This is a genomic window from Aeromonas sp. 603079, from assembly GCF_049172135.1.
Classification (GTDB): domain Bacteria; phylum Pseudomonadota; class Gammaproteobacteria; order Enterobacterales; family Aeromonadaceae; genus Aeromonas; species Aeromonas veronii.
The window spans coordinates 1-115,343 of sequence record NZ_JAAKPX010000012.1 but is presented as its reverse complement, the minus strand read 5'-3'; the positions used below and the strand labels follow the sequence as shown (position 1 = coordinate 115,343).

Here is a 115,343-nt window from a genome sequence, read left to right as displayed (position 1 = left end):
GGGGCTCGGTCGGCATCGGTTTCCCCGGTGTCATCAACAGCCAGGATCACAGCATAGTGGCGGCCAATCTACCCTCCATCAATGGTCGCCATCTGGGTGCCGATCTGGCCGAGCTGCTGGAGCGGCCGGTCAAGGTGGATAACGACGCCAACTGCTTCCTCTGGTCCGAAGTGCATCAAGGGGCAGCCGACGGCGCAGGCAGTGCGCTTGGCGTCACCATTGGCACCGGCATCGGCGGCGCCGTCTATCTGGCGGGCAAGCTTATTCAGGGGCGCAACTGGCTGGCTGGCGAGATTGGTCACTACCCCCTGCCCGCGACCATGCTGATGAAGTACCCCGAGTTGCCCCGTCCCCGTTGCGGCTGCGGCCGTCTGGTCTGTTTTGAAACCTATGCCTCCGGCACCGGTCTGGAGCGTCTCTATCATCATTTCCATGGCCAGCGCGCCACGGGTCACCAGATTGTGGGACGCTTCGAGGCCCATGAACCCCATGCGGTCGAGACGGTCGACTGCTGGCTGGAGATCATGGCCGCCGGGCTTACCACCGCCATTTCGGTGATTGATCCCGAGGTGGTGGTGTTGGGGGGCGGCCTGAGCGGCCTGCCCGCCCTCTATGAACAGCTGCCGCTGCGTCTGCCCGGTCACTTGCTGCCCGGGGTCGCCCTGCCCGAGATCCGCCAGGCCCGCTTCGGCGGTGCCGGTGGTGTGCGCGGCGCAGCCTTGCTCAATCTATGAGATCAGATGTGGGGTCTGATCTCCCCGAAAAAGGAGTCCTCATGACCCGTCTTGAAATCTGTATCGACAACCTGGAATCCCTGTTTACTGCCCAGCAATCCGGGGCGGATCGCATCGAGCTCTGCTCTGCGCTGGGTCTCGGTGGTCTGACCCCCTCCTACGGTTTTATGCAGCTGGCGGCCCGCCATGCCACCGTGCCGGTTTATGCCATGATCCGCCCGCGCGCCGGGGATTTTTGCTTTAACGACGGCGAGTTCGAGATGATGCTGCAAGATATCGCGGCGGCAAGCGCTGCGGGGCTGCAAGGGGTGGTGGTCGGTCTGCTGGATGAGGAGGGGCGGGTGCCTGCCGCCAAGCTCAAACAGCTGGTGGATGCAGCAGGATCGTTGGGGGTCACCTTCCATCGCGCCATCGACCTCTCCTCCGACTGGCGTCTGGATCTGGAGACCATAGTCGCGGCCGGCTGCGAGCGTATTCTGAGCTCGGGCCACGCCGCAACCGCGCTGGCTGGGCTCGAGACCCTGCAGGAGATGCAGCAGGCGCTGGCGGGACGTGCCAGCCTGATGCCGGGCGCCGGGGTCAATGCCGACAACGTGCGTACCATCATCGAGTTCACCGGGGTGAGCGAAGTGCATATGTCCGGCATGGGCTGGCGCGGTGGCATGGTGCCGCACGGAGTGAATATGGGCACTTCGGATGATGGTCGGGTCAATATCACCGATGGCGCCAAGGTGGCTGCGGTCAGAGCCTTGCTGGATCGCGGTTAAGCAGATCGCCGCCGTTGGGCGGCGTTCATCCGCATCTTGTGTGAAGTTCCTCCCACTGACGGGGAAATCAGGGGCGCCCCCGGCAGCACCCTGGCCAAAAGTCTGATATTATCCCGCCTCTTTACTACATGGATCTGGAGCAACATCTCAATGTCCCAATACGACTCTATCGAACAGAAGGCCAGCTATGGCATCGGCCGCAACATGGGTGATCAGCTGGCGCAGCAAGCTTTCGCCGGTCTGGATATCCCGGCCCTGCAACAAGGTCTGGCAGATGCCCTGAATGGTCTGGAGTTCGCGGTCAGCCGTGACGATATCAATGATGCCTTCCAGGTGATCACTGCGCGTATGCAAGAAGAGCAGGAAGCCGCCGCCAAGGCCGCCGCTGCTGACGGCGAAGCCTTCCTGGCTGACAACGCCAAGCGCGCTGAAGTGAAGGTGACCGACTCCGGTCTGCAGTACGAAGTGCTGGTAGAAGGCAACGGTGCCGTTCCGGTAGCAGGTCAGTCCGTGCGTGTGCACTACCACGGTACCTTCACCCACGGTGGTGTATTCGACAGCTCCGTCGCTCGCGGCCAGCCGGCTGAATTCCCGGTGACCGGCGTGATCGCTGGCTGGGTTGAAGCGCTGCAGCTGATGCCGGTTGGTTCCAAGTGGAAGCTCTACATCCCCCACGATCTGGCCTACGGTGCCCGTGGCGCGGGCTCCATCCCGCCTTACTCTGCACTGGTATTTGAAGTCGAGCTGCTGGACATCCTGTGATCCTGCTGGCTTGATGCAAACGGCGACCCTCGGGTCGCCGTTTGTTTTTGGGCTATGTGATAGACAGCATTTGTCGCGACCAGCGGGCTGGAGAGCAGAAAAGGGCGGCACTTTTGCGCTTTTTAGTGGTTTTTTCAGAAACGGGAACAGGCATACTGCGACTCATTAGAGAGGATAAGGAGAACCCGATGAGCAAGAAGATGAAGAAAGTAGCGGGGCTTGCTCTGTTGCTGCTGAGCATTCCGGCCAGTGCTGATGCCATGCGCTGCAAGAACGCCCTGATCACCGAGGGAGACACCACCGCCGAGATGCTGCTCAAGTGCGGTGAGCCTATGTTGCGTGAAGAGCTCAACCGCAACGAGGAGAACCAGTTTGGCAACATGGTGCAGGTCAAATATGGTGAACGCTGGACCTACAACTTCGGCAAGAACGAGTTCATGCGCTTTGTGACGGTGCGCAACGGCATCATTACCGATATCGAAAACGGCCCGCGCGGCCAGTAGCCGGCGGGCAAAGCATGGATGCATAACAGACAGTAGGGCAAGACCCTTTGACTCACATGTCCGGCAAGGGGTCGCGGTGACCAAGTTGTCTGACCGCCAGATTGATCTGGCGAGCCAGTCTTAGCCGCTGGCGGCAGGTCAGGCCATGGAGGCTGATCCTGCCCGCGTTGAATTCAAATGTCCCCAGCGACTCGATGGCAAAATAGCCTCGATGAAAGCTCTTGATGTAGCGAGCGATCTGCCGTGGGGATAACTGCTTGAATACCTTCATCACACGGTTCCCTGATTGCCTGGACAGGGCACACTATGGTGTCGGTCGATGACACTGATATGACGGTTTATAAAGATTTGCATGAATCCTTATTTTGCCAGTGAGCTCGGCAAATTGACGGCATCATCGAAAAAGTTGTGCCATGACAAACCACCGCACCGATATACTGCGGGCTTGAATGGAACAAATAAAAGGGCCTGTGCGTGGAATGGGTTGATGTGGTGGACGAGGATAACCGGGTGATTGGCGTGGCCGAGCGAGCCAAGGTGCGGCGGGAGAATCTCTGCCATCGCGCCAGCTATATTCTGGTGCTCGACGACGCGGATCGGATCCTGGTGCAGCGACGCACCCTCAGCAAGGATTTCTGCCCCGGCATGCTGGATGCCTGCGCTGGTGGCGTGGTCACCACCGGTGAGGAGATGGAGCGCTCCGCCCGCCGCGAGCTGGCCGAGGAGCTGGGGATTATAGATGTTCCTCTGCAGGGCTTTGGCAGCTTTTATGCGGAAGGGGAGGGCTACCGGGTCTGGGGTGGCCTCTTCAGTTGCCGTTATCAGGGGCCGCTGCAGTTGCAGGCCGAAGAGGTGAGCTCGGTGCACTGGATGAGCCTGGCCGAGATCGCCGAGCGTGCCAGCGAATTTACCCCCGACTCCCTGCTCGCCATCGCCACCTGGCAGGCGAGGCGCTGAACAATTTCATATATCCTCTTCTTCAGAGACAAGACGGGCAGCCTGATGGCTGCCCGTTTGCCTTTGTGCATTTACTTGGCCTGCTACACCAGTTTTAGGCGCCGGTTGGAGCGACCGCACGGGCTTGGCGTCGTGAGCCAGTGCCCCTGCCAGTCGGTGACGAGGCGCAGCAATGGATACTCCAGGTCAAGCCTGGTCAGCACCAGCTGGCCGGTCTCGTCGCCGCTCACCGGCTCGCCGCTGGCGGGATCGATGATCTCGATGATGCAACTCTCGCTCACAATAAATCCCTCTCCTGGTCGGCTCTCGTAAGCCACTACCCCCACATCCTGCCACACCAGACAGTTGAGGGCCGCAATGCCGTGAATGGCGCGCAGCGGCGCGGTTTCCGGGTGAGTGGCTTCACACAGCAGTGCGCGGCGCAGCGAGTCGGTCGGGATGTCGGCCGCTTCGGCCGCTTCCAGCAGATCGAGCAGGGTCACCAGCGGACCGACGTAGCCGGTGGGTTGATAGCGCAGCAGCGCCTCCAGCTGGCGCTGGGTATCGTGGGGCCCGCAGGGCACCACGGGGGCGCCCAGCTGGCGGGCGCCGTTATCGAAAATAAAGGCGGTGGGGCCGGCATGATAGTCGTGGCCATTGAGTATTACCTCACCTGGCTTGAAGCCGGCGGCAAACAGTGCTCGAGCGGCCCCCCACCAGTCTGCTCCCGCATACTCGGGGATGGCCAGCTGGCCCGGACAGGAGAAGACCCGCAACGCCTGACTGGCGGGGCGGCCGGTGAGTCCGGCGAACGGAGGGTGAGCCTGCTGGGCGGCAAACAGCTCTTTGCTGTCGAGCAGTGGCAGGGTGGCCAGCTCTGCCAGATCCTCGAGGCGGCACTGGCGATAGACGCTGGAGTAACCGGCGCAATATTGACTGACATGGGTAAGCTGATGATTGAGCTGCTCCAGCTGCTGTTGTTCGCGCAAGGCGGGGGGGCGAATTTCCAGTCCATCGTAATAGTGCTGCATGAGGCCTCCTTGGTCGGCTGATCCTGCTCAAGGTTAGTTCAAATGATCCAAGCAAAGGGAGGTCTGTGTCACAGCTCGGCAGTGGGGTAGACTGGGGCCTCCTCCCTCCACTTAAGGACGAGCACAATGATTGCGATGGGTCAGACTCTGCCTTCGGGCGAATTTACCTTTATCACCGCCGAGGGCAAGCAGCTGCGGGATAGCCAGACGCTGTTCGCCGGTAAAAAAGTAGTGCTGTTTGCGGTACCCGGTGCTTTTACTCCCACCTGCTCCAATGCCCACCTGCCCGGTTATGTGGTGCTGGCCGATCAGTTTATGGCCAAAGGGGTGGATGCCATCTGCTGTCTGTCGGTCAACGATGCTTTCGTGATGCGGGCCTGGCAGACGGCCCAGAATGCCGAGGCGATCACCATGCTGGCGGATGGCGACGGCAGCTGGACCCGGGCGCTGGGTCTGGCCAAGGATACCGGCGCCTTTGGAGGTATCCGCGCCCAGCGCTTTGCGTTGATCGCCAACGATGGCGTGGTCGAGCAGCTGTTTGTGGAGGCGCCTGGCAAGTTTGAGGTCTCCGATGCCGCGAGTCTGCTGGCTGTGCTGTGAAATGTTAATCGCAGTTTGATTTTCCCTTGAAATGGGAGGCTGGCTCGTTACACTGGCGCCACTTTTGAATCGGGTCAGGAGCTTGTCCTGACTCTGTTGCTTACTGGCGATGGGATGGAGATGTTATGACCCTGGCTGTTGTTGCCCTGATTGCCGGACTGGCGCTGCTGGTCTGGAGTGCTGACAAGTTTGTGGATGGTGCTGCGGCGACCGCCCGTTATGCGGGGATGCCACCGCTGCTGATCGGCATGGTGATCATCGGTTTTGGTACATCGGCCCCTGAGATGGTGGTCTCGGCGCTGGCGGCGTCACAGGGCAATCCCGGGTTGGCGCTTGGTAATGCCTATGGCTCCAACATCACCAATATCGCGCTGATCCTGGGTCTGACGGCACTGATCAGCCCTATCGCGGTGGCCTCTCAGGTAGTGCGCAAGGAGATCCCCATCCTGCTCGGTATTACCCTGCTCTCAGGTGCCCTGCTGATTGATGGTCATCTGGGCCGGATGGATGCGGTCATTCTGGGGGCCGTCTTCGTTGCCCTGATGGGCTGGTCCATCTGGGCTGGCATGAATGGCAAGGGAGATGCGCTGGATACCGAGACCGCCGAGGATATCGAGAGCGAGGGGATGTCCCTCAAGAGCGCCGTTTTCTGGTTGGTGGTCGGGCTGGTGCTGCTGATCGGCGCTTCCCGCCTGTTGGTCTGGGGGGCGGTGACCATCGCTCAGGCGCTTGGTATCAGCGATTTGGTGATTGGTCTCACCATAGTCGCGATAGGAACCTCCCTGCCGGAGCTGGCTTCGTCTCTCATCGCCATTCGCAAGAACGAGCATGATCTGGCCCTTGGCAACGTGCTGGGCTCCAACCTGTTCAACACCCTGGCGGTGGTGGGGATCGCGGCGGGTATTCATCCGTTGGATGTGGCGCCGGAAGTGCTCTCCCGCGACTGGAGCATCATGATGGGGTTGACCCTGCTGCTGCTGGTGATGTGTCTGGGCCGCAAGGGGCAGGGCCGCATCAACCGGCTGGAGGGGGGCGTGTTGCTCACCTGCTTCGTCGCCTACACCGGCTGGCTGCTGACCAGTCAGTTCGTCTAGCCAGATCTGGCAAGATAAAACGAACGAGGGGAAGCCTGGCTTCCCCTCTTTGCATTCAGGTGTCGGTCTTAAGCGACGGCCACCAGTTTCTGCCCCTTCTGACTGCTGTCCAGAATGAGGATGCTGGCCTTGGGGAAGAAGTTGAAGGTGGAGGCGGAGGCCCAGGTGTAGGCGCCCATCACCTTGCCAATCACCAGTTCGCCGATAGCCAGATCCGGCAGCATGATGCCATCGCGGATCACATCCACGCTGTCGCAGGTGGGGCCGGAGAGCACCGAGTTGTGCTGCTCGCCACAGGCATAAGGCGTGCTCACCGGATAGGTAACGTGGTCATAGAGCTGGCCGTTGTAGCTGCCGTAGAGACCGTCATCCAGGTAGTACCAGATCTTGTCGCCGCGGTGGGCCTTGCCCATCACGCTTGAAACCGAAGTCATGGCCGGTGCGCTGATAAAGCGGCCCGGTTCGGCAATCTTCTGCACGGTAGCGGGCAGCTTGGCCAGCGCTTCGCGGATCGGGGCGCAGAAGCCGTCGATATCGAACTCGCCCCCCTCATAATCGACCGGGAAACCGCCGCCGATATCCAGCACCCAGGGCTTGAGCCCGAGCGCCCAGGCTTGCTCCATGATCTCGCGGCAGGCGTCGATGGCCTGCACATGGCGACGGGCATGAGGCACTTGCGAGCCGACGTGGAACGACAGCCCCATCACCTTGATCCCCTTGGCGTGGGCCAGTTGCAGCAGCGGCAGCGCCTGCTCCGGAGTGCAGCCGAACTTCTTGGAGAGATCGACCTTGGTCTCGGGGTTCGGGAAGCTGACCCGCAGCAGCAGTTTCACTTCGTCCTTGTAGGGAATGAACTTCTCCAGCTCCAGCGGGTTGTCGTAGACAAACACAGTGCAGCCGAACTCCAGCGCATAACGGATATCGCTGTCGCGCTTGATGGGATGGGTATGAATGCAACGTCCCGGGCGAACCCCCTGACTGCGCACCAGATCCACTTCGCCATTGGTGGCCAGATCGAAACAGGCCCCCTCTTCCTTCAAGACAGAGACCACCGCCTCATGGGGCAGGGGTTTGAGTGCATAGTGCAATCGTACATCGGGCAGGGCGGCGGCCAGGGCCCGATACTGTTTGCGGACGGCTGCCTTGTCGAGCAGCAGCAGGGGGGAGCCGAATTGTTCAACCAGCTGACGGTAATCTTGTGCGACCACATCTTTTGCAACCAGGGTCTCGTTCATTCTCTTTTGGTCATCCTTAGGGGGCGTGATATGCCCAAGCCATATGCGATTGAACCGGCGACGGCCGGGTCAGGCGAGCGGTCCGGTGGGACCAACCGAACACAGTGCATAAATTGATAACAAAGTGCTTGGTTATGCAGCGGATTATCGGCTTATTGATTCTGTGTGCAAGCATTTTGATTGGATATGTCGGCAAGATTTTCTTGGCGAAACGAGAGGGATCACTGTTCTCTATCCGCCATTTTTCCCGTTTGGGCCACATTTGATCCGTGAAAGCCTAACTTGTTGATAGTTAACTAACATTTAACATTCTTGCTGCGATTCTGGTGGTCACTAAAAAAATATAAATGGGGGCGGCCAAGTGCGAGACAGCTCACATTTTTTGGATTAACATGCCGACTTCCTAATCCAAACTAGTTCGGATGAAGGTAGCAGGAGAGCGATGGGCAACCATCCACCGAAGAAGTGAATCTTTCAGGTACCGGGCAACCGGTGTGGACTGCTACTGGACGATACTCTGGAGAGACCCGTTAAATCGGGCGCCGAAGGAGCAAGGCACCATGACTACCCGCAAGGGCAGGCTGGCGCCGGAAACTCTCAGGCAAAAGGACAGAGGGGATGGGATGGTTGTACCTGGGCTTGGCCCGCATCCGATCGCCTCTGGCCGATCGCGACACCTATGGGAAGATCATCCTTCTCCTCCTTAATTTATGTTTCTTAAGGAGGATGCATGTCATCAATTCAATCGGCGTTAACCGCCATCGATAGTTTTATCTGGGGGCCGCCCCTGCTGATCCTGCTGGTCGGGACCGGTATCTATCTCACCCTGCGTCTGGGTCTGCTTCAGGTCGTGCGCTTGCCGCTCGCTCTGCGGCTGGTCTTTGGCCGCGATCAGGGGCAGGGCAAGCAGGGGGATGTCTCCAGCTTCGGCGCCCTCTGTACCGCCCTCTCTGCCACCATTGGCACCGGTAACATCGTCGGGGTGGCTACCGCCATCAAGCTCGGCGGCCCCGGTGCCCTGTTCTGGATGTGGATGGCGGCACTGTTCGGCATGGCTACCAAGTATGCCGAGTGCCTGCTGGCGGTCAAATACCGCGAGCAGGATGCCAACGGCCAGATGGCTGGCGGCCCCATGTACTATCTGGAGAAGGGGCTCGGTTCCAAACCGCTCGCCAAGCTGTTTGCCCTGTTCGGTATCGGCGTGGCCTTCTTCGGCATCGGTACCTTCCCGCAGGTCAATGCCATCTCCGATGCCATGAGCCTCTCCTTCTCGGTGCCCCGTGAAGCGACCGCCGTGGTGCTGACCCTGATCGTGGCGCTGGTGACCCTGGGAGGGATCAAATCCATCTCCAGCGTGTCGAGCAAGGTGGTGCCCTTCATGGCCATCTTCTACATCGTCGCCTGTCTGGGTGTGCTGGTGAACAACGCCAGCGCCTTGCCCGATGCCGTCATGCTGGTTATCGAGAGTGCCTTCACCGGCCATGCGGCGACCGGCGGCTTCGTCGGTGCCAGCATAATGCTGGCCATTCAGTCCGGGGTGGCGCGCGGGGTCTTTTCCAACGAATCGGGACTGGGCTCTGCGCCCATCGCGGCGGCGGCGGCCAAGACCGATTCGTGCGTGGAGCAGGGGCTGGTCTCCATGACAGGTACCTTCATCGACACCATCATCATCTGCACCATGACCGGCCTGACCCTGGTGGTGACCGGCGTGTGGAGCGGCGATGCAAGCGGCGCGGCCATGACCAGTCTGGCCTTTGCCCAGGGGCTCGATGCTCATGTCGGCCAGTATCTGGTGAGCATTGGGCTGCTGTTCTTCGCCTTTACCACCATCCTTGGCTGGAACTACTACGGCGAGCGCTGCACCGAGTACCTGTTCGGGGTGAAGGCGATCAAGCCCTATCGTCTGGTCTATCTGGCGCTGGTGGCGAGCGGTGCTTTCCTCCATCTGGACATGATTTGGCTGCTGGCCGATATCGTTAACGGCCTGATGGCGGTGCCCAACCTCATCGGCCTGATTGGCCTGCGCCATGTGGTGATCTCCGAGACCCGCGCCTACTTTAGCCGGGATCTGGATAGCGAAGCCGAGCCGGAGCCGCAGACGGCCTGAACGCCTCGGCCCGTTTCACGCTCCCCTTGAAAAGAACAAGCCACGACTCCGGTCGTGGCTTTTTTTGTGCGCAGTGTCTATGGACGGTGATTTTCCCTCTCCCTTCGGAATAAGGTCAGGATGGGGGGGATAGCCCCTCGCTCAGCAGGCTATCCAGACGTGCTCGCACTTTCTCTACCAGTGCCTGATCGCTACCGCGCCAATCGATGCAGCTTGCCAGCGTGGTGGAGGTTCCCGCCATAAAACGCAGCTCGCCGCCCGCCAATTCGTAGAAGCGGCTCGCCATCCTGGTTCCCTCATCCACATCACCCGCCACCAGCAGCATGGCTTGCGCCAGCACGGCACCCTGGTGATCCTGTCCCGGCGCCAGCCAGCGCTGGGCGGTACCGGTGATCTTGCGTCCCCCGCTCACCAGATTGTACTGACCATCGCAAAAGGAGCCGGGCACGAAGTCATAGCTTCCCTCAAGGCCGTACTCCGCCAACAGGGTCAGCAGCGGCGCCCCCAGCAGCCGGTAGTAGTGGGCGAGATCTGTGGTGGTGCGGGGCAGCAGCAGGGATAGGTTGAGGATCCCCGCCCCGTGGGGCACGGCGGTGCCGCCGCTGTCGCGCACATGCACTGGCCAGCCTTCAGCTGCAAGTTGCTGGCAGGCGGCTTCGTAATGGGGGAGGCGGGTATCTTTGCGAGTGACAATCAGGCATTGGGGCGCCTGCCAGAGGTGAGCGCGGGGCTGACCGTCATGGGCACAGTCGCGCAACCTGCACTGCTCTTGCGCCAGTATCTGTGCGGGTGAAGCGGTATCGGGGAGGGGGGAGAGCAGGCGATAGGGCATGGCGGCATCCTCAAAAAAGGCTGCCCAGCACACTACCCGTGGCGACTGGCAAGGTAAAGCCCCGCAGTGCGGGGCTGTTTGCTATCGGTAGGCTGTGTCTCAGGAGTGACGCGCTTCGCGCTTGGGCAGCAGCAGGTTGAGCACGATAGCGGTAATGCCACCGGTGGCGACGCCGTAGGAGAGCACGCTCTTGGCCAGCTCCGGCAGGTGTTGCAGCACTTCCGGCACCTGCGCGACTCCCAGCCCCATGGCCAGCGACACCGCCAGGATCATCAGGGCGCGTCTGTCCAGCTCCTCGCGGGCAATGATGCGCACCCCGGCGGCGGCGATGGTGCCAAACATGACGATGGTCGCTCCGCCCAGCACGGGCTCGGGGATCTGTTGCACCAGACTCGCGACCGCCGGGAACAGGCCGAGCAGGGCCAGCATGGCGGCGATAAAGAGACCGACGTGACGGCTGGCCACCCCGGTCAGCTGAATGACGCCGTTATTCTGGGCGAAGGTGGACATGGGGAAGGTGGAGAAAACCGCTGCCAGCATGGAGTTGGCACCATCGGCCAGCACGCCGCCTTTAATCCGCTCCATATAGACAGGCCCTTCCAGTGGCTCGCCGGAGATATCCGAGGTGGCGGTCATGTCGCCGATGGCCTCGAGCGCCGTCACCACGAAGATGATGGCGAGCGGCACGAACAGCTGCCAGTCAAAGCCGAGACCGTAGTGGAGCGGAATGGGCACCATCACCAGCGGGCCGTCGAAGGTGGGGGCGCTCACTTTGCCCAACAGCAGGGCCACGGCATAGCCCGCCAGCATGGCGATCATGATGGCGGAGAGGCGCAACCAGGGGTTGCGACTGCGTTGCAGCAACACGATAAGGCCGAGCACCAGCAGGGAGAGGAAGAGGTTGGTGTGACTGGCGAAGCTGCCATCGGAGAGGGCTGCATAGCCGCCGCCCATGCTGATCAGGCCTACCTTGATCAGGGTCAGGCCGATCAGCAGCACCACTATGCCGGTGACCAGCGGGGTGATGATCCGTTTCACCAGATGGAGGAAGCGGCTCATCACCACGATAGTGAGTGCGGCAACCATCATGGTGCCAAACAATGTGCCCAACAGATCCTCGGTGGGCATGGCGGCCTGTTTGAGGGCGAGACCGGAGGCGATGATGGGGCCGAGGAAGTTGAAGCTGGTGCCCTGTACCGAGAGCAGGCCGGAACCGATGGGGCCGAAGCGGCGGGTTTGAATGAAGGAGGCGATGCCGGACATGACCAGCGACATGGAGACGATATAACGGGTGTCGGCGGCAGGGAGGCCGAGGGCATTGGCGATAATCAGGGGCGGGGTAATGATGGCGACAAACATGGCGAGCATATGCTGCAGGGCGGCGAACAGCGTCTGGGGCAGAGGCGGGACATCCTCTATGCCATAGACCAGTTCGCTATGGGCTCGCCTGGGTGGATGTGCCTCTCGATTGGCGCGTGTGACAGCAGCCTGTTCCATAAGTACCTCGAATTGTGTGGGGAGGGGGGAGAAAATTGGGCGCTATTGTAGTGATTGAAATGAGGCTGACCAGCGCTAATTATGCAAAAAAAGGTTTATTTTTTGATGGGTTGAAACGTTTGCGCGCTGCGATTATCATCTGTCGGTTTGTGTGATCGACCTCTCCGTTTTATTCCCCCCGCTAATGACATTTTTACCACTTTGTAGGTGTAGAATGAGCCACTCGACCTTGAAGTGGAGGCGATGGATGCTCAAGTTGTCAGAGTTCTGGAGTGCCAGGGCTCACTCCGAAGACTTTACCCGTACTCGTATGGGGTTTATGACGGTGCGTCTGCGCCTGCTCACCTGCCTGCTGATGATTGGTTTGCCCGCCTGGGCCGTGGTGGATTGGCTGACTTTGCCCGCCGTTCATTTCGAGCAGCTGTTTCAGGCCAGGATCTTCTGCACCCTGGCGCTCTCGCCACTTATTCCGCTCTCGTACCTCATCCACTTCAAGCGGGAACGGATGAAGCTGGCCCTTGGCTACCTGATGGCCGTGATGATGCTCTTCTCCCTCTTCTGCCTGAACAGCTTTGGCGCCGGACAGGAGTTGCAGGCGGGTTATGCGGCCTTTCCCTATCTGCTGATCACCCTGTTTGCCATCTTCCCCATCCCCCTCTCCCTCGGCTTGCAACTGGCTGGTGTGGTACTGGTGACCATGCTGCTGGGCCACTGGCTGCTGGTGGGCCAGAGCATCTGGAGTCAGGCCACCCTGAATCAGGTGTGGGTGCTCGGCATGTTTACCATGGCCAGCTGCTGGGTGCAGTGTGGCCAGCTCAACATGCTGCTGCGGCTATATCGGGAATCGACCACCGATGAGCTGACCGGCATGATGAACCGCCGCCTGCTGATGAAGCAGCTGGAGCAGGCCAGAATCCGGCTGCAACTCAAGAAGAAGCCCTTTGCAGTGATGCTGCTGGATCTCGATCGCTTCAAGCGGATCAACGATATCTACGGCCATCTGGCGGGGGATGCGGTGCTCAAGGAGGTGGCGACCACCCTGGGGGAGCAGCTGGAGCCTGACATGGTGCTGGGGCGTTATGGCGGCGAAGAGTTTGCCATCCTGATGCACAACTGCGCAGATCCGGCGCTGGCGAGCAAAATGGCCGAGCGGCTGCGCATTGCCGTTGAGGCGCGGCTGGTGAAGAGCCCCACCTCGGACGAATTGCTGGAGGTGACGGTGAGTATCGGGATTGCCATGGCCCGTTCCGATGACACCATCGATATTCTGATCAACCGTGCTGACGAGTGCCTCTATCAGGCCAAGATGGCGGGACGCAACTGCGTGGTGGTCGAGGGGCAAAACCGCGCAAAAACAGATGCCGCCTGAGGGCGGCATCCTGTAGGCAATGAGCTGACGAGATCAGGCCAGCTTGTACTTGCCGGAGAGCTGCTGGGCCAGCAGCTTGAACATGTTGAAGACTGCCATGGTCTTGCCGGTCGGGGTGCCGTCTTCGGCCAGGAAATACTCCCCCTTGAACACCAGAATATCCCCCTTCTGCTCCACCGAATCGGCGCGCATACCGTGGATGAAGTCTTCATGCTCTTTGATGATCTTGTTGGCCATCTCAAGCAGGGCCGTCTCGGTGATCAGCTCTTTCTGTGGTTGCATGCTCGTCTCCTTAAACGACTACTGGACAGGGAAATCGTGGATCCCTGCCTCTGATTGAAGAGGCGCCCAGCATACTGCAAACAGGGTTTTTCTGTCATTGATATGACCCCGATTTGTGGCTGTTTATCCGATCACCAGATTCTTCAACCAGCAGCGTTGGCGAATACGGCGCTGCACCAGCAACACTTTGCTGAGCTCCTCCAGCAAGACCACCGCCACCACCCAGGAGAGGGGCCAGCCGAGCAGAGTGACCGCCACCCAGGCGAGCGGGATGCCGATGCACCACATGCCGACAATATCGATGAAGATGCTGTAGTTCACATCACCGCCAGAGCGCAGCACCCCGATGATCCCCACCATGTTGAACACCTTGAGCAGCATCCCGAGGCACATGATGCCGAGCACCTGTCCCGCTTCCGTCATCAGCTCGGGGGGCAGGTTGCCGACCCACTGCAGCAGGTTGGCTTGCAGCAGCCAGACGATGATCCCCACCAGTAGCGCGCCAATCGGTGCCAGCAGCAGGAACAGCTGGGAGTGCTGCCAGGCAATCTCGTACTCCTCGGCCCCGAGCCGGTGGCCGAGCAGGGTGGAGCAGGCCACCGCCAGTCCGAAGAAGAGGGAGATAAGGATGCTCTCCAGGGTGCCGAGGGTGGTCATGATGGCCAGCGAATCGGTGCCAAGATGGGCATAGAGAAAGCCGTAAATCAGCATGCCGAAGGCCCATAGGCCGTCGTGGAACAGCAGCGGTAGGGCGATCAGGGTAAAGCGCACCACCTCCTTGCGCTTGAAGGCGGCCAGCCAGTCTGGTGCGCGCGGGATCAGGCGCGCTTCATAACGCTTTACGTAGAGCAGCAGCAGGGCTGTCTGCAGCAGCCGGGAAATGGTGGTGCCCCAGGCCGAACCGGCGACCCCCATCGCCTCGAAGCCGAAGTGACCGAAGATGAGGGCGTAGTTGAGGATGACGTTGGCGATGATGGCGATAATGCCGATCCGGGTCGGCGCGGCGGCATTGCCCACCGAGCGCAGGGCTGATTCCAGCGGCACCACGATGGCGGTACAGAGGATGGTGGCGCCGGTGATCATCAAGAATTGATCCGCCAGTGCCCGCAGCGCCGGATCCTGACTGGCAAAGCCGAGCACGCTGCCCGGTGATAACACATAGATGAAGGCAAAGGGCAGGGTGACCAGCAGGGCGCCCACTATGGCCAGCGCCAGGGAGCGGCGTACCCCGGCCATCTCCCCACGCCCGAAGTATTGTGCTGCCAATACCGAGACCCCGCCCGCGAGGCCCGCTATCACCAGCAGATTGAAAAAGAAGACCCGGTTACCCAAGCCGACCGCCGCCACAGCCGTGGTGCCAAGCTGGCTCACCATCATGATATCGATGAGGCCGAGCAGGGAGAACATCATGGATTGCAGCGAGACGGGCAGGGCCAGTCGCCACAATCGGGTCATGAACTCGCGATCGGTGGTTTGTTTTAAAATCGCTTGCCAATAATTCATAGTTGTTAACCGGGTATGAGAAAAGCAAGGGTTGTCATGGTTATGATAAGGGGTGTAGAGCAGTTACCACTGTGAGTAGATCTCGATTTTCTTGTGTAAAACTATCCTGTTGAGGTGTTATGCCATTTGCCAGCGAGTGTCTGGAGATAGCGCCAGCCTGTGAAGAACGGATGCTGGGGCGAGAGGGGCTACCCCTGCTCGGCGAGGCCGGTATCTTTCTGACCGGCCTCTCGACCATTCGGGAGCACTACCTCATTCGCCGTAATCGGCCCGAGTTTCACATTCTGATGGCGAGCCACAGCGAGGGGGGGGCGCTGCTTACCGACCGGGGCGAGCAGCCAGTCCCGAACGGTTCGCTCATCTTTTTGCCCGCCGCCGTGCCCGGTGGCCTCAAGCTGGTGGGGGAGCAGTGGCAGATGAGCTGGATTTTGCTCGATGACGTGCCGCGCTGGCAGCATCTGCACCGGCTCGGCCACCGTATCTGGCAGGGGGATGGCGGTGATCAGCTTCATCATCTGCTCAGCCTGATCCAGCTCGAAGGGGTTCGTTCCCCACTCCAGCCCCAGTTGCTCACTCTGCTGTTGGCCCTGCTGGAGCGCACCCTGCAAGGGGAAGTGCGTGGCACACCGGAGCTGCGCTTGCAGGCGCTGTTTCGCCGGGTGGAGGCGCGTCTCGACGAGCCCTGGAGCGTGGCCCAGCTCGCCGACCAGATGGCCTGCTCGGTGCCTCATCTGCACCGGCTCTGTCAGCAGCACTTTGGCATGGGGCCGATGGCGAGGGTGACCGAGCTCAGAATGAACAAGGCGCGTCAGCTGCTGCTCTATACCAACTGGCCGCTCAGCGAGCTGGCCGCTCGGGTCGGTTATAGCGATGGCGCCAACTTTGCCAACTCGTTTCGACGCCTGACTGGTCAGACCCCAGGGGCATTTCGTCGACTCGGTCGCAAACCTTTTGCAACGGATATGCAAACTCTTTGAAATTAATGACACAAGCCCCTAGGATCGGCGGGTTCCTGCGTCTAGCTAACCGTTTAGGTATCAAGATCCATGTTTGAAGATAATAACCAGAAACGTCCGCTCTACATTCCCTACGCCGGCCCCGCTCTGCTGGAGACCCCGCTGCTCAACAAGGGGAGCGCCTTCACCAGCGAAGAGCGCAGCAACTTCAACCTCGAAGGTCTGTTGCCCCAGAATATCGAGACCATCGAGGAGCAGGCCGAGCGTGCCTATCGCCAGTTCATGGCGTTTGGCAACGACATGGACAAGCACATTTACCTGCGCAACATCCAGGACACCAACGAGACACTGTTCTATCGGCTGCTGCACAACCACCTGACCGAGATGCTGCCCATCATCTACACCCCGACCGTCGGCAAGGCGTGCGAGGAGTTCTCCAACATCTATCGCCGCGCCCGTGGCCTCTTCATCTCCTATCCGGACAAGGAGAGGATCGATGACATGCTGCAAAACGCCACCAAGCAGAACGTCAAGGTGATCGTGGTCACCGACGGCGAGCGGATCCTGGGTCTGGGTGACCAGGGGATCGGCGGCATGGGCATTCCCATCGGCAAGTTGTCGCTTTACACCGCCTGTGGCGGCATCTCGCCCGCCTACTGCCTGCCGGTGGTGCTGGATGTGGGCACCAACAACCAGCAGTTGCTGAACGACCCCTTCTACATGGGGTGGCGCAATCCGCGCATCTCCGGTGAAGAGTATGCCGAGTTCGTCGATGCCTTCATTCAGGCGGTCAAGCGCCGCTGGCCCGATATCCTGCTGCAGTTCGAGGACTTCGCCCAGAACAATGCCATGCCGCTGCTCAACCGCTACAAGAACGAGCTCTGCTGCTTCAACGACGACATTCAGGGCACTGCGGCGGTGACGCTGGGCAGCCTGATCGCCGCCTGCAAGGCCTCCGGCGCCAAGCTTTCCGAGAAGCGTGTTGCCTTCCTCGGGGCGGGCAGCGCCGGTTGCGGTATCGCCGAGCAGATCGTGGCGCAGATGAAGGCCGAAGGGCTGACCGATGCGCAGGCCCGCAGCCGGGTCTTTATGGTGGACCGCTTTGGTCTTATCACTGACAAGATCCCCAACCAGCTCGACTTCCAGCGCCGTCTCTCCCAACCGGTGGAGCGGATCAAAGACTGGCCAGTGGGGGACAATATCTCCCTGCTGGAGGTGATGGAGCACGGTCGCCCGGACATCCTGATCGGGGTATCCGGCCAGCCTGGGCTGTTTACCGAAGAGGTGGTCAAGACCATGCACAAGCACTGTGCCCGTCCCATCATCTTCCCGCTCTCCAACCCCACCTCCCGGGTCGAGGCGACGCCGGCAGACCTCATCCGCTGGACCGACGGTCAGGCGCTGGTGGCCACCGGCAGTCCGTTTGCACCGGTGGAGTACAAGGGCAAGCGCTACGTCATCGCCCAGTGTAACAACTCCTTCATCTTCCCGGGGATCGGCCTTGGCGTCATCGCCTCCGGCGCCACCCGGGTGACTGACGCCATGTTGATGTCGGCCAGCCGCGCGCTGGCGGAGTGCTCGCCGCTGGTGAAAGGGGAGGAGGGCTCCCTGCTGCCGGACCTGGCGGATATCCATCAGGTCTCCCGCTACATCGCCAAGATGGTGGCCAAGACCGCCATGCTGCAGGGCAAGGCGGTGCAGACCCCGGACGAGGTGATCGATCAGGCCATCGAAGCCAACTTCTGGCATCCGGAGTATCGCCGCTACCGCCGCACCTCCTTCTGATTGGGGAGAAGGGAATGCCACGGCAAAGCAAAAAGGGATGCGAAAGCATCCCTTTTTACTGCACGTCTGACATGGTTATCGCCTCAAGATCAACTACTCGCTGGCGCCCTGTACGCCGGTGACGCGCACCTCGACCCGGCGATCCGGCCCAAGGCAGTCTATGAGGGCGGTTCTGGCTTTGATGTCGTCACACTGGTTGCCGGTGACCGGATTGCTCTCGCCATTGCCCTGAATGCTTACCTTGTCGGCAGGCAGCCCTTTGTTGATCAGAAAGTCGGCAACGGTTTGGGCCCGAGCTTCTGACAACCTCTGATTGCTGGCATCCGAGCCGATACGGTCGGTATATCCCATCACGACGGCACTGCCATCCTTGGGTTGTACATCGACGATCTGCTGGTAGAGAGCGTCCAGCGCGCTCATCCCCTCCGGTTTGAGGTCCGCTTTGCCAAAGGCGAACAACACATCGGAACTGAGGTTGAAGGTCTGATCTACCATCTCCGGTTCGGCCGGTGGCGGGGGGACCACGACCGGTGCGGGCGTGGGAGCCGGCTCTGTCGGCTGGCTGCGATTGGGATGGATCACTACTTCCAGGGTTGCTGTGCTGATGTCGCTGACCCAGCGCTGGGTGCCGCTGTTTGCCTTGTCATTGTCAGGATCATCGCCGACCCTGACCAGATAACGATACCTGGCCTGGAGATCGACCCAGTCATGGAGCCGGGCCGTCACTCCCAGGCCTGCCAGCGGTGCCAGGTTGTCGTCCCCGCCATTGATCGATTCAACGTGATAGATATAGCCACCACCCTCGGCAAACACCGAGAACATCTCGCTGAGCGGCAAACGACCAATCACAGACAGGGTAGCTCCCTTGCTGTTGAAGTCATGGCCGCTGATATCCCAGTCACCGGTGGAGAGGTAACCAATTTCGGCGCCCAGGTTCTCCGTGAAGTTGTAGCCGCCAAACAGGGAGAGCGCAGTCGCATCCTTGCTGACATCCTGGCTGAAATCATTCAGATCGTGGGCTATCGCCCAGCCACCGCCTATCCCGGCATACCAGTCATGGACCGGTACCGCTTGTGCGCCTGTGCTCGCCAATGCCAGTGCAATCCACACAGGTTTTAATCTTATGTTCATCGCGTATCCTCGTCGATGTGTGGTTTAGTGGGGCTGCTTGTTGGTCAAACCCCACACTTATGTATAGGTGACAGGTTGTATTTAACCACTCAAGAGGTGTGGATTGCGGCCATAAGTGAACCTATGTCACTGAAACCATGCGGGAAGAGGAAAGATAGCCTGAGGTGGGCGGCATGGAAGACAATAAAAAGGAGGCCATATGGCCTCCTGCTTATCCAGGTGATCAGGATTATTGTGTGACTTGTTGCACACCGGTGACGCGCACTTCAACGCGGCGATCCGGCGCCAGGCAGGAGATCAGCTGAGCCTTGCCCTTGACGCTGTTGCACTGGGTGCCTGTGACCGGATTGGCTTCACCGCGGCCTTCGATGGCAACTTTGCCAGCCGGCAGGCCCTTGCCAACCAGGAAGTCGGCTACGGTACGGGCGCGTGCTTCGGAGAGTTTCTGGTTGTAGGCGTCAGTGCCGATACGGTCGGTGTAACCGACGACCACGGCACTGCCATCTTTTGGCTGTACGTCGACGATCTGCTGATACAGGGTGTTGAGCGCTGCGACACCTTCTGGCTTGAGGGTGGATTTGCCAAAGGCAAACAGCACGTCAGAGCTCAGGGCGAAGTTCTTGTCAACCACCACAGGTTCTGGGGTTGGCTCGGGTGCTGGTGCCGGAGCGGGGGCCACGTAAGTGGTGCGGTTCGGGTGCATCACCAGCTCCAGGGTTGCGACGCTCATGTCGCTCTCCCAGGTCTTCTGCTCGTCACCCAGACTCCACATGTAGCGGTAGCGGGCTTGCACATCGATAAGGTCGGAGAGCTTGGCTGTCACCCCCAGACCGGCCAGCGGCGCAGTGCCGTTGTCGCTGTTGCCATTGCCGTTGACGTGGTTGAAGTAGGCACCACCTTCGGCAAACACCGAGAAGATGTCACCCAGTGGCAGGCGGGCGATACCGGAGAGGGTTGCACCCTGGGTTTTGAAATCGGCACCGTCAACGCCCGCTTTACCTGCGTAGAGGTATCCCAGTTCTGCCGAGTAGTAGTCGTTGAAGTTGTAGCCGCCGAACAGATTGAGCGCGGTGGCATCCTTGTCAGTGTCTGTCCCGAAGTCATCCAGGTTGTGAGCATAAGCCCAACCGGCACCGACACCGGTATACCAGTTATCGGCGGCCTGAGCCGTGGTTCCTGCGGCGGCGAGCGCCAGTGCAATCAGGGTAGGAGCCATTTTGAGTTTCATCGGTTTATCCTCGTTGTGTTAGCCCATGTCGGGCAATGCACTTGTTTTTATTGCTGCGAAAAATCGCCAGCAAAGTGGATAGCGAAGGCTTATGGACACTCATGAGGCAGTGGCGTCATGGACAACAGACCGGACAAGAAGCGCTTTTTAGTGCTTATCCAATACCTTACAGGCGCAACTACTTTATGCTTTCGGGGCGGGGCAGGCAAGGGTAGGGAGGCGGGAGTGAGGGATGATGCAAGCGAGAATGAGGCAAACAAAAAGGGATGCCGCAGCATCCCTTTCTTTTGCATTATCTGAACGAGGTCAGATTATTGCTGAACTTCTTGTACGCCAGATACGCGAACTTCTACGCGGCGATCCGGAGCCAGGCAGGAGATCAGCTGAGCTTTAGCGGTGATACCGTTGCACTTGGTGCCGGTAACCGGGTTGGCTTCGCCACGACCTTCGATGGCAACCTTGCTGGCAGCCATACCTTTGCTCACCAGGAAGTTGGCAACGGTACGGGCACGGGCTTCAGACAGCTTCTGGTTGTACGCGTCGGAACCGATACGGTCGGTGTAACCAACAACAACAGCGTTGCCATCTTTCGGCTGGAACTCAACGATCTGCTGGTACAGCGCATTCAGGGCTGCAACGCCTTCCGGCTTCAGAGTCTCTTTGCCAAAGGCAAACAGCACGTCTGAGTTCAGTGCGAAGTTCTTCTCTACAACTTGCGGAGCAGGAGCCGGTGCTTCTTCAACAACCGGGGCAGCTACCGGAGCTACGTAGGAAGTGCGGAACGGGTGGTATACCGCTTCCAGAGTAGCGATGCTCTGGTTGGCCTTGTAACGCTCACCGTTGGCGTGCAGGTCAGCCACGTCCCACATGTAGCGGTAACGAGCTTGCAGATCCAGCGCGTCATTTACCTTGTAGGTCACACCGGCGCCAGCCAGCGGGGAAACTTTAGTGTCGCTGGTGCCCAGGCCGTCGGTGTGACCCCAGTAGGCGCCGCCTTCAGCGAACAGGGAGAAGTCGTTGCCAACCGGCATACGGGCGATACCGGACAGGGTGGCACCCTGGCTCTCGTAACGGTTGCCGTCGGTGTTGCCACGACCGGTGTACTGGTAGCCCAGTTCGGTACCGAAGTTTTCGGTGAAGTTGTAACCCATGAAGGCGTTGGCGGCAGCCGCGTCTTCCTGGCCTACATTGGTGCTTTCCAGCTTGTTCAGGCCGTTGAAGTGAGTAGCACCGACACCGGCACCGAAGTAGATGTCGTCAGCGGCGTGAGCAGCGGTAGCACCCAGAGCAGCCATGGCGATGGCGATCATGGAAGGAGCCATTTTCATCATAAAAAAATCCTCGTTGAGATCGCACGTTATTCACGTGCTTCACACTTTGTAATTTATGTAAGCTGCAGGCTCCGCCGTACGGCTGGCGTCGAGTCTGGCAGATGACCCGGTACAACCGGGTTGCACACTCTCCTGGTGTGTCGAGTGCGCTGGCATGGCACGCAATGCGTGAGAAACCACTGCCAGGCAACTGATGTCATTCCGATGACGAGGCGCACTCTATGCCGATTTTAAAACATGATCAAGCTCACAAATGAGCCTTGTGGCAAATTGTGTCGTGACCTTAAATGGCTGTTTATCCAGATTAATTAGTGATCCAGATAGGCCCTGTGCAGTTTCTTTTCCAGTTTCATATAGGCCTGAACCCAGTCGGAGTGCGGGTTGGCAGGATTTGCTCTGGCAGTGAACACCTCGAGGTAGTCTGCTTCCGTTGCACTTTTCAGCAGGGGAGTAAACGCCATCAGGTAGTGGCGGGCCAGATAGGGATCCAGGGGCCAGATGTTGAGGATGGCTCGTGCCACAGGCTGAACCGCGGCTGAACAGATGAAATGGCGGTGTCCCGCCTCCAGCCAGTCGGCCATCTCGCACATGCCCGATTCAGCTACCAGACCACCATCACCCGGGGCGCTTGCCAGCGCAATAGACTGGCCATTTACCGTGGTGAGCTCTTCATTGTTATGCAGGGCACCATCGTGGCTGCGCAAGGGTAGGTTATGCGATTCCTGTTCAAGAAACAGGCTGCAGCTCTCCGGCAGGGCGGCCAACAGCTCGCTGGCCTGGCTGGACATCAAGGCCGGAAGCCAGAATGCTTCGGCACGATATTGTGCACCTTGACTGAGCTGTTGTTGCAATTGGGCCGGGTCAGAAACCGGGTGCAGGCGAGAGATAATGCCGGGAAACGCCATACTTATTCCTCTTAATGGGTAGCTGGCGGATTATACGAGTTATTCTGGTGGCAACAATAAAGGTTTCTTTTCGAGACTGTTTACCTGAGACAGCTGAGCGATTACCATCCCCCGTTGAAGATAAGGGTTGTCGCCGAAAGGCGCTCATAAAGATAGAGGCTCGACCATAACGAGTCCGTACAAAACTGATACACTTGACTACGAGTCGTCGCGAAAAATAAAGACGGATTTAATCCGTCAAACGGAGTATGGAACATTATGAATTCAAATATCGTCACTGTTGGCAAGAAGATCCGTCAGATCCGTGAAGCGGTCGGTTTGAGCCGTCCGAAGTTTGCTGATTTGCTCGGTGTTCCTCCCACCACACTGAAAAACTACGAGCTGGGTTACCGTGAAGTTGGGGGCGCCTTCCTGGTTGCCCTGGCGCACCACCCGGATCTGCACAAGTTCACCCTCTGGCTGCTGGCAGACAAGAAAGTCGCCGAAATCGGCCAGATTGGCCCGGATGACCTCGCCAAGGCGTGATCATCGATGTGAATAGAAATGCCGCCTTCGGGCGGTATTTTTTTGGGTCGCCGATCGATATTTTGATCTAACACGCTTTGAATTATCCATGCAGGCCAACGAGAATAAGCGGCCCCGAAAAGTGGGCCCCTGGTGGTATCTGGCCACCTGAACACTATTACATTCAGGATGATATGAGCAATCGTATGGAGTATGGGTATGAGCAGTAATGAGTTGGATAAACGCTATGGCCTGATGACTGCCATTGCGATGGTGGTCGGCGTGGTGATCGGCTCCGGTGTCTTCTTCAAGGCCGATGATGTACTGCGTCTGACTGGCGGTAATCTGGCCATTGCGCTGCTGGCATGGGCGCTGGGGGCATTTTCGATGATCTTCGGCGCGCTGGTGTTTGCCGAGTTTGCCCAGCGGATCGAAAAGTCCAACGGTATCGTCGATTATGCCGAAGCGGCATACGGCAAAATGTTTGGTTATCTGGTGGGGTGGTTCAAAGGCGTACTCTATTACGCCCCTCTTTCCGCCATCCTTGCCTGGGTCGCCGCTCTGTACACCATGATCTTGCTTGGTAGTGATAATCCGACCAACTCTGGTGCGACCTGGATACTAGCGGCTGTCTATATGACGGTCACCTATCTGATCAACTTCTACACCCCGGTCCTGGCGGGCAAGCTGCAAGTGGGCTCTACCCTGATCAAGTTGATCCCGCTGATCCTGGTTGCCATTGTGGGCACCATTTCAGGCTTGCTCAATGGTGTCACCGTGACCAACTTTGTGCAGGCAATGGATGGGATAGGAAGCACCGGAGGCACGCTGGCCACGGCCGTGGTTGCCACCGCCTTCGCTTATGAGGGGTGGATCGCCGCCGTGACCATCAACAGCGAAATTCGCGATTCCAAGAAGAATCTGCCCAGAGCACTGGTGATTGGCACCCTGATAGTCTTTGTGGTCTATGTCACCTATTTTCTGGGGATCGCCAGCGTCTTGCCGACGGACGAGATAGTGGCGCAAGGGGATAACGCGGTTAATCTCGCGACAACCAGCCTGTTTGGCGGGACTGCCTCGACCATTTTGACCGTGTTCGTGATTATCTCCTGCCTCGGCACCCTCAATGGTTTGGTATTGGCGACCATGCGTATTCCCTACTCGCTGGCGATCCGCAATCAGGGGCCAGCCCCCAAGTGGATGAGCCGTATCGAACCGCATCACCACATGCCAATCAACTCGGCCCTCGCGGCAGCGCTGTTGTCGGTGATCTACTCAGTGCTGTGGTACTGCAGCATCAACGAGACATTCGGTCGTTACATCGCCCTGGACGAGATGCCGATCGTGCTGATTTATGGCCTCTATCTGTTCCTCTATGTCTGGTACATGCGCACCTTTACCGAGTTGGGCTGGATAAAGCGGTTTGTGATCCCGACCTGCGCCACCCTGGGCGCGCTCATCATTCTGTATGGCGGTATCACCAATCCCAGTCTGGGACTCTATCTGCTGGTCTCTGTGGGGGTTATTCTGCTCGGGTTGCTCTTCTACCGTAAGGAGTAACCGGGTAAGTGAGTTGAAAAAAAAAGCGCCGAATGGCGCTTTTTCCATGTGTAAACCGCTGCATGTCGACAACTAACTGCCCAGCAACCCGAGGCGGCCCAGTTCATCCTTGAGCTGATCGAGATTGCGCTCGACACAGGCTTCCCCCTCGTTGATAGCATCGCTGGCGCGATGAAAATCCATGATGGAGAAGCTGCCAAGGCGCGGGCAGAGCTGGATCTCCGGCGGGTCACCGGCCATCCGGGCGCGGGTGATCCGCTCCTGCATGATGTTGATGGAGCCACTCATCACGCTCCACAGACCGGGGGTGGCTGGCGCGGATTCACCGCGATTGAGCCACTGGCTGAGCAGACCGCCGCTGCCGGGTTGATCCGGCTCGTCGGTCCAGGGTTGGTGCATATCGGTGTTGAGGTTGACCGCAATCACCACCTCGGCCCCCATGGCGCGGGCCAGCGAGATGGGCACCGGATTGACCACGGCGCCATCGACCAGCCAGCGGTCGTTGATCCGGGTCGGGGTTAGGATCCCCGGCATACCACAGGAGGCGCGCACCGACTGGCGCAGCGGGCCCTGTTGCAGCCAGATCTCGCGGCCGGTATCGAGCTCGGTGGCGATGCAGGCGAAGGGGATGGGCAGGCTCTCGAGATCGGGATCCCCCAGATGGCTGGCGGCAAGACCAAACACCTTTTCGCCGCGAAACAGACCGCCGGAGAGGGCCGGGTCGAGCAGGCTGACCACCTGCAGGCGGGTAAAGCCGCGCACCCAGGTTTCCAGCCGATCCAGTTCTCCGGCGGCATAGGCGGCACCGACAAAGCTGCCGATGGAGCAGCCAGCGATCAAATCCGGTTTGATGCCGAGACGTTCAAGGGCGCGGATGACGCCGATATGGGCCCATCCTCTGGCGGCGCCGCTCCCGAGAGCGAGCCCAACGCGGGGTTTACGTGGCACGACAGTCCTCCAAAAAAGGGGTTGAGGGCTCAGCTTACTCCGAGAGTCAGGAGGCGTCATCCTGCCATCTTTCGCTGCGGTTGCGACCGTTGGCCTTGGCCTGATAGAGCGCCACATCGGCGCGGCGTACCGCTTCGTGCAGGGGAAGGTTCTCCTGGTGGGGGAGATAGCCGAGGCTGATGGTGACCTCTAGCTCGGGTTCGATGGCGGCCCAGTCGTGATCTGCCACCGCCTTTCTCAGTCGCTCCGCCAGCTCGCCGAGCTGTGTTGCATCACTGCGGCCAATCAGCAGCAGAAACTCCTCGCCCCCCCAGCGGATCAGGCGGTCTGTGGGCCCAAGCTGCTGCTGGCAGATCTGCACCAGCCGGATTAGCACCATATCCCCCACGGCATGGCCAAAGTTGTCATTGACTCGTTTGAAGTGGTCTGCATCGAACATCAGGATCCCCGCTTGCAGCCGGGCCAGCTCTCCCGCCTGCTCCAGTAGCACCACATAGTGGCGGTTGAAAGCGCCGGTAAGGGCATCGTGGCAGGAGAGGTAGTTGAGCCGCTCGTTGAGGCGATGGGATCTCAGGTTGGAGAGGACGGCCAGCAGCATAAAGAGGATGGCGAGCAGGGTCGGCGCGGACTGGCAGAGCATGGCCCACACCAGCGGTAGCAGGGTCACGCTGTGCACCAGCCGCAACGGGGTATCAGGTATCGCCATGATCAGCTGCAATGTGCCTTGCCGCCATTGATATTCGCCGGTCGGTTCGGTGTTTTGCGGCGCCACGGGTTGGCGCGCGCTGCTGGCCAGCACCTGGTGGTACTGATTGAGCAGCAGATATTCCCCCAGCGCCGGGGTCATCTGATCGAGCTGCTGCTGCAGGCGGGCGAGCAGCACATCCATGTTGATCATTCCCACCAGAGTTCCCTCTTTGTAGAGGGGCTGGGACATGGTGACCATGGGGCCGCGCCCGATAAAGTCCTCATAGGGGCGCGAGAGAACGGTCTTCTTGTCCGGATTGGTGCTGTGCAGCGCATCTTGCCAGAAGCTCTTCTGGTAGATGGTGGGATAAAAGCGAAACCGGCTGGAGGGTTGCCAAGGGTAGAGATAGATAAAGTTGTCCACACCGGTGAAGTAGACCCAGGCGATCTCGTTGCCAAGGCGCTGGCTGGCGGTGGCAAGCAAGGGGGAGAGGCTCAGGGCCAGATGAATGCGTGCCTCACGCTCGCTGCCGGGGGGCGGCAGCGGGCCATCACCGGTGAGGTTGCCTGCCAGTCCGGCAGGCAAATCACCGGGGAGCTTGTCGAGAGCCAGCCCCTCTGGCAGCGCCTCGATATGGCGATAGAGCTGGCGGGTGAGCACCGACTGGGGGTCGCTGCGCAGTCGCTCCTCAGCCTGCCCGCGCATCGCCTCCAGAAATACTTCGGTCCGTTTGAACCGATCCCGCAGGTAGATGGCACTGTTGAGGGTATCGCTTTGATAGAGGCGTTCAATCTGTTTCAGGCTTTGCCACAAAGTCAAACCAATCAGCAGGATGACCACGGCGAACAGGAGCCAGGTCAGGCGTGTGAGAAAACGGTGGCCAGACATGTTGGGCATAGGCAGTCAGTCGGGTTGCGAAGGAAATTGTCGTTAGTGTATGCGATGTGGTGTGAAAACAAACTGAACTACCTGAAACCGGGTGAGTTCACCATGCACCTGTTACGTTTTGTCACATTTATACATAGTCACGGCATAGTCTGGGGCTAAAATGGCCCCCACTCAGATTTCCCCTTCTTAACACTTCATGGATTGTTTGATGAAAATGCGTATCTGGATTGGCCTCGGCCTGCTCTCTCTGGTAGCGGCCATCTGGTGGGCGGTTGGCCACTTGCAACCAGCAGCCAAAGCCCCTTCCCGCGAGATAAATATTCGTACCCAGACCGTCAAGCAGAGTCTGGCCGAGCCGACTCTCAAGCTGGTAGGTAAACTGGCGGCCAACCACTCGGTGGTGATCACTCCCGAGGTGACCGGGCGCCTGGTCAAGATTGCGGTGCAGTCGGGTCAGCAGGTCAACAAGGGCGATACGCTGGTCGCGCTGGATGCGGGCAAGCAACAGGCGGAGCTGGCCGAGCAGAGAGCCAGTCTGCGCGACGAGAATCGCAAGCTGACCGAGATGCGCAAGCTGGTCGCCCGTGGAGCCGTCACCCAGTCGGTGTTGGAGGGGCAGGAGGCCACCGTTGATCAGGTGCAGGCGCGGGTCGATGCCGCCCGTTACGAACTCTCCCAGCGCACTCTCACCGCTCCCTTTGCCGGTACCGTGAGCCTGATTGATTTGAGCGAAGGGGCCCTGGTCAATAGCGGCGATACCCTGTTGCACCTCGACGATATCGACACCCTGCGCCTCGATCTGGCAGTGCCGGAGCGCTACCTTTCCCTGCTGCGCCCCGGCATGGCGGTGACAGCGACCAGCGCAGCCTGGCCGGATCAGCGCTTTAACGGCACCCTCACCACCCTCGATAGCCGTATCTCCAACGAGACCCAGAACATCAAGGCGAGGGTCGAGTTACCCAATAATAACGGCCAGTTGCGCCCGGGCATGCTGCTCAACGTGGAGCTCTTGCTCCCCTCCCGCCAGCTCACTCTGATCCCTGCCCAGTCGGTGGAGTACGCCGGCGAGCAGCGTTTCGTCTATCGCCTTGAGGCCGATGGCCGGGTCAAGCGGGTGCCAGTGGTGCTCGGCGAGACCGAGGGTGAGACTGTCTGGGTTACCGAGGGGCTGAAAGTCGGCGATCGCATCGTGGTCGAGGGGCTGGTCAACTTGCGTGATGGTGCCAAGGTGCACGATCTGGCGGAGGTAAATGGCTGATGTGGCTCTCCGATATCTCAGTACGCCGACCGCTGGTGGCGGTGGTGCTCAGCGCCCTGCTCAGCGTGTTCGGTCTGGTCGCTTTTAGCAAATTGACGGTGCGGGAGATGCCGGACGTGCAGATCCCGTCGGTCTCCATCACCACCACCTATGAGGGAGCGGCTCCCGCAGTGATGGAGAGTCAGGTCACCAAGCCCATCGAGGATCAGCTCTCCGGCATCAGCGGTATCAAGAATATCAACTCGGTGACCCGCAAGGGGCGCTCGATGATCACGGTGGAGTTCAAGCTTGGCTGGAACATGGTGGAGGGGGTCTCCGATGTGCGTGACGCCCTGACCCGTGCCAAGAGCAAGCTGCCGGAGGATGCCGACGACCCGCTGGTGACCAAGGATAGCGGCAGCGGTGATGTGGCGGTCTGGCTCAACTTCAGCAGCAGCCAGATGGACCGCACCGCCATGACCGACTACGCCAACCGGGTGCTGGTCGACCCCTTGAGTCTGGTGGACGGGGTGAGCGAAGTAGCGCTATCCGGCGATCTCACCCAGGTGATGTATGTGCGGCTGCGCCCGGCCGACATGGCTGCGCGCGGCGTCACGGTGGCGGATGTGCAGGATGCCCTCAAGCGCGAGAACATCGAGCTGCCGGGCGGCGAGATCCGCAACAACTCCATGACCATGTCGGTGCAGATTGCTCGGCTCTACCACACGGCTGAAGATTTCCAGCAGTTGCAGGTGCGTACCGCCGCCAACGGTCAGAGTGTCTATCTGGCCGACATTGCCGATGTGGAGGTGGGAGCCAAGAACGAAGACAGTGCCTACCAGCGCAATGGCCGCGAGAGTCTGGGTATCGGCATCGTCGCCCAGTCCACCGCCAACCCGCTGGCGGTGGCACAGGGGGTTGAGAAGAAGCTGGTGGAGATGCAGCGCTTTCTGCCGGAGGGGGCCAAGCTGGAGGTTGACTACGACTCCACCATCTTTATCAAGCAGGCCATCGACGAGGTATATGAAACATTGGCCATCTGCGCCGTGCTGGTGGTGGCGGTGCTCTATCTGTTCCTCGGGCAGGGGCGCACCACCCTCATTCCTGCCATCACGGTACCAGTGTCGCTCATCTCCGCCTTTATCGGCGCCTGGTATCTCGGTTTTTCCATCAACCTCATCACCTTGCTGGCGCTGATCCTCGCCATCGGTCTGGTGGTGGATGATGCCATCGTGGTGGTGGAGAACATTCACCACCATCTGCAGCGGGGTGAGTCACCCCTGCTGGCGGCCTGGCACGGCACCCGCGAGGTGGGCTTTGCGGTCATCGCCACCACGGCGGTGCTGGTAATGGTCTTTATCCCCATTGCTTTTATGGATGGCATGGTGGGCAGGCTCTTTACCGAGTTTGCGATGTTGCTTTCGTTGGCGGTGCTCTGCTCCTCGCTGGTGGCGCTGACCCTCACGCCAGCCATGGGCTCCTGGCTGATGCGCCCGCTCGACAAGCCGAACCGGCTGACGGCGGCTCTCGATCGCGCTTTGGGCCGGATGGAGGGGCACTATCGTCATCTGCTGCAGGGGCTGCTGCGTCGCTCGCGCTGGATGCCGCTGGCGCTGCTGCTCTGTCTGGCCGGTATCGGTGCCCTCTTTACCCAGCTGCCTAGCAGTCTCACCCCGACCGAGGATCGCGGTGTGGTCTTCGTCTTCGTCAAGGGGGCGGAGGGGACCAGCATCGAGCGGATGAAGCGCAACATGCAGCAGGTGGAATCGACCATCATGCCGATGCTGGGCCAGGGGGTGGTCAAGGCGATGAGCTTCAGTACCCCCGCCTTTGGCCGTGGCGGCGATCAGACCGGCATGGTGATCATCCAGCTCACCGACTGGGCCGAGCGTGATGTGACCGCCACCGAGTTTTCCCGCTCGCTCGGGGCCAAGCTGTCGGTTATTCCCGATGTGATGATCCGCACCTTCCAGCCAGGCTTCCGTGGCGGCTCTACCGCTGCGGTGCAGTTCGTGCTGCAGGGCAACGACTATGCCGAGCTCTACCAGCAGGGGCTAGAGCTGCAAAAAGCAGCGCAGGCCAGTGGCCTGATGATAAGCCCGGATCTCGACTACGCCGAGAAGACTCCTGAGCTGCAGGTGACCGTCTCGCGCGACAGCGCCAGCCAGCTCGGCATACCGGTCTCCACCGTTGCCAGCACCCTGCAGGCGATGTTGGGCGGGGTGAGCAAGACCACCTATGTGGACAGGGGCGAGGAGTATGACGTCTATCTGCGCGTCAACCAGAAGGAGTTCAACGGCATCTCGGATCTCGGCCGCATCTACCTGAAAGCGGCCAATGGCGAGATGGTGAGCCTCTCGACCCTGGCGACCGTCAAGCAGGTGGCGACCGCCAATCGCCTCAACCACTATCAGCGCCAGAAGGCGGTGACCCTGACCGCCGATGTGGCACCGGATCACACTCTGGGCGAGGCGCTCGACTTCCTCGATGGCTGGGCCAACGAGCATCTGCCGAGCGGTATGACGGTGGATTACGCCGGTGACTCCAAGGATTACCGCGACAATCAGGGGGAGATGGCGATGGTCTTCGGCCTCGCCCTGCTGGTGGTCTATCTGGTGCTGGTGGCCCAGTTCGAGAGCACCCTCACCCCGACTGTGGTGATGATGACGGTGCCGCTCGGCATCTTCGGCGGTCTACTTGGCCTCTGGTTGACGGGGCAGGAGATGAGCATCTACAGCCAGATCGGGATGATCATGCTGATCGGCATGGTGACCAAGAACGGTATTCTCATCGTCGAGTTCATCAACCAGTTGCGTCAGCGCGGTGAAGGATTCGAAGAGGCGATCATCGCGGGTTCGGTGCGCCGTCTGCGGCCGATCTTGATGACCTCGCTCACCGCCATCATCGGCGCTGTGCCGCTGATGCTCTCCATGGGGGCTGGCTACGAGAGCCGGATGGCGGTGGGGACCGTGGTCTTCTTCGGTCTCTCCCTGGCGACTCTGGTTACCCTGCTGGTGGTGCCCGCCACCTACCACCTGATCGCCCGTCACGCCAGCATGACCGGGCAGCGGGATCAGCAGGTAGATGAGGCGCTGGCCGCCAGGGGGGACACTTCTGAGCCATAACGGCAGTGTCCGATGCCAGCTTTGACTGGGGCCGCGGAGCGTATCAGTCCGCACCCGCAAGCGTGCAGAGCCCGATAGCCGGCTCTGCACGCGCCATCCCCTCGGACTGATAGCCCGTCGAGTGGTTAATCTTCACAACAAACCACTGGTCAAGTGGCTCGACAAACATCACGGTTCTACGGTGTGGCCGGTTACGGAGCCGTGCCGTGCGTGAAGTGGCCTATTCCCCGATCCCCCTCATCATCTCTTTTTCCCCTCCATTTCTGCGGCTTGAGATCGTTTTTACCTAATTGGCACTTTTATTGCTTTTGGTCCGTCAGCGTCAATGATTTGTCTGGGGACAGAAAATGGAAATTAGTGCAAGCAGCCTGATGCAAGAGATGCAGGCTCTCAAGGTAGAGGCCGGTGCAACCCCGCTGTCACAGCCTGGCCGTCAGGTGACCTCCGATTTTGGCCTGCTGTTGCAGCAGGCGCTCGGTAACGTCAACGAGTTGCAGGGCGCAGCCAATGATCTGCGCACCCGTTTCGATATGGGCGACAAGTCGGTGGATCTGGCCGAGGTGATGATCGCGGGCCAAAAATCCTCCATCGCCTTTGAGGCGACGGTGCAAGTGCGCAACAAGATGGTTGATGCCTACAAAACCATCATGAATATGCCGGTCTGAGCGATGACCGTGCATCATGACATGTCAGCAATAAGGACATAAATCGTGGCTACTGACCAAAATGGCGATCTGCTGATAAACGATGAGGGCACCGCCGCCCTCGATGCCAACGAGCAGAAGAGCTCGGCACTGGGATTCTTGTCCAATACCGATGTACTGCGCCAGATCACTCTGATCCTGGGGCTTGCCATCTGCCTCGCCATCGCCGTCTTCATCCTGCTGTGGGGCAAGGAGCCGGATATGCGCCCTCTTGGCACCTATACCACTCAGGAGCTGGTCAAGACCCTCGACTTCCTCGATCAGCAGAAGATCCCCTATGAGGTCGATGGCAAGAGCGTGCTGGTCAGTGCCGAGAACTTTGCCAGTATCCGGTTGGCACTGACCCGGGCCGGCCTCACCAATGCGGCCGATGTAGCCAATGGTGGAGAGGATATTCTGCTCAAGGACTCCAGTTTCGGTGTCAGCCAGCGGATGGAGGCCGAGCGCCTCAAGTTGAGTCGCGAGCGCCAGTTGGCGAGCGCCATTGAACAGTTCCAGAATGTGGCCAAGGCCCAGGTGCTGCTGGCCATCCCCAAAGATAACGTCTTTGCCCGCAACGAGCGCAAGCCCAGTGCTACCGTGGTACTCAACCTGAAAGGGGCGGCACTGGGGCAGGGGGAGGTGGACTCCATCGTCGATATGGTGGCCTCTGCGGTACATGGCCTGGAGCCGACTCGTGTCACCGTCACCGACCAGAATGGCCGCCTGCTTAATTCCGGCTCCCAGGATCCCGTCTCTGCCCAGACGCGCAAGGAATTTGCGATGCAACAGAAGCAGGAGCTGGAGTACAAGCAAAAAATTGACGCCATTCTGATCCCGGTGCTTGGCGCCGACAATTATACGGCGGAAGTGGATCTCTCCCTCGACTTCTCCCAGCAGGAGCAGACCCGCAAAACCTACAACCCGGATCTGCCTGCAGTGCGCTCCGAGATGACGTTGGAAGAGAACAGCTCCGGCGGCAGCAATGGCGGAGTGCCGGGGGCTCTCAGCAACCAGCCCCCTGCCGCGTCCAATATTCCTGAACAGGCCACTGGCGGTGATGGGGCCAGCGCTGCTGCCTCGGGGCGTTCTCGCAAAGAGGCGACCCGCAACTTCGAACTGGATACCACCGTCAGCCATACCCGGCGTCAGATGGGGGGCATTCGCCGCATGACCGTCTCGGTCGCGGTGGATTACAAGGCGGTGCCCGGTGCCGACGGGGCTGTGACCCGCGAAGCGCGCACCCAGGCGGAACTCGATACCCTGCGCCGTTTGCTGAGCGGTGGCCTTGGCTTTGATGTGACCCGTGGTGATACCCTCGAGGTGGTCGCCATTCCGTTCAATCGTCCCGAGCTTGATACCGTGGCCGAGGTGCCGCTCTACGATCAGCCCTGGTTCTGGCGTGCGGTACGGATTGCCGCCTCGGTACTGGTGATTATTGTCTTGATCGTCACCGTGGTTCGCCCCATGCTCAAGCGGCTGCTCTATCCGGATGCCAAGCCGGAAGGGGAAGTGGACTTTGACAACCACACCGTATTGGGGGGTGACGACGAGCTCAGCTTGCTGGCAGCCCAGGTTGAGGGAGAGCAGGTATTCGGGGTGCGCGATGGTCAGCTGAAACTGCCGGATCTGCACCGTGACGAAGATTTGCTCAAGGCGGTGCGTGCGCTGGTGGCGAACGAACCGGATCTGGCCGCTCAGGTCATTAAAGAGTGGGTAACCAAAGATGCCTGAAGAAACTAAAAGCCAGGTGACCGGCAACGACATTACCGACAGCCAGCGCCAGTTGCTGGATCAGATGTCCGGTATGGAGATGGCGGCTGTATTGATGTTGAGCCTCAACGAAGAGGATGCCGCCCAGATCTTCCGCCATCTCGAACCCAAGCAGGTGCAGCGGCTCGGTATGTCGATGGCCTCCATGTCCGATTTCAGTCACGATCGGGTGGCGGCGGTGCACCGTCAATTCATCGACGATATCCAGAAGTACACCAACATAGGTATCGGTAGTGAAGACTTTGTGCGCAAGGCGTTGGTGGCGGCCCTTGGCGAGGACAAGGCGAGCAACCTGGTGGACCAGATCATTCTCGGTTCCGGCGCCCGTGGCCTCGATTCGCTCAAGTGGATGGATGCCCGTCAGGTGGCCAGCATCATCCAGAACGAACACCCGCAGATCCAGACCATAGTGCTCTCCTATCTGGAGCCGGAGCAGTCCGCCGAGATCCTGAGCCAGTTCCCGGAGCAGGTGCGCCTCGATCTGGTGATGCGTATCGCCAACCTCGAAGAGGTACAACCGGCGGCACTGCAAGAGTTGAACGACATCATGGAGAAACAGTTCGCCGGTGCGGCCGGTGCCCAGGCAGCCAAGATGGGCGGCCTGAAGGCAGCCGCCAACATCATGAACTATCTGGATACCAATATCGAAGGCCAGTTGATGGACTCCATCCGCGAGTCGGACGAAGAGATGAGCCAGCAGATCCAGGATTTGATGTTCGTGTTCGAAAACCTCATCGATGTGGACGATCGCGGTATCCAGACTCTGCTGCGGGAAGTGCCTGGGGATCTGTTGCAGCGCGCCCTCAAGGGGTCCGACGATCAGATGCGCGAGAAGATCTTCAAGAACATGTCGAAACGGGCGGCAGAAATGCTGGCAGACGATCTGGAGGCCATGGGGCCGATCCGGGTCTCCGAGGTGGAGGCTGCCCAGAAGGAGATCCTCTCCATCGCCCGCCGTCTGGCGGATGCCGGCGAGATCATGCTGGGTTCCGGCGGTGGCGAGGAGTTCCTCTAAACCATGGCCAACTCATGTAACCTGTCTGCCGCCCAGTATGTTGTCTTGGCAAGGAGCGGCGCGAATAGATGAACAACAAGCTGCGTGGTTATGTGCGGCCTGAAGGGGAAGAGACCCGGGTAGAGGCCTGGGGCTGGCCCGAAATGGACGTGGTGGCTGAGGCCGAGACCAATGCGCTCGGTCTTGCACCTGACTGGTATCAGCAGGAAGAGGAGGTGGTGGAGCCGGAACCCGAGCAGGAGCCGACCCCCAGCATCACCGCCGAAGAGCTCGAAGCGATCCGTCAGGCCGCCTGGGAAGAGGGACTGACCGAAGGGCGCGAGGCCGGTTTTGCCAAGGGGCTCGAAGAGGGCAAACTGGAAGGATTGCAACAGGGTCATGCTGCAGGTCTCGAACAGGGGCGCGAGGAGGGGCTGGCCATGGGGCGCGATCTGGTGGAGCAGGAGATCGCCCACTGGCAGGGTCTCGCCGCACGCCTTGCCAATCCCCTGAGCGCGCTGGATCTGGCGGTAGAGCAGCAACTGGTCTCGCTGGTGATGCAACTGGCCCGCGCGCTCATTCGCCATGAAGCAGAGACCTCGCCCCGCATCCTGCTGGAGGCGCTCAAGGAGGGGCTGGCGTTGCTGCCTGCCGCCGAGCAGGGGGTGACTCTGATGCTGCATCCTGATGACATCACGCGAATCGAGCAGGCATTTGGCGCCGACGAGTGCGCCAAGCGGCACTGGCGACTGCAGAGCGATCCCACCCTCTCCCCCGGCGATCTGCAACTGGTCACCGAGCTCTCCAGCATCGATCTGACCCTCTCCGGGCGCATCGATCAGCTGCTGCGCAACTTCTTGCGGGACAATGCGTCGCAGAAACCGGCCTCGCAGGATCCACGCCCATAACCGATGCCGGACGTTACCGTCCGGCTGCACTTTTTAGCTTCCAGGAGGCCAGATGAGCGGCTCGCTACTGAACCGGTTGCAAGGGTACAAGGTACGCGACAGCGCCCCCAAACCGCCGGTTGCCGGCAAATTGACCCGGGTGGTGGGGCTGACCCTCGAAGCCATCGGCTGCCGTGCTGCCATCGGAGCCTTGTGTCGCATCGATACCCTGGATGGGACGCTGGAGGCCGAAGTGGTGGGGTTCTCGGGCGATCGCCTCTATCTTATGCCGAGTGAACAGCTCAAGGGGGTTATCCCTGGTGCCCGTGTGGTGCCCATCACCGAAGAGCACGGTATTCCTGTTGGCATGAACCTGCTTGGTCGGGTCATCGACGGCATCGGCCAGCCGCTTGATGGCCTCGGCCCCATTATCTCGTCCCGGACGGTGCAGTTTGCCCAGCACCGCATCAACCCGCTCTCTCGCCGCCCGATCCATCAACCGATGGATGTCGGGGTACGCGCCATTAACGCCGTGCTGACGGTGGGGCAGGGCCAGCGGATGGGGCTGTTTGCCGGTTCCGGTGTCGGTAAATCGGTGCTGCTGGGCATGATGACCCGCGGCTCGGTGGCGGATGTGGTGGTGGTCGGCCTCATCGGTGAACGGGGCCGGGAAGTTAAAGAGTTTATTGAAGACATTCTGGGAGAGGAGGGCCGTGCCCGCTCCGTGGTGGTAGCGGCTCCCGCCGATGCCTCGCCGCTGATGCGGCTCAAGGGGTGTGAAACGGCGCTGGCCATCGCCGAGTATTTCCGCGATCAGGGGCTTAATGTGCTGCTCTTGATGGACTCTCTTACCCGTTACGCTCAGGCCCAGCGTGAGATCGCGCTGGCGGTGGGCGAGCCGCCAGCGACCAAGGGCTATCCACCGTCGGTATTTGCCAAATTACCGGCGCTGGTGGAGCGGGCAGGCAACGGCAGTGACGGCCAGGGCTCCATCACGGCATTCTTCACCGTATTGACCGAGGGGGATGACCTGCAAGATCCCATTGCCGATGCGGCGCGGGCGATCCTCGATGGCCACATAGTGCTGTCGCGCGAGCTGGCCGATGCGGGCCACTATCCGGCCATTGACATCGAGAAATCCATCAGCCGGGTCATGCCCATGGTCACTTCACCTGAGCACATGGAGTTGGCGCGCACCCTCAAGCAGTTTTACTCCCTCTATCAGCAGAACCGGGATCTCATCACCATCGGTGCCTACAGTCAGGGTTCCGACCCCCGCATCGACCGCGCCATCATTCAAAAACCCTACCTGGATCAGTTCTTGCAGCAGGGGATGCGCGAGGTCATTCACTACGATGATGGCCTGCAAGCCTTGCAGATGGTGGCGATGCCCTTGATGCGTTGATGACGGTTGGGAAGAGAGGGTGCGACTATGAGTAAAGGGTTGCTATTGTTGGCAGAGCGGCTGGCTGAGGCAGAGCAGCAGTGTGCGCTGGCGCTGGTGAAGGCGCAGCAGGATCTCAAGCTGTTTATGGATCAGCAAAATGCCCTCAACCAGTACCGCCAGATCTACCACCAGCAGTGGACCGATCGCGGTTTACAAGGGATTTCGCCCCAGCAAAACAGCCAGTATCACGCCTTTATCAACAAGCTTGAGCAGGCGGCGACCCAGCAATACGAAGGGGTGCTGCAGGTGCGTCAGGCGCTGGAGCAACGTCGTGGAGAGTGGCTGGCTGCCCAGCAGCGACGCAAGGCGGTAGAGCTGTTGCTGGAGAAGCAGGCGAGCCGCGAGCAGCAGAAAGCTCTGCGTCAGGAGCAGAAGATGCTGGATGAGTACGCCATGTTGCGGCGTTTTCATCAATCTGGCCTGTAACTTGCTTTGATCTGGACATTGTCGGCGGCCATCTCGTAGGGGGCCGCCAGAATTCAGGGATGCCATCATGATGCAGACAGTGTTGACACAAACGCCTTCGGCTGCGGCCAACGGATTGGACAAAGCGCCTCTGAGCAGCTCAGTCGAGAGCAATGGCATCGATCTGGGGGGGCGCGACAGCAAGGGTGATTTCGCCACTCTGATTGCCAAGGCCCGGAACAGCGAACAGGGCGCCGCCGAGGCTACTCAGGGCGATAAAAATGTCCGATCAGCCAAATCTTTGGCGACCGAGGGCGCCTCTCCCAAAGAGGAGGCCAGCAAGGAGCAGGAGCCTGGCGCCGTCAACAAGGCGGAGGAGGTCCCTGCCACCGACTTTCTGCTCCGTCTGCAAGACTCCCTCAAGCTCGATACCTCGCTAGTGACTCCCCAGCTGGCGGTGGCGGCCCAACAGAGCGCCACTGCGGCAGACGGCAATCCGTTGCCGCAAGAGGGTGCGCTGGAGGGGATTGCGCTTGATGAAAGCGAGCAGTCCCCTGCAACTGTCAGGACTGTACGCCAACTTGCCGATCAGTCCGGGGCGCAGTCGCTTCTGGCTACGACTGGTAAATCTTCCCTTGAAACTCCGGTTTCACTCTCTGCAGGAGGAGTGATTGAGCAGGGCGACGCCTCGACCGCCGTACTGTCCTCCGCTCCCAACACTTCTGAGGGGAAGGATGCCGCCGCCACCCAAGATGGTCAGCCCGGGGAGAAAGTCTCTGCCAAGGGTGAAACTCTCGGGGCAGATGGCAAGCTCACCAAGCCCCTTACGGGGGCTGAGCGGATGGCCCAACTGGCCAGGGTGTTGCCGGTTGAGGCGTCCGCCAATGCGGCAAATAGTGGTGAGTCACCCGCAGTGAAAGAGGGAGATGACAGCAAATCCGACCCCGCTGCCAGCAGCGTCGTGACCGGCAAGGGACAAGCTGCTCAAGCCGCGATTCAGGGGGCGGTGCTCAAGGCATTCGGTGAGGGGGGCAAACAACCAGATGCGGGTAGCTCAACCACTTCTACTGCCGTAGAGAGCATCGCTAATGGGGCTGGCAAGGGAGCTGATAAGAGTAGCGCCGAGGGGGGACAGCAGGCAGCGACAACCACATCCTCCAATCCAGGTGCGGCGCAAGTGACGACAGTGCAAAGTGCCACAGCCCAGAGCAGCGTGACGCCAAATGTGACGACTCAGACCGATAGCGCTGCCGCACCCGTGATGGTGGCGCCGCAGCAGGTGTTGGCGCAGGCCGAATCTCAGGGGCCGCAAGCACCGCTGTCGAGCATTTCAGCCGGGATCAGGCAGATGGAAGTGACGGGCACCGACGAGGTGCGCAAAGCGGTTTCGCTTGAGGTAAAACCGAAGGCCGGTGAGTCTGAGAAGAGTCTTGTCGCTACGACATCGAGCAGCGAGAGCAGCCAGAGCCAGACTGTACAGCATGGCCAGAACAGCCAGCCTCAGCCCCAGGTGGCCGACAGCCGGGCGCCCGCCGCTGAGGGCACGTTGCGCCGTGAACCGCAGAATTTACCCCATTTGAAACTGTCTAGTCAGGAAGCACCCGCCGAATTGCACCAGAAGGTCAACCTGATGCTGGCCGACAAGCTGCAGCAGGCCGAGCTTCAGCTAGACCCCATCGGCCTTGGCAAGATGAAGATCAAGATCCAGATCGACGCATCCAGCCAGGCGAGCGTCCATTTTGTAGTTCAGCACGGACAGACCCGTGAGATGCTGGAGCAGGCGATGCCCCGTCTGCGTGAAATGCTGGCGGGGCAGGGGATCCAGCTTGGCCAGACCCAGGTGCAGCAGCAGTCACAACAGTCACCGCAGCAACAACAGCAGGGTCAGTCGGCGTTTGCCGGGCAGGGACAATCAGGAGAGGGACACTCCGGTCATAGCCATCTTGACGGGGAGGTCACTACGACCAACCCCAATTTGTCGGTGGAATCGACAAACGGTTCAGGAATAGATTTCTATGCTTGATGCAATCCCGAGTAAGTTTATGATATCGAACAAGTTTGAGACTAGGGTGGACAAGGGATGGCTGACGATAACGAATTGACGCTAAAAGACCCGGCTGCGGGCAAGAAAAAGAAGCTGATTATTATCATTGCCCTGGCGGTCATTTTGCTGGGCGGTGGTGGAGCTGGCGCCTGGCTTATGCTGTCCGGCTCGGATACCCCCCCTGCCGAAGCGGCGGAGGGTGCTGAGGCCAAACCCAAGGTGGAAGCACCCCAGCCATCCCTTTATGTCGGGATGCCGCGTCCCTTTGTCTTCAACGTCGCGGGAGCCCAGCGGGATCGACTGGTGCAGATCAAGATCCAGCTGATGGTGCGCGGCACCGCCGACGAGACGTTGGCCAAACAGAACATTCCCCTGATTGAAGGCACCTTGCTGCGGGTGTTCAGTGCAGCCAGTGCCGAACAGCTGATGACCTTTGAAGGCAAGGAGAAGCTGCGCAAGGATTCACTGGAAGAGTGCCGTCGGGTGCTTAAGGACCTGGTCTCTTCCCCCGTTATCGAACAAGTGCTGTTTACCGGCTTTGTAATGCAGTAGGTGAAGCGTGAGCGATCTGTTAAGTCAGGACGAAATTGATGCCCTCTTGCACGGTGTCGATGATGTCGAAGAGGAAGAGATAGGCGGCGCCGGAGACCCCGGCGTTGCCCAGTTTGACTTCTCCTCCCAGGACCGCATCGTCCGTGGCCGGATGCCGACCCTGGAGCTGGTGAACGAACGTTTTGCTCGCCACATGCGGATCAGCCTGTTCAACATGATGCGTCGTACCGCCGAGGTCTCCATCAACGGGGTGCAGATGCTGAAGTTTGGTGAGTATGTTCACACCCTGTTTGTGCCGACCAGCCTCAATATGGTGCGTTTCCGGCCATTGAAAGGAACCGCACTCATCACCATGGAGGCACGACTGGTTTTCATCCTGGTGGAGAACTTCTTCGGTGGTGACGGGCGCTACCACGCCAAGATTGAGGGGCGCGAGTTCACGCCGACCGAGCGACGGATCATCCAGATGCTGCTCAAACTGGTGTTTGAGGATTACAAGGATGCCTGGGCGCCGGTGATGGACGTAGGGTTCGAGTATCTCGACTCTGAAGTGAACCCGGCGATGGCCAACATCGTCAGCCCGACCGAAGTGATTGTGGTGAGCTCGTTTCACATCGAACTCGATGGTGGCGGCGGCGATTTCCACGTGGCCATGCCCTACTCCATGCTGGAGCCGATCCGTGAACTGCTCGATGCCGGTGTACAGAGTGACAAGGGTGACACAGACGTGCGCTGGAGCAAGGCACTTCGTGACGAGATCATGGATGTAAAGGTCGAGTTGAGGGCCAAACTGCTGGAGACCGAACTCACTCTGCGTGAACTGATGGAGCTGCAGCCGGGAGATATTATTCCGGTCGACATGCCCGAACATTTGCTGGTCTACGTGGAAGATTTGCCCACCTTCCATGCCAAGATGGGGCGGACCAAGGAGAATGTGGCACTCAAGATCACCGACAAGCTCAAGCGCCCGGAAGGGGTCAAGACCGAGATGCATCTGGTGACCCGGGGTGGTGTACGTATCGATGGTGAGGCCGAGCTTGAAGAGCTTGAGCGCAGCATCGAAGAACAACAGCGTTAATCGACGGTTTGCAGTTATTGAGCGTCACGAAGTGGTATAAGGAAACAAGATGAGCGGAACAGAGGAAGAGGATCTGATGGCTGATGCCTGGGCGGCAGCACTGGAGGAGCAGGTGACGGCGGAAGCCAAACCGGCCCCGCTGGAAGAGCTCAAGGACGATGCCCCTATCAGTGCCGAGGAGCGGCGTAAGCTTGACACCATTCTGGATATTCCGGTCACCATCTCGATGGAGGTCGGTCGCAGCCAGATTAGCATTCGTAACCTGCTGCAGCTGAACCAGGGCTCGGTCGTGGAGCTGGATAGGGTGGCGGGCGAGCCCCTCGACGTGCTGGTTAACGGTACCCTGATCGCTCACGGCGAGGTGGTGGTGGTGAACGACAAGTTCGGTATTCGCCTGACCGACGTCATCAGCCAGATTGAACGGATTAAGAAACTCAAATGATGCGTCTGCTGCTGTTGTGGCTGCCATTGCCGGTGTTTGCCGAGGTGGGGGGGGCCGCCAACCCTCCCAGCCTGAGTTCCTGGCTGCTCTCCAGCCTGATGGTGATCGGGCTTATTCTGGTGCTGGGTTTCTTGCTCAAGAAGAGCAAAATTGCCACCGCCATGGGGGGCGGGCAGATGAGAGTGATTGCTACGCTGCCTGTGGGCTACAAGGAGAAGTTGCTGGTGGTCAAGGTGGGTGAGCAGCAGCTGCTGGTCGGCGTAACGCCGCAGCAGGTCAACTTTCTCTATCGGCTGGAGGAGCCGCTGGACGAACAGCCGCCGCAGGCATTTTCCCAGCAGCTGGGTAAGTTGATGGGCAAACATGAAAAAAACTAACGGCTTGTTGTGGCAAAGCGGATTGCTGGCCAGCCTGTTGATTTCGCTGTTTTGCGCCTGGCCTGCGTTGGCGCAGGACGGCATGTCGGCAGTGACCGTCAAGACCATGGGGGATGGCTCTCAGGAGTACAGCCTGACCCTGCAGGTGCTGGCGTTGATGACGGCACTTTCATTCCTGCCGGCAATGGTCATCATGATGACCTCGTTTACCCGTATCATCATAGTGTTGGGTATCTTGCGTCAGGCGATCGGTCTGCAACAGAGCCCCTCCAATCAGGTGTTGATCGGCATCGCCCTGTTCATGTCGTTCTTCATCATGTCGCCTGTGCTGGATCGCATCAATGACGAGGCACTGCAGCCCTATCTGGCCGAAACCATTGAGGCCAAGGAGGCGCTGGAACGGGCTGAATTGCCCATCCACCAGTTCATGCTGGCCCAGACCCGGATCAAGGATCTCAATACTTTTATGGAGATCGCCAACGTGCAGGTGGAGAAGCCTGCCGATGTGCCGCTGCGGGTGCTGATCCCGGCCTTTGTCACCAGCGAACTGAAAACAGCCTTCCAGATTGGCTTTATGCTGTTCTTGCCGTTTCTGGTCATCGATCTGGTGGTCGCCAGTATCTTGATGGCGATGGGGATGATGATGCTCTCGCCGATGATCGTCTCGCTGCCCTTCAAACTGATGCTGTTTGTGATGGTGGATGGCTGGAACCTGATCCTGGGTTCGCTGGCCAACAGTTTCGGACTGGGTGCCGGTTAACCGGTCCCATGCAAGGAGCCCGAACATGAGTCCAGAAACCTTTGTCGATGTATTTCGTGAGGCGCTCTGGCTGGTCAATATCATGGTCAGCGCCGTGATCCTGCCCAGCCTTGCTATCGGGTTGGTGGTAGCCATCTTTCAGGCCGCCACCTCCATCAACGAACAGACCTTGAGCTTTCTGCCCCGTCTCATCGTGACCCTTTTGGCCCTAGGGATTGGTGCTCACTGGGGAATGCAGAGTCTGATGGACTTCTTCATCCTGATGGTCAATCAAATTCCCGAGGTGGTGGGGTGACCTATACCACCGCTCTGATCATGGAGTGGTTGTCGTCCATTCTCTGGCCACTGGCTAGAATAAGCAGCCTTTTCATGGTGATGGCGGTATTTGGCAGCCGGCTGGTCGCCGCTCGGATCAGGTTGGGGCTGGCGGTAGCCGTGACGTTTCTGGTTGCTCCTCTGCTCCCTCCCATGCCCCCAGTGGAGCTCTTCTCTGCCGGCAGTTTTCTGGTCTTGGGCCAGCAGCTGTTGATCGGTATTGCGCTGGGGTTGATGACCCAGTTTCTGATGGAAAGCTTCGTGATGGCGGGGCAGGTGATAGCCATGCAAACCAGTCTGGGTTTTGCCACCCTGGTGGATCCGATGAATGGCCAGTCGGCCCCTGTGGTCGGTCAGTTTTATCTGATGCTGGCGACTCTGGTATTTCTGGCGCTTGATGGTCATCTGGTGATGCTACGCCTGGTTATCCTCAGTTTTGAGACGCTACCCATCTCCGATAGCGGTCTGTCACTCTCTTCTATGCAAACCCTGAGCGCGTTCCTGGGGGTCATGTATCAGGCCTCGCTGGTGATGGCCCTCTCTGCCATCGTGGCGCTGTTGCTCATCAACTTCGCTTTTGGCGTGATGACCCGGGCAGCCCCCCAGCTCAATATTTTCAGTATCGGTTTTGCCGTCAGCATGATGTCGGGTTTGCTTATCCTCTGGCTTACGATCGGCGGGTTCCTCGGCCATTTCGACACCTTGTGGGAGCGGGTGCAGGAGGTCAGTTGCGAGCTGATTGACACCCAATGTTTCGGAGGTGTCAATGGCTGATACCGACCAGGAACGTACCGAACAACCCACGGGCAAACGACTGCAACAGGCCCGTGAAAAAGGGCAGATTGCACGTTCAAAGGAGCTGGGAACAGCCAGTGTGCTGTTGTCAGCCGTATTTGGCCTGCTGTTTATCAAGGGTTACCTGGCGAACGCCATGCTCAAGGTGGTGACCATGGGCTTCACGCTGAACAGAGAGCAGGCTTTCGATCCCAATGCCATGGTTGCCATGGTGCCGGCGCTGCTGGGGGAACTGGTGTTTCCGCTCGGATTGCTATTCGCTCTGGTCGCTATTGCAGCTTTTATCGGCAATATCCTGATGGGGGGGATGAACTTCTCCACTGAAGCAATGATGCCGAAATTCAGCAAGATGAGCCCCATCAGCGGGTTCAAGCGGATGTTTGGGGTGCAGTCGCTGATTGAGCTGGTCAAGTCCATCGCCAAGGTGGTGTTCATCACCCTGTTTGCCTGGTGGATGCTCTCCAGCCAGTTTGATCATCTGCTCAACCTCTCCATGGAGGGATTCCCCGGTGGGATTATAGATGCCCTCGACCTTTTTTTGTGGATGCTGATCATTCTTTGCTGTGCCCTGTTGCCTATTGTGGCCATCGATGTGCCGTTCCAAAAATGGAACCATATGCGTCAGCTCAAGATGACCAAGCAGGAGGTGAAGGACGAGTTCAAGGATAGCGAGGGTAAACCCGAGGTAAAGGGCAAGATCCGCCAGTTGCAGATGCAGATGGCGATGCGCCGGATGATGGGGGATGTACCCAAGGCTGATGTGGTGATCACCAACCCGACTCACTACTCGGTAGCGCTCAAGTATGATGCGGGCAAACCCGGTGCTGCGCCCAAGGTCTTGGCCAAGGGAACTGATGAAATTGCAATGAAGATCAGGGAGATAGCTAGAGAATACGAGATACCCATCATGCCGTCACCGGCCTTGACCCGGGCTATCTACCACTCTACCGAGTTGGGCCACGAGATCCCGGAAGGGTTGTTTGCGGCGGTTGCCCAGGTTCTGGCCTATGTCTTCCAGCTCAAGAAATTCCGCCGTGGCCAGGGGCGCCGTCCTCAGCCGCTGGCTAAAGATCTGCCCATTCCGACCGAATATCGCAAATGACAAAGTTCTGACGTTGTCAAAATAAATTCATTGCATTTCAATGTGTTGCATTGTTGGCTTAATGTTTGCTTTAATCTGGCACCAGCAGGTTGACATTGAGAAGAGCGATGGAATTCAAGGCAGTATTGGGCCAGTTAAAACAGTCTCGGGGAGTATTGAGCAAAGGCCTTGGTACCCCTCTGCTGGTATTGGCCGCGCTCGGCATGGTGGTGTTGCCCATCCCGCCACTGATGCTGGATGTGCTCTTCTCCTTCAACATTGCGCTCTCTATCGTGGTGCTGCTGGTATCCGTCTATACCCGGCGCCCCCTCGAATTTGCTGCTTTCCCGACCGTATTGCTGCTGGCCACCTTGCTGCGGCTGGCATTGAACGTAGCCTCGACCCGGGTGGTGTTGCTGGAAGGTCACAATGGCAGTGCAGCGGCAGGCCATGTGATCGAGGCATTCGGTAATGTGGTGATCGGCGGTAACTATGCAGTCGGCATCATCGTCTTTACTATCCTGATGATCATCAACTTTGTGGTTATCACCAAGGGGGCCGGGCGGATCGCGGAAGTGAGCGCCCGTTTTACTCTGGATGCGATGCCGGGCAAACAGATGGCCATCGATGCCGATTTGAATGCCGGCCTCATCAACCAGGAAGAGGCGAAGAAGCGTCGCCAGGATGTGACCCAGGAAGCGGACTTCTATGGCTCTATGGATGGTGCTTCCAAGTTCGTCAAAGGGGATGCCATTGCGGGCATCATGATCCTCTTCATCAACATCATCGGCGGCTTTATCATCGGGATGATGCAGCATCATCTTACCTTCAGGGAGTCTGCCGAGATCTATACCCTGCTGGCGATAGGTGACGGTCTGGTGGCGCAGATCCCCTCCCTGTTGCTCTCTATCGCCGCCGCCATCATAGTGACCCGTCAGAATACCGATCAGGATATGGGCACGGCGGTATTGGGCCAACTGTTCGACAATCCCAAGGCCTTGATCATCTCTGCCGGTATCCTGCTGATGATGGGACTGGTGCCGGGGATGCCGCACTTCGCCTTCCTGAGTCTGGGGGCGATCGCTGCCGCTGGAGCCTGGTGGCTGCTGCGCCGCGAGAAGCTGGCGGTAGCCAAAGCAGCCAGCGGCGAGTTGATGCCGACCAGTACTGACCAGCCATCGCATGAACAGAAAGAGTTGAGCTGGGACGATGTGATGCCGGTAGACATCATCGGGCTGGAAGTGGGTTACCAGCTAATCCCGCTGGTGGATCGCAATCAGGGGGGCGAACTGCTCAACCGGATCAAAGGGGTGCGCAAGAAACTCTCGCAAGAACTGGGCTTTCTGGTGCCTGCCGTCCACATCCGCGACAACTTGGATCTGGCACCAAATCAATATCGCATTACCTTGATGGGAGTCAGTACCGGCGAGGCCAGCGTCTACCATGATAAAGAGATGGCCATCAACCCGGGGCAGGTATTCGGCCAAATTCAGGGGATTGCTACCCGGGATCCCGCGTTTGGACTTGAAGCAGTGTGGGTAGCCAAGGAGCAGGTGTCACAGGCGCAGACCCTGGGGTATACAGTGGTGGATACTGCGACCGTAGTTGCCACCCATTTGAGTCAGATCTTGACCAACCATGCCTCACTGTTGCTCGGCCATGACGAGGTACAACAACTGCTCGACATGATTGGCAAACACCAGAGCAAGTTGGTCGAAGGGTTGGTACCGGAAGTGATCAGCATGGGTAACCTTGTGAAGGTATTGCAGAATTTGCTCAATGAAGGGGTGCCAATCCGCGATATGCGCACTATCCTGCAGACCCTGGTTGAATACGCGCCGCGCAGTCCGGATCCGGAAGTGCTCACCGCGGCTTGCCGGATTGCCCTGCGTCGTCTGATTGTGCAGGAGATTGCCGGCCCAGACCCAGAGCTACCGGTGATAACATTGGCACCTGAATTGGAACGTATATTGCATCAATCCCTGCAGGCGGGTGGAGGTGATGGTGCCGGTATTGAGCCGGGTCTGGCGGAGCGAATGCAGCGCTCGCTGGTGGAAGCCACTCAACGACAAGAATTGGAAGGCCAACCGGCCGTGCTTCTGACATCGGGGATCTTGCGCAATACCCTGGCAAAATTTGTCAAGAATGCCATTCCTGGGTTGCGTGTTCTGTCTTATCAGGAAGTGCCCGACGACAAGCAGATCCGCATCGTCAGTGCGGTAGGGCAGAACTAGTTAGCGGAGACGATGGGTGAAGATTAAGCGGTTTTTTGCCAAGGACATGCGAACGGCTCTGGCCGAGGTCAAGGAGACGCTCGGGCCTGACGCTGTCATCATGTCCAACAAGAAGGTCACCGGAGGGGTAGAGATAGTCGCCGCAGTCGATTATCAATCCCAGGTTCCGGGGCCCAAAGATGCGCCGGTTCGCCGTCAGCTGAACGATGAGAGTGTCAATATTTCGTCTGCTGCTCGGCAGATGACCCGCCCCGAGCCCACAAAGGTTCAGGAACAGAACGAACATTATGCCGATACCCTGACAGCCTTGCTGGCGCGCCAGCAGAAGCTCAAGCCGGGCAATGGGGCGCCAATGGGCAATACCCAATCGGCCGGTCTGGCCGCTGCCAATGCAGCGCCCAGAACATTGGCCGAGCAGGGGCAATGGGGCGCCGCCCCGGAACCTGTCAAGCCCAAAGCCCGGGTTGCCTCCGCCCAGCGTTCTTCTCAACCTGCTCAGCGGGATCAGGAGATGGAGGGGATGCGCAAGGAGATGGCCAGTATCCGCAAATTGCTGGAGCACCAGATCTCCGGTCTGATGTGGCAGGAAGTTGAGCGACGTGAGCCGATGCGGGCTCTGCTGATCAAGGAGCTCAAAAAGATGGGCTTTGACGATGCGTTTGCCGATCAACTGGCGGGGCTGATCCCTGAAGACATGCCCATCCATCAGGCGATGGCCCAGTTGGCGGAAGTGTTGACGGCTCAGCTCAAGATCAGCGAGGACGAGATTTTACGTCAGGGGGGCGCCGTTGCCCTGCTGGGGCCGACCGGGGTGGGCAAGACCACCACCATCGCCAAATTAGCCGCCCGTTTTGCCATGAAGTATGGTGCCGAGCAGGTGGCCCTTATCACCACTGACAACTACCGGATCGGTGCTCATGAGCAATTACAGACTTATGGCCGGATCATGGGCTGTCCGGTACGTCAGGTGCGTGATGCCGAAGAGCTGGCCAATGCCCTCTATCAGTTCCGCCACCGTCGGCTGGTATTGATCGATACGGCAGGCGTGGGGCAGCGGGATATCCGGCTGACCGAGCAGCTCGATACCCTGGTCAAGAATGCCAAGGTGAGGATCCGCAGCTATCTGGTGATGTCGGCAACCTCCCAGCGTCGGGTAATGCAGGAAGCGGTTGACCATTTCCGGCGCATTCCCTTGAGCGGCTGCATACTTACAAAGTTGGATGAGAGTCTGAATCTGGGCGAAGTAATTAACGTGTGTATCCAGAATGCCTTGCCTATCAGTTACATCACGGATGGGCAGCGGGTTCCGGAAGATATTCAGGTTGCCAATGCGGCGCAGCTTGTCGGCGCGGCCATGGGCTCGCTGGAGCGAGAAACAGAAGAGCCCTATTTCTGGGGCACAGGCTTTGGCGAGGCCGAAGATTCGGAGTTTTATGAGTAACATGTATATGGATCAGGCGAGTGGTCTGCGCAAAATGCGTCAAAACAATCGAGTAAAAGTGATCGCCGTTTCCGGTGGTAAAGGTGGCGTGGGCAAGACCAACGTGACCCTGAACGTGGCCGGAGCCATGGCGGCCCAAGGCAAACGGGTAATGGTGCTGGATGCTGACCTTGGTCTGGCCAACGTCGACGTCATGCTGGGGCTGCGGGTTCATCGCAATCTCTCTCACGTGCTGGCAGGTGAGTGCACTATCGACGACATTATCGTTGAGGGACCGTATGGCATGATGATTGTGCCTGCAACCTCGGGGACCCAGTCCATGGTCGAGCTTTCACCGGTACAACATGCCGGACTGATCCGCGCCTTCAGCGAGATGAAGACCCAGGTCGATATTCTGATGGTGGATACGGCGGCGGGGATCTCGGACATGGTGTTGAGTTTCACCCGTGCTGCGCAGGACATCATGGTGGTGGTGTGTGACGAGCCGACTTCCATTACCGATGCCTATGCCCTCATCAAGATCCTCTCCAAAGAGCACGGTGTATTTCGCTTCAAGGTAGTGGCAAATATGGTGCGCAGCCTGCGTGAAGGGCAGGAGCTTTTTGCCAAGCTGACCCGGGTAACCGATCGTTTCCTCGATACGTCACTGGAACTGGTTGCCTGCGTGCCTTATGACACCAATCTGCGTGCCGCCGTGCGCAAGCAGAAACTGATTGTCGAGGCGTTTCCCAAGTCGCCGGCGGCTTTGGCTTTCCGCGCATTGGCCAACAAAGCAGCTAGCTGGCCGGTACCAAACCAGCCTGGCGGTCATCTGGAGTTTTTCCTGGAGAATCTGTTGCAGACTCAGGCCACCACACAGGAAGGTTCCCGTGAATAAAGCCCAAGCGTACTTGCGTCATCAGGATTCCTATCTGCTGGTAGAGCGCCATGCTCCACTGGTCAAGCGGATAGCCCAGCATTTGCTGGCTCGCCTGCCAAGCAGTGTCTTGCTGGATGACCTGATACAGGCAGGTATGATTGGGCTGCTCGAAGCGTCACGGAACTTTGATGGTAGCAAGGGAGCCAGTTTCGAGACCTATGCCGGGATCCGTATCCGTGGTGCCATGCTGGATGAGATCCGGCGTGGTGATTGGGTGCCCCGTTCCGTGCATCGAAACAGCAGAGCGATTGCCGAAGCGATCGAAAATGTGGAGCAAGCCAATGGACGGGATGCTCGCGACGCGGAAGTCGCAGCGCAAATGGGGGTCTCTCTCGCTGATTATCATGTCATGCTGCAGGATGTCTCCTGTGGCAAGATCATCGGTATCGAGGATCTGGGGGTCAGTGAGGATGTGATCGGTAACCCTGATGAAGCTCCGTCAGGCTCGGGGTTTGATGAACTGGCCACAGAACGATTTCAAATTCAACTGTCGGAGCAAATTGGTCGCTTACCGGAGAGAGAAGCCCTGGTTCTCTCTCTTTACTACGATGAAGAGCTGAATTTACGTGAAATTGGCGAGGTTTTGAATGTGAGTGAGTCGCGCGTGAGTCAGATACATAGTCAGGCAATGCACAGACTACGCGCTCGTTTGAGAGATTGGCATCTATAAGTGTTTGTACTGGCTACACTGAGATGAAACTCTAAGGCATAATCCGCATGACACAACCCGTTTTTAGCATCATGTAAGTGAGCCACTGAGGTGGCTATTGAGGAGGGAATTTTGGACAAGAACATGAAAATCCTCATTGTTGACGATTTTTCAACGATGCGCCGGATTATCAAGAACTTGCTTCGCGACCTTGGGTTCAACAATACCCATGAAGCGGATGACGGCAACACAGCATTGCCGATGCTGAAAAATGGTGATTTCCAGTTTGTGGTTACCGACTGGAACATGCCAGGCATGCAAGGTATCGACCTGCTGAAAGCCATTCGTGTCGATGAAAAGCTCAAGCATCTGCCGGTACTGATGGTGACGGCAGAAGCCAAACGCGAGCAGATCATCGAAGCCGCGCAAGCCGGCGTTAACGGTTATATCGTCAAGCCTTTCACTGCAGCAACGCTCAAAGAAAAACTCGACAAAATTTTTGAACGCCTTGGCTAAGGAGCAGCAGGGATGATGGCCAAAACGAAAGCAATGATTTCGCTCGACCAGGCAAGGATGCTTGTTGCTCATCTGGAGCAAGGTGAATTCGAGCTGGCCGATGAACTGCTTGCCAATGTATGTGCCCCCAACGCAGCCGATCTGTTTGAAAAAGTTGGTCAGCTGACCCGACAACTGCATAACTCACTTCAAGAATTTCGTCTCGACCCCCGAATTCCCGATTTGGCCACCCATGACATTCCCGATGCGAGGGAGCGCCTCAATTACGTCATAGATATGACCGACAAGGCTGCTAATCGCACCATGGATGCGGTAGAGGCCAGTCTGCCAATAGCGGATCGCCTGAATGATAATATCCAGCTGGTGATGCCCAACTGGAATGCACTGATGTCCAGAGATATGAGCGTGGGGCAGTTTAAGTCCTTATGCCATCAACTTGATGATTTCATTAAGGCTTCTGAGTCAGATGCCGATAAGTTACGACAACTGCTGACAGAAATTCTGATGGCACAAGACTTTCAGGATTTGACAGGCCAGATGATCCGCAAGGTCATAAAACTGGTTCAGGAAGTTGAAACAAAATTAATAGAAATGCTGACTATGTTTGGTGAGGCTGCAGCTGAGCATTCAACTCGTACTCTCCCTGTGAATGGGATTGAAGCCGAAGGCCCAATCATGAATCCAGAGGCGCGTGCCGATGTAGTCAATGGTCAGGATGATGTGGACGATCTGCTGTCTAGCTTGGGATTCTAATGGAGTGACGCATGGCCTTCGAAGTTGATGAAGACATACTGCAAGACTTTCTGGTCGAAGCATCCGAAATATTGGAACAGTTGTCTGAGCAACTGGTCGACTTGGAAAAGCGGCCTGATGACAAGAATCTGTTAAATGCCATCTTTCGCGGTTTCCATACAGTAAAAGGTGGTGCCGGTTTCCTGTCTTTGGGGGAGTTGGTTGACGTATGCCACGGCGCTGAAAACGTATTTGATATCTTGCGTAATGGCAAGCGAACCGTGACTGCCGAACTGATGGACGTGATCCTGCAAGCGCTGGACGCCATAAACGTCATGTTCGCCCAAGTACAAAACCGTGAAGCGCCAAGTCCTGCGTCTGATGATCTGCTCCATGACCTCCACGAGTTGTGCAAGCCTGAAGGAGAAGAGCAACTCCGAACCGCGACAAGTGGCGCTATTGCCATGGAGCAGGAGGCTGTCACTCCTGTTGTTGAGGTTGTCTCCGACCCCGAGGTTGTTGAACCGATAAACCAGGCCAGCGATCCTGCTCCTGTTAACGGGGGCGGATCCATAGACGAGATTTCAGCTGATGAATTCGAGCGTCTGCTGGATGAGCTGCATGGCGTGGGGGGCACACCAACCAAGAGTGCGGCAGGAGCGACTGTTGCTGGCGAATCTGGCGATATAACCGATGATGAGTTTGAGGCCTTGCTGGATCAACTCCATGGTCAGGGACAGCACATGGGGGCGCCAGAGGTGAATCCTCTGAAGTCGGTGCAAAAAGAGGTGGACGAGCTTATCGATGATGATGAGTTTGAACGCCTGCTTGATGAATTGCATGGTCGTGGCCAAGGTCCTCAGAGTAGTATGGCACCTGCCGCACCTGCCGCACCTGCCGCACCTGCCGCACCTGCCGCACCTGCCGCGCCTGCCGCGGTGACTGCGCCCAAACCGACAACACCTGTAGCCAAACCTGTACAGGCTGACCCCGCAAAACCTGCCGAAGCAGCCAAGGCATCAGCGCCTGCCGCCAAGGCTACGCCAGCTCCTGCCGAAAACAGTGCAGTGCAAAGCGATACGACGGTGCGGGTGGATACCAAGACCCTTGATGTCATTATGAACATGGTAGGTGAGTTGGTACTGGTTCGTAACCGGCTGGTGAGTCTGGGTATTGCCAGTAATGATGAAGAGATGTCAAAGGCGGTTGCCAATCTGGATGTGGTAACGGCTGACCTGCAAGGTGCGGTGATGAAAACCCGCATGCAGCCAATCAAGAAGGTATTTGGTCGTTTCCCGCGCGTGGTGCGTGATCTGGCCAGAACCCTCAAAAAAGAGATTGAGCTGGTGATGGTTGGGGAAGAGACCGACCTCGACAAAAACCTGGTGGAGGCGCTCGCCGATCCTCTTGTTCACCTTGTTCGCAACTCCTGCGATCACGGGGTCGAAATGCCGGATGTGCGAGAGAAAGCGGGCAAGCCGCGGCAAGGGACGATCACCCTTAGCGCCTCCCAGCAAGGCGATCATATCCTGCTTTGCATTGAGGATGATGGCGCCGGGATGGACCCGGAAAAACTCAAGTCTATTGCGATCAGCCGCGGTGTGCTGGATGCAGATACTGCCGCGCGCATGAGTGATAACGATGCCTATAACCTGATCTTTGCCCCCGGATTTTCGACCAAGTCCGAGATCTCCGATATCTCTGGCCGTGGTGTCGGAATGGATGTGGTCAAAACCAGTATTGTCAGCCTCAATGGGTCAGTGCACATCGATTCTACCTGGGGTAAAGGCACCCGTCTCGAAATCAAGGTTCCGTTGACGCTAGCCATTCTGCCGACCCTGATGGTTGAAGTGGGTGAGCAGACCTTCGCGCTTCCCCTTGGTTGTGTGAACGAGATTTTCCATCTGGATCTGAAGAAGGCCAATATGGTCGATGGTCAGCTCACCATCATTGTGCGTGATAAGGCGATTCCCCTCTTTTATCTACACAAGTGGTTGATCCGTGGTACCAACAAGCGCTCACGTCAGGATACCGGGCATGTGGTGATCGTGCAGATTGGCACTCAGCAAATCGGGTTTGTGGTCGACAGCTTGATTGGTCAAGAAGAGGTGGTGATCAAGCCGCTCGATAATCTGCTGCAAGGCACCCCTGGCATGGCCGGGGCGACCATTACCAGTGATGGTGGAATTGCCCTTATTCTGGATGTGCCGAGTCTGCTCAAAGCATATGCGCGTAGACATTAATCGCTCAGGCCCAAGGAGTTAGAAAAACAACAATGGCAGTCAAGGTATTAGTTGTCGACGATTCGAGCTTCTTTCGCCGTCGGGTGAGCGAGATCATCAATCAGGATCCCATGCTGACGGTGATTGATACGGCCCAGAATGGACGTGAGGCGGTGGACAAGGCCATGTCGCTGCGCCCTGATGTGATCACCATGGACATCGAGATGCCCGTGATGGATGGTATCAGTGCAGTGCGGGAGATAATGGCCAAGTGCCCAACTCCCATTCTGATGTTCTCCTCACTGACTCATGAAGGCGCCAAGGCAACGCTGGATGCACTGGACGCCGGTGCTCTTGACTTCTTGCCCAAAAAATTTGAAGACATTGCCAGAGACAAGGACGAGGCGGTCAGACTGTTGCAACAACGGGTGAAGGAGATTTCCCGCAAGCGCTTCCTGATGACATCCGCTGCTCGCCCCAAAGCATCTGAACCGGTTCGTCCGCTAGGTAGCACAGCCGCCAGAGCTCCTGAGCGTCAGTCTGAGCTGCAACGCACTGTACCAAGTGCCTCATTCAAGCGAAGTGGCAAGAGTTATCAGTTGGTGGCGATCGGGACTTCTACCGGCGGCCCGGTAGCCTTGCAAAATGTGCTGACCAAGTTGCCGGGGGATTTTCCTCACCCAATCTTGCTTATCCAGCATATGCCAGCCACCTTCACCGCAGCTTTTGCTGCCCGTCTGAACGGATTATGCCAGATAGGTGTCAAGGAGGCCGAGGATGGAGACGTCCTCAAACCGGGCCATGCCTACCTGGCTCCCGGTGGCAAGCAGATGCTGTTGGAGGGTCGTGGTGCAGGCGCCCGTATTCGCATCGTTGATGGCAACGACAAGGTAAATTACAAGCCTTGCGTGGACATTACCTTTGCCTCTGCGGCCAAGACCTATGCTGACAAGGTATTGGCGATTGTGCTAACCGGTATGGGGGCTGATGGCCGTGATGGTGCCAGACTGCTGAAAGAGCAGGGCTCTACAATCTGGGCTCAGGATGAGGCTTCCTGCGTGGTATATGGCATGCCTCAAGCGGTTGCAAAGGCAGGTATTGCCAGTGAATCACTTCCTCTGGACAAGGTGGCCCAGCGTATTCTGGTTGAGTTGGGGCGCTAATCATGGGCTTGCTCGGTCTGCTCCTCGCACTGGGGGCTATTGCTATTGCCCAGCTGTGGCATGGTGGCTCCCTGTTGACGTTGTTGGACGGGCCTGCTTTTCTCATTGTTCTTGGCGGTACAGTTGGTGCCGTTACATTGCAGACCCCTGCCAAGTTTGTTTTGCTGGCATTGCGCCAGTGTCTATGGATTTTCAATCCGCCACGGCAGGATCTCTCTGCCCAGGCTGAACGGCTACAATCCTGGGCTGCCTTTGCACGCCAGCAGGGGCTGCTGGCCCTCGAAAATCAGGCTGAGCAGGAGGAGGACCATTTTACCCGCCAAGGGTTGAACATGATTGTCGATGGTGTCTCCACGGAGGATATTCGCATGTTGCTCGAAGCCGATATCGATATCGAGCAGGAGCGTAATGAACATGCGGCCAGGGTGTTCGAAGCCATGGGGGGATATAGTCCGACTATCGGGATTATCGGCGCTGTCTTGGGCCTTATCCAGGCCATGTTTCATCTTGAAGCGCCATCTGCTCTGGGGGCTGGCATCGCAGTGGCATTTGTGGCAACCATCTATGGTGTCGGGTTTGCCAACCTGATCTATCTACCGATAGCCAACCGGTTGCGAGCGTTTCACTATCACTATGCACTGTTTCAGGAGATGACCCTGGAAGGGCTGTTAGCCATTGCCCATGGTGAGAATGGTTTACAGGTTGAACGTCGGCTCAGGGCCTATTTGAAAGGAGAGTAGCCATGCGCAAGCGCTATCGTTTGCACTTGCAGGGGCGTGAACACCTTGACCGTTGGCTGGTCTCCTATGCCGATTACATGACGCTGATATTTGCTCTGTTTGTGGTGCTCTACTCTGTTGCGCTGGTGAACAAGGACAAATATCGTGCGGTGATAGATGGCATGAGTCAGGCGTTCAGTGTCATGCAGTCTCGCAGTGATGGTCTGCTGGAGGGGCAGGGCAATTCACTGTTGGAGAATGCTGTTTCTGCCTCCCCCTCGTTGCTGGAAAGCGCAACGTCCCCCTCTCCTTCACTTGCCCCCATTTCTGGTGTCCCTGTGCTGCAAGATGGCACGACACTTGCCAAACTTGATATGCAGTTGCAAGAGAGCATGGGGTCACTGGTGGATGCCGGGATAGTCAAAATGACGCAAGACGAGAACTGGCTGACTGTGGAACTCAGTTCAGGTCTGCTGTTTGGCAGTGGCAGCGCCTTTATGGGACCGAATGCTGCACCGGTAATCAATACTCTTTCAAGTATTCTCAAACCGGTCGATAACTATATAAGGGTCCGAGGATATACAGATAACCAACAGATAAATAATGAAATTTATCGTTCTAATTGGGCGCTTTCTGCTGCGAGGGCCGAAGCGGTGCTCAATGGCTTGATTGCTGATGGCATCGCACCCCAGCGTCTGGCCTTTGAGGCATATGGCGAGTTTTCCCCTTTTGCCGATAACAGCACTGAGCAAGGCCGGCTGCAAAATCGCAAGGTTGTGGTCGCAATTTCCAAATTCGCCTGGGTGCCGCCAGCTCCTGTGGCGGTAAAGCCCCCGGTGGTTGCCGAACCGGTTCCTGTGGTGCAGCAGGCGGTGGATGCTGGAGAGATAAAGGTTATCTCTTTGCCCGGTGGCGGCATACGTATAACAACAAGGCAGGATTGATACAGTGATTGTTTGGACGGTTGCCAACCAGAAAGGTGGTGTGGGTAAAACCACCACAGTGGTCTCGCTTGCCGGGATCCTGGCCCAGCGTGGTCAGCGAGTGCTGTTGATTGACACCGATCCTCACGCCTCGCTGACTGCATATCTTGATTTTGATTCAGATCGTCTGGATGGAACCCTCTATGAGTTGTTTCAACCTGTCAAACCGACAGCCGAGCTTGTCAATAAACTGACGCTCAAGACCAAGTTCGAGAATATCAATTTACTACCCGCATCTATTACCCTGGCGACTCTTGATCGGGTAATGGGAAATCGTGAGGGAATGGGGCTGGTGCTGAAGCGGGCGCTGCTGCGCATTCAGGATCAATATGATTATGTGCTGATCGACTGCCCGCCTGTGCTTGGGGTGATGATGGTCAATGCGCTGGCTGCCTGCGATCGTATTCTTGTGCCGGTTCAGACCGAGTTTCTCGCTCTTAAAGGATTGGAGCGGATGATGAAGACATTCGAGATCATGCAGCGTTCCAAGCGTGACAAATTCCGTTATACCGTGATCCCGACTATGTTCGACAAGCGCACCCGTGCCTCTCTGATGACCTTGAAGTCGATCAAGGATCAATATGGAGATTCAGTGTGGAATGCGGTGATCCCTATTGATACCAAGTTTCGGGATGCCAGCTTGCTGCATATCCCCCCGTCTATCTATTCTCCCGGGAGTCGTGGAACCTATGCCTATGAGACGCTGCTCAACCATCTTGATGCCCTTGAGCGGCAACGGGTTCATGAGGTGACGGCATGAGAGATACCATTCAAGTACGGGCGATGGATGACTATTTCCACTCCCTGCTGCTCGATGAGCCGCTGGTGCTGGATGAGGTGGAAGACGTTCAATCCGCCCCTGTTTTACAGTTGCAACGTCAGCCCCAAAGCGTCCCCGAGGTGGTTGCTGCACCTTATTTGGAAAGTGATCCACGCCTTGCCCAGCTTGGCGAACTGTTGGCTCAGGTGGGACAAGTTCAGTTTGAAAATGATGCCTTCACCCAGGAGGTGACACTGACGGCCCCATTGGAGATTGTGGCCGAGGAGTCATTGTTGCCGGTAGAGCCTGAATGGCCTGAGGAGGTGCTGCTGCCCGAAGTTGCAGAGCCCCACACCACCATCTTGACTGAAACTGCGCTGGAGGTTGCTCCGGTAGAAGCCACTGAACCTGTCACTTGGGAGAATATCGATACCGGTAAAGAGTTTCAGGCCCTCTTTTTTGAAGTCGCGGGCGTGACGTTTGCGGTGCCGTTGACCGAGCTTGGTGGTATTCACCAGTTGGGCGAGATCACCTCCCTGTTTGGCCAGCCGGGCTGGTACAAGGGGATCATGACCTCTCGCGAGCAGAAGATGAATGTGGTCGATACCGCCCAGTGGGTCATGCCGGGTCAGCATCTCGAGATGGATGATTACAAGTATCTGATTATGCTTGGTGAATCGCCGTGGGGATTAGCCTGCCACCATCTCAAAGGGACTGAATTGTTACACCGTGACCAGGTTAAATGGCGCCATCAGGAGGGCAAGCGCCCTTGGTTGGCGGGCATGGTCAAAGAAAAAATGTGTGCCCTGTTACACGTTCGTGAACTGCTCTTGTTGCTGGAGCGTGGGGTTAACATAGAAGGTCGCTGATAACTTCTGCAATCGAGCTGTTTTATTGCTAGTTTTAGCAGTAGACGTTTTCATAAAAGGAATAAAAACATGACAGAAAAGCGCAATATCGCACAGAATCTGGCCGAAGATGAAGTGCTGCAATGGGTAACCTTCCAGCTGGAAAACGAAACCTACGGCATCAATGTGATGCAGGTTCAGGAGGTGTTGCGCTACACCGAAATTGCACCGGTGCCGGGTGCGCCTGAGTACGTACTGGGGATCATCAACCTGCGTGGCAATGTGGTGACTGTCATCGATACCCGTTCCCGTTTCGGTCTGCCTTCCGGTGATGTGAGTGAAAACTCCCGGATCGTGATCATCGAGGCCGAGAAGCAGGTGATTGGCATCATGGTCGACAGCGTGGCAGAAGTGGTATATCTGAAATCTTCCGAAATCGATGCTGCTCCAGCTGTAGGTACCGAAGAGAGCGCCAAGTTTATTCAGGGGGTGAGCAACCGCGATGGGCAACTGCTGATCCTGGTTGACTTGAACAAGCTGCTCTCCGATGAAGAGTGGGAAGATATCGGTTCCCTCTGATAAGTAAGGTGATGTTTTGATAATCGAGATGGTTGCCTTGGGGATGTCCCTGATTGCCTTGGCGTTTGCCTCTTATATCTGGTTCAAGAGCAAGCGCAGCAAGCAGGAGTCCGAGGCCAGTGTGGCAACCCTGCAAGGTCAGTTGGAAAGCTTGCGCAAGCAGATGATGGAGCTCCATACCGGCGCTATTGGCATGGGGCAGCGTCTGCAGTCGGTGGAAGGGGCTATGCAGCAGGTCAATGAACGCCAGCAAGAATTGACCATGCAGGATCCCGAGCGCCGGCTTTACAGTCGAGCGGCCAAGATGGTCGAACTGGGCGCCGACCTTGATGAGGTCATGAGTGAGTGCGAGTTGCCAAAGGCAGAAGCCGAGCTCTTGATATCGTTGCGAAAAGGCCGCTCTTGATGGTTCAGGAAGGCAACTTGCCTTCCTGAATTTTTTCTGTTGCATGTATGGCGCTCTTTCATGGAGCGCCATGTACAGTGATCGAGAAGAATAGTTATTTGCTAATACTGGTTTGTTATGAGGTTTCCAGTTTGATCTATTTGGATGCCTTTGATTGTCATCATTTTCCACGCCTATTTTTCCTTGTGCGCGATCTTCTCCACAAAAACAGTGGATGAAGGGCATCTTGGAAAAGACGTATTCCAATACTGTGTTAAGATGCAAGCCGCTTCATTTTCTCTGAAAAAATCTCCATGCTGCTTCAAGTTAACAATCTGAGCTGCGTGCGTGAAGATCGCACTCTGTTTGAACATCTCTCCTTTGCGGTAGTTCCCGGTGATCTGGTGCAAATTGAAGGTCCCAACGGGGTTGGCAAGACCAGCCTGCTGCGTCTGCTGACTGGCCTGTCTCAGCCGTTTTCCGGTGAAGTGTGCTGGAATGGTGAAAATATTCGCCATTGCCGTGATGAGTACCATGCCAATCTGCTCTATCTCGGTCATCAGCCTGGGGTCAAAGCTGCCTTGACTCCGCTCGAAAATCTCGCCTTTTATCAGAAGCTGCATCATGTATCCCGGCAGACAGTGGATTTGTGGCAGGTGCTTGCCCAGGTTGGGTTGGCCGGTTTTGAAGAGAACCCGACCGGACAGCTCTCGGCAGGTCAACAGCGTCGGGTGGCTCTGGCCAGGCTCTGGCTCAGTGACAAACCGGCTCTCTGGATCCTGGATGAGCCTTTTACCGCCATTGATAAGCAGGGGGTCAAGGTGCTGGAGAGGTTGTTTCTGGCTCATGCCGAGCGGGGGGGGATGGTGATCCTCACCACTCATCAGGATATGACGCTGATGCAGGGTCGACTGAAAACACTCTCGCTTACGCCCTTGCTGCAGGAGTAGTTTCGATGTTGCGTGCCGTCATGTATTTGATCCACCGCGAGTTATTGATGGCCCTGCGCCAGCGTGCAGATATTCTTAACCCGCTCTGGTTTTTCCTTATTGTCATCACCCTGTTCCCACTCGGTATCGGCCCTGAGCCCAAGTTGTTGGCTCGCATTGCTCCCGGCATCATCTGGGTGGCAGCCTTGCTGGCGGCCATGCTGTCGCTGGAGCGACTGTTTCGCGACGACTTTGGCGACGGTTCGTTGGAGCAGATCATGTTGATGCCCCATTCACTCGGGTTGCTGGCGCTGGCCAAAGTGATTGCTCACTGGTTACTGACTGGATTGCCGCTGCTGCTGATTTCGCCCTTGCTGGCAATTTTGCTATCGCTGGATATGAACAGTTATCTGGCGGTAGTCGCCACTCTGGCACTCGGCACACCGGTGCTGAGCCTGCTCGGTGCAGTCGGGGTTGCCCTGACGGTCGGGTTGCGCAAGGGCGGAGTGCTGCTCAGTCTGCTTATCCTGCCGCTCTATATTCCGGTACTGATTTTTGCCACCTCTGCAATTGATGCGGCGGGGATGGGCTTGCCCTATGGCGGACAGCTTGCCATTCTGGCCGCCATGCTGGTTGGTGCCCTGACGCTGACGCCGTTGGCCGTTTCGGCCGCATTGAGGGTCAGTCTTAACTGATGATCTATTGGTAGAACGCAACATGGTTTCGCATGGGGCATTCTTTTCCAGAAATAAAGTTGCGATGGATCAAGCGGATTGCCGCTTATTGCTTTCGAGGTATTTGATGTTATCCCGAGGTCAGTATGTTAGGCCTCGCCAAACAATTAATAACAAAAAGGTTTGTGAGTTATGTGGAAATGGTTGCACCCTTACGCTAAACCCGAACGGGCCTATCGGCTGGCTGGGACCCTGTTGCCCTGGTTTGCTGTGATAAGTCTGCTATCGTTCATCATCGGCACTGTCTGGGGACTGGCTTTTGCACCCGCCGATTATCAGCAGGGTGACTCCTTCCGGATCATCTATATCCATGTTCCTTCCGCCATTCTTTCGATGGGGGCCTACTCCACCATGGCAGTTGCCGCCTTTATCGGGCTGGTATGGCAACTGCGGATGGCGGACATGACGGTGGCGGCTATCGCACCTGTCGGCGCTGTGTTCACTTTTATTGCACTGTTTACCGGTGCCGCCTGGGGCAAGCCCATGTGGGGAACCTGGTGGGTGTGGGATGCACGGCTCACCTCTGAGCTGATCCTGCTGTTTCTCTATCTCGGCGTGATTGCCCTCTACAACGCCTTCAGTGACAAGGTGGTTGCTGGCCGTGCTGCCGGCATTCTGGCACTGGTGGGGGTGATCAACCTCCCCATCATTCACTACTCGGTGGAGTGGTGGAACACCTTGCACCAGGGGGCCACTATCACCAAGTTTGACAAACCCTCCATCTCTCCCGAGATGCTTTGGCCACTGCTCATCATGATCTTGGCGTTTGTTGCCTTTCTCGGGGCCCTTACCCTGATGCGTTTTCGAAACGAGCTCTTGATGCGGGAGTGGCATCGTCCCTGGGTTCAAGAGATTGCCGAACAGGAGAAGTAAGCATGCACTTTGCCTCATTCAGTGACTTTTTGGCGATGGGCGGTTACGCCTTCTACGTCTGGCTCTCCTTCGGTCTGACCCTGCTCTGTCTGGTCGGTATCATCATTTCTACCCGCATGAAAACCCGTCGTCTGTTTAATGAGTTACGCAGCAAGCAGGCACGCGAGAGCCGTCGCAAGGCGGCCCGGCAGATGGAGAACACCCTATGAACCCGAGACGCAAAAAACGCCTCACCATCATTCTGGCCATCACCCTGGGCCTCGCCACCGTGAGCGGCCTGGTGCTTTACGCCCTCAGTCAGAATATCGACCTCTTCTATACCCCGAGCGAGCTGGTGGAAGGGAAGGGGCCGGACAAGATCAAACCGGAAGAGGGGCAGCGCCTGCGCATTGGTGGTCTGGTGGTCCCCGGCACTGTCAAGCGCGATCCGAACAGCCTCAAGGTTAGCTTCAACCTGATCGACAATGGTGGTCATCAGGTGATGGTGCAATTTGATGGCATCCTGCCGGATCTGTTCCGCGAGGGGCAGGGGATTGTGGCGCAAGGAACTCTCAAGGATGCCACCACGGTCGAAGCGTTCGAGGTACTGGCCAAACACGATGAAAACTACATGCCGCCAGAAGTGGCCGATGCCACCAGTGGCATGCACTTCAAACCTGAATACACCGATGCGCAGTTGAAGGGGAATAAGCCATGATCCCGGAATTAGGACAGTTTGCGCTGATCCTGGCCTTTGCCACCTCCCTGTTGCTGGGTAGCTATCCGCTGCTTGGCGCAAGTCGGGGGCGTCTTGGCATGATGTCGGCGGCTCGTCCGCTCGCCTATGCCCAGTTTTTGTTGCTGCTGCTGTCGTTTCTCTGCCTGACCTGGGCCTTTATCGATAACGACTTTACCGTGCAGTATGTGGCCACTAACTCCAACAGCTTGCTGCCGCTCGCCTATCGTATCTCGGCGGTGTGGGGGGCCCACGAAGGTTCCCTGCTGCTGTGGGTACTGACCCTAGGTGGCTGGACTGCGGCGGTAGCCATGTTCAGCCGCCGTCTGCCGCTCGATGCGGTGGCGCGGGTGCTCGGCGTGTTGGGGCTGATCTCGGTCGGTTTCACCGCCTTCGTGCTGTTCACCTCTGATCCCTTCACCCGCACCTTGCCCTATTTTCCGGTCGATGGCCGTGACCTCAATCCGCTGCTGCAGGATCCGGGTCTCATCTTCCATCCGCCGATGCTCTACATGGGTTATGTAGGATTCTCGGTGGCATTTGCCTTCGCCATAGCCTCATTGATGACCGGTCGTCTTGATGCAACCTGGGCCCGCTGGTCGCGCCCCTGGACCATGGCGGCCTGGGTATTCCTGACCCTCGGCATAGTGCTGGGCTCCTGGTGGGCCTACTACGAGCTCGGTTGGGGCGGCTGGTGGTTCTGGGATCCGGTAGAAAATGCCTCCTTCATGCCCTGGTTGGCGGGTACCGCTCTGCTGCATTCGCTGGCGGTGAGCGAGAAGCGCGCCACCTTCAAGGCGTGGACCGTGCTGCTGGCCCTTTCGGCCTTCTCGCTGAGCCTGCTCGGTACCTTCCTAGTGCGCTCCGGCGTGCTGGTGTCGGTGCATGCGTTTGCCTCCGACCCGACCCGCGGCCTGTTTATTCTCGGCTTCCTGCTGGCGGTGATCGGTTCATCCTTGCTGCTGTTTGCCTTTAAAGGTTCGCAGGTGAAAAGCCACGGCAAGCATGAGCTGTGGAGTCGCGAAACCCTGCTGCTTTGTAACAACATCATGCTGGTGGCTGGCCTGCTGACTGTGCTGCTTGGCACCTTGCTGCCGCTGGTGCACAAGGAGCTGGGGCTGGGGAGCATCTCTATCGGTACTCCCTTCTTCAACCATATCTACAGTTGGCTGATCATTCCGTTTGCCCTGCTGCTGGGGGTTGGTCCGCTGTTTCGCTGGCGCCGCCAGGAGCTTGGCGAGCTCAAGGGCAAGGTGATTCTTGCGCTGGTGCTGAGCCTGGCAGCAGCCCTGCTGTTGCCGCTGATCTTTGCCGAAACCTTCAAGCCGTGGGCTGCGGTGGGGATTGGTCTGGGGGCCTGGGTCATCGTTACCAGCCTGCAGGAGACCTGGGTGCGCGCGACCCACAAGCACAGCTTTGCGGTCGGTGTGCGCAAGCTTGGCAACAGTCACTGGGCTATGATCCTTGGCCATGTGGGGCTGGCAGTCAGCATCATAGGTATCGCCTGCACCCAGAACTACAGCATCGAGAAGGATCTGCGGATGCAGGCGGGTGATCGGGTGCACTTTGCCGATTACGAGTTCGTTTTTGCCGGGATCAAAGAGAAGAACGGCCCCAACTACGATGGCTTCAAGGGCGTGCTGGAAGTGCACAAAAATGGCAAGCAGGTCGCCCTGCTCAAGCCCGAGAAGCGGATGTACACAGTGACCCGGATGCCGATGACCGAAGCGGCCATCGATGCCGGTTTCACGCGAGATCTTTATGCGGCCCTTGGCGAGCAGCTAGACAACAATGCCTGGGCAGTGAGGATCTACTACAAGCCGTTCGTGCGCTGGATCTGGTTCGGCGGCGTCTTTATGGCTATCGGTGGCGTGCTGGCGATGCTCGACAAGCGTTACCGTTTCGGCCGTCGTGAGGAGGAAGCCAAGGCATGAACAAAAAGGTCTGGTTGTTTTTAATTCCCTTTATCGTTTTTTTGCTGGGGGCTGTGTTCCTGTTCAAGGGGCTCTACTCCGATCCCACCAAGCTCGAATCCGTGATGGTGGGCAAGGAGGTACCGGTGTTTACCCTGCAGGACATTTACGATCTGAACAAACAGCACGATCGCAGTATCCTGACCGGTCGCCCCATGCTGCTCAACGTCTGGGCCACCTGGTGCCCGACCTGCTACGGCGAGCACACCTACCTCAAACAGTTGGCAGGGCAGGGCATTCCCATCATCGGCATGAACTACAAGGATGAGCGCGACAAGGCGATCAAATGGCTGGCGGAGCTGGGCAACCCCTATCTGGTCAATCTCTATGATCCGGACGGCATGCTGGGACTGGATCTTGGGGTGTACGGCGCGCCGGAGACCTTCTTTATCGACAGCAAGGGGATCATCCGTTATCGCCACGTGGGGGATATCAATCCCGAGAACTGGGTGTCGACCCTCAAACCCATCTTTGATGCCATGAAGTGAGGGGCGTGCTGATGAGAGTATTTATTGCTTCCCTGCTGCTGTTGCTGGGATGGGTGGTACAAACGCCGGTCATGGCTGCTATCGATGTCTACACCTTCGACAACGACAATCAGGAGCAGGTCTTTCGCGAACTGACCAAAGAGCTGCGCTGCCCCAAGTGCCAGAACCAGGATATCGCCGATTCCAATGCGGGGCTGGCCAAGGACTTGCGCGACAAGACCTACCAGATGGTGCGCGAGGGTAAGGATAAAGAGGAGATCGTGGACTATATGGTTGCCCGCTATGGCAACTTTATTCTCTATAACCCGCCCCTGATGGCATCGACCCTGATCCTCTGGCTTGGCCCGCTGTTAGTGATCGTTATCGGCATCGGCGTGGTGGTGATACGTAGCCGACGCTCTGCGGCAACGTCAGAGCCTGTGGAAAGCACCCTGAGCGATGAAGAGCAGCGTCGCCTGGCCGAGCTGCTCAAAGAGGAAGAGAAACAATGACCGCCTTTTGGATTGTGATTGCGGCCCTGCTGGTGCTGGTGAGTCTGGCTCTGGTGTTACCGTTGTGGCGCAGTGAGGGAAACCAGAGCATCAGTCGCTCGGCGCTCAACAAACAGCTCTATCGTCAGCGCTTGCTAGAGATTGGCGAGGAGCGAGAGCAGGGTGTGCTTGCCGAGGAGCCCGAATCGCTGGTCGAGTTGCAGCGCAGCCTCTTGGATGATATTCCCGATGTGGAGCAGACAGCCCGCAGTGGCAAGAGTCTGAGCTGGATCCCAGGTGTGCTGGTGCTGGTGGTGGTGAGCCTGGGTATCTACTACAAGCTGGGTTCATGGCAGGAGGTGAGCCGCTGGCAGGATGCCAGCAACCGTCTTGGTGAGCTCAGCAACCGGATTCTTGTGGAGCGTGATGCCCAGGTAACCGAGCAGGATCTGCTGGACTTCACGCTGGCACTGCGTACCCGCCTAAAGGATGAACCGAACGACTACCGCGGCTGGTTGCTGCTCGGACGTTTGGCGCTGGATGGCAATGATCCCGAGATGGCCAACGATGCGCTGTCGCGTGCCTACAAGCTTGCTCCCCAGAAATCGCTGGTGGCGGTGCCCTATGCCCAAGCGCTGATGATGACGGGGGAGGAGGTGCAGGCCGATGCACTGCTGCGTGCAGCCATCGCGCAGGAGCCTGATAATATCGAGGCGCGCTCCGTCTATGCCTTTATGGCGCTGCAGAAAGAGGACTTCCAGACCGCGCTGTCTCGCTGGCAGGCGATGTTGCCCTTGATGGAAAAAGGCTCTCCCCGTTATGTGATGGTTGAGCGCTCCATGGAGTATGCCCGCACGCAGCTCAAGCAGCGTGGCATAGAGGTGACGAATTCAGGCGCAGCCAAAACGGGAACAGAGCAGGTAAAGCAGTCTGACGTTAATGAGGGAGAGTTCCCCATCCACATCACGCTGGCTGCGGGCATCCATATGCCGGAAGATGCTCACCTCTTCGTCTTTGCCGTGGTGCCCAACGGACCACCCATGCCCATCGCGGTGAAACGTATCGCTGGGCCAACCCTGCCTGTCACCCTTTCACTGGGGGATGGTGACGCCATGATGGAGGGCAGCAAGCTGGAAGCGTATCCAGAACTGCAGTTCAAGGCGCGTCTCTCGCGTGGTGGCAATGTGATGAACAAGGAAGGAGCCTTCGAAGGGGTATCCGTGCCGGTCAAGACGGCCGAGATCCCTGCTGCTCCGATTGACATCCGCATCGATCACGCCCTCTAATATGCCTTTGGATAACCCGGCTCCTGGATAGGGGCCGGGTTATCTATACTTCTGATAAATCAAAATAAAACGTCAGGACAATCATATGTATCTTCGTTCAGGGGCCATACTGGCAGCCCTCTTGCTGGCTGGCTGTGCCGGTGGTCCACCCAAGCCTGGCCCAGAGAGTCTGGATCTCAATCCCGGCATGAATAATCCGGGCGCAACCAGTACGGCGGCCGATCCGCGCGATCCCTTCCAGGGGGCCAACCGGGCCATGTGGGCGGTCAACTATGATGTGCTGGAGCCCTATGTAGCACGTCCTGTGGTACATGCTTACGCTCGCTATATTCCGGTGGGGGTGAAGGATGGCATTGCCAACTTTGTTGCCAACTTTGATGAGCCAAGCAGCATGGTGAACCATCTGATCACCGGTGATTTGAAGGGGGCAGGGACCAACCTGGGGCGCTTTACCCTCAACACCACCGTCGGTCTGTTGGGTATCTTCGATGTGGCCAAACATGCCGGCCTCGAGCGCAACAAGCTGGAGATGGACACAGTGCTGGGCAGGGCCGATATCGGTAATGGTGCCTACATCATGGTGCCTGTTTACGGTCCGACCACCACTCGGGAGCTGGTTGGTGACACCATTGACACCATCTACTTCCCCTATGCCTTGCTGACTATCCCGTTAAGGGTTACTCATTGGGTTCTGGATGGCTTGGGCAATCGCGCCAAGCTGATCGATCAGGAGCGGATCATCGACAACTCCCTCGACCCCTATGCGCTAACCAAGGACTTCTACCTGCAATATAACCAGGGCAAGGTGACGGGCAAGCAGACCGAGCTGAAAGCGTCTCAGCAAGAGCAGGCCGACGATGCCAATCTGGATGAATACATGGACGAGCTGGACCAGTAAACTGGCTATCTCGATATGTAAAAGGCGCCTGCGGGCGCCTCTTTCATTTACGCAGCCATCTAGATATAAAAAAACGCCCCGCAGTGCGGGGCGTTTTGGCAAGCGAGGCTGATTAGGCAGCCAAGTTCTTGGCCACGAATTCCCAGTTAACCAGAGCCCAGAAGGTTTCCATGTACTTCGGACGCAGGTTGCGGAAGTCGATGTAGTAGGCGTGCTCCCACAGGTCAACGGTCAGCAGCGGGGTGGTACCGGCTTCAGTCAGCGGGCAGCCAGCGTTGGAGGTGTTGACGATAGCCAGAGAGCCGTCAGCTTTTTTCACCAGCCAAGTCCAGCTGGAACCGAAGTTGCCGATGGCTGATTTGGTGAAGGCATCTTTGAACTCGGCGAAGGAGCCGAATGCCTTGTTGATAGCATCAGCCAGGGCGCCAGTCGGCTCGCCACCGCCATTCGGGGAGAGGCAGTGCCAGTAGAAGGTGTGGTTCCAGATCTGGGCGGCGTTGTTGAAGATGCCGCCGTTGGAGGTCTTGATGATCTCTTCCAGAGACTTGCCTTCAAACTCGGTACCCGGCACCAGATTGTTCAGGTTGACCACGTAGGTGTTGTGGTGCTTGCCGTGGTGATATTCCAGAGTTTCCTGGGAGATGTGCGGTTCCAGAGCGTTGATTGCATAGGGCAGAGCGGGAAGTTCGAATGCCATTTTCTACTCTCCATTGGCTGGACCGTGCGAAGGCGACGGTTGCAAGACATTGCGTACTCTTTTCTATATGTGAAAAGAGTTGTTTTTAAAATGATGGGGCTGGGTAGCCCAAAGCCAAGGGATTGTAGCAGTATCAAAGATGGCCTAACAACTCTTGATTGGCGCCATGATCGCGATCAATCCTGTGTGGGTTCTTTGCACAATTCGAGCCGGGTCACCCCTTTGTCAGTTTGTGCTCGGGCAAGATTGCAGTAGAATGGCCGCCGAAATCGCTCTAGTGAGGCACCTATGGAAACTATTGAAAAGATTAAGCAGCAGCTGGCTGACAACCCCATCATCATCTACATGAAGGGCTCCCCCAAGCTACCCAGCTGTGGCTTCTCTGCCCAGGCCTCCCAGGCTCTGATGTCCTGCGGCGAGCCGTTTGCCTACGTTGATATCCTGCAGAATCCGGATATCCGCGCCGAATTGCCAAAATTCGCCAACTGGCCGACCTTCCCGCAACTGTGGGTTGAAGGTGAGCTGATCGGTGGCTGTGACATCATGATCGAGATGTTCCAGGCTGGCGAGTTGCAGGCTCTGATCAAAGAGACTGCTGCCAAGTACAAGAAAGATGATGCAGCAGCCGAGTAATCGGTCCTGTGTTGTCGATAGGGAGCCACATCGGCTCCTTTTTTATTATCCCGGTTCTGGCAGGCAAGCAACTGATTGCCGGTTGCAAAAAGCAACGCGTTCGCCCTGAAAAATCTAATCTTTGCCGCTTTGTTTTGGAGTTGTTAATCATATTGATTTTCCAATCTGCGATTACTTTTTTTAATCATTTTGGATTCAAGTGTTGCTGCCATCACATTTTTTGATAATTTCACCGTAACGCAGTCTCTTTGTAGATTTTTTTGTGTTTATGCTCACATTAATTGCAAGTGATAGAACCTAGTATCGCTTCGCCCTGTGAAATAAAACCCTACAAATTAATAAATAAAAAGAGATTTGCGATGAAGATGTATAGCAATCTGCCCATTGGCCTTCATGATATTACTGAAGCCAAAAAAAGACTGACCAATCATATATACAAGACCGCGCAACTACCCTCTAACTACATCAGCGAACGTTGCCATGGCGAGGTTTACCTCAAGCTTGAAAACATGCAACGTACAGGCTCTTTTAAAATTCGTGGTGCCTTCAACAAACTCAGTTCATTAAGTCTGGAAGACCGACAAAAAGGTGTTGTCGCCTGCTCGGCGGGCAATCATGCCCAAGGTGTATCACTCTCCAGTGCTATGCTGGGAATTGATGCCAAGGTGGTCATGCCTTGCTGTGCCCCCAAATCCAAAATTGCTGCAACCAGTGATTATTCAGCCAAAGTGATCCTCCATGGAAATAGCTTCAATGACACCATTGCCAAAGTCAGCGAAATCGTGGAGATGGAAGGCCGCGTATTTATCCCCCCTTTCGACGATGCAAAAGTGATTGCCGGCCAGGGCACCATTGGCCTGGAAATTATCGAAGATTTGTATGATGTCGATAACATCATAGTGCCGATCGGTGGCGGTGGTTTGATTGCCGGTGTTGCCATGGCTATCAAATCTATTAATCCGACCATCAAGGTGATTGGTGTGCAATCCGAGAATGTGCACGGTATGGCGGCCTCTTTCTATGCCGGTACCATGACCAATCACAGAACCAGCAGCACGTTGGCCGATGGCTGTGATGTGGCAAGACCCGGTTCACTGACCTTCGAAATCGTCAAACAATTGGTGGATGATATTGTACTGGTCACCGAGGATGATATTCGTCATAGCATGGTTGACCTTATTCAGCGCAACAAGGTGATTACCGAAGGAGCGGGAGCTTTGGCCTCGGCAGCGCTGCTCAGTGGCAAGCTGAAACATTATGTCGAAGGTAAAAAGACCGTCAGCATTATTTCGGGTGGCAATATTGATCTGACCCGGATCGCCGAAATTATCGAACAGAACAATATTCGTCAATTTAGCCTGTAAGGAATGCAGTCATGATATTAGACAGTGTTGTAACCGGCAGTAAAGAGAATACGCGTGCATGGCGTAAATCGGATACCACATGGGGATTAGGTCTGTTCGGTACTGCTATCGGGGCGGGGGTCTTGTTCTTTCCAATCCGGGCCGGATATGGTGGCCTGATCCCAATATTAATCATGCTGGTGCTGGCTTACCCCATTGCATTTTATTGCCACAGGGCGTTGGCCAGATTATGTCTTTCTGGCAGTAATCCATCGGCAAATATTACTGAGACCGTTGAAGAACATTTTGGCAAGATGGGGGGAGTGGTAATTACCTTCCTCTATTTCTTTGCCATCTGCCCACTGCTGTGGATATATGGTGTGACGATCACCAATACCTTTATGGCATTTTGGGAGCATCAACTACAGTTGGTTCCGCTTAATCGAGGTGTGGTTGCACTGGCATTGTTGATGTTGATGGCATTCGTGATCTACTTCGGTAAAGATCTGATGGTCAAGGTGATGAGCTATCTGGTCTTTCCCTTTATTGCCAGTCTGATCATTATCTCTCTCTCCCTCGTCCCGTACTGGAACAGTGCCGTCTTTGATCAGGTCAATCTGAGCGAGATATCGATGTTTGGTCACGATGGTATTCTGGTTACCGTCTGGCTGGGGATCTCCATCATGGTCTTCTCCTTCAACTTCTCGCCGATTGTCTCCTCTTTCATTGTCTCCAAACGGGAAGAGTATGAGCAGGAGTTCGGTCGTGATTTTACCGAAAAGCGCTGCTCGAAGATTATCTCCGGTGCCAGCATGCTGATGGTGGCCGTGGTGATGTTCTTTGCCTTCAGCTGCCTCTTTACCCTGTCACCGCAAAATATGGCGGAAGCCAAAGCCCAGAATATTCCGGTGCTCTCCTATCTGGCCAACCACTTCTCCTCAATGACGGGCAGCAAGTCTGCGTTTGCCACCACTCTGGAGTATGCGGCGTCCATCATTGCGCTGGTTGCCATCTTCAAATCCTTCTTCGGCCACTATCTGGGGACGCTGGAAGGGTTGAATGGTCTTATCCTCCGCTTTGGCTATCAGGGCGACAAAAGCAAGGTTTCCAGTAAAAAACTCAATATGGTCAGTATGTTGTTCATCATGGGTTCGACCTGGCTGGTCGCTTATGTGAACCCCAACATCCTCGACCTGATTGAGGCAATGGGGGCGCCAATCATCGCTTCCCTGCTCTGTCTGCTGCCGATGTATGCGGTGAGCAAGACACCGGCACTTGCAAAATATAAAGGTCAGGCCAGCAACCTGTTTGTCACCATCATCGGTGTACTGACCATCCTGAATATAGTTTCCAAGCTGTTCTGAAAACCTTTTCTGCAAGTCATCAGCCATTCAGGCCCCCTGGCGGGGTCTGCATGGCGCAGTCAGAAGTGCGCAATAACCTGTTCTTGGTTGGCCCAATTATGTGGGCCCAGGGCAAGGCTATCCGTGATTTGGCCACCACACTCAGTGGTAAATATGTTCTGACTGCAGTGACTCGACATCATAAATATCGAGGCGATGTAATGAAGTTTGATTCGTTGGTTCTGGTTATCAATTGCGGCTCTTCGTCGGTCAAATTCTCGGTACTGGACAGTAAAACCTGCGAGGTGGTGATATCCGGTATGGCGGATGGTATTGAGACGGCCCATCCCCAATTGCAAGTGGGTAAAGAGCCCGCTATGTCATTACCTGAAAATAACCACACCTGTGCATTGGCTGCCATCGCGGCGGAATTGAAAAAACGGGATCTGCTGGATGCCATTGCACTGGTTGGTCATCGAATTGCGCATGGGGGCAGTGAATTTAGCGAAGCCGTGATCATTGATGAACATGTTCTGGCCAAAATCAAGCAGGTGTCACCCTTGGCCCCCCTGCACAATCACGCCAATCTGAGCGGTGTGATGGCCGCTCGTCAGCTATTTCCCAACCAGCCCCAAATTGCGGTATTTGATACCGGCTTTCACCAGACCCTGAAGCCGGAAGCCTATATCTATGGGCTACCTTATCAATATTTGCAGGATTACGGTGTGCGCCGTTATGGCTTCCATGGCACCTCTCATCGCTATGTCGCCGAGCAGGCGGTCTCCTTCCTTGGGTTGAATGGCAACGATGCCGGTCTGGTCATCGCTCATCTCGGTAATGGCGCCTCTATTTGCGCGGTACAAGATGGCAAGAGCGTCGATACCTCGATGGGGATGACGCCGCTGGAGGGGTTGATCATGGGCAGCCGAAGCGGCGATATCGATTTTGGCGCGCTGGCCTATATCGCCAGCAAGACGGGTCAATCCATCGAGGATATCGAGCGGATATTGAACAAGCACTCCGGCTTGCTCGGTATTTCCGGCCTCTCTTCTGATATGAGGGTGCTGGAGGCGGCTTATCACGAAGGACATCCCGGGGCGAAACTGGCGATCCACGCCTTTGTCCACCGTATTGCCCGCCATATTGGCGGTCATGCCACCTCATTGCGCCGACTGGATGCCGTTATTTTCACCGGCGGGATCGGCGAGAACTCGGCCTTTATCAGAAAGCTGGTATGCGAACGACTTCAGGTATTTGGCGTAGCGATCAGCGAGCCGTTTAACCAGCGTCCCAATAGCGAGGGCTGCCGGGTGATTTCGGCGGCAGAGTCCATGGTACTGGCGGCGGTTATTCCCACCAATGAAGAGAAAATGATCGCGCTGGATGCCATTCGTCTGGGGCAGCAGGTTCGTCAGGCCGAGTGCGTCTGACATCTTCCACTGTAGTGTCATGAGTAGTGAATGAGGTTTATTTGATGAAAGTTGATATGCAATTGGATCAGGATAAATTCCGTCAGGCATGGCAAGGGTTTGCCGGTGAAAACTGGAAGCACGAGATCAACGTCCGTGATTTTATCCAGCAGAACTACACCCCCTATGAAGGTGACGAACAGTTTTTAGCAGATGCGACCGAAGCGACCACCACTTTGTGGAATAAGGTGATGGAGGGGATCTGCATTGAGAATGCCACCCACGCACCGGTCGATTTTGATACCAATATTGCCACGACCATTACTGCCCACGGGCCGGGTTATATCGAGCAGGGGCTGGAAAAGATTGTTGGCCTGCAAACCGACAAGCCCCTTAAAAGAGCGCTGCACCCGTTTGGCGGCGTAAATATGATCCGCAGCTCTTTTGAAGCATATGGCCGGGAGATGGATCCCGAATTTGAATATACCTTCAGCGAATTGCGCAAAACCCATAACCAGGGAGTGTTCGACGTCTACTCTCCCGAGATGTTGCGCTGCCGAAAATCGGGAATTTTGACCGGTTTGCCGGATGGTTACGGCCGTGGTCGCATTATCGGAGATTATCGTCGGGTCGCGCTCTATGGCATAGATTATCTAATCCGTGAGCGGGAGCTGCAGTTCGCCGATTTGCAACCGACCCTCGAGCGTGGCGAGAATCTGGAGCAGGTGATCCGTCAGCGCGAGGAGCTGGCAGAGCACAAGCGGGCACTGGTGCAGATCAAGCAGATGGCTGCCAACTACGGCTTCGATATCTCAGGGCCAGCACGCACGGCGCAGCAGGCAGTGCAGTGGCTCTACTTTGCCTATCTGGCGGCGGTGAAGTCGCAAAATGGCGGGGCCATGTCCCTCGGTCGTACTGCCACCTTCCTCGACATCTATATCGAGCGGGATCTGAAGGCGGGGCTTATCAGCGAGCAGGATGCCCAGGAGCTGGTTGATCACTTCATCATGAAGATCCGCATGGTGCGCTTCCTGCGAACTCCCGAGTTTGACTCCCTCTTCTCCGGCGATCCCATCTGGGCGACCGAGGTGATCGGTGGTATGGGGCTGGATGGTCGTACTCTGGTGACCAAGAGCTCCTTCCGTTATCTCCACACCCTCAAGACCATGGGGCCGGCGCCCGAGCCCAACCTCACCATCCTTTGGGCGGAAGGATTGCCGCGGGCCTTCAAGACCTATGCGGCCCGCGTCTCCATCGATACCTCATCCCTGCAGTATGAGAACGATGATCTGATGCGCACCGACTTCGAGAGCGATGACTACGCCATCGCTTGCTGCGTGAGCCCCATGGTGATCGGCAAGCAGATGCAGTTCTTCGGTGCCCGCGCCAACCTGGCCAAGACCCTGCTCTATTGCATCAACGGCGGGGTGGACGAGAAGCTGAAGATCCAGGTCGGCCCGAAAGTGGCGCCCATCATGGACGAGGTGCTGGATTACGAGACCGTCATGGCCAGCCTCGACAGCTTTATGGATTGGCTGGCGGTGCAGTACATCAGCGCGTTGAACCTGATCCACTACATGCACGACAAGTACAGCTATGAGGCCTCGCTGATGGCGCTGCACGATCGCGACGTCTATCGCACCATGGCCTGCGGCATTGCCGGTCTGTCGGTGGCGGTCGATTCGCTGGCGGCCATCAAGTACGCCCGGGTCAAGCCGGTGCGCGATGCTGACGGGCTGGCGGTCGATTTCGTGATTGAGGGGGAGTATCCCCAGTACGGCAACAACGACGAGCGGGCCGACTCCATCGCCTGCGATCTGGTCGAGCGCTTCATGAAGAAGATCCAGGCGCTGCCGACCTACCGCAATGCGGTACCGACCCAGTCGATCCTGACCATCACCTCCAACGTGGTCTATGGCCAGAAGACCGGCAACACCCCGGATGGCCGCCGCGCCGGTGCCCCGTTTGCCCCGGGGGCCAACCCGATGCACGGTCGGGATAGCAAGGGGGCGGTCGCTTCGCTCGCCTCGGTGGCCAAGCTGCCGTTCAAATACGCCAAGGACGGGATCTCCTACACCTTCTCCATCGTGCCGGGGGCGCTCGGCAAGGAACCCGCCAATCGCGAGAACAATCTGGTGGGGCTGATGGATGGCTACTTCCATCACGAGCGGGATGTGGAAGGGGGGCAGCACCTCAACGTCAACGTGATGAACCGCGAGATGCTGCTGGATGCCATCGACAATCCGGACAAGTACCCCAGCCTGACCATCCGGGTCTCCGGCTATGCGGTGCGCTTCAACGCCTTGACCCGCGAGCAGCAGCAGGACGTCATCTCCAGAACTTTCACCAACATGATGTAACTCTCATGCCCGGGGTGAGCAGGCTTGCTCCGGGCCTACTTTTTGTTTGTCAGCACGAGGAAGTAACAGATGCGACAGGTTATCACTACCAAAGCGGCGCCGGGCGCCATCGGCCCCTATGTGCAGGCCACCCGGATTGGCAACATCCTCTACACCTCCGGTCAGATCCCGCTGGACCCGGTGAGCGGCGACGTTGCGGAGGGGATCGAAGCGCAGACCCTGCGCTCCCTGCAAAACGTACAGGCGATTGTCGAGGCGGCAGGCGGCGAGGTGCGAAACATCTTCAAGACCACGGTGTTTGTCTCGGATCTGAACGACTTTGCTGCGGTCAACCGGGTCTACAACGACTTCTTCACCGAGCACGATGCCATGTATCCGGCTCGCTCCTGCGTAGAAGTGGCTCGGTTACCGAAGGATGTGAAGATCGAGATAGAGGCGATTGCTGCGCTGGAGTCCTGACGCGGCGATCCTTATCAATAAAAAGAGCGGCAGCTCGAGGCCTGCCGCTCTTTTTTCATCGAACCCGCCGTGCGCGATAAGGGCGCAAGGAGCAGGTCATTCTGGATCAGGCGATCCGTTCGATACGAGCCATGTAGAAGCCGTCGAAGCCGGTCTCGGACGGGCTCACGGTGTGATCGTCACGCAGACGGAAGTTTTCGTTGGCGGCGAGGAACTTGTCCACCTGCTGGCGGTTCTCCTCGGGCAGGATGGAGCAGGTTGCATAGACCAGCAGGCCGCCGACTTTCACCATCTGGCTGTAACGCTGCAGGATCTCTTCTTGCAGCGCGACCAGCACCGGCAGACGCTCGGCGGTATCACGCCACTTGGCATCCGGATTGCGCTTGAGTACGCCAAGACCGGAACAGGGCACGTCAAGCAGTACGCGGTCGGCGCTCTCTTTGAGGCGCTTGACGGTCTTGCTGCTGGTGATGACCCGGGTCTCCACGTTGTGGGCACCGGCGCGACGGGCGCGCTGCTTGAGGTTCTCCAGCTTCCACTCTTCCACATCCATTGCCAGCAGACGGCCTTTACCCTGCATCATGGCGGCGATATGCAGGGTCTTGCCACCGGCACCGGCGCAGGCGTCGATCACCCGCATGCCTGGGGCAACTTCCAAAGCGGCAGCAACCAGCTGGGAGCCAGCGTCCTGCTGTTCGAAGCAACCATCGGCAAAGGCCTTGGTACGGAACAGGGCGGCGTCAGAGGTGACCTGCAGGGCAGTCTCCACACCTTCAACCGGAATGGTGGTGACCTGCTCTTTGGCCAGCATGGCTTGCAGTTCATCACGGGTGCACTTGAGGGTGTTGACCCGCAGGTAGCGCTTGGGCATCCAGGCCAGGGCGGCACGCTCGGCAGGCCAGGCTTCACCCAGCTGCTCGCTACCCAGTTTCTCCAGCCAGCTCGGGCAACCATCCATCAATACCGGGTTCTTCTTCGCCTCGGTCAGACGGCGGCGGAATGCTTCTTCATTGAAGCGATCCAGGGTCGGGTGATTGGGCTGGGCAATTTTGTGGAAGGCGTGCCAGCTGTGCAGCAGTGGCCAGACATTCTTTTCGGCCTGACGCACCTGAATACCGGTGAGGAAACAATAGAGGCTGAGACGGCGCAGCAGGTCGCCGGTGACCAGGGCAATCCTTGCCTGTTCTTGCGGTTTGAGTTCGATGCCGGAGAAGTGACGGGCATAGGCGCGGTCGAGGGTAAGACCCTGACCGAGCACATCGTCAACAATGGCAACGACCAGATCCCCGAAACGGGGCAACAGTGGGGATTTGAGCATGAGATTAACCTTGGCCAGATAAAGATGAACCGCACCTTTGTGAAGAGGAGCAGTTCTAAAATTGACAAATCCGCGCAATGATAGGGGTTAGACGGGGTTGGCGCAACACTCCCACTCGGGAATGGTGGAAAGGGTTGCTTCAGCTTTGTATTGATGTGGCCGAATAAAAATAAAGTACAGGCCGCAATTCAGGCGATTGCATTAATACAAGGACTAAAAACAATGCATGTGACGAAATACTCTAGGGTGGCCTTGCTGGTTGCCAGCATGCTGGGCTCAACCAGCCTGATGGCCAGCGAGTGGAGCACGGTAGCCGCCAGAGCGACTGCGGAGCAAGGTTATGAGGTGCGGGCCAATCAGTTTCGAGTGGCCAAGGTGCCGCTCGACTATTTTGCCGGACTGCAAGCCGGGGTGAGTGAGCTGACCCTGCCGCTGCCCGATGGGGGGGAGGTCACCTTTGCTCTGGAAGCCTACGACTTGCTGCCTGCAGATCTTGCCGCCAAGTATCCGCAGATCCGCACCTTCAAGGGGTACAACCCGGCGCATCCGATAGAGACGGGGCGCTTCGATCTGGGGCCACAGGGTTTCCATGCCATGTTCAGCCATCAGGGCAAGATGGTGTTTGTCGATCCGCTGCGCAATGCCGAAGGGTATGCCGTCTATTACCAGCAGGATGCCCATAGTCGCCTGGAGGATGAGGCGGACAAGGTGCTTGGCCATGATGCCGACAGGGCGTTGCAGCAAAGGGTGCAGGTGGATGGTAATGTGCGTAAGCGCTACACCATCGCCATTTCGGCGACGGGGGAATATACCCGATACCACGGAGGCTCCAGGGTACTGACCATGGCGGCCATCACAACCCTGCTCAACCGGGTGAATCAGGTCTATCAACAGGATGTGGGGGCAGAGTTTGTATTGGCCAGTGGCAATGACAACCTGGTCTTTACCGATCCGGCCAGTGATCCCTTTGATAACACCAATGCGGATGCTGATCTGAACGTAGATGTGCAGGCTCAGGCGTTTGCTGCCGGGGATGTGGGGGCATTTGATATCGGCCATGTCCTCAATACTGGAGGCGGTGGTTTGGCGAGTTTGGGGGTGTTATGTGTTGATACCCTGCCACCCTATTACGCCTATGGCGCCAAGTCATCTGGCATGACGGGTTCAAAAGAACCAGTCGGTGATGCTTTCTTTATAGACTATGTGGCCCATGAAATTGGCCACCAGTTTGGTGCCGAGCATACCTTCAACGGCACGACCGGCAATTGTGGTGCGGGTAACCGTGCTGAGGAGCAAGCTTGGGAGCCGGGCAGTGGCAGCTCCATCATGGCCTATGCCGGCATCTGCGGTGAGGAGAATATCCAGCCACACAGCGATCCCTATTTCCATAGCAAGTCCATCGAGCAGATGCGAGCTCATATGGCGAGCGAATCGACCTGCGGAACCACGCTCGCGTTGAGCAATAATGCTCCGCAGGTTGCGGCCGGCAACGATTATGTGATCCCGGCCAATACGCCCTTTGCCCTGAAGGGGGCGGGGGCGGATCTGGATGGTAACCCTCTGCTCTTCAACTGGGAGCAGATCGACAAAGGCACCGAATCGAGCAGCGTCGCTACCATGGTTGACGATGGCTCCCGGCCGCTGTTTCGTTTTGTCTCTCCCACGGCATCGCCGGAGCGGATCCTGCCGAGTTTGCCATCCCTGCTCTCCGGCACGCTTGCCAAAGGAGAGGCCTGGCCGACCACCAACCGGGATCTCAATTTCAGACTGACGGTGCGAGATGGTCAGGGTGGCGTTGCCAGCGATGACATGAAGGTGCAGGTGGTCAATACCGGCACAGCATTTCGCATCACCAGCCCAATTTCCGGGGTCACCCTCACGCCCGGGGGGAGTCAGTCACTGACATGGGACGTGGCTGGCACCACGTTGCCACCCATCAGTTGCAGCAAGGTGGATATATCTGTAACCCAGGACGAGGGTGCTAGCTGGGCACTCCTCGTCTCCAGCCAGCCCAACAGCGGCTCTGCCACAGTGACCCTGCCGGGCAACCTCACCAGCAGTGTCAGGCTGAAAGTGGCTTGCAGCGACAACATCTTCTTTGCCATCAGTCCCCTCAAATTGCCTCTGGTGCAAGGTGGCTCTAATTCAGGTGGCGGTGGTGGTGGCGGGGTGCTCGGATTGTGGACGCTAGCACTGGCGCTGCTTGGCTGGCAACGGAGGCGCACATGAGGGGAATCCCCCTGTTGCTGCTTGCCATGCTCGGCGGTTGTCGGGTCGATGCCAGCACCCTGGAGCAGGAGCTGAGTGCAAACCTTGCCAGGCAGGATTACCGCCTCATCGTGATCGCGGGGCGGGGAGAGTTCGCCCCCGGTATTGCAGCCGAGCAGCAGGCAGAGGCCAAGGCGCGCTGTGGCAAGCGTTATCTGGATGGATTGGGCGATGTGATAAGGCCCGGCCAGCACGAAACGCATGCCAAACTGAGTGCCTACGCCAGCGAGTTTAACCGGCGCATGGTGATTCATTGCCCGATAGCATCGGGCGCGGATAAGCAGTAATACGCCAACGAACCAATCCAAATGGGGGGATATTCAGCCCCCTATCTATCCGTGAAGGCGCCAATGGCGCCTTCACTTTTTTCCGTTGTTGAATGGGGTCAGTCTGTATCGCCTGAGATGGGGAGCGTGGGTGTAGCACGATGTCTCAGCGTGACAGAAGTTTTGTGCGAATTTTCTTTTCTGTCTGTCACGCAGATCGTCAATTGACGCTGCACCATACTTGTTGTCACCAGGGTAGGGCAAGGAGGCTCTATGAAGCATGGCATTGCGGTGATTATCACCAGTTTGTCTGTTCAGGTTGCAGCAGAACCACAGTGGACCTTCATGGATGAAAACTTGGAAAGGGGAGGGATCTATGATGTGCGAGCTGAAAAGGTCAGAGTGGTGGTTCCTGACAAGCCTTTTGAGCCCGGGCATCTCGCCAGTGTGTTGACTTTGCCACTGCCGGATGGCACTACGGTGCAGTTTGATGTTCATCCCAATGCCTTGCTCCCGGAGCCTTTGGCCCAGCGCTACCCTTCTATCAATACTTACAGTGGGAAGGCTATCGATCGGGCGGCGGATACAGGCCGATTTGATGTCACCATACATGGTTTTCACGGTATGTTTACCCATCAGGGGCGTACCTTTTATGTCGATCCGCTTCAGGACGGTTTCTCTTATGCCGTTTATGAACAGCAAGATGCCTGGCGGCGACAGGATGTGGATCAGGTGATTGATCCTCATGGTATCGAGCGTGAGCGAGCTGTGCTGGTCGATGGCAATTTGCGCAAGCGCTACACTATCGCTATCTCGGCAACCGGGGAATATACCCAGTATCACGGTGGTACCAAGGTTGCAGCACTCTCGGCGATTGCAACACTGCTTAATCGGGTCAATGAAGTCTATCGCCGTGATGTGGGGGCCGAGTTTCAGCTTGCAGCTGATACGGATAATGTGATTTTCACCGATCCTGCGACGGATCCTTTCACCAACTCGACCCAGGATATCGCAATCAACCAGACCCAACAGGGGGTGTTGCTCAATCCTTCTTTTGATCTGGGCCATCTGCTGGCGACATCAGGCGGCGGGGTGGCGACCCTGAGATCTTTATGCAACCCTTTCAGCCGTTCACGGGGCATGACCGGAGGCTCACAGCCTATCGGTGATGCATTCTTTATTGATTATGTGGCTCACGAATTGGGGCACCAGCTGGGGGCAGAGCACTCCTTCAATGGCATGGCCGACAGTTGTGCCACGGGTCGCAAGGCTAGCTCAGCCTGGGAACCGGGCAGTGGCTCGACCATCATGGCCTATGCCGGGATCTGTGGTGAGGAGAATCTGCAGGTTAACAGCACACCTTTCTTTCACAGCAAGTCGATCGAGCAGATGCGGGCTCTGATGGCCTCTCTGCCCTCCTGCGGCACCGACCTGGCGCTTGCCAATAACGCGCCGGTTGTGGATGCGGGGGGCGATAGGGTGATCCCCGCCAATACGCCTTTCACTCTTGTCGGTAGTGCGCTGGATCTGGATGGAGATGCCTTGAGTTACACCTGGGAGCAGGTGGATCTGGGCAACGCATCCAGCAGTTTGGCCACCATGGTGGATGATGGGTCACGCCCGCTGTTTCGCTTTGTCTCGCCAACTTCGGATCCCCGCCGAACCTTGCCTGCCATGAGCTCGCTGATCACGGGTGTGCTGGCCAAAGGGGAGGCGTGGCCAGCGACCAATCGCAATCTCCAGTTCCGCCTTACCGTACGTGATGGTCAGGGGGCGGTCAGCAGTGATGAGATGGTGGTGCAGGTGATCAATACCGGCGCGGCATTTGCCATCACAGCCCCGCAGATTGGCGCCATGGTGGCGGGTAGCACTCAGCTAGTGACATGGAATGTTGCTGGGACCGATCAGCCTCCTATCAACTGTCCCAGCGTGGATTTGGCACTGACACAGAATGGCGGTTCTAGCTGGACTACGCTGGCAAGCGGGCTTGTCAATAACGGTTCGGCCAGTGTGGTGTTGCCTGCACCGTTGATCAGCACGGCTAGGCTGAAGCTGGCATGCAGCAATAATATTTTTTTCTCTATCAATGGGATAAGAGGTAATGCGTCGGCCACTACGGAAAGTGCAACTGTCATTACCGACAACAATACGGGTGGCGGCGGCGGTGGTGGTGCGGTGAGTATCATTGTGATCATCCTGATGGGAGGTGCAGCCGGATGGCGCAGGTATTACGGTTAGCCGTCAGTTTGCTGTTTCTGCATATCTGCGCAGCGCCTGTTGTGGCCGCATCACTGACCGAGGCAATAGATGAGAGTCTTGCTGCTCAGGATTATCGGCTCATCGTGCGCGGCGGGCGTGGCGGCATGGCCCCGGGGGTTGTGGAGTCATTGCAAGCAGAAGCGAGAACCCGGTGCGGAGTCCGTTATCTGAAAGGGTTCGGCGATGTGATTGAGATGGGCAAGGAGGCGGAGTTTGAGCAGCGGATTGACTATGCCACCCGATATAACCGACAGATGCTGGAAAGGTGCATGCCGGAGGCGATTCAGAGGTAATAGTTTGCAGGTAAACACAGCGGGGAGGCAGTTGCCTCCCCGCTGTGTTATGGCTTGTCACTGACAGATGAGCGGAGCACAATGCCTGCGTCACTCTCTTGATGGTCGTGGAACCATTATTTATTTGAAGGAAAATCAAGATGATGGATGTTGCTGATCTGCGCCGTGAATACTCCCGTGGCGGGCTGCACCGGGCCGATCTGCCGGCCGAGCCGCTGGCGCTGTTCGAGAAGTGGTTGGCGCAGGCCTGTGAGGCCAAACTGACCGATCCCACCGCCATGGTGGTAGCGACGGTGGATGCCGATGGTCAGCCCTGGCAGCGCACTGTGCTGCTCAAGCACTACGACGCCCAGGGGATGGTCTTTTACACCAACATGGGTAGCCGTAAGGCGCAGCAGCTGGAAGGCAATCCTCGAATCAGCCTGCTCTTCCCCTGGCACACGCTGGACAGACAGGTTCATGTGACCGGTCGGGTGGAGAAGATGAGCACCTTCGAGGTGATGAAGTATTTCCACAGCCGTCCCAAGGATAGCCAGATCGCTGCCTGGGTCTCCAAGCAGTCGACCCGCATCTCGGCCCGCGGCGTGCTGGAGGCCAAGTTCCTCGAGCTCAAGCAGAAGTTCGCCAATGGCGAAGTGCCGCTGCCGAGCTTCTGGGGCGGATTCCGGGTAGTGATCGAGACAGTGGAGTTCTGGCAGGGGGGCGAGCACCGACTGCACGACCGCTTCTACTACACCCGCGAAGGGGATGGCTGGCATATCGAGCGTCTGGCTCCCTGATCGCGCTGTTCAAATCTGTTTTCACAAGGAGTGTGTATGCGTCTGTATGGTGATCTGCGTTCCGGCAACTGCTACAAGGTGTGGCTGCTGGCCCGCTGGCTGGAGTTGCCCCTTGAGTGGGTTGAGGTGGATATTCAGGCGGGGGATACCCGTACCCCCGCATTTCTGGCCATGAACCCCAACGGCAAGATCCCGGTGCTGGAGATTGGCCAGGGCGATACGCTGGCGGAATCCAACGCCATCCTCTTCTATCTGGGGCAAGGCAGTACCTTGTGGCCAACCGAGCCGCGCCAGCAGGCCGAGGTGCTCAAATGGATGTTCTTTGAGCAGTACAGCCATGAGCCCTACATCGCGGTGGCCCGCTTTATCGTTCACTATCTCGGCCGACCCGAGTCGCAGGAGGCGCGGCTCGACGGTCTGAAAGCCGGTGGCGAGAAGGCGCTGGCGGTAATGGAGCAGCAGCTGAAACAGAGCCCCTACCTGTGCGGTGATGCGCCGACCATCGCCGATATCGCCCTTTATGCCTACACCCATGTGGCAGAGGAGGGGATCTTCTCTCTGCAGGGGTGGCCCGCTATCCGTAGCTGGATCGCCCGTATCGAAGCCCATCCCCGTCACCTGACGCTGCCAGCGGCCTGTCAGGCCAGCTGATGGAACTGCTGATCGAGGCCAGTCTGTGGCAACCGCAGTGGGCTGCGCTGTTGCTGCACTGGCAGCAGCAAGGTCATCGCTGGCAGCTGCTGCTGGGCAAAGAGGCGGCGGCCGCCCTCGATCAAACCGATGCACCCTGGGCGAGCAGCCCTCCAGACGGGGTGTTCTGCCCGGGAGCCCTGCTGGCTGCCTGGCTCGATGGGGATCTGCTGGTGGATTTTCATGTTGATCCCAGCCGCCAGATCCTGATCAGCGCCTCTACTTCCCTATTGACCCTCGCCAGGGAGCAGGGACTGCTCACCCTTGGCCCTGTGGGGGCCGATCTGCCGCTCACCCCCGAGACCGATTTGGGCGCCGTGCTTAATCGCCTGCTGGCGCTCCGCGTGACGGTGCCGACCCTGGCTGAGGGGCATTTGCTATCAGGTGTCGTATTGCGACCACTGCAGGCCGCCGATGAGCGCGAGATAGTGCGCTACTGCAGCGACGAGGCGCTGGCGCGCTACACCCTCAATATTCCTCACCCCTATCCGCCGGAGGGGGCCCGCGACTGGCTGGCCCTCAGCTGGCGCAAGGCGGCGCTTGGCCTTGGCTGGAGCTGGGCCATCACCTTGCCAGAGGAGCAAGGTGCGGCGTTGCTTGGGGTGATCTCCCTGCACTGGAATGGCGAACTGGCCTGGTGGGTGGGCGTGCCCTGGCAGAATCGCGGTCTGGCGACCCGGGCAGCAAGCTTGGTCAAAGCGTTCGCCCTTGACCAACTGCAACTGCCAGCGCTGACGGCTCGCCATATGCCAGACAATTTAGCCTCCGGCCGGGTGATGGCAAAAGTGGGCATGCACTATCGCGGGCGGCGCCATATCAGCGGTCGCCAGTCGTGTGAGGTGAGCTACTGGCGGCTGGATCGCCCCCTCTCCTTGCCAGCCCCTTTACTTGATGAGATTGATCATTGGCTGGCGGATGAGCGGATCGCCGTGGTGATCCTGCGCGATCCTGTAACGTTGGATCGGCAGAGTACCAACGGCAAGCTGGCTATCTCGCTCTTTGTGGATGAGAGGGGCGCGGGGGAGGTGTCCTGCTCTATTCGCTGCCCGCCGCATCTTGAGAGGTCTCTGGAGCTGCACTTTTACCCCGTCGAACTGCTGGAGCAGGCCGAACCGGAGCTGTTGTCCCATCTTGGCGGCGTCTTGCTGAAAGACAGGGATGAACAGGGGCTGGCGTGGCTGCTGCAACTGGCCGCGCTGCAGCGGCAGGGGCCAGCGCTGCTCAGCCGCGAGGAGCGCGCATCACGGCTCCACTGGTTCAACCAATTGATGGCGCAGGCGCTGGGCGGCAACGGTGACTCGTCGCAGATACGCTATCAGCAGTTACGGCTGCTGGTGGAGCTGCCGGAGCTGGTCGATGAGCTGGATGGTTGTTGGCATCAAACGCCCGAACTGACCTTTGAGCGGTTGGCGCGGGAGGCTCCCGCCCTCTGGCTTGCCTACCGGGAGGCGATGAACAGGGTCACCCCGGCGACGCTAACCGCCTTGCAGCAGCAGTTTGCAGCTCGTTTTCCTGAGTGCACCCTCCCATTTTTGGACAAAGGTACTCAGAGTGACCAGCCGTTATGTGGAATAATGCCTGCTCTGCTGTACGAGGAGTAATACCTGATGTTGAGAACCGAGCGCCCCGGTGACATGCTGCCGGTCTATGAGCTGCTGAGTGCCGCCTTCGGTCGTTCCGATGAGGCCGAACTGGTCAACCGCCTGCGCGAATGTGGTGCTGCCGTGGTGACCATGGTCGAAGAGGAAGAGTACGAGTTCATGGGGCACCTGATGCTAAGCCCGATCACCATTAACGGCATGGAAGGGCCTTGGCTCGGTCTGGCGCCGGTCGCGGTTCATCCCGACTGGCAAGGCCAGGGGATTGGCTCGGATCTTATCCGTGAAGGGCTTGATACGGCGCTCGAGATGGACTGGAAAGGGGTGGTTGTACTCGGGGATCCGGCCTATTACAGCCGTTTCGGTTTCCGCCCGGCCAGCGAGTTTGGCCTGCACTGCATCTATGAGGTGCCTGCCGACTGCTTTATGGCGATGGAGCTGCAGGAGCGCGGTTTTTCGGGTGTGCAGGGTGAGGTGCTCTATCACCCCCTGTTTGATGAACTCCCCGACGAGCTGCCGGACGCGCAGGCAGAAGTGTCCCATTTATAGCGAGACGTCGCAGCGACAAGCCATAACGAAAAAGCCCTCATCGAGGGCTTTTTCGTCTTGTATTGGTCCCTGCCGGGCTTATTCGAGCAAATTGGCTCAGGCAATGATGTCGAGCTGGGTGCCCTTGCGATTATCTTCGCCCACCATGTCACCCATCTGCTGGGCGAGCGGGCTCTGCTGGAATTGCATGTAGTCGCTCAGATTCTGCTGGCGCTGGTAGCGATTGGCCGCCTGATAGAGTTCCGCTGTGCTCGGGCCCGACTTGCTGTCGCTCTCCTGACCGCTGGCCTCCAGGTAGCGCTCCACCACGGCCTTATCTTGCTGGTTGGCCGTATAAGAGACCGCCAGAGTTCTGCGAGCCGTTGCTTTCTCTTCGCTCTGCGCCTGCACTTCATCCTTCTTGGCCAGTGCTTCGTTACGGGCCTGACTGACCTGCTCGGGTGTGACAGTCGGAGAGGAGGGGTATTTGCCGTAATCGGGCAGCGGCATGGGTCGGGAGGTGATTTGCATGGTGGCGCTTCTCTTTTGAACAGGGACGGACGCATGATACTCATCGATCTTAGTTCAATAAATCACCACTTGTCGGTTCATCAAGAGTGGGTTCAGTTTCGCGCATCGATTGTTAATTGAACCGTATCTGAGTGACAAAAAAGGCGCCATAAGGAGCCTTTTTGTCGTTCAGTCATCGCTGGATCAGTTGAAGAACCAGTACCCGCGGTTGACGAGACGGGTCAGCAGTTGCAGGAAACCGGCCTGATCGGCCAGCTCCACCATATCGGCTTGAGTGATGATGTCTTTGTCACACAACAGCGAAATGGCGGCCGCGTCTTCGCTCTGCAGGGTCCAGGCTTCGCCGTCGATGAAGCACTGCTGGCTTTCGCCGCTAAACCAGACGGTGCGCAGACCCGGCACCTTGATGGCTGGCTCGCCCTGGGTCAGCAGGTCGGCCACTTCCTCGGCGCTGTAGTCCGGCTCGACCGGATTGACGTCCAGATCGTGCTTGGCCTCGGAGATCATGGTGCCGAACCACTCCTTGAACAGAGTCTCGTCATCGAGGGCCTGCTGCATCAGCTCGCGCAGACGGTGCAGCTCGTGGGGCTGGATCTCGCCGTGACGGGCGCGGGGCTTGAGATCTGCATCGCCGTAACGCTCGGTACGCACCTCGTTGTCGATCAGGTGATCGGCAAAGGAGGAGATAAGCGCCTTGGCATCCGGCGCGCGGAAGCCCACCGAGAAGTTCATGGAGGGCTCGATGGCGTAGCCTTCGTGGGGGAATCCGGGCGGAATGTAGAGAATGTCACCCGGCTCCATGATGACGTCGATGATCGCCTCGAACGGCTCGCAGTGCAGCAGGGCGGCGTGGGCGGCAAACTCGTTGAGCGGCTTGGCATCGCCAACCCGCCAGTGGCGTTTGCCCAGACCCTGGGTGATAAACACATCGTAATTGTCGATGTGGGGGCCGACACCCGCATGGGGGGTGGAGAAGCTCACCATCACATCGTCAAAGCGCCAGCCCGGAATGAACTGGAACGGCACCGCCAGCTCGTTCACCTCGGGAGCCCAGTGGTTGCAAGCCTGTACCAGAATGGTCCAGTTCTCTTCGCCCAGATGGTCGTAGGATTCGAAGGGGCCGTGGGCAGCATCCCACTTGCCGTCGAAACGGGTGACGAGGCGGGACTCTACCACCTCTTCCATGGCCAGACCCGCCAGCTCGTCCGGGCTGATGGGATCCTGAAAGTCCTTGAAGCCACCCTTGATAAGGAGCGGGCGCTTCTGCCAGTAGTGCTCAAGGAAGTGAGCGATATCCAGATTGAGTTCGTACATGCTGTTTCTCGTGTCTCGCAAAGAGGTTTTGCCCAAGGCAGGCTTGGGAAAAGCCACTCGGGATCCTGCCGTGGCAGGGAAAATAACAGGGGCCCTGTGGCGTATCGTGCACAGGGCCCCTTCGTCACTGCCGGTTGGCTTACTTCAGCAGATCGACCAGACGCTGGGCGTCACCGATGTAGTTGGCCGGGGTCAGCTTCTTCAGCTCAACCTTGACCGCTTCCGGCAACTCTAGGGTGTCGATAAAGGTACGCATCCCTTCGGCATCGACGCGGCGACCACGGGTCAGCTCCTTGAGTTTCTCGTAGGGCTTCTCGATACCGTAGCGGCGCATCACGGTCTGGATCGGCTCGGCCAGCACTTCCCAGTTGGCATCCAGATCGGCGGCCATGGCGGCGTCGTTGGCTTCCAGCTTGGAGATGCCCTTCAGGGTCGCCTGATAGGCAATCAGTGAGTAACCCACCGCCACACCCAGGTTGCGCAGTACGGTAGAGTCGGTCAGATCACGCTGCCAGCGAGAGATAGGCAGCTTGCTCGCCAGATGCTGGAACACGGCATTGGCCAGACCCAGATTGCCTTCGGAGTTCTCGAAGTCGATGGGGTTGACCTTGTGCGGCATGGTGGAGGAGCCGATTTCCCCCGCGATGGTGCGCTGCTTGAAGTGGCCCAGGGAGATGTAACCCCACACATCGCGGTCGAAGTCGATCAGGATGGTGTTGAAGCGGGCCATGGCGTCGAACAGCTCGGCGATGTAGTCATGCGGCTCGATCTGGGTGGTGTAGGGGTTCCAGGTCAGGCCCAAGGAGGTAACAAACTGCTCGGAGAACTGGTGCCAGTCCACATCCGGGTAGGCGCTGAGGTGGGCGTTGTAGTTGCCGACTGCGCCGTTGATCTTGCCGAGGATCTCCACCGCCATGATCTGCTTGAACTGGCGCTCCAGACGGTAGGCGACGTTGGCCATCTCCTTGCCCATGGTGCTCGGGGTCGCCGGCTGGCCGTGGGTGCGGGAGAGCAGCGGCATGTCACGGTACTCGTGGGCCAGACGCTTGAGCTCGCTGATCAGCTTTTCGCAATAAGGCTTGATGACCTCTTCGCGAGCGGTTTTCAGCATCAGACCGTGGGAGTTGTTGTTGATGTCTTCTGAGGTGCAGGCGAAGTGGATGAACTCGCTGACAGCCGCCAGCTCCGGGTTCACTTCGACTTTCTCTTTGAGGAAGTACTCCACCGCTTTCACATCATGGTTGGTGGTGCGCTCGATCTGTTTGATGCGGGCGGCGTCACTCTCGTTGAAGTTGCTGACGATGCCATCGAGCAGGGCGTTGGCGGCCGCGCTCAGGGCAGGGACTTCCGGGATCCCGGCGTGGCTGGCCAGTTTTTGCAACCAGCGCACCTCGACTTCGACGCGAAAACGCAGCAGGCCGAATTCGGAGAAGATAGGGCGCAGGGCATCGGCCTTGTCGCCATAACGACCGTCAATCGGGGAAACAGCAGTCAGCGCGGACAGCTCCATGGGGTGAACTCCTGATGATTTGTGTGGGGGATCCGTATCCACTCGCGCGTGGGGCTGAGTCGTCATCAAGGCTGATGTGCGGCTGTTCACCCTGATGTCGACCTCGCTTGCCCGCGCACGAGCCGATGATTAGTAACGTTTGGCCAGCTCCACCATCTTCTTGCGAGCGAAGATGATCTGGGTGCGGCTGCCACCGAGCTGGCGCCACAGCACGCAGGCACGAATGCCTGCCAGCAGCAGGGCGCGCACCTTGTGCTGCACCAGCGGTTGCTGCAGGAACAGCGGGGTACCCGCCACCTGGATGCGTGGCCCGATGGGGCTGATAAGATCGCTGTAGATGCTCGCCATGTTGGCCAAAATCTGCTCGTCGAGCAGATCGAAGTGCTGTTGCTGGCGGCCAATCTGGCTGATCCGCTCACCCAGCATGTTGAGAATGTCCTTGCGCTTGGCCAGCTTGCGCTCCAGTGCAATCAGGCTTACCACGTAGCGGGTCAGCTCGGCATTTTTCTGGCTGCCGTCGGCACCCAGCTGCTCGACCAGCGCACGGTAGCCGTCGCGAATGGCCAGATGGGTGTTGTTGAACACCTCGAGCGGCTGGCTCGGGTTGGTCACCAGAATGCTGGAGAGGCTCTCGCGCAGGGCCGCCTCGTCACAGCTGCCGTCTCGGGCCACCTTCTGCACCAGATACGCGGCCTGGCAGATGCCGGCAAAGGCCATTGTTCTGTCTTGGAATTTGTCGCTCACGTCTGCTGCCTTCTGTTAAGGATTCAAACCGGATGGCTGAAACGTTGTTCGATGATACCGCCGCCCAGACACACTTCCCCGTCGTAGAAGACGGCGGATTGGCCCGGGGTCACCGCAGCCTGTTTCTCGTCGAAGATGACCCGGATGGTCTCGTCGTCGATGGGCTGGATCAGGCAGGGGATATCCTGCTGACGGTAGCGGGTCTTGACGGTGCAGCGGCGGGGCTCGCGAATGGGAGTGCGATCCACCCAGTGCAGCTGGCTGGCAATGAGACCGTCGGAGTAGAGGCGGGGATGCTCGCCCTGCGCCACCACCAGCACGTTGCGCTCGACCTCTTTGTCGACCACATACCAGGCCTCTTCGGTGGCATCTTTACGACCACCGATACCGAGCCCCTTGCGCTGGCCCAGGGTGTGATACATCAGACCCTGATGCTCGCCGATCACCTTGCCATCCACGGTCTCGATTTTACCGGGTTGGGCGGGCAGGAACTTGGCCAGGAAGTCCTTGAACTTGCGTTCGCCGATAAAGCAGATACCGGTGGAGTCTTTCTTCTTGGCGGTGATGAGATCCAGCTGTTCGGCGATGCGGCGCACCTCGGGCTTCTCCAGATCGCCAACCGGGAACAGGCTCTGACCCACTTGCTTCTCGCTCAGGGTATAGAGGAAGTAGCTCTGATCCTTGTTGGTATCGAGACCGCGCAGCAGGCGCGGGCGGCCGGTGCTGTCGTCACGGCGCACATAGTGGCCGGTGGCGATGTAGGTGGCACCCAGCTCTTCGGCGGCAAATTCGAGGAACGCCTTGAACTTGATCTCCTTGTTGCAAAGGATATCGGGGTTTGGCGTGCGGCCAGCCTTGTACTCTTCGAGGAAGTGCTCGAACACATTGTCCCAGTACTCGGCCGCGAAGTTGATGGTGTGGAGTTTCATCCCCAGCTTGTCGCAGACGGCCTTGGCATCAGCCAAATCCTGGGCGGCAGAGCAGTACTCGTCCGTGTCGTCTTCTTCCCAGTTCTTCATGAACAAGCCTTCGACCTGATAGCCCTGCTGCTGGAGCAGGTAGGCCGAGACGGAAGAATCCACGCCGCCGGACATGCCGACGATCACCTTGATTTGGCTGTTGTCTGTCATTAGTCGAAGTTACCAGTTCGTTTAAACGGGGCGTATTCTACCAGAGTTTTGCGCCCCCGGTCACATCTCCATGCCACTGTCCCCATCAGGAACCTTGCGACAGGAAATCGTTTTTCTTGTGGCGATTGCCAGCGGATGCCTGCTCTGCCCCTAGCTCTGGATAAAGGCCTTGAGCGCAGAGAGCGGCAGGCGGGTGCCCGCCAGATAATCCTCGATGCACTGCCACACCAAGGGGCTTCTCAGGGCCGGTTTGCACTCGGCGATCTCCTCCAGGGTGAGCCAGTGGCAGGCGAGGATATCGCCGTCAGGATCCTCTGGATGGTGCTGACCCGGCGCTTTTTCAAGGTCGAAGATGATGGCGGTGCGCACATAGGTGGCCTCGCTGTCGGCCGGTTTGAACAGATAGGTACCAAGCCAGGCGGTCGGCGTGGCGGTCAGACCCGTCTCCTCTTTCAGCTCACGACAGGCCGCTTCAAGCAGGTTTTCCCCCGGCTCCACATGGCCGGCGGGCTGGTTGAAACGGCGCTGGCCTTTTATCTCCTCTTCCACCACCAGAAAGCGCCCCTGCCACTGCACCAGGGCGGCGACCGTCAGGCGCGCCTCCATGCGGGCGTGGCTGGTGGCCGATTGCTCTGCCTGATTGCTCATCATGACTCCTTGTCGTTGTTATTGGGATTGCCCGCACGGGCGGGTCTGCGTGCCGTTCCTCGACCGCTGCTGCGGGGTTTGCCGCCGGTCGGGTTCGTGGCTGCGCGCTCGGTTGGGTGAGTGCTGCGGGGGCGCTCGTCCCGTCTCGGCTGGCTGGCCCGCCGTGGTGCCTCCCCTGCCGGTTTGGCCGGTTTGGCGGTATAAGCGCCTGAACGAGATGAGGAGGGACGCGGGCGGCTGCTGGAGCTCGGCACCAGCTCGGGGGCGGGCAGGCTGCGGCTCTCGCCGGGTGCCAGTCCATCCAGGGTCCAGTCGCCGATGGCGTAGCGAATAAGGCGCAAGGTGGGGTGGCCGATATGGGCGGTCATCCGCCGTACCTGCCGGTTGCGTCCCTCGATGATTTTGATCTCCAGCCAGCTGGTGGGGATCTCCTTGCGCTCGCGGATCGGCGGATTGCGCGGCCACACCGCAGGTTCATCCATGATGCGCGCCCCGGCGGGCAGGGTCATGCCGTCATTGAGCTCCACCCCGGCGCGCAGGGCGGCCAGTTTCTCCTCGCTCGGGATGCCTTCTACCTGCACCCAGTAGGTCTTGGGGGTCTTCTCCCCCGGCTGGGTGAGGCGTGCCTGCAGCTTGCCATCGTTGGTGAGCAGCAGCAGCCCCTCGCTGTCGCGATCGAGCCGCCCTGCGGCATAGATGCCGGGCTCTTTGATGTAATCCTTGAGGGTCTCGCGGCCCGCCTCGTCGGTGAACTGGCAGAGCACCATGTAGGGCTTGTTCAGCAGGAGCAATTTGCGATCCTCTGGGGCCAGCTCCGGTTTGCGGGGGGATGCATGGCGGGGGGCGGCTGGTTTGGCCGCCGTGCGCGGGGCGTTATCGCGCGGCGCGCGGCTGACAGAGAGACGGGAGCGGGGAGATTTCATCGGATACACACTTCAGACAGACGATGGCAGCGAGTGTACCACAGGGTGCTGAGGGCTGGATGAATGGCTGGCGTTACAGCAAGCAGCGCCCAGAGCCACTTCGCCTAGCTCAGCAGGCTCTCGATCACGATAGCCTGACGGGCGGGGGCCGAGCCCGCCAACAGCAGGGCGTGGCTGACCACATCGTCGATCATCGCCTGCGCCAGTCGGGTAAGGGGGCGCAGGGTCTCCCGTCCGCTACCAACCGGCACCGCTAGCAGAATAACGGTCTGCACCGGCCCGATTTGAGAGCCCCACTCAATGGGCTCCTTGCAATTGAGTAGGGTCAGCGCTGGCTGGCTGATCCCTTCGCTCAATACATGAGGCATGGCAAGGCCGGGGCGGATGATGGTGGCCGAGACCTGCTCGCGCCGCTCCACCGCGGCGGTCAGTGTGGCGCGGTCGGTGATCAGTTCGGCGGGCAGCAGATCGATAAGATGCTCGAGCGCTTCGGCCTTGGTCAGCGGTTCGGGGCTGTGGGCCAGCTGGCGCAGGGCAAAATGGTAGTCGGGCAGGACGTTGGCCAGTCGCAACTCCGCCAGCGCGGCGGTGCGTGGGCGCACCAGCGGTTGACCCAGTTCGCCGCACCAGCAGGTGAAGGCCATGTGGGCGAGCTCGGCATCGCACCCTTCAATTTGCAACTGGCAGAGATCGCCGGGCTGGGTGGCGAGGGTCAACAGGGAGAGCTGGTTGCTGGCGGCAACGGTCTGGCGCCGGGTGAGGTTGGCACAGCGGATGGTGGATTTGAACATCCCCGCCAGCCGGTTCAACTGCTTGGCCTGGGTGATGCTCAACCCCTGCTGGCAGTAGAAGGTGATTTCGCGGGTCAGCATCAGGCCGGGATCGGCAGGGCCTTGAGTACGGCGTTGGCATCCAGCAGCACGGTTTCCAGTCTCACCTGATGGATGGTGCAGCCGAGGAAGCGCTCTTTCTGCTCAATCTCGATATCGGAGGCAATCAGCACCAGGTCGGCGCTGGCAATATCGCGGGCGGTCAGCATGTTTTCCATGCCCATGGCGCCCTGTGTCTCGACCTTGATCTTGAGTCCCAGCCCAGTGGCGGCTTTTTGCAGGGCATCGGCAGCCATATAGGTATGGGCGATACCGGTCGGGCAAGCGGTGACGGCGACGATCTTCATCTGCTCTCTGTGATGCTGACAAGGGGGAGCAACAAGATAGCGCCAGCGGGGGGCTTTTACCAAAAGTCCATATGAAAAGTGGGATCTTGATGGGGATATGCCCGTCCCTTGAACGGCAGTGCAGGTTGATATGGGCCTGCAGGGATTGGGATTTTCCCAAACAACAAGGGCCACCCCTGTGGGTGGCCCTGCACAATCTGCGTCTGTTGTTATGGCTATCAGGCGGTCTGGGCAGCCAGCTCGGCGGCTTTCAGTTCGCGCTTGATGCGGCGGATCTTGCGCTCCTCGGCGACCGCGACACAACCCATCAGCACCAGACAGGCGGCGGCTGCGATATCCAGCGCCGCGAAGGTGCCGGTCCAGCCGGTCAGACCGAAAATGGGGGTGCCATCGGCGATCATGCCCAGACCCAGTTTGGCGAAGCTGTCACCAATCAGGTAAGCGAAGGTGCCCTTGACACCATCGGCCACACTGATGCCCTGCTTGGGGACGAAGCCCACGGCGGCGACGCCGATCAGCAACTGCGGACCAAACACCAGGAAGCCCAGGGTGAACAGGGAGCCCAGGAACATAAATTGGGTAGTCGCATGCTGGTAGAGACCCAGGGTGGCGATGATCAGCGCCAGTGCCACACAGGCAACCAGACCACGACGGCCATTGGCCAGGTCGGAGAGGTAACCCCACATCAGGGTGCCGACCAGTGCGCCCACTTCGAAGAAGGTAAAGCCCTGAATAGCCACGTCTTTGGAGAAGCCCAGCTCCTGGTGGGCATAGACGGTAGACCACTGGTCGATACCGATACGCACCACGTAGAGGAAGATGTTGGCAAAGCAGAGCAGCCAGATCACCTTGTTGAGCAGCACATACTTCACGAAGATCTGCCACTTGGTCAGCTTCTGCTCTTCGGTGGCGATATCCTCTTCGCTCGCCACTTCGTCAAACAGCTCTTCCACCTTGCCAAGGCCATAGGCTTCCGGTGAATCGCTACCAAAGCGCAGGCCGATAAAGCCGACGATCAGCGCGATGATGGAGGGGAAGATAAACATGCCGAGCACGTTGCCATCAAACAGGTAGTTGGCACCGAACAGCGCCACACCGGCCGCACCGGCACCGCCCACGTTGTGGGAGAGGTTCCACATACCCAGATAGGTGCCGCGCTTGTTGCGAGGGGTCCACTTGGTGATGGTGGAGTAGCTGCACGAACCGCCACAGCTCTGGAAGAAACCGCTCAGGGCATAGAAGAAGATCATGAAGTAGAGGCTGAAACCGGTGCCGCCCATGCTGGCACTGAAGCCCAGCATGCACAGCGCGGAGAGGATCAGCATCAGCGGCAGGAACTGCTTGGTGTTCTTGCCATCGGCATAGTAGGAGACGATGGTCTTGCCTACCCCGTAGGTGATGGAGAAGCCAAGGCCGATCATGCCAAGCTCGGTCATGGAGAGACCGTACTCCTGGATCATGTCATTTTGCGCAATGTTGAAGTTCTTGCGGATCAGATACATGGTCAAATAGCCAATAAATACAACCAGATAAGATTGCATAAACGGCTTGAACCAGAGCTTGCGCCGGGCTTCGACCGGCAGGTCCAGGGTGGGGACCCGGACCTGTTGGAGCAATTTCAACATCTTCGTTCATCCTCTGCGAGATAGACGGTATTTCCGCCGCGCCCCTCATTTGTAGATAGGTTGTTCGAGGTCACGCCACGGAAGGGAGAACGGAACGTCGGGGCTGTCAGCCGTTGCTGCGCTCGACGCTCCATCCATATAAACCCGGGCCCGGCACGGGATGACGGGGCACATTGCCCGTCGCGGTGCGGGTCACGACATCAGGTGGGGTGACTCTAATAAGAGGGGCAAAAAATGGCTTGAGAGCCATCCCTAGTGGGGATAGGAAATTTTCCTAGTTTTTGCGCTTTCGCGGACAAAGCGTGAGAAACATCACACCGCTGACGCCGGATTGCTGCCATTTCAGCCAGTTTGGCGCTCTGTTTGAGTGCTGGGCTGAGGAGGGGAGAGGCCAGAAGGGAGCCAGGGAAAGGCAAGGGGAGAGGTGAAGGGAGAAGTTAAGGGATAGGGCTTATCGACCACCATTTCGTGAGTGTCGATATTGGGGAATACAGCCCGCCAGCCATCCCAAAAACAAGAGGCCACCCCGTGGGGTGGCCTCTTGTCATGTTTTACGAGCCGCGATGGCGAGGGGGCACTCAGGCCGCCTTGGCCAGGGTCACCTCGTCACTCTTCTTGACCCGCAGTTTTTTCAGGGCAACCGCCACCACGCCGGTGACGATGGCACCGCAGATCATGCAGAGCAGGGCCAGCAGCGGCTTGTTGACGGCGCCCAGCAGGGCCACGATGGGGCCACCGTGGGCAACGCTGTTGGTGATGCCAAACAGGAAGGCCATCACAGCGGCGGTCATGCTGCCCAGAATGTTGGCCGGGATAACGGCCAGCGGGTCACGGGCGGCGAACGGAATCGCCCCTTCGGAGATACCCACCAGACCCATGGCGCCGGCAGCTTTGCCCGCTTCGATTTCAGAAGCATCGAAGATACCGAGCTTGCGACCGAGCACGGTCGCCAGCGACATGCCAAGGGGCGCAGCCGGGATGGCGCAAGCCATGGCGCCCATAAACTGGGTCTGGCCGGAGGCGATCATGCCGACGGAGAAGAGGAACGCCACCTTGTTGACCGGGCCACCCATATCAAAACCAGCCATACCACCGAGCACGATACCCAGCAGCACCAGACTGCCACCGCTCATGGAGAGCAGCATGGCGTTGAGGCCGGTCATCATGTCGGCAATCGGGGCGCCGATGATGAAGATGAATACCGCAGCGATAAACAGGGAGCCGACGATGGGAGCGATCAGGATCGGCACCAGCGGTTGCACCATCTTGTGGTACTGGCGAGTGGCAATCCAGCGCACCAGATAACCGACCAGGAGGCCCGCAATGATGGCACCGATAAAGCCGGTACCGGCATCCGCGCCGTAGAAGCTGCCGTTGTTGGCGATCCAGCCGCCGATAAAGCCCGGTGCCAGCGCCGGACGATCACCGATGGCGTAGGCGATATAGCCCGCCAGAATGGGGATCATCAGGGTGAAGGCGGCCACGCCCACGTTGAGGATCTGGTTCCACATGCTCCCTTCCGGGATCTGCATGCCGCTCGGGGTCGGGTTGCCGCCGATGGCCAGTGCCAGCGCAATCAACAGACCGCCGGTCACCACGAACGGAATCATGTGCGATACGCCGTTCATCAGGTAGCGATAGAGATCGGAACTGCCACCCGCGCTCTTCTCTTCACCTTTTGTATCTTCTTTGCCAGCCACATAGGCGGGGGCTTTCAGGGCTTGCTCGATCAGACCCTTGCCATCCTTGATGGGGGCTTTCACGCCGGTCTTGATGAGCGGCTTGCCAGCGAAGCGGGCCATGTCCACCTGCTTGTCACAGGCCACCACGATGGCGGTGGCGCGGGCAATCTCGTCTGCGGTCGGGCTGTTCTTGACGCCGATGGAGCCGTTGGTCTCCACCTTCACCTCATAACCCAGCTCCTTGGCGGCGCGCTCCAGCGACTCGGCCGCCAGATAGGTGTGGGCGATACCAGCCGGGCAGCCGGTGACACCGATGATAAAGCCCTTGCTGGTGGTCGGGGCCGCGCTCTGCTCCTCTTTCTTGGTCAGCAGCAGCGCCAGCGCATCGGCCGGGGTTTTTGCCGCCAGCAGTTTGGCGATAAAGCCCTCTTCGATCAGCTTGCCGGAGAGCTCGGCCAGCACTTCGATATGGTGGTTGGCGCCGCCATCGGGGGAGGCGATCATAAAGAAAATGTGGGACGGCTTGCCATCTTCGGCGCCGTACTCGATGCCGTTGCGACTGATGCCGATGGCGACCGCCGGATTGCACACCGCCGCACTCTTGGCGTGGGGCAGGGCCACGCCCTCTTCAAAGCCGGTGTTACCCAGATCTTCGCGGGCCCACAGATCCTTGATAAAGGCCTGCTCGTTGCTGACCTTGCCTTGCGACGCCAGCAGGCGGGCCATCTCGGTGAAGACCTCTTCCTTACGCGTCGCTTTCAAATCGAGGTTGATCAGATGTTCATTGATCAAGGTGGTGATCATGGCGCTCTCCCCGCTTCCGGTGACGGAAGCTATGCGTGAGTACGTATCGACGTACTGGATAAAAATGACCTGATCATTATCGCGGCTCACCCGCACCCTCCCTATCGGACAAATGTGCTAATCACTGGATTTTTGTGCGCAGCAAAACGCGATGTGATGAAGATCTCGTTTTCAGGCAGGACTCACCATTTTCAGGTTATTGCTAATTTTGTCTTTAAAAACAAATAAATGGATTGTGACTGGTCTCGTAACCAGGTTTGTAATGCATCATGTCAATAAATTAATCACCAGCGGGGTCTGGATTTATATGTGGTTTTAAGGCGTTATAAGATGTGACCTTTCTCACAAAAAGTCGCAGTTTCGTCGGGCGGATTAGGATTTTTATGCGCCTGATGGCGGAGGCCAATCGCATTGGCTGGGCGAGCGCAGAGGGGCGTTGTTTGGGAAGAAAGTGTGGTGGCAAGAGAGGGATGGCTGAAAAGAGATAGGTTATAACGCGAACGTCCGAATACGCTCCGCTATTCGAACCTACGGACTACACAATATGCGCCACCGACTCCAGCCAGTTGGGAACTTGTTGCCGATACCACTCCAGATATTGCTGTGCCTGCGGCTTCTCCCTTCTGGTCAGCAGATTGGTGACTTCAATAATCAGCCAGCACTTGGCCATGACGAGATGGCGCAGCAACCGGTCGCCAGAGAGCAGCGAACTGTGGCACAGATAGCGTTCAATGATGGTTTCATATTCAGCCAGCGAACCCATCCGCGGCACCAGCGGGGCCAGATCGATGGCCGGACTGCCATAACCAAATCGCTCCCAGTCAAACAACACCAGCTCACCATTGTTGCGGGTGCCCCAGTTGCCCTCATTGCTGTCTCCCGAAATCAGGCATGACTCCTCGAATAGTTCGTGACCAAGTTGCTGGATATGGCGGATCTTCTCGTTTACCGCTTCCGGCAGGCAGAGTACAGAGAGCGCTTCGTTGGTGTCGACGAGCGACCAGCCGTGAGTTTTCACCGCAAAGTCGGGCTGATAGTTGGCGTTATGCAGGCTGGCCAGCTGAGCAAAGGTCTGTTCGTTGTGGTGCAGCTGCGTGAGCGTGACCGGATGAGGGATCTGCTCAAGGAACAGGGTCTCCCCTTCGACCTTGAGCAGGGTAGGAGTGTTGAGCCCGCTCAAATGAAGTGCGGCGCGTTGGTAGAAATGGCGCTCGACAGGCGATGCGCCGCTTTTTCTGATACAGGGTTTGCCATCCAGCAGCTGGATACTTACCGAAGCGCCCCCCATTTTCGCCAGCTCCTGTTGCGTCATCCTCTACCCCGTTAGCTATGAGTGGTCAGTTGCGTGAGATAGCTATGTACCTCTGTGCGAGTCGTGAAACGGTGCTTGTCGTTTGGGAATCGATCAAACAGCTCGCGATGGAATTGGCGGGAGCTTTTGCCGGCTCGCTGCCCATATTCCGATGCCCACTCCAGCAGTTGTTGAAAACTCTCTTCGGCTGCCACTGCATCCCGTTGCCTGGCACTTTGTGATCCGCGCGATAGCAGTGAATCACGGCATACAGACCAGTCGAGATCCAGAAAAAGCAGGGTATCGGCGGCATCAAGCAGTTGCTCGGCCAGGGCACCAAATACCCCTTCGACCACCCATGATGGCTCTTGAGCAAGTGTTTGAATGGCATGATCAATCTCATGCTGGGGCCGTTTTTGGTTAAAGCCGCCCGGTTGCCAGACAATGGTGTCCAGATTGACCTCTCGGATAGTTAACTGCTCAGCCAATCGAGCCGCCAACCAGCTCTTGCCCGATCCCGAGTTGCCAATAATCAGAATTCGTTTCATCTCTGAGCGCTCTTTTCTGGAACATCTCGTATGTTGGGCCAAACATCGTAGGTTGGAGCTGAACGAAGTGAAGCCCAACGTTTACCGCGACAATATCTTAATTGCTTACATCGACTTCAATCGCCCTTGGAAATGGCGGTAAACATCATCGTTATTAAAGCCATCTACATTCTGGCTGGAGAAAATAAGCGGGGTGACGCCTTGTACCAGCGCCAGTTTCTGCGCTTCGACTACCAGCGTATTGATCAGCACCATGCCGGAGATGGAGGAGAAGGCGCCAGTGACCCGATCATTGACTTCGCACAGGCCATCGCCCGGCGGCACGCAGTTGTCCAGTACCAGATCGGCCAGCTCCATCAGTTTCTGGCCTGAAGGGTGACGACTCGGATTTTGTGCCGATTGCGCCACCGAGGTAATAGCGATCACCTTGTGGCCGCGTACTCTGGCAAGCTGGGCCCACTCGATGGGCAGGGCGTTGCGCCCCGAATTGGAGATGACCACCATCAGATCCCCCGGCGCAATCGGCTGCTCCTCCCACAGGATGGCGGCAAGCCCGGGCAGTTTTTCCAGCGCCGAACTGCGCAGGGCGCCATCGGCTGTGGTGACGGTGGAGTCGAGCACGGCGTTGATATTGCCAAGGCCACCGGCACGGATAAACCCCTCCAGCCCGACCATATGAGAGTGTCCGGTGCCCAGCATATGGATCATCTGGTTGTGAACGATGGCCTCGCTAAACCAGTGGGCCGCCTGCCGGATCCCGGCTTCGTTCTGGCTGACCATGGTAGCGATGCGCGTTTGCAGTTTTTCGACGTACTCAAACATAACGGCGGGATCCTTGTCTATTATCGTTATGGTCAGCTGGTTCTCTTAAATTAATATTTCCGTGAGACGATTTAAGCCTGATGGGAGAGAATCATATTTTATGTACCCATTTTTACTCATTTCTCTGACTAAATTCATGAATACTTTATATTCTGTTTTAGAAATATCGAAGCTTGGATCTATAGTTTTCATACTAGAATTTGCGATGGAAACATTTGTAGGTAATTTATCTCTATTAATGTTTTTGATCGCAGCGACAAACAACCGCTCAATTTTATTTTCAATCTTAATAGTGTTTTTAGTTGAAAAATCCTCTAGAAAAATTAGGTTGTCAAAAGATTTAGCAAGAATTGCTCTATCTTTATCCTTACGCTTGCAAATTAACCAAACCTCTTTTCCAAATTTCCTTAGCCTATCACCAATGACAGTGAAATCAGAATCGCTAGTAAGAAAACAATAGCGATCAATTTGTGGGTTTCCTAAATATAATGTTTCAAAAGCATCTAAGCTGATAAAAAGGTCAGCTCTATTTTTTTCTGTTCCTATTTTGGGTGTATCCAAAATCGTAAAGTTATGGTTTATGATTTGTTCTTTTAGCGTCTTTTTTGACGTAGACTGGTTACCATATGCTGATTTTATTGCAAAAATGCTATTTAATCCTTCATCTGAACTTAATAAAGAATTCATTAAATCTTCAAGGATAAAGTCGAGAGATGAGACATTTTCCATGTCTATATATACGGCGATATTAAAGTTCTGTTTTTTCACAAAAACGGCCCTGTCTTTAATGAAAAGGAAGAATTAATTTAAACTTATTTAAAATATGTAAAATGTTCATTGCGAACTAAGGTTTATATTCCATGAAGCTCAATAAAACCTTTTTCAATGTCATATTTTAAGTGTTTGGTTAAAGAGTATTGAGGATCACTCTTAGAGAAGTTTTCAATAATCATATTTTGATACTCGTCAACAGACATCCCATTGAATATATGTTTGTTGATGTTATAGCCAGAGCAATTATTTCTCCCACTACCTTTTCTATTTGAAGTTCCAACAATGAAGATTTTAAAATGAAGATGGTTTTTTAAATCAACATTTTTAATGTTGTTGGTATCTATTTTCATTATGAGCTACCCACCTTTTAATGAAGGTTATATCACTGCTAATTATTTAAATAATTATTTGGTATTTAGGTTTGAATTCATATTGTTTGCTGGAAGCAAAGCCCACGCTACCGCCCGTGGATTACAGCCTCCAGCCTGCTGCGGTTATCCGGCGATGTGGTGGATGGCGAAACGGCTGCACAGGGTTATCTCTGCAAGAGTGGTTGCCAAGTGGAGCATATTAATCGAGAGAGGGGCAGGGTAAAACCGCAGTCGGGCAAAAACCTGCCAAAGATCAATAAATTGCTTAATAATCGGCTGTTATCTGACCGCTTGGTAAAGTGACCGCAAGCTGAGCGTCACTTCTTGCCGGGTACTATCGCCACTCAATACTCCAGAAACTTCTCCCCGCAGCGTTCGCAAATAAGATGTTTTACATGGGTGGTCTGGTAGGCCAGTGTTTCACCAAACGCCCAGTTGGTGATGCTGCTGGAAGTAAAGGCTTGCCAGAAGGCTTTGCGCGGATCCTTGGGCATGATGTCCTGGCTGTGATCGCGGGCGACCAATACCACGAGATGGCGGGTACGCTCCCTGCATTTGTCACAGCGATGGATTTCACTCGGCGGGTTCTGGTCGTGCGGGTTGCTCATAAATGGGCTCGTGAAGTGAGGCAGGCGCCCATCATATTCCTCTCCACTTGGCTCTCAATCTCTCCTTGCTGACGCAGTGAGCAGGCTCACATTTTTGCGCCCCCTCTTTGTTATTTGCCCGCGCGCCGCAGCCGTGTGCCTCTGGTCGATGCCCGCTTCTGCGGTTTGCTGGTGAGTGGTGATGATATGGCGGGTGGGGTGAGCTCGGGCTTGTCCAGCCAGCTCAGGCTGATTCTCGCTTCTGCGGTTTGCTGGTGAGCGGTGATGATATGGCGGGTGGGGCGAGCTCGGGCTTGTCCAGCCAGCTCAGGCCGACTCCCGTTTTTGCAGATTGGGGGTGATGATATGGCGGTTGGGGGCGAGCTCGGGTTGCTGCATCCGGGTCAGCAGTCGTTTTGCCGCCTGACGGCCGATTTCGCGGGCCGGTGAGCTGACGAAGGTGAGGGCGGGGGAGGTGAGTTCGGCCTCCGCCACATCGTCAAAGCCGAGCAGGGCCACCTGCTGGCCGATGTAGTTGTCCTTGCCCACGGTGCGGCCGCTCGTCTCGACGCCATAGATGGCGCCGAGCGCCACCTCGGGGTAGTGGCAGAGCACGGCGGTCACCTTGGGATGCTGGTGCAGCAGCTGGGCGATGGTGTCGGCGGCGCTGCGCTGGGTGCGCTCGCACTCCAGTACCCACTCCGGTTTGAAGGGCAGGCCATATTGCAGCAGGCTGGCGCAGTAGCCGCCGATCCGCTCGGCACGGGTGAGGGAGTCGGCCCGCCCGCCGACATAGGCGATATGGCGGTGCCCCTGCTCGATAAGGTAGGTGGTGGCCTGCTTGGCGGCGTGGGTGTTGTCGGGGCCGATAAAGTCCACGTCATCCCGATAGTAGGAGCGGGCGGCGCACACCACCGGCAGCTCGGAGTCGAGCAGGGTTTCCAGGGTTTTGGCCGCCGCGCCGCGCACCGGATTGAAGATGATGCCCGCCACCCCTTGCCGTGACAGGGAGTGGATGCTCTGCTGCAGCCGCTCCGGGCTGTGGCCGCACTGGGTCAGAAACAGCAGATAGCCCTGCTGCTCCAGCACCTCGCTCACCCCGGCGGTCACCTCGGTATAGAAGGGGTCGGTGATGTCGCGCAGGATCAGCCCCACCAGATTGGACTGCTGGCTGCGCAGGTTGGCGGCGGCGCTGTTGGGCACATAGTCGAGCTCTTTTATCGCCTGTTGCACCCGCTCGGCGGTGGCCGGGGAGATACGTCCCTTGCCGTTGAGCACCATGGAGACGGTGGTGACCGACACTCCCGCCCGCTGGGCGACATCGGTGATCTTGGTGGCTTTGGCAGAGAGGGATTTGGGCGACATAGGGCGAATGGACGACGGACAGTTGAAAGCGAGGCCCCAGCATACCTGCTCATATGCCCAAGTGAAACGTTACATCACCATCTGGCCGATCCGGCTCACAAATTTGGATCCTGCCGTCAGCCAGCCCCCTTATTCTGTGATCCTGTCGGCACTTGTAAATTGATAAAACGTTTTATCATCCAGCAAAACCTGATGCTGACCCGCGCCTTTTGCTTCGAGATTGCCTCGAGCGGGGGAGGGCAGCCGCAGATATTGCTGTCTATTCACAAGGAGCCGTTTCATGGCCAAGCCTCAAGCCAAATCCACCATCTGGGAGTTCCTGCAGAGCCTCGGCAAGACCTTTATGTTGCCGGTCGCCCTGCTGGCCTTCTCGGGCATCCTGCTCGGTGTCGGCAGCTCGCTCACCAGCGATGCGGTCAAGCAGAGCATGCCCTTCCTCGACAATACCGTGCTGCAACTGCTGTTCCTCTGGATGACCAAGGTGGGGCTGGTGGCCTTTATCTACCTGCCGGTGATGTTTGCGGTGGCCATTCCGCTCGGGCTGGCGCGAGAAGAGAAGGGGGTCGCGGCCTTTGCCGGTTTCGTCGGCTATGCGGCGCTCAACCTCTCCATCAACTTCTACCTCACCGTGGCTAACGTCATCGGTGACGCGGCGGCGGAGAAGGCCTACGGGGTGAAATCGATCCTCGGCATCAGCTCCATCGACACCGGGATTCTGGGGGCCATCATCGTCGGGGTGATCGTCGCGAAGCTCCACGCCCGTTTCTACACCTACAAGATGCCCGATGCGCTCGCCTTCTTCGGCGGTGCCCGCTTCGTGCCCATCATCACCGCGCTGGTGCTGGGTGTAGTCGGTCTGGTCGTGCCGTTCGTCTGGCCCTGGTTTGCTGCCGGCATCAATGGCATCGGGGCGCTCATCTCCCACGCCGGTCCCTTCGGCCCCTTCCTGTTCGGTACCGGTGAGCGTCTGCTGCTGCCGCTAGGCCTGCACCACATTCTGGTGGCGCTTATTCGCTTTACCGAAGCGGGCGGCACCCAGCTGGTATGTGGTCACGAGGTGAGCGGCGCCCTCAATATCTTCTACGCCGAGCTCTCCTGCGCCGACACCAGCGGCTTCTCGGTCTCTGCCACCTCCTTCCTCTCTCAGGGCAAGATGCCTGCCTTCCTCGGCGGTCTGCCGGGTGCGGCGCTCGCCATGTATCACTGCGCCCGCCCGGAAAATCGCGGCAAGATCAAGGCACTGCTGGTTTCCGGCGTGGTGGCCTGCGTCATCGGCGGCATCACAGAGCCGCTGGAGTTCCTGTTCCTGTTCGTGGCACCGGTGCTCTACGTTATTCACGCCATCCTGACCGGTCTGGGCTTTATGACCATGGGGTTGCTCGGCGTCACCATCGGCAACACGGACGGCAACCTCATCGATTTTCTGGTGTTCGGCGTGCTGCAGGGCACCGCCACCAAGTGGTATCTGGTGCCGGTCGCGGCGGCCATCTGGTTTGCCATCTACTACAGCGTGTTCCGCTTCGCCATCGTGCGCTTTAACCTGAAAACCCCCGGTCGCGAAATCGAGACCAGCGAGGCTGCCCAGCCCGCAGGCAAGAAGGCAGGCAACAGCGGTTACAACGGTGAAATCATCCTCAATGCGCTGGGCGGCGCTGATAACATCCTCGCGCTCGATAACTGCATCACCCGCCTGCGGATGTCGGTGCAGGATATGAGCCGGGTCGATGACAAGGTACTGAAAGCGAACGGCGCCATCGGGGTGATCAAGCTCGACGAGCACAACCTGCAGGTGGTGATCGGCCCGCAGGTGCATCTGGTGAAAAACCAGCTGCAGAGCCTGATGGGGGCCTGAACCGGCCAATAAAATCCGAACGGGGGGCGCAAGCCCCCCCTTGTTTGCCTCTCCCAATATGTCTCCTGTTTATGGAGGGAGAAACTTCATGCACGATATTTATGACTTCGACCATGTGGTCGACCGCCACGGCACCTACTGCACTCAGTGGGACTATGTAGCCGACCGTTTTGGCCATGCCGATCTGCTCCCCTTTACCATCTCCGACATGGATTTCGAGACCGCCCCCTGCATTCGCCAGACCTTGGCAACTCGCCTGGAGCACGGGGTATTTGGCTACAGCCGCTGGAATCACGACGACTTCAAAGGGGCGGTGAGCGACTGGTTTGCCCACCGCCACGGGGCGAGCCTCGACCCCGAGACGCTGGTCTACGGCCCCTCGGTCATCTATGTGATTGCCCAGCTGGTGAGCCTCTGGTCGGCGCCGGGTGAGGGGGTGCTGGTGCATACCCCCGCCTACGACGCCTTCGGCAATATGCTGACTGCCAACGACAGGGTGCTGCTGCCCTGTCCGCTCAAAAAAACAGAGGGGAGCTACCAGATCGACTGGGCCTGCTTCGAGCAGCAAGCCGCTCGTCCCGATTGCCGGATTTTGCTGCTCTGCAGCCCCCACAACCCCACCGGCCGGGTCTGGACGCGGGATGAACTGGGCCGGATGGCCGCCATCTGTCAGCGCCACGGGGTCAAGGTGATCTCGGACGACATCCATATGGATGTGAGCTTTGCCCGCTACCTGCCGTGGAGCGAGGTGGCACCGGACGATCACTGGGCGCTGGTGAGCTCGGGCTCCAAATCCTTCAATATTCCCGCCCTTGGCGGCGCCTACGCCTTTATCGCCAACGCCGCGGCGCGGGCCTCCTATCTGCAGCGGCTCAAGGCGGCCCATGGCCTATCATCGCCGCCCATTCTCGGGGTGCTGGCCCATATCAGCGCCTATCGGGACGGGGCTGCCTGGCTCGATGCGCTCAAATCCTACCTGCACGGCAATCTCGCCCACGTAGCGGCGCGCCTCAACGCAGCCTTCCCCGCCATCGACTATCGGGTGCCCGAGGGAACCTATCTCGCCTGGATTGACTTGAACGGTCTTGGCATCGACACCACCGAACGGATGAATGAATTGCAAACCTTGCTGGTGGAGAAATACCGGGTCGCCATCATGCGCGGCGACACCTACGGCCCCGAAGGCACAGGCTATATCCGCCTCAACGTCGGCTGCCCGCGCTCGAAGGTTGACCAGGGGCTCGACGCCCTGATCGGCGCGCTGGGGGAGGTGGGGTAGAGCAAATCCATTCAACATGAGAAACATAACGGGGCCATCAGTGATGGCCCCGTTATGTGGGGAAATATAAAAAACCGCCCCGGATTTACGGGGCGGTTTTTTATTTTGCGATACCGAGATGAGTCGTGGACGACACAAGGGCTCAGCGATAGCGGCCACGTACCGAGCTGCTGGCACGGCCGGCCATCTTGATCAGGCTCTGGCGGGTGTGCAGGTGGCAGAGCGCGACGCCGAGGGCATCCGCCGCATCCGCCTGCGGGGTGGCGGAGAGTTTCAGCAGATGGGTCACCATATGTTGCACCTGCTCTTTGGCGGCGCCGCCGGTGCCGACCACCGCCTGCTTGATCTGGGTGGCGGAGTATTCGCTCACCGGCAGGTAGGCATTGACTGCTGCGACGATGGCGCTGCCCCGGGCCTGCCCCAGTTTCAGGGCCGAGTCAGCGTTGCGGGCCATAAAGACCCGCTCGATGGCAAACTCGGTGGGCTTGAACTGGGTGATGATCTCGCATACCCCGTCATAAACCTGCTTGAGGCGCTCCGGCAGCTCGCCGCAATCGGTGCGGATGCAGCCAGAGCCCAAGTATTCGGCCTTGCCGCCCACGACCCGGATAACCCCGTATCCGGTGATCCGCGAACCCGGATCGATGCCCAAAATAATGCTCATGGGTGTTGATTGCTCTAAACGCGAGTGATGGCCGCCAAGATAGCAAACTGTGGCCCTTTTGGCTGTATGTCCCGGGTCAAGCGGGCAAAGATTGGCCAGCTTGCGTCGAGCGTGGCTAGCCCTTGAACAATTCTATGGTGTCGCCATCCTGCAGGCTGCCGGCACCGCGTACCACCACCCGATCCCCCTGCTTGAGGGCGCCGCTCACCGCCACCTGCTGGCTGTCGCCAAACAGCACGGTGACCGGCACCCGATTAACCTTGAGCGACTTGCCGCTTCGCGCCACCTGATAGACAACGCTGCCATCGGTGCCGAGCACCAGAGCATCCCGGGGCAGCAGCATGCTTTGCTGATCCCCTAGTGGCAGGGCAACCCTTACCGGCGAGCCGATGATGAAGTTGCCCGCTTCCGGTTTGAGGCGCAGCTCGATGAGGCGCGACTTGGGATCGGCGCTGGCGGCTCGCTGGTAATAGACGCCGTGACCGCTCAGCTGCTCCCCCTCCACCCGCAGCCGGGTTTGCGGCGCCAGCTGCTGGGCCCATAGAATGGGGGCTTGCAGGCGGATATCCGGCTGATCCGGGTTGACCAGTTCCAGCGCCTGCTCGCCCGCGTCCACATGCTCGCCGGGCTGGATGAAGTGGTTGTTCACCACTCCGTCGAACGGGGCATAGATGTGGCTGCGGCGCAGCTGTTCCTCAATCTGGTTCACCTGTATGGCGGCCAGCCGCTCGGCCAGCGCGGCCTGCTCCACATCGTAACTGGCCTTGTCGTATTGGCTCTGGGAGGCGCTCTTTTGCTGGTGCAGTCGGGTGATCCGCTGGGATTCGGCGCGGGCGAAGCGCAAGTTGCTCTGCCATTTCGCTTGCTCGGCGCGAGCCTGCTCCAGCGAGAGGCGCAGCGCCGCGCTGTCGAGGCGCAGCAGCTCATCCCCTTTTTTGACCCGGCTGCCAAATTCGGCGATCCATTCCACCCGGCCGCTCACTTCGGCGCTGAGTGCCGCCTGCTGGCGACTCGCCACCGTGCCGCTGACCCAGATATTGGCGGCCGCATCCCCTTGGGTCACATCCGCCAGGGTCACCATCTTGCCCTGATCGGCCAATACCGGTAGCGCACTGCCTGCAATCAGCGCAGCGCCAGCCAACATTCGGGTAATCATGTGTGTCATCGATGAGCTCCTTGCTCAGGCCCGCTGGCGCAGGGGTTGTGGGATCGCCACCTGTTCCCCGAGACGCAGGAAGGCAGGCAACAGGATCAGGGTAAACAGGGTGCTGCAGCTCATGCCGCCGACAATGACGGTGGCGAGTCCGCGGTAAATTTCACTCCCTTCGCTCGGGCTCAGCATCAGCGGCAGCATGCCGAAGATGCTGGTGAGACTGGTCATGGCGATGGGGCGCATCCGGCTTTGCAGGGCATCGGCCACCGCCAGCTGACGGCTCATGCCGTCCCGCTCGGCGGTGCGGGTCTGATGCACCAGCAGGATGGCGTTGTTGACCACCAGTCCCAGCAGGATGACAAAGCCGATGATGGTGAGCAGATCCATCGGCAGCGGCACCAGCAGCCCGCTCAGTTGCAGCGCCAGCACGCCGCCAACCGAGGCTAGGGGCAGGGTGAGCAGCACCAGTAGCGCATCCTTGAGGGAGGCAAACACTCCCCACAGCAGCACCAGCAGGATCACCACGGCGAACAGGAAGATGGTCCCCAGATTGTCGAGCGCCTGTTGCAGGCTGTCGGCGTTGCCAGCAATGCGCAGCTCGCCACCGGCGGGCAGCAGGGGGCGGATGGCGGCAAAACTGCGGTTTTTCAGGGTGTCGATCACCTGCTCCATGGTCATGCCCGCCGGAGGTGCTATCTGCAGGCTGATGCTGCGCCGCCCATCGGCCCGGAAGATGCTGGCCGGGCCCATGTCGTGCTCCACCCGCAGCAGCTCGCCAAGGGGGACGATGCGCCCGGAGGGGGTGGCCAGCGGTACTGCCTTCAGTTCGTCCGGATTGGCGGAGCTCTGCCCCATCAGCATGATGTCGAGCCGATCTTCGCCGTCGAAATACTCGCCGACCCGCAAGCCGTCGCCAAAGGTCTGGATGATGGTGGGCAGGGGTGTGCGATCCCAACCCACTTCGGCGAGACGTCGATCTTGCGGCACCAGTTTGAGCTCGGGGGCGGTGAAGTCGAGACTCGGCTCGGGCCGGATCTGTGCTCCCGGCAAGTCCTTGCTGAGGATCCCCATGCTGGTACGGGCCGCCTGATAGAGCTCGGGCAGGTTGCCCCCCTGCAGCAGCAGGGAGACGCCGTTCTCGCTGTCAAAGCCGCCAAACAGCGACCCCTGACCGCCGAACACCCGGGTGTCGGGAATACCCACCAGCAGCTGTTTCATCAACAGGCTCTCCAGTTCCTTGATGCGGTTCTCGTCCTTGGGGCGCACGCCAATCTGGGCGCCCCCCGGGTAGCGCAAGATGTAGTAGTTCTTGAGGGCAGGCTCTTTCTCCCCCTTCATGTAGGGGGCGAGGCGGGCGATCAGGGTATCGATCACCTCTTCGCGCTGGGCCTTGAGGTTGACCCCGGGGGTGAAGTTCATCCAGACATCCACCGCGTCCCGTTTCACGTCCGGCAGATAGTCCATCTTCGGCAGCAGCGCCCAGGTGGCCAGTGCCGGCAGACTCATCATCAGGGTGATGACCGCCCAGCGCTGGCGTGAGGTCGAGGTCCAGCGGATCACATGACGGGTAGTGCGCTGCCACAGCGACTCATAGGGATCTGTCAGTGTTTCACGCCCCATCCAGCGCGCCGCCACCGCGGGCAGCACGGTGACGGCGACCAGCATGGAGACTGTCACGGCGCAGGCGATGGTCAGCGCCAGATCGGCAAACAGCTGACCCTCCACATCGTTGAGCAGCAGCACCGGCAGGAAGATGGCGACCGTGGTGAGGGTGGAGGCGACCAGCGCCGTCCACACCTGACGGGTGCCTTCAAGCGCTGCCTCCGCCTTGCTCAAATCCCCCCGCTCGTGGCGCCGGTAGATGCTCTCCAGCACCACGATGGCGGCGTCGAGCACCATGCCGACGGCAAAGGCGATGCCCGCCAGCGAGATGATATTGAGGGTGCGATCCATCACCTTGAGCAGACAGAAGGTGAGCATGATGCTGATGGGGATGGCGAGGGCAATCATCAGGGTCGCCTTGAGCCGGCGCAGGAAGAGCCAGAGGATGGCACAGGAGAGCAGCACCCCGAGCCCCAGGTTGGCAGTGACCATGCTGACGGCGCGATTGATGTAGAGGGAGGCATCGAACGACTGCTCCATGTGCAGCCCGACCGGTTCCAGCACCTCGCGGTTGAGCTCGTTCACCCGGGCCTTGATCGCCTCAAGGGAGGCCAGGGCATTGGCACCGCTCTCTTTGAAGATCTGGGTGGCGATGGCGGTATTGCCGTTCTGGATCCGCAGCACCGGGTTCTCTTCCCTGGCCACCCTTACCTCCGCCACATCCCGCAGATAGATGGGCAGGCCATCGCGCCAGTCCACCACCTTGTCCCCCAGCGACTCGACATCGTAACGACCGGCGAAGCGCAGCTTGTACTCCCAGCGACCGATGTCGAGGGTACCGGCCGACACGTCCCAGCCGGTGGTGGCCCGGCTGGCCAGCACCGGGATCTCCACCCCCAGCTCTGCGGCGCGGTAGGGGTCGAAGCGGATCTGGATCTGGCGCTCGTTGATCCCCTCGACTGCGACAGTCGAGACCCCTTCGATGCGCTCCAGCTCGGGTTTGACCCGCGCCTCGATCAGCGCCTGATGATCATCGATCACCCCTTTGGCGCCGGGCAGTTGCTGGATGAAGAAGAAGGTAAGGGTATCGTTGCTGCTGTAGTTGTTGACGTAGGGGCCGCCAATCTTGTCCGGCAATCCCGAGACCCGGTTCAGCCGCGAAATCACATCGAGTTGGGCCCGCTGCATGTCGGTGCCGAGGGCAAACTCCATGTCGATTTCGGTAAAGCCGGGATAGCTGTTGCTGACAAGGCTCTTGAGCCCCTGAACCCCCTGCATCTCCTGCTCGATGGGGTCGGTGATCTCCGACTCCATCTCTTGGGGCGAGGCTGAACGCCAGCTCACCGAGATGTTGAGGTGTGGACGGTCGATGTCGGGGAACAGCTGGATCGGCAGTCCCCGGATGCTGAGCAGGCCCAGCAGGAAAATCAGCACGATCGAGACCGCCACCCAGATGGGGCGTTCGATCGCCGTTTTGGCGAGGTTCATTCACTCTTCCTGAGTTGTTGTTATCGGCCATTCCGCTGGCCTTGCTTCCAAAGCCCCTGCAACAGGGACTCAAGCATTTAACTGGAATTCTCCTAGCTTGTAAATGCATGGTTAACAAACAAAAAAACCGGCCACGAGGGCCGGTTTGGTACTGGTTTGCCAAGGGATCAGGCTGCGTGCTCGACCTTGTTTGGCTGCTTGCTTGGTTGCTGGGAGAAGCCTTCCAGCTCGCCCGGGGCGAAGTTGTCTACCTGAATGGCTTCGTAGCGCAGGGCATCGGCGGCCAGCAGTTTGTCCGCTTCGTCCTTGCTCAGGATGGAACCGGCCAGTGCGGCGGCAACCAGCTCCGGCAGCGCCAGTTTGCGGGGCAGTTTGCCCTCTTTCTGGGCCTGCACCAGCTTCTTCTCGTAGGGCTGCACAGCGACCATGGCCTGGAAGGCGCGCTCCATCAGACCGACCGGATCCGCCTCGTCTTTGCCCACATAGCAGAGGGCGGTCAGACGGTCGCGGAACTCGCCCGGCTTCATCATGGCCAGACAGATGGCGTGGCAGCGATCGTCTGCCGGCATCTTGTAACCGACGCCGAACGGGAACACCACGCGCTTGAGTACGGCACCCACCACCTTGTTCGGGAAGTTCTGGAAGAAGCCCTCGAACGCCTTGCCAATCAGGTAGAGGTTGCGCTCCACCGCGTACTGCACGAACGGCAGATCGGAGACCATGCGGCCCTGATCCTCGTAATGCTTGAGGGTGGCGGAGGCCAGATAGAGATGGCTCAGCACGTCACCCAGACGGGCGGAGATCATCTCCTTGCGCTTGAGATCGCCACCCAGCATCAGCATGGAGACGTCGGCGCACAGGGCCAGCCCTTTACTCATGCGGGAGAGCTGCTTGTAGTAGCGAGCGGTTTCACCGGCTACCGGCGCGCTGTTGAACTGACCCAGAGTCAGCCCTTGGAACAGGGAGCCGAAGAAGTTGCCGGCGCCGAAGGCGATGTGCTTCATCAGCAGGGCGTCAAACTTCTCGAGACCGCGTTCCACGTCGGTATCGGCCGCCGCTTCCAGCTCGGCAAACACGTATGGGTGGCAGCGGGTAGCCCCTTGCCCGAAGATCATCAGGTTGCGGGTCAGGATGTTGGCCCCTTCCACCGTGATGGCCACCGGAATACCCATGTAGGCGTAGCCGGTGTAGTTTTTCGGGCCCAGCTGGATGGCACGACCGGCGTGGATGTCCATGGAGTCATCCATGATCTGACGCGCCATTTCGGTCATGTGGTACTTGGAAATCGCGGTGACGATGGCCGGTGCCTGACCCAAGTCCAGGGAACCGGCGGTCATACGACGGGCTCCTTCCAGCTGATAGGTGAGGCCGCCGATGCGAGCCAGCGCCTCTTGCACCCCTTCAAACTTGCCGATGGACATGCCGAACTGTTTACGCACGTAGGAGTAGGCGCCCACTGTGCGGCTCGCCATGTGACCGCAAGCGGTGCCCAGCGCAGGCAGCGAGATGCCGCGACCGGCGGAGAGGCACTCCACCAGCATGCGCCAGCCACGACCGGCGTAATCCGGGCCGCCGATGATCCAGTCGAGCGGAATAAACACATCCTTGCCGAAAGTCGGGCCGTTCAGGAACGCCAGACCCATGGGGTAGTGGCGATCGCCGACGCGCACGCCCGGGTGGCTGGTGGGGATGAGGGCGCAGGTGATGCCGAGCTCTTCCTTGTCACCCAGCAGTTTTTCCGGGTCATAGAGTTTGAACGCCAGCCCCAGCACGGTAGCGCGCGGCGCCAGGGTGATGTAGCGCTTGTTCCAGTTGAGGCGAATACCCAGCACCTCTTCACCCTTGTGCATCCCTTTGCAGATGATTCCCTTGTCAGGAATGGCACCTGCATCGGAGCCCGCCTCCGGCCCGGTCAGGGCGAAGCAGGGCACCTCTTTGCCATTGGCCAGCCCCGGCAGCCAGAAATCTTTCTGGGCCTGGGTGCCATAGTGCATCAGCAGCTCGCCCGGGCCGAGGGAGTTCGGCACCATGACGGTGACCGCCACGCTCAGGCTCTTGGTGGCGATGCGGGTGACGATGGTGGAGTTGGCAATCGCCGAGAACTCGCGGCCGCCATAGGATTTCGGGATGATCAGGGAGAAGAAGCCTTCCTTCTTCAGATAGTCCCACACCGGTTCCGGCAGGTCTTTGGTTTCGTTGACGATCTTGAAGTCATCAACCATGGCGAGCAGGGTTTCGACCTGATTGTCGATAAAGGCCTGCTCCTCTGCGGTCAGTTCGGCCTTGCCGTAACCGTGCAGTTTTTTCCAGTCGGGGTTGCCGCGAAACAACTCGCCATCCCACCAGACGGAGCCGGCTTCCATGGCCTCCCGCTCGGTGGCTGACAAGGGCGGCAATATCTTTTTGAAGATGCCGAACACCGGACGGGTTACCACCTTTTTACGGATGGAGGGTACGCCGAGCACAACGGCTATCGCCAGCACCAGCAGGACAAGCAATGTGATCATACCGAAGTTCCTTCTATTTCACTGTTTCCGTTGATTTATTGTTGGTTGTTACACGGCCAGGGAGAGCCTGGTCGACTCCACGGGCGCCCCGACTCCGGACGCCAGATAAGGAATAACGTTGCGCACCAGCCCTTCTACATCGAGCTGCTGGCCAAAGTCGGCCAGGGCGATGTCGCGCAGGGCATCGGCAGAGGCCATGGTGAATACGACGGTGCCCAGGGTGAAGTGCAGGCGCCAGAAGAGATCTGCCGGCGACAGGGCCGGATTGGCCTTGGAGATGGCCTGGGTGATCCGCATCAGAATGGCGCCGTAGTGGGCGGTGATAAAGCGGCGCAGGTGGCCCTGGCTGTCGATATAGCCGCGCCCCAGCAACTGCATGAAGATGGCCGGGCCGTTGGCCCGCACCGCCGAGAGCTTCATCAGCGGCTCTACAAAGCTTTCAAACAGTTGCAGCAGGGTCAGCTGCTCCTGCTCCATCAGTACCCGCAGGCGCGCATCCAGATCGGGCATAAACAGGCTCAGATAGCGGTCGAGCACCGCCTGGATCAGCTCCTTCTTGGAGCCGAAGTGATAGTTCACCGATGCCAGATTGACATCGGCCTCACTGGTGATCAGACGCAAAGAGGTATCGGCGAATCCCCGCTCGGCAAACAGCACTTCAGCGGCGTCGAGAATACGGTTTTTGGTATCGATTTTACTCACTGGACACCTCACTTAAACGAATGTTTAAAAAGTACGTTTCATAACGTGAAGTGTCAAGATAATGTGAATGAGTGTTAGCGGAATGTTTTTCGATGAAAAAAGCAAAGTGGGCGGAACTTAGTCAAAAAGCAGGACTCTATATCTATGCCACTGCAATTAAACATTAAGTCTCGCCCAACCTGCACCATGCTAGTTGGGCCTTTTTTTGCGCGTTTGTTACCGGTTTGCGGCTTGCAGGCAAAAAAAAGGCTATGTCCCAATTACGTGTTGCATGGGGCGCCCCAGGGCCTCATACAAACACACTTTGATATTTACGCCTT

The 115,343-nt window shown here is 58.2% G+C and carries 108 protein-coding genes and 1 riboswitch (1 of these 109 running past the window's edge); of the genes, 70 read left to right on the top strand and 38 right to left on the bottom strand.

The features are described from left to right. The 4 genes from G5287_RS10925 to G5287_RS10910 all read left to right on the top strand — a co-directional run. A protein-coding gene (locus G5287_RS10925; protein WP_421231276.1) for an ROK family protein crosses the window boundary here: on the top strand, window positions 1–734 show its 3' portion. It extends 169 nt beyond the left edge of the window; only the last 734 of its 903 coding nucleotides appear in the window; its start codon lies off the left edge, out of view; it ends in the stop codon at window positions 732–734. 41 nt (window positions 735–775) lie between these two features. Continuing rightward, on the top strand, window positions 776–1,501 hold the full coding sequence (locus tag G5287_RS10920) for a copper homeostasis protein CutC (protein WP_421231275.1): 726 nt from the start codon (window positions 776–778) through the stop codon (window positions 1,499–1,501). 150 nt (window positions 1,502–1,651) lie between these two features. Beyond that, window positions 1,652–2,263: an FKBP-type peptidyl-prolyl cis-trans isomerase gene (locus G5287_RS10915; protein ID WP_005338405.1), complete on the top strand. Its 612-nt coding sequence runs from the start codon at window positions 1,652–1,654 to the stop codon at window positions 2,261–2,263. Between the two features lie 188 nt (window positions 2,264–2,451). Continuing rightward, window positions 2,452–2,766, top strand: a complete 315-nt coding sequence (locus G5287_RS10910; RefSeq protein WP_005338404.1) for a DUF2845 domain-containing protein — start codon at window positions 2,452–2,454, stop codon at window positions 2,764–2,766. A 52-nt stretch (window positions 2,767–2,818) separates the two neighbouring features. Here the strand turns inward: G5287_RS10910 and G5287_RS10905 are convergent, their stop codons facing one another. Next, window positions 2,819–3,037 carry a DUF1107 family protein gene (locus G5287_RS10905; RefSeq protein ID WP_005338403.1) on the bottom strand — a complete coding sequence of 73 codons (219 nt, stop codon included), beginning with the start codon at window positions 3,035–3,037 and terminating at the stop codon, window positions 2,819–2,821. Between the two features lie 203 nt (window positions 3,038–3,240). Here G5287_RS10905 and yfcD point away from each other — a divergent pair, with 203 nt between their 5' ends. Next, entirely contained in the window at window positions 3,241–3,723 is a 483-nt protein-coding gene (gene yfcD, locus G5287_RS10900) for an NUDIX hydrolase YfcD (protein WP_167557839.1), read from the top strand. Window positions 3,724–3,806: 83 nt separating this feature from the next. On the opposite strand, the gene G5287_RS10895 is transcribed toward yfcD, so the two are convergent. Then, window positions 3,807–4,733 (bottom strand): phenylacetate--CoA ligase family protein, encoded by a 927-nt coding sequence (locus G5287_RS10895; RefSeq protein WP_216979277.1) that lies wholly within the window; start codon window positions 4,731–4,733, stop codon window positions 3,807–3,809. Between the two features lie 126 nt (window positions 4,734–4,859). On the opposite strand from G5287_RS10895, the gene G5287_RS10890 reads away from it, so the two are divergent. Continuing rightward, complete coding sequence (locus tag G5287_RS10890) at window positions 4,860–5,333, top strand: peroxiredoxin (RefSeq protein ID WP_100646526.1); 474 nt, start codon at window positions 4,860–4,862, stop codon at window positions 5,331–5,333. Window positions 5,334–5,458: 125 nt separating this feature from the next. Continuing rightward, a complete protein-coding gene (locus G5287_RS10885; RefSeq protein ID WP_216951830.1) occupies window positions 5,459–6,427 on the top strand; it encodes a calcium/sodium antiporter in 969 nt (322 codons plus the stop codon). 68 nt (window positions 6,428–6,495) lie between these two features. On the opposite strand, the gene G5287_RS10880 is transcribed toward G5287_RS10885, so the two are convergent. Further along, on the bottom strand, window positions 6,496–7,662 hold the full coding sequence (locus G5287_RS10880; RefSeq protein WP_005343923.1) for a type III PLP-dependent enzyme: 1,167 nt from the start codon (window positions 7,660–7,662) through the stop codon (window positions 6,496–6,498). 507 nt (window positions 7,663–8,169) lie between these two features. Further along, window positions 8,170–8,285: riboswitch (glycine riboswitch) on the top strand. A gap of 107 nt (window positions 8,286–8,392) precedes the next feature. Between G5287_RS10880 and G5287_RS10875 the strand changes: the two genes are divergently transcribed. Then, window positions 8,393–9,769 (top strand): alanine/glycine:cation symporter family protein, encoded by a 1,377-nt coding sequence (locus tag G5287_RS10875; RefSeq protein WP_421231274.1) that lies wholly within the window; start codon window positions 8,393–8,395, stop codon window positions 9,767–9,769. A gap of 115 nt (window positions 9,770–9,884) precedes the next feature. Here G5287_RS10875 and G5287_RS10870 read toward each other — a convergent pair whose 3' ends face one another. Then, entirely contained in the window at window positions 9,885–10,601 is a 717-nt protein-coding gene (locus tag G5287_RS10870; RefSeq protein ID WP_421231273.1) for a lipoyl protein ligase domain-containing protein, read from the bottom strand. A gap of 99 nt (window positions 10,602–10,700) precedes the next feature. Next, window positions 10,701–12,098: a nucleobase:cation symporter-2 family protein gene (locus tag G5287_RS10865; protein ID WP_040066712.1), complete on the bottom strand. Its 1,398-nt coding sequence runs from the start codon at window positions 12,096–12,098 to the stop codon at window positions 10,701–10,703. Between the two features lie 247 nt (window positions 12,099–12,345). Between G5287_RS10865 and G5287_RS10860 the strand changes: the two genes are divergently transcribed. After that, window positions 12,346–13,467, top strand: a complete 1,122-nt coding sequence (locus G5287_RS10860) for a GGDEF domain-containing protein (protein WP_421231272.1) — start codon at window positions 12,346–12,348, stop codon at window positions 13,465–13,467. Between the two features lie 33 nt (window positions 13,468–13,500). Here the strand turns inward: G5287_RS10860 and G5287_RS10855 are convergent, their stop codons facing one another. Both G5287_RS10855 and G5287_RS10850 read right to left on the bottom strand, forming a co-directional pair. Next, window positions 13,501–13,749 carry a YciN family protein gene (locus G5287_RS10855; protein ID WP_005338382.1) on the bottom strand — a complete coding sequence of 83 codons (249 nt, stop codon included), beginning with the start codon at window positions 13,747–13,749 and terminating at the stop codon, window positions 13,501–13,503. A 123-nt stretch (window positions 13,750–13,872) separates the two neighbouring features. After that, on the bottom strand, window positions 13,873–15,252 hold the full coding sequence (locus tag G5287_RS10850) for an MATE family efflux transporter (RefSeq protein ID WP_047435970.1): 1,380 nt from the start codon (window positions 15,250–15,252) through the stop codon (window positions 13,873–13,875). Between the two features lie 119 nt (window positions 15,253–15,371). Here G5287_RS10850 and G5287_RS10845 point away from each other — a divergent pair, with 119 nt between their 5' ends. After that, window positions 15,372–16,229, top strand: coding sequence for a helix-turn-helix transcriptional regulator (locus tag G5287_RS10845; RefSeq protein ID WP_421231271.1), 858 nt, complete (start codon window positions 15,372–15,374; stop codon window positions 16,227–16,229). A 69-nt stretch (window positions 16,230–16,298) separates the two neighbouring features. Further along, on the top strand, window positions 16,299–17,993 hold the full coding sequence (locus G5287_RS10840; RefSeq protein WP_421231270.1) for an NAD-dependent malic enzyme: 1,695 nt from the start codon (window positions 16,299–16,301) through the stop codon (window positions 17,991–17,993). Window positions 17,994–18,086: 93 nt separating this feature from the next. Here G5287_RS10840 and G5287_RS10835 read toward each other — a convergent pair whose 3' ends face one another. From G5287_RS10835 to G5287_RS10820, 4 genes are all read right to left on the bottom strand, one after another. Next, window positions 18,087–19,124, bottom strand: coding sequence for an OmpA family protein (locus tag G5287_RS10835; RefSeq protein ID WP_421231269.1), 1,038 nt, complete (start codon window positions 19,122–19,124; stop codon window positions 18,087–18,089). Window positions 19,125–19,353: 229 nt separating this feature from the next. Then, window positions 19,354–20,352, bottom strand: coding sequence for a porin OmpA (ompA, locus tag G5287_RS10830; protein WP_421223357.1), 999 nt, complete (start codon window positions 20,350–20,352; stop codon window positions 19,354–19,356). 311 nt (window positions 20,353–20,663) lie between these two features. Beyond that, on the bottom strand, window positions 20,664–21,683 hold the full coding sequence (gene ompA, locus G5287_RS10825; RefSeq protein ID WP_421206209.1) for a porin OmpA: 1,020 nt from the start codon (window positions 21,681–21,683) through the stop codon (window positions 20,664–20,666). Between the two features lie 308 nt (window positions 21,684–21,991). After that, the gene (locus G5287_RS10820; RefSeq protein ID WP_421206210.1) at window positions 21,992–22,588 is read right to left on the bottom strand and encodes a hypothetical protein; all 597 of its coding nucleotides are present in this window, start codon (window positions 22,586–22,588) and stop codon (window positions 21,992–21,994) included. A 258-nt stretch (window positions 22,589–22,846) separates the two neighbouring features. Between G5287_RS10820 and G5287_RS10815 the strand changes: the two genes are divergently transcribed. Both G5287_RS10815 and G5287_RS10810 read left to right on the top strand, forming a co-directional pair. Further along, window positions 22,847–23,113, top strand: coding sequence for a helix-turn-helix domain-containing protein (locus tag G5287_RS10815; protein WP_005338367.1), 267 nt, complete (start codon window positions 22,847–22,849; stop codon window positions 23,111–23,113). Window positions 23,114–23,311: 198 nt separating this feature from the next. Beyond that, on the top strand, window positions 23,312–24,652 hold the full coding sequence (locus G5287_RS10810) for an APC family permease (RefSeq protein ID WP_005338365.1): 1,341 nt from the start codon (window positions 23,312–23,314) through the stop codon (window positions 24,650–24,652). A 72-nt stretch (window positions 24,653–24,724) separates the two neighbouring features. Here the strand turns inward: G5287_RS10810 and G5287_RS10805 are convergent, their stop codons facing one another. Together G5287_RS10805 and G5287_RS10800 are read right to left on the bottom strand one after the other, a co-directional pair. Next, window positions 24,725–25,600, bottom strand: a complete 876-nt coding sequence (locus G5287_RS10805; protein WP_100654262.1) for a patatin-like phospholipase family protein — start codon at window positions 25,598–25,600, stop codon at window positions 24,725–24,727. Between the two features lie 46 nt (window positions 25,601–25,646). Continuing rightward, on the bottom strand, window positions 25,647–27,185 hold the full coding sequence (locus tag G5287_RS10800) for a sensor domain-containing diguanylate cyclase (protein ID WP_421231268.1): 1,539 nt from the start codon (window positions 27,183–27,185) through the stop codon (window positions 25,647–25,649). Window positions 27,186–27,384: 199 nt separating this feature from the next. Here G5287_RS10800 and G5287_RS10795 point away from each other — a divergent pair, with 199 nt between their 5' ends. From G5287_RS10795 to G5287_RS10595, 41 genes are all read left to right on the top strand, one after another. Continuing rightward, window positions 27,385–28,434 (top strand): efflux RND transporter periplasmic adaptor subunit, encoded by a 1,050-nt coding sequence (locus tag G5287_RS10795; RefSeq protein ID WP_266134070.1) that lies wholly within the window; start codon window positions 27,385–27,387, stop codon window positions 28,432–28,434. After that, entirely contained in the window at window positions 28,434–31,538 is a 3,105-nt protein-coding gene (locus tag G5287_RS10790) for an efflux RND transporter permease subunit (RefSeq protein WP_421231267.1), read from the top strand. Before G5287_RS10795 ends, G5287_RS10790 begins: the two co-directional genes overlap by 1 nt. A 347-nt stretch (window positions 31,539–31,885) precedes the next feature. Beyond that, window positions 31,886–32,203: a flagellar hook-basal body complex protein FliE gene (fliE, locus tag G5287_RS10785; protein ID WP_042011636.1), complete on the top strand. Its 318-nt coding sequence runs from the start codon at window positions 31,886–31,888 to the stop codon at window positions 32,201–32,203. A 45-nt stretch (window positions 32,204–32,248) separates the two neighbouring features. Beyond that, on the top strand, window positions 32,249–33,955 hold the full coding sequence (fliF, locus tag G5287_RS10780) for a flagellar basal-body MS-ring/collar protein FliF (RefSeq protein ID WP_266134068.1): 1,707 nt from the start codon (window positions 32,249–32,251) through the stop codon (window positions 33,953–33,955). Next, a complete protein-coding gene (gene fliG, locus G5287_RS10775; RefSeq protein ID WP_216951816.1) occupies window positions 33,948–35,009 on the top strand; it encodes a flagellar motor switch protein FliG in 1,062 nt (353 codons plus the stop codon). The genes fliF and fliG overlap by 8 nt, the downstream gene beginning before the upstream one ends. A 68-nt stretch (window positions 35,010–35,077) precedes the next feature. Continuing rightward, entirely contained in the window at window positions 35,078–35,896 is an 819-nt protein-coding gene (gene fliH / locus G5287_RS10770) for a flagellar assembly protein FliH (RefSeq protein ID WP_216951815.1), read from the top strand. A gap of 52 nt (window positions 35,897–35,948) precedes the next feature. Beyond that, complete coding sequence (gene fliI / locus G5287_RS10765) at window positions 35,949–37,280, top strand: flagellar protein export ATPase FliI (RefSeq protein WP_421172543.1); 1,332 nt, start codon at window positions 35,949–35,951, stop codon at window positions 37,278–37,280. 27 nt (window positions 37,281–37,307) lie between these two features. Further along, window positions 37,308–37,748, top strand: a complete 441-nt coding sequence (gene fliJ, locus G5287_RS10760) for a flagellar export protein FliJ (RefSeq protein WP_216951813.1) — start codon at window positions 37,308–37,310, stop codon at window positions 37,746–37,748. A gap of 67 nt (window positions 37,749–37,815) precedes the next feature. Then, window positions 37,816–39,750, top strand: a complete 1,935-nt coding sequence (locus tag G5287_RS10755; protein ID WP_421231266.1) for a flagellar hook-length control protein FliK — start codon at window positions 37,816–37,818, stop codon at window positions 39,748–39,750. Between the two features lie 57 nt (window positions 39,751–39,807). Next, window positions 39,808–40,323 carry a flagellar basal body-associated protein FliL gene (gene fliL / locus G5287_RS10750; protein ID WP_227341088.1) on the top strand — a complete coding sequence of 172 codons (516 nt, stop codon included), beginning with the start codon at window positions 39,808–39,810 and terminating at the stop codon, window positions 40,321–40,323. Window positions 40,324–40,330: 7 nt separating this feature from the next. Continuing rightward, entirely contained in the window at window positions 40,331–41,401 is a 1,071-nt protein-coding gene (gene fliM / locus G5287_RS10745; RefSeq protein ID WP_005343961.1) for a flagellar motor switch protein FliM, read from the top strand. A gap of 49 nt (window positions 41,402–41,450) precedes the next feature. After that, window positions 41,451–41,843: a flagellar motor switch protein FliN gene (gene fliN / locus G5287_RS10740; protein WP_005343964.1), complete on the top strand. Its 393-nt coding sequence runs from the start codon at window positions 41,451–41,453 to the stop codon at window positions 41,841–41,843. Then, on the top strand, window positions 41,840–42,220 hold the full coding sequence (gene fliO / locus G5287_RS10735; protein ID WP_323912708.1) for a flagellar biosynthetic protein FliO: 381 nt from the start codon (window positions 41,840–41,842) through the stop codon (window positions 42,218–42,220). The genes fliN and fliO overlap by 4 nt, the downstream gene beginning before the upstream one ends. Then, window positions 42,207–42,980 (top strand): flagellar type III secretion system pore protein FliP, encoded by a 774-nt coding sequence (gene fliP / locus G5287_RS10730; RefSeq protein WP_216951809.1) that lies wholly within the window; start codon window positions 42,207–42,209, stop codon window positions 42,978–42,980. The genes fliO and fliP overlap by 14 nt, the downstream gene beginning before the upstream one ends. A 25-nt stretch (window positions 42,981–43,005) precedes the next feature. Continuing rightward, complete coding sequence (gene fliQ, locus G5287_RS10725) at window positions 43,006–43,275, top strand: flagellar biosynthesis protein FliQ (protein WP_005334727.1); 270 nt, start codon at window positions 43,006–43,008, stop codon at window positions 43,273–43,275. After that, window positions 43,272–44,069, top strand: coding sequence for a flagellar biosynthetic protein FliR (gene fliR, locus G5287_RS10720; RefSeq protein WP_216951808.1), 798 nt, complete (start codon window positions 43,272–43,274; stop codon window positions 44,067–44,069). The genes fliQ and fliR overlap by 4 nt, the downstream gene beginning before the upstream one ends. Next, a complete protein-coding gene (flhB, locus tag G5287_RS10715; RefSeq protein WP_216951807.1) occupies window positions 44,062–45,192 on the top strand; it encodes a flagellar biosynthesis protein FlhB in 1,131 nt (376 codons plus the stop codon). The genes fliR and flhB overlap by 8 nt, the downstream gene beginning before the upstream one ends. 107 nt (window positions 45,193–45,299) lie before the next feature. Beyond that, window positions 45,300–47,405 (top strand): flagellar biosynthesis protein FlhA, encoded by a 2,106-nt coding sequence (gene flhA / locus G5287_RS10710; RefSeq protein WP_216951806.1) that lies wholly within the window; start codon window positions 45,300–45,302, stop codon window positions 47,403–47,405. Between the two features lie 16 nt (window positions 47,406–47,421). Continuing rightward, window positions 47,422–48,846 carry a flagellar biosynthesis protein FlhF gene (flhF, locus tag G5287_RS10705; protein WP_421231265.1) on the top strand — a complete coding sequence of 475 codons (1,425 nt, stop codon included), beginning with the start codon at window positions 47,422–47,424 and terminating at the stop codon, window positions 48,844–48,846. Between the two features lie 34 nt (window positions 48,847–48,880). Next, the gene (locus tag G5287_RS10700) at window positions 48,881–49,723 is read left to right on the top strand and encodes a MinD/ParA family protein (RefSeq protein ID WP_408082997.1); all 843 of its coding nucleotides are present in this window, start codon (window positions 48,881–48,883) and stop codon (window positions 49,721–49,723) included. After that, entirely contained in the window at window positions 49,716–50,435 is a 720-nt protein-coding gene (locus G5287_RS10695; RefSeq protein ID WP_216951804.1) for an RNA polymerase sigma factor FliA, read from the top strand. The genes G5287_RS10700 and G5287_RS10695 overlap by 8 nt, the downstream gene beginning before the upstream one ends. Window positions 50,436–50,546: 111 nt before the next feature. Further along, window positions 50,547–50,930, top strand: coding sequence for a chemotaxis response regulator CheY (gene cheY, locus G5287_RS10690; RefSeq protein WP_041234108.1), 384 nt, complete (start codon window positions 50,547–50,549; stop codon window positions 50,928–50,930). 12 nt (window positions 50,931–50,942) lie between these two features. Further along, complete coding sequence (locus G5287_RS10685) at window positions 50,943–51,683, top strand: protein phosphatase CheZ (RefSeq protein WP_216951803.1); 741 nt, start codon at window positions 50,943–50,945, stop codon at window positions 51,681–51,683. Window positions 51,684–51,694: 11 nt separating this feature from the next. Further along, a complete protein-coding gene (locus G5287_RS10680; protein ID WP_323912702.1) occupies window positions 51,695–53,905 on the top strand; it encodes a chemotaxis protein CheA in 2,211 nt (736 codons plus the stop codon). 32 nt (window positions 53,906–53,937) lie between these two features. After that, a complete protein-coding gene (locus tag G5287_RS10675; RefSeq protein WP_266134061.1) occupies window positions 53,938–55,047 on the top strand; it encodes a protein-glutamate methylesterase/protein-glutamine glutaminase in 1,110 nt (369 codons plus the stop codon). A 2-nt stretch (window positions 55,048–55,049) separates the two neighbouring features. Next, window positions 55,050–55,787 carry a flagellar motor protein gene (locus tag G5287_RS10670; protein ID WP_421231264.1) on the top strand — a complete coding sequence of 246 codons (738 nt, stop codon included), beginning with the start codon at window positions 55,050–55,052 and terminating at the stop codon, window positions 55,785–55,787. A 2-nt stretch (window positions 55,788–55,789) separates the two neighbouring features. Further along, entirely contained in the window at window positions 55,790–56,710 is a 921-nt protein-coding gene (locus tag G5287_RS10665; RefSeq protein WP_216951800.1) for a flagellar motor protein MotB, read from the top strand. A 4-nt stretch (window positions 56,711–56,714) separates the two neighbouring features. Continuing rightward, complete coding sequence (locus tag G5287_RS10660; protein WP_421231263.1) at window positions 56,715–57,509, top strand: ParA family protein; 795 nt, start codon at window positions 56,715–56,717, stop codon at window positions 57,507–57,509. Then, on the top strand, window positions 57,506–58,378 hold the full coding sequence (locus tag G5287_RS10655; RefSeq protein ID WP_421231262.1) for a chemotaxis protein CheW: 873 nt from the start codon (window positions 57,506–57,508) through the stop codon (window positions 58,376–58,378). The genes G5287_RS10660 and G5287_RS10655 overlap by 4 nt, the downstream gene beginning before the upstream one ends. Before the next feature lie 69 nt (window positions 58,379–58,447). Further along, window positions 58,448–58,936 (top strand): chemotaxis protein CheW, encoded by a 489-nt coding sequence (locus tag G5287_RS10650; protein WP_005343991.1) that lies wholly within the window; start codon window positions 58,448–58,450, stop codon window positions 58,934–58,936. A 28-nt stretch (window positions 58,937–58,964) separates the two neighbouring features. Beyond that, window positions 58,965–59,342, top strand: a complete 378-nt coding sequence (locus G5287_RS10645) for a DUF2802 domain-containing protein (RefSeq protein ID WP_005334692.1) — start codon at window positions 58,965–58,967, stop codon at window positions 59,340–59,342. Between the two features lie 293 nt (window positions 59,343–59,635). Next, window positions 59,636–60,271, top strand: coding sequence for a cytochrome c biogenesis heme-transporting ATPase CcmA (gene ccmA / locus G5287_RS10640; protein ID WP_216951798.1), 636 nt, complete (start codon window positions 59,636–59,638; stop codon window positions 60,269–60,271). A gap of 5 nt (window positions 60,272–60,276) precedes the next feature. After that, window positions 60,277–60,945: a heme exporter protein CcmB gene (gene ccmB / locus G5287_RS10635; RefSeq protein ID WP_216951797.1), complete on the top strand. Its 669-nt coding sequence runs from the start codon at window positions 60,277–60,279 to the stop codon at window positions 60,943–60,945. A gap of 171 nt (window positions 60,946–61,116) precedes the next feature. Then, on the top strand, window positions 61,117–61,857 hold the full coding sequence (locus G5287_RS10630; RefSeq protein WP_216951796.1) for a heme ABC transporter permease: 741 nt from the start codon (window positions 61,117–61,119) through the stop codon (window positions 61,855–61,857). A gap of 2 nt (window positions 61,858–61,859) precedes the next feature. Beyond that, the gene (gene ccmD / locus G5287_RS10625) at window positions 61,860–62,066 is read left to right on the top strand and encodes a heme exporter protein CcmD (protein WP_216951795.1); all 207 of its coding nucleotides are present in this window, start codon (window positions 61,860–61,862) and stop codon (window positions 62,064–62,066) included. Further along, on the top strand, window positions 62,063–62,554 hold the full coding sequence (gene ccmE, locus G5287_RS10620; protein ID WP_005344003.1) for a cytochrome c maturation protein CcmE: 492 nt from the start codon (window positions 62,063–62,065) through the stop codon (window positions 62,552–62,554). Before ccmD ends, ccmE begins: the two co-directional genes overlap by 4 nt. After that, on the top strand, window positions 62,551–64,506 hold the full coding sequence (locus G5287_RS10615; RefSeq protein WP_216951794.1) for a heme lyase CcmF/NrfE family subunit: 1,956 nt from the start codon (window positions 62,551–62,553) through the stop codon (window positions 64,504–64,506). The genes ccmE and G5287_RS10615 overlap by 4 nt, the downstream gene beginning before the upstream one ends. Beyond that, window positions 64,503–65,033: a DsbE family thiol:disulfide interchange protein gene (locus G5287_RS10610; protein WP_227341077.1), complete on the top strand. Its 531-nt coding sequence runs from the start codon at window positions 64,503–64,505 to the stop codon at window positions 65,031–65,033. The genes G5287_RS10615 and G5287_RS10610 overlap by 4 nt, the downstream gene beginning before the upstream one ends. A gap of 11 nt (window positions 65,034–65,044) precedes the next feature. Next, window positions 65,045–65,524, top strand: coding sequence for a cytochrome c-type biogenesis protein (locus tag G5287_RS10605; protein WP_227341076.1), 480 nt, complete (start codon window positions 65,045–65,047; stop codon window positions 65,522–65,524). Next, window positions 65,521–66,789 (top strand): c-type cytochrome biogenesis protein CcmI, encoded by a 1,269-nt coding sequence (gene ccmI / locus G5287_RS10600; RefSeq protein ID WP_421231261.1) that lies wholly within the window; start codon window positions 65,521–65,523, stop codon window positions 66,787–66,789. Before G5287_RS10605 ends, ccmI begins: the two co-directional genes overlap by 4 nt. 85 nt (window positions 66,790–66,874) lie before the next feature. Continuing rightward, complete coding sequence (locus tag G5287_RS10595) at window positions 66,875–67,687, top strand: MlaA family lipoprotein (RefSeq protein WP_021229893.1); 813 nt, start codon at window positions 66,875–66,877, stop codon at window positions 67,685–67,687. Window positions 67,688–67,799: 112 nt separating this feature from the next. Here G5287_RS10595 and sodB read toward each other — a convergent pair whose 3' ends face one another. Beyond that, on the bottom strand, window positions 67,800–68,384 hold the full coding sequence (gene sodB / locus G5287_RS10590; protein ID WP_005334664.1) for a superoxide dismutase [Fe]: 585 nt from the start codon (window positions 68,382–68,384) through the stop codon (window positions 67,800–67,802). A gap of 288 nt (window positions 68,385–68,672) precedes the next feature. Between sodB and G5287_RS10585 the strand changes: the two genes are divergently transcribed. The 6 genes from G5287_RS10585 to G5287_RS10560 all read left to right on the top strand — a co-directional run bounded on the left by G5287_RS10585 (window position 68,673) and on the right by G5287_RS10560 (window position 75,931). Continuing rightward, window positions 68,673–69,017, top strand: coding sequence for a Grx4 family monothiol glutaredoxin (locus G5287_RS10585; RefSeq protein ID WP_005353650.1), 345 nt, complete (start codon window positions 68,673–68,675; stop codon window positions 69,015–69,017). A gap of 359 nt (window positions 69,018–69,376) precedes the next feature. Then, entirely contained in the window at window positions 69,377–70,381 is a 1,005-nt protein-coding gene (tdcB, locus tag G5287_RS10580) for a bifunctional threonine ammonia-lyase/L-serine ammonia-lyase TdcB (RefSeq protein WP_005334660.1), read from the top strand. Between the two features lie 11 nt (window positions 70,382–70,392). After that, window positions 70,393–71,724 carry a threonine/serine transporter TdcC gene (gene tdcC / locus G5287_RS10575; protein ID WP_421231260.1) on the top strand — a complete coding sequence of 444 codons (1,332 nt, stop codon included), beginning with the start codon at window positions 70,393–70,395 and terminating at the stop codon, window positions 71,722–71,724. Between the two features lie 50 nt (window positions 71,725–71,774). After that, window positions 71,775–73,133: a propionate kinase gene (tdcD, locus tag G5287_RS10570; RefSeq protein ID WP_421231259.1), complete on the top strand. Its 1,359-nt coding sequence runs from the start codon at window positions 71,775–71,777 to the stop codon at window positions 73,131–73,133. Between the two features lie 44 nt (window positions 73,134–73,177). Beyond that, complete coding sequence (gene pflB, locus G5287_RS10565) at window positions 73,178–75,472, top strand: formate C-acetyltransferase (RefSeq protein ID WP_421231258.1); 2,295 nt, start codon at window positions 73,178–73,180, stop codon at window positions 75,470–75,472. 69 nt (window positions 75,473–75,541) lie between these two features. Beyond that, window positions 75,542–75,931: a RidA family protein gene (locus G5287_RS10560; RefSeq protein ID WP_227341070.1), complete on the top strand. Its 390-nt coding sequence runs from the start codon at window positions 75,542–75,544 to the stop codon at window positions 75,929–75,931. A gap of 106 nt (window positions 75,932–76,037) precedes the next feature. On the opposite strand, the gene G5287_RS10555 is transcribed toward G5287_RS10560, so the two are convergent. Beyond that, the gene (locus G5287_RS10555) at window positions 76,038–77,249 is read right to left on the bottom strand and encodes an RsmB/NOP family class I SAM-dependent RNA methyltransferase (RefSeq protein ID WP_047434271.1); all 1,212 of its coding nucleotides are present in this window, start codon (window positions 77,247–77,249) and stop codon (window positions 76,038–76,040) included. 222 nt (window positions 77,250–77,471) lie between these two features. Between G5287_RS10555 and G5287_RS10550 the strand changes: the two genes are divergently transcribed. The 8 genes from G5287_RS10550 to G5287_RS10515 all read left to right on the top strand — a co-directional run bounded on the left by G5287_RS10550 (window position 77,472) and on the right by G5287_RS10515 (window position 85,951). After that, a complete protein-coding gene (locus tag G5287_RS10550) occupies window positions 77,472–79,478 on the top strand; it encodes a reprolysin-like metallopeptidase (protein ID WP_227341069.1) in 2,007 nt (668 codons plus the stop codon). Further along, the gene (locus tag G5287_RS10545) at window positions 79,475–79,804 is read left to right on the top strand and encodes a hypothetical protein (RefSeq protein ID WP_227341068.1); all 330 of its coding nucleotides are present in this window, start codon (window positions 79,475–79,477) and stop codon (window positions 79,802–79,804) included. Before G5287_RS10550 ends, G5287_RS10545 begins: the two co-directional genes overlap by 4 nt. Before the next feature lie 252 nt (window positions 79,805–80,056). Next, window positions 80,057–82,021: a reprolysin-like metallopeptidase gene (locus G5287_RS10540; RefSeq protein ID WP_421231257.1), complete on the top strand. Its 1,965-nt coding sequence runs from the start codon at window positions 80,057–80,059 to the stop codon at window positions 82,019–82,021. Then, window positions 82,000–82,335, top strand: coding sequence for a hypothetical protein (locus tag G5287_RS10535; RefSeq protein WP_227341066.1), 336 nt, complete (start codon window positions 82,000–82,002; stop codon window positions 82,333–82,335). The genes G5287_RS10540 and G5287_RS10535 overlap by 22 nt, the downstream gene beginning before the upstream one ends. Window positions 82,336–82,475: 140 nt before the next feature. Next, complete coding sequence (gene pdxH / locus G5287_RS10530; protein WP_013723557.1) at window positions 82,476–83,114, top strand: pyridoxamine 5'-phosphate oxidase; 639 nt, start codon at window positions 82,476–82,478, stop codon at window positions 83,112–83,114. A 36-nt stretch (window positions 83,115–83,150) separates the two neighbouring features. Continuing rightward, complete coding sequence (locus G5287_RS10525; RefSeq protein ID WP_323912678.1) at window positions 83,151–83,765, top strand: glutathione S-transferase family protein; 615 nt, start codon at window positions 83,151–83,153, stop codon at window positions 83,763–83,765. Further along, entirely contained in the window at window positions 83,765–85,405 is a 1,641-nt protein-coding gene (locus G5287_RS10520) for a GNAT family N-acetyltransferase (protein ID WP_421231256.1), read from the top strand. Before G5287_RS10525 ends, G5287_RS10520 begins: the two co-directional genes overlap by 1 nt. 6 nt (window positions 85,406–85,411) lie before the next feature. Further along, window positions 85,412–85,951, top strand: a complete 540-nt coding sequence (locus G5287_RS10515) for a GNAT family N-acetyltransferase (protein ID WP_167556828.1) — start codon at window positions 85,412–85,414, stop codon at window positions 85,949–85,951. A gap of 96 nt (window positions 85,952–86,047) precedes the next feature. On the opposite strand, the gene G5287_RS10510 is transcribed toward G5287_RS10515, so the two are convergent. The 18 genes from G5287_RS10510 to G5287_RS10425 all read right to left on the bottom strand — a co-directional run bounded on the left by G5287_RS10510 (window position 86,048) and on the right by G5287_RS10425 (window position 103,776). Next, window positions 86,048–86,461, bottom strand: a complete 414-nt coding sequence (locus G5287_RS10510) for a hypothetical protein (RefSeq protein WP_266134046.1) — start codon at window positions 86,459–86,461, stop codon at window positions 86,048–86,050. Between the two features lie 183 nt (window positions 86,462–86,644). Continuing rightward, on the bottom strand, window positions 86,645–87,775 hold the full coding sequence (locus tag G5287_RS10505; protein ID WP_005353621.1) for a cupin domain-containing protein: 1,131 nt from the start codon (window positions 87,773–87,775) through the stop codon (window positions 86,645–86,647). A 139-nt stretch (window positions 87,776–87,914) separates the two neighbouring features. Then, window positions 87,915–89,285, bottom strand: coding sequence for an adenylosuccinate lyase (gene purB, locus G5287_RS10500; RefSeq protein WP_421231255.1), 1,371 nt, complete (start codon window positions 89,283–89,285; stop codon window positions 87,915–87,917). 129 nt (window positions 89,286–89,414) lie between these two features. Further along, window positions 89,415–90,029: a high frequency lysogenization protein HflD gene (gene hflD / locus G5287_RS10495; RefSeq protein WP_005334622.1), complete on the bottom strand. Its 615-nt coding sequence runs from the start codon at window positions 90,027–90,029 to the stop codon at window positions 89,415–89,417. Window positions 90,030–90,052: 23 nt separating this feature from the next. Continuing rightward, a complete protein-coding gene (gene mnmA, locus G5287_RS10490) occupies window positions 90,053–91,159 on the bottom strand; it encodes a tRNA 2-thiouridine(34) synthase MnmA (RefSeq protein WP_005353619.1) in 1,107 nt (368 codons plus the stop codon). Window positions 91,160–91,309: 150 nt separating this feature from the next. After that, on the bottom strand, window positions 91,310–91,807 hold the full coding sequence (locus tag G5287_RS10485) for an NUDIX hydrolase (protein ID WP_227343090.1): 498 nt from the start codon (window positions 91,805–91,807) through the stop codon (window positions 91,310–91,312). Then, complete coding sequence (gene rluE / locus G5287_RS10480; protein WP_421206232.1) at window positions 91,807–92,730, bottom strand: 23S rRNA pseudouridine(2457) synthase RluE; 924 nt, start codon at window positions 92,728–92,730, stop codon at window positions 91,807–91,809. Before rluE ends, G5287_RS10485 begins: the two co-directional genes overlap by 1 nt. Window positions 92,731–92,834: 104 nt before the next feature. Beyond that, window positions 92,835–93,602, bottom strand: coding sequence for a PTS sugar transporter subunit IIA (locus G5287_RS10475; RefSeq protein ID WP_421206233.1), 768 nt, complete (start codon window positions 93,600–93,602; stop codon window positions 92,835–92,837). Beyond that, complete coding sequence (locus G5287_RS10470; protein WP_005334611.1) at window positions 93,602–93,907, bottom strand: PTS fructose transporter subunit IIB; 306 nt, start codon at window positions 93,905–93,907, stop codon at window positions 93,602–93,604. Before G5287_RS10470 ends, G5287_RS10475 begins: the two co-directional genes overlap by 1 nt. 218 nt (window positions 93,908–94,125) lie before the next feature. Then, window positions 94,126–95,532, bottom strand: coding sequence for a hexose-6-phosphate:phosphate antiporter (gene uhpT, locus G5287_RS10465; RefSeq protein WP_005334609.1), 1,407 nt, complete (start codon window positions 95,530–95,532; stop codon window positions 94,126–94,128). A gap of 578 nt (window positions 95,533–96,110) precedes the next feature. Continuing rightward, window positions 96,111–98,018: a PTS fructose transporter subunit IIABC gene (locus G5287_RS10460; protein WP_421206234.1), complete on the bottom strand. Its 1,908-nt coding sequence runs from the start codon at window positions 98,016–98,018 to the stop codon at window positions 96,111–96,113. Between the two features lie 535 nt (window positions 98,019–98,553). Further along, complete coding sequence (locus tag G5287_RS10455; RefSeq protein ID WP_266134038.1) at window positions 98,554–99,330, bottom strand: phosphotransferase family protein; 777 nt, start codon at window positions 99,328–99,330, stop codon at window positions 98,554–98,556. Between the two features lie 11 nt (window positions 99,331–99,341). Continuing rightward, window positions 99,342–99,857: an AAA family ATPase gene (locus G5287_RS10450; RefSeq protein ID WP_421231254.1), complete on the bottom strand. Its 516-nt coding sequence runs from the start codon at window positions 99,855–99,857 to the stop codon at window positions 99,342–99,344. A gap of 105 nt (window positions 99,858–99,962) precedes the next feature. Continuing rightward, complete coding sequence (locus G5287_RS10445) at window positions 99,963–100,679, bottom strand: sugar isomerase domain-containing protein (RefSeq protein ID WP_421206236.1); 717 nt, start codon at window positions 100,677–100,679, stop codon at window positions 99,963–99,965. Window positions 100,680–100,724: 45 nt separating this feature from the next. Then, complete coding sequence (locus G5287_RS10440) at window positions 100,725–101,447, bottom strand: NYN domain-containing protein (protein ID WP_139407916.1); 723 nt, start codon at window positions 101,445–101,447, stop codon at window positions 100,725–100,727. Window positions 101,448–101,530: 83 nt separating this feature from the next. Further along, window positions 101,531–101,803 carry a hypothetical protein gene (locus tag G5287_RS10435; protein ID WP_139407914.1) on the bottom strand — a complete coding sequence of 91 codons (273 nt, stop codon included), beginning with the start codon at window positions 101,801–101,803 and terminating at the stop codon, window positions 101,531–101,533. 365 nt (window positions 101,804–102,168) lie between these two features. Beyond that, window positions 102,169–102,432: a hypothetical protein gene (locus tag G5287_RS10430; RefSeq protein ID WP_088869536.1), complete on the bottom strand. Its 264-nt coding sequence runs from the start codon at window positions 102,430–102,432 to the stop codon at window positions 102,169–102,171. A 306-nt stretch (window positions 102,433–102,738) separates the two neighbouring features. Further along, the gene (locus G5287_RS10425; protein WP_323910585.1) at window positions 102,739–103,776 is read right to left on the bottom strand and encodes a Mal regulon transcriptional regulator MalI; all 1,038 of its coding nucleotides are present in this window, start codon (window positions 103,774–103,776) and stop codon (window positions 102,739–102,741) included. Between the two features lie 280 nt (window positions 103,777–104,056). Between G5287_RS10425 and malX the strand changes: the two genes are divergently transcribed. Continuing rightward, entirely contained in the window at window positions 104,057–105,628 is a 1,572-nt protein-coding gene (malX, locus tag G5287_RS10420; RefSeq protein ID WP_115522584.1) for a maltose/glucose-specific PTS transporter subunit IIBC, read from the top strand. Between the two features lie 88 nt (window positions 105,629–105,716). Further along, the gene (locus G5287_RS10415; RefSeq protein ID WP_323910586.1) at window positions 105,717–106,907 is read left to right on the top strand and encodes a MalY/PatB family protein; all 1,191 of its coding nucleotides are present in this window, start codon (window positions 105,717–105,719) and stop codon (window positions 106,905–106,907) included. Window positions 106,908–107,049: 142 nt separating this feature from the next. On the opposite strand, the gene ruvC is transcribed toward G5287_RS10415, so the two are convergent. The 5 genes from ruvC to G5287_RS10390 all read right to left on the bottom strand — a co-directional run bounded on the left by ruvC (window position 107,050) and on the right by G5287_RS10390 (window position 115,023). Then, window positions 107,050–107,571: a crossover junction endodeoxyribonuclease RuvC gene (gene ruvC, locus G5287_RS10410; protein ID WP_005334512.1), complete on the bottom strand. Its 522-nt coding sequence runs from the start codon at window positions 107,569–107,571 to the stop codon at window positions 107,050–107,052. Between the two features lie 115 nt (window positions 107,572–107,686). Next, window positions 107,687–108,736, bottom strand: a complete 1,050-nt coding sequence (locus tag G5287_RS10405; RefSeq protein WP_279466443.1) for an efflux RND transporter periplasmic adaptor subunit — start codon at window positions 108,734–108,736, stop codon at window positions 107,687–107,689. 15 nt (window positions 108,737–108,751) lie between these two features. Continuing rightward, window positions 108,752–111,814: an efflux RND transporter permease subunit gene (locus tag G5287_RS10400; RefSeq protein WP_323910587.1), complete on the bottom strand. Its 3,063-nt coding sequence runs from the start codon at window positions 111,812–111,814 to the stop codon at window positions 108,752–108,754. A 167-nt stretch (window positions 111,815–111,981) separates the two neighbouring features. After that, window positions 111,982–114,321 (bottom strand): acyl-CoA dehydrogenase, encoded by a 2,340-nt coding sequence (locus G5287_RS10395; RefSeq protein ID WP_042054090.1) that lies wholly within the window; start codon window positions 114,319–114,321, stop codon window positions 111,982–111,984. A 48-nt stretch (window positions 114,322–114,369) separates the two neighbouring features. Then, on the bottom strand, window positions 114,370–115,023 hold the full coding sequence (locus tag G5287_RS10390) for a TetR/AcrR family transcriptional regulator (protein WP_421206238.1): 654 nt from the start codon (window positions 115,021–115,023) through the stop codon (window positions 114,370–114,372). Window positions 115,024–115,343: the final 320 nt, after the last annotated feature.

Bases quoted from the DNA above. Each gene is read 5' to 3' on its own strand.
- G5287_RS10400 (WP_323910587.1), bottom strand. From the start codon at position 111,814: ATGAACCTCGCCAAAACGGCGATCGAACGCCCCATCTGGGTGGCGGTC.
- G5287_RS10485 (WP_227343090.1), bottom strand. From the start codon at position 91,807: ATGAGCAATCAGGCAGAGCAATCGGCCACCAGCCACGCCCGCATGGAG.
- G5287_RS10470 (WP_005334611.1), bottom strand. From the start codon at position 93,907: ATGAAGATCGTCGCCGTCACCGCTTGCCCGACCGGTATCGCCCATACC.
- G5287_RS10915 (WP_005338405.1), top strand. From the start codon at position 1,652: ATGTCCCAATACGACTCTATCGAACAGAAGGCCAGCTATGGCATCGGC.
- G5287_RS10650 (WP_005343991.1), top strand. From the start codon at position 58,448: ATGACAGAAAAGCGCAATATCGCACAGAATCTGGCCGAAGATGAAGTG.
- G5287_RS10670 (WP_421231264.1), top strand. From the start codon at position 55,050: ATGGGCTTGCTCGGTCTGCTCCTCGCACTGGGGGCTATTGCTATTGCC.
- G5287_RS10700 (WP_408082997.1), top strand. From the start codon at position 48,881: ATGCGTCAAAACAATCGAGTAAAAGTGATCGCCGTTTCCGGTGGTAAA.
- ompA (WP_421223357.1), bottom strand. From the start codon at position 20,352: ATGAAACTCAAAATGGCTCCTACCCTGATTGCACTGGCGCTCGCCGCC.
- G5287_RS10795 (WP_266134070.1), top strand. From the start codon at position 27,385: ATGAAAATGCGTATCTGGATTGGCCTCGGCCTGCTCTCTCTGGTAGCG.
- G5287_RS10800 (WP_421231268.1), bottom strand. From the start codon at position 27,185: ATGCCCAACATGTCTGGCCACCGTTTTCTCACACGCCTGACCTGGCTC.
- G5287_RS10685 (WP_216951803.1), top strand. From the start codon at position 50,943: ATGATGGCCAAAACGAAAGCAATGATTTCGCTCGACCAGGCAAGGATG.
- G5287_RS10850 (WP_047435970.1), bottom strand. From the start codon at position 15,252: ATGAATTATTGGCAAGCGATTTTAAAACAAACCACCGATCGCGAGTTC.
- ompA (WP_421206209.1), bottom strand. From the start codon at position 21,683: ATGATGAAAATGGCTCCTTCCATGATCGCCATCGCCATGGCTGCTCTG.
- G5287_RS10610 (WP_227341077.1), top strand. From the start codon at position 64,503: ATGAACAAAAAGGTCTGGTTGTTTTTAATTCCCTTTATCGTTTTTTTG.
- fliO (WP_323912708.1), top strand. From the start codon at position 41,840: ATGATGCGTCTGCTGCTGTTGTGGCTGCCATTGCCGGTGTTTGCCGAG.
- G5287_RS10510 (WP_266134046.1), bottom strand. From the start codon at position 86,461: ATGCAAATCACCTCCCGACCCATGCCGCTGCCCGATTACGGCAAATAC.
- ccmA (WP_216951798.1), top strand. From the start codon at position 59,636: ATGCTGCTTCAAGTTAACAATCTGAGCTGCGTGCGTGAAGATCGCACT.
- G5287_RS10665 (WP_216951800.1), top strand. From the start codon at position 55,790: ATGCGCAAGCGCTATCGTTTGCACTTGCAGGGGCGTGAACACCTTGAC.
- ruvC (WP_005334512.1), bottom strand. From the start codon at position 107,571: ATGAGCATTATTTTGGGCATCGATCCGGGTTCGCGGATCACCGGATAC.
- fliP (WP_216951809.1), top strand. From the start codon at position 42,207: ATGAAAAAAACTAACGGCTTGTTGTGGCAAAGCGGATTGCTGGCCAGC.
- G5287_RS10890 (WP_100646526.1), top strand. From the start codon at position 4,860: ATGATTGCGATGGGTCAGACTCTGCCTTCGGGCGAATTTACCTTTATC.
- pdxH (WP_013723557.1), top strand. From the start codon at position 82,476: ATGATGGATGTTGCTGATCTGCGCCGTGAATACTCCCGTGGCGGGCTG.
- G5287_RS10855 (WP_005338382.1), bottom strand. From the start codon at position 13,749: ATGCAACCACAGAAAGAGCTGATCACCGAGACGGCCCTGCTTGAGATG.
- G5287_RS10475 (WP_421206233.1), bottom strand. From the start codon at position 93,602: ATGCTGACCCGCGAAATCACCTTCTACTGCCAGCAGGGGTTGAGCATC.
- G5287_RS10630 (WP_216951796.1), top strand. From the start codon at position 61,117: ATGTGGAAATGGTTGCACCCTTACGCTAAACCCGAACGGGCCTATCGG.
- G5287_RS10450 (WP_421231254.1), bottom strand. From the start codon at position 99,857: ATGAAACGAATTCTGATTATTGGCAACTCGGGATCGGGCAAGAGCTGG.
- fliN (WP_005343964.1), top strand. From the start codon at position 41,451: ATGAGCGGAACAGAGGAAGAGGATCTGATGGCTGATGCCTGGGCGGCA.
- G5287_RS10835 (WP_421231269.1), bottom strand. From the start codon at position 19,124: ATGAACATAAGATTAAAACCTGTGTGGATTGCACTGGCATTGGCGAGC.
- G5287_RS10595 (WP_021229893.1), top strand. From the start codon at position 66,875: ATGTATCTTCGTTCAGGGGCCATACTGGCAGCCCTCTTGCTGGCTGGC.
- G5287_RS10860 (WP_421231272.1), top strand. From the start codon at position 12,346: ATGCTCAAGTTGTCAGAGTTCTGGAGTGCCAGGGCTCACTCCGAAGAC.
- G5287_RS10525 (WP_323912678.1), top strand. From the start codon at position 83,151: ATGCGTCTGTATGGTGATCTGCGTTCCGGCAACTGCTACAAGGTGTGG.
- G5287_RS10885 (WP_216951830.1), top strand. From the start codon at position 5,459: ATGACCCTGGCTGTTGTTGCCCTGATTGCCGGACTGGCGCTGCTGGTC.
- G5287_RS10425 (WP_323910585.1), bottom strand. From the start codon at position 103,776: ATGTCGCCCAAATCCCTCTCTGCCAAAGCCACCAAGATCACCGATGTC.
- G5287_RS10560 (WP_227341070.1), top strand. From the start codon at position 75,542: ATGCGACAGGTTATCACTACCAAAGCGGCGCCGGGCGCCATCGGCCCC.
- G5287_RS10520 (WP_421231256.1), top strand. From the start codon at position 83,765: ATGGAACTGCTGATCGAGGCCAGTCTGTGGCAACCGCAGTGGGCTGCG.
- G5287_RS10430 (WP_088869536.1), bottom strand. From the start codon at position 102,432: ATGAGCAACCCGCACGACCAGAACCCGCCGAGTGAAATCCATCGCTGT.
- G5287_RS10865 (WP_040066712.1), bottom strand. From the start codon at position 12,098: ATGGAACAGGCTGCTGTCACACGCGCCAATCGAGAGGCACATCCACCC.
- G5287_RS10810 (WP_005338365.1), top strand. From the start codon at position 23,312: ATGAGCAGTAATGAGTTGGATAAACGCTATGGCCTGATGACTGCCATT.
- rluE (WP_421206232.1), bottom strand. From the start codon at position 92,730: ATGAAATCTCCCCGCTCCCGTCTCTCTGTCAGCCGCGCGCCGCGCGAT.
- fliL (WP_227341088.1), top strand. From the start codon at position 39,808: ATGGCTGACGATAACGAATTGACGCTAAAAGACCCGGCTGCGGGCAAG.
- G5287_RS10415 (WP_323910586.1), top strand. From the start codon at position 105,717: ATGCACGATATTTATGACTTCGACCATGTGGTCGACCGCCACGGCACC.
- G5287_RS10460 (WP_421206234.1), bottom strand. From the start codon at position 98,018: ATGATCACCACCTTGATCAATGAACATCTGATCAACCTCGATTTGAAA.
- G5287_RS10905 (WP_005338403.1), bottom strand. From the start codon at position 3,037: ATGAAGGTATTCAAGCAGTTATCCCCACGGCAGATCGCTCGCTACATC.
- uhpT (WP_005334609.1), bottom strand. From the start codon at position 95,532: ATGTTGAAATTGCTCCAACAGGTCCGGGTCCCCACCCTGGACCTGCCG.
- fliH (WP_216951815.1), top strand. From the start codon at position 35,078: ATGAACAACAAGCTGCGTGGTTATGTGCGGCCTGAAGGGGAAGAGACC.
- purB (WP_421231255.1), bottom strand. From the start codon at position 89,285: ATGGAGCTGTCCGCGCTGACTGCTGTTTCCCCGATTGACGGTCGTTAT.
- G5287_RS10790 (WP_421231267.1), top strand. From the start codon at position 28,434: ATGTGGCTCTCCGATATCTCAGTACGCCGACCGCTGGTGGCGGTGGTG.
- mnmA (WP_005353619.1), bottom strand. From the start codon at position 91,159: ATGACAGACAACAGCCAAATCAAGGTGATCGTCGGCATGTCCGGCGGC.
- G5287_RS10920 (WP_421231275.1), top strand. From the start codon at position 776: ATGACCCGTCTTGAAATCTGTATCGACAACCTGGAATCCCTGTTTACT.
- malX (WP_115522584.1), top strand. From the start codon at position 104,057: ATGGCCAAGCCTCAAGCCAAATCCACCATCTGGGAGTTCCTGCAGAGC.
- G5287_RS10680 (WP_323912702.1), top strand. From the start codon at position 51,695: ATGGCCTTCGAAGTTGATGAAGACATACTGCAAGACTTTCTGGTCGAA.
- G5287_RS10585 (WP_005353650.1), top strand. From the start codon at position 68,673: ATGGAAACTATTGAAAAGATTAAGCAGCAGCTGGCTGACAACCCCATC.
- G5287_RS10675 (WP_266134061.1), top strand. From the start codon at position 53,938: ATGGCAGTCAAGGTATTAGTTGTCGACGATTCGAGCTTCTTTCGCCGT.
- G5287_RS10880 (WP_005343923.1), bottom strand. From the start codon at position 7,662: ATGAACGAGACCCTGGTTGCAAAAGATGTGGTCGCACAAGATTACCGT.
- tdcC (WP_421231260.1), top strand. From the start codon at position 70,393: ATGATATTAGACAGTGTTGTAACCGGCAGTAAAGAGAATACGCGTGCA.
- ccmE (WP_005344003.1), top strand. From the start codon at position 62,063: ATGAACCCGAGACGCAAAAAACGCCTCACCATCATTCTGGCCATCACC.
- ccmD (WP_216951795.1), top strand. From the start codon at position 61,860: ATGCACTTTGCCTCATTCAGTGACTTTTTGGCGATGGGCGGTTACGCC.
- fliQ (WP_005334727.1), top strand. From the start codon at position 43,006: ATGAGTCCAGAAACCTTTGTCGATGTATTTCGTGAGGCGCTCTGGCTG.
- flhB (WP_216951807.1), top strand. From the start codon at position 44,062: ATGGCTGATACCGACCAGGAACGTACCGAACAACCCACGGGCAAACGA.
- sodB (WP_005334664.1), bottom strand. From the start codon at position 68,384: ATGGCATTCGAACTTCCCGCTCTGCCCTATGCAATCAACGCTCTGGAA.
- G5287_RS10405 (WP_279466443.1), bottom strand. From the start codon at position 108,736: ATGACACACATGATTACCCGAATGTTGGCTGGCGCTGCGCTGATTGCA.
- G5287_RS10515 (WP_167556828.1), top strand. From the start codon at position 85,412: ATGTTGAGAACCGAGCGCCCCGGTGACATGCTGCCGGTCTATGAGCTG.
- G5287_RS10535 (WP_227341066.1), top strand. From the start codon at position 82,000: ATGGCGCAGGTATTACGGTTAGCCGTCAGTTTGCTGTTTCTGCATATC.
- fliJ (WP_216951813.1), top strand. From the start codon at position 37,308: ATGAGTAAAGGGTTGCTATTGTTGGCAGAGCGGCTGGCTGAGGCAGAG.
- G5287_RS10910 (WP_005338404.1), top strand. From the start codon at position 2,452: ATGAGCAAGAAGATGAAGAAAGTAGCGGGGCTTGCTCTGTTGCTGCTG.
- G5287_RS10435 (WP_139407914.1), bottom strand. From the start codon at position 101,803: ATGAAAATAGATACCAACAACATTAAAAATGTTGATTTAAAAAACCAT.
- pflB (WP_421231258.1), top strand. From the start codon at position 73,178: ATGAAAGTTGATATGCAATTGGATCAGGATAAATTCCGTCAGGCATGG.
- ccmB (WP_216951797.1), top strand. From the start codon at position 60,277: ATGTTGCGTGCCGTCATGTATTTGATCCACCGCGAGTTATTGATGGCC.
- flhA (WP_216951806.1), top strand. From the start codon at position 45,300: ATGGAATTCAAGGCAGTATTGGGCCAGTTAAAACAGTCTCGGGGAGTA.
- G5287_RS10555 (WP_047434271.1), bottom strand. From the start codon at position 77,249: ATGCTCAAATCCCCACTGTTGCCCCGTTTCGGGGATCTGGTCGTTGCC.
- G5287_RS10815 (WP_005338367.1), top strand. From the start codon at position 22,847: ATGAATTCAAATATCGTCACTGTTGGCAAGAAGATCCGTCAGATCCGT.
- G5287_RS10755 (WP_421231266.1), top strand. From the start codon at position 37,816: ATGATGCAGACAGTGTTGACACAAACGCCTTCGGCTGCGGCCAACGGA.
- G5287_RS10455 (WP_266134038.1), bottom strand. From the start codon at position 99,330: ATGACGCAACAGGAGCTGGCGAAAATGGGGGGCGCTTCGGTAAGTATC.
- tdcD (WP_421231259.1), top strand. From the start codon at position 71,775: ATGGCGCAGTCAGAAGTGCGCAATAACCTGTTCTTGGTTGGCCCAATT.
- G5287_RS10445 (WP_421206236.1), bottom strand. From the start codon at position 100,679: ATGTTTGAGTACGTCGAAAAACTGCAAACGCGCATCGCTACCATGGTC.
- G5287_RS10550 (WP_227341069.1), top strand. From the start codon at position 77,472: ATGCATGTGACGAAATACTCTAGGGTGGCCTTGCTGGTTGCCAGCATG.
- G5287_RS10540 (WP_421231257.1), top strand. From the start codon at position 80,057: ATGAAGCATGGCATTGCGGTGATTATCACCAGTTTGTCTGTTCAGGTT.
- ccmI (WP_421231261.1), top strand. From the start codon at position 65,521: ATGACCGCCTTTTGGATTGTGATTGCGGCCCTGCTGGTGCTGGTGAGT.
- fliG (WP_216951816.1), top strand. From the start codon at position 33,948: ATGCCTGAAGAAACTAAAAGCCAGGTGACCGGCAACGACATTACCGAC.
- G5287_RS10820 (WP_421206210.1), bottom strand. From the start codon at position 22,588: ATGGCGTTTCCCGGCATTATCTCTCGCCTGCACCCGGTTTCTGACCCG.
- fliI (WP_421172543.1), top strand. From the start codon at position 35,949: ATGAGCGGCTCGCTACTGAACCGGTTGCAAGGGTACAAGGTACGCGAC.
- G5287_RS10395 (WP_042054090.1), bottom strand. From the start codon at position 114,321: ATGATCACATTGCTTGTCCTGCTGGTGCTGGCGATAGCCGTTGTGCTC.
- G5287_RS10545 (WP_227341068.1), top strand. From the start codon at position 79,475: ATGAGGGGAATCCCCCTGTTGCTGCTTGCCATGCTCGGCGGTTGTCGG.
- fliE (WP_042011636.1), top strand. From the start codon at position 31,886: ATGGAAATTAGTGCAAGCAGCCTGATGCAAGAGATGCAGGCTCTCAAG.
- G5287_RS10895 (WP_216979277.1), bottom strand. From the start codon at position 4,733: ATGCAGCACTATTACGATGGACTGGAAATTCGCCCCCCCGCCTTGCGC.
- G5287_RS10645 (WP_005334692.1), top strand. From the start codon at position 58,965: ATGGTTGCCTTGGGGATGTCCCTGATTGCCTTGGCGTTTGCCTCTTAT.
- G5287_RS10845 (WP_421231271.1), top strand. From the start codon at position 15,372: ATGCCATTTGCCAGCGAGTGTCTGGAGATAGCGCCAGCCTGTGAAGAA.
- G5287_RS10870 (WP_421231273.1), bottom strand. From the start codon at position 10,601: ATGCCCTATCGCCTGCTCTCCCCCCTCCCCGATACCGCTTCACCCGCA.
- G5287_RS10615 (WP_216951794.1), top strand. From the start codon at position 62,551: ATGATCCCGGAATTAGGACAGTTTGCGCTGATCCTGGCCTTTGCCACC.
- G5287_RS10655 (WP_421231262.1), top strand. From the start codon at position 57,506: ATGAGAGATACCATTCAAGTACGGGCGATGGATGACTATTTCCACTCC.
- G5287_RS10875 (WP_421231274.1), top strand. From the start codon at position 8,393: ATGTCATCAATTCAATCGGCGTTAACCGCCATCGATAGTTTTATCTGG.
- G5287_RS10605 (WP_227341076.1), top strand. From the start codon at position 65,045: ATGAGAGTATTTATTGCTTCCCTGCTGCTGTTGCTGGGATGGGTGGTA.
- tdcB (WP_005334660.1), top strand. From the start codon at position 69,377: ATGAAGATGTATAGCAATCTGCCCATTGGCCTTCATGATATTACTGAA.
- G5287_RS10840 (WP_421231270.1), top strand. From the start codon at position 16,299: ATGTTTGAAGATAATAACCAGAAACGTCCGCTCTACATTCCCTACGCC.
- G5287_RS10505 (WP_005353621.1), bottom strand. From the start codon at position 87,775: ATGTACGAACTCAATCTGGATATCGCTCACTTCCTTGAGCACTACTGG.